At 62.9% G+C, this 115,343-nt stretch carries 75 protein-coding genes and 1 tRNA gene (1 of these 76 running past the window's edge); 32 read left to right on the forward strand and 44 right to left on the reverse strand.

Annotation, left to right across the window (positions count from 1 at the left end):
- Positions 1-602, reverse strand: partial view of a leucine-rich repeat-containing protein kinase family protein gene (locus tag F6X62_RS06190; protein ID WP_153772971.1) — the start only. It extends 691 nt beyond the left edge of the window; 602 of the gene's 1,293 nt are visible here — the first part of the coding sequence; the start codon lies at positions 600-602; its stop codon lies beyond the left edge, outside the window.
- Between the two features lie 160 nt (positions 603-762).
- On the opposite strand from F6X62_RS06190, the gene F6X62_RS06195 reads away from it, so the two are divergent.
- Positions 763-2,652, forward strand: coding sequence for a propionyl-CoA synthetase (locus F6X62_RS06195; protein WP_153772972.1), 1,890 nt, complete (start codon positions 763-765; stop codon positions 2,650-2,652).
- A 30-nt stretch (positions 2,653-2,682) separates the two neighbouring features.
- Here the strand turns inward: F6X62_RS06195 and zapE are convergent, their stop codons facing one another.
- The gene (gene zapE, locus F6X62_RS06200; protein ID WP_153772973.1) at positions 2,683-3,759 is read right to left on the reverse strand and encodes a cell division protein ZapE; all 1,077 of its coding nucleotides are present in this window, start codon (positions 3,757-3,759) and stop codon (positions 2,683-2,685) included.
- A gap of 107 nt (positions 3,760-3,866) precedes the next feature.
- A complete protein-coding gene (locus F6X62_RS06205; protein WP_054894725.1) occupies positions 3,867-4,109 on the reverse strand; it encodes a hypothetical protein in 243 nt (80 codons plus the stop codon).
- 291 nt (positions 4,110-4,400) lie between these two features.
- Here F6X62_RS06205 and F6X62_RS06210 point away from each other — a divergent pair.
- A tRNA-Gln gene (locus tag F6X62_RS06210) sits at positions 4,401-4,475 on the forward strand.
- 99 nt (positions 4,476-4,574) lie between these two features.
- Here F6X62_RS06210 and F6X62_RS06215 read toward each other — a convergent pair.
- From F6X62_RS06215 to F6X62_RS06225, 3 genes are read right to left on the reverse strand one after another with little or no spacing between them, the layout of a single operon-like run.
- Positions 4,575-6,962 (reverse strand): response regulator, encoded by a 2,388-nt coding sequence (locus tag F6X62_RS06215; RefSeq protein ID WP_153772974.1) that lies wholly within the window; start codon positions 6,960-6,962, stop codon positions 4,575-4,577.
- Positions 6,963-6,973: 11 nt separating this feature from the next.
- The gene (locus tag F6X62_RS06220; RefSeq protein WP_153772975.1) at positions 6,974-7,435 is read right to left on the reverse strand and encodes a response regulator; all 462 of its coding nucleotides are present in this window, start codon (positions 7,433-7,435) and stop codon (positions 6,974-6,976) included.
- Between the two features lie 24 nt (positions 7,436-7,459).
- Positions 7,460-9,703 carry an ATP-binding protein gene (locus tag F6X62_RS06225; RefSeq protein ID WP_153772976.1) on the reverse strand — a complete coding sequence of 748 codons (2,244 nt, stop codon included), beginning with the start codon at positions 9,701-9,703 and terminating at the stop codon, positions 7,460-7,462.
- 289 nt (positions 9,704-9,992) lie between these two features.
- Here F6X62_RS06225 and F6X62_RS06230 point away from each other — a divergent pair, with 289 nt between their 5' ends.
- From F6X62_RS06230 to F6X62_RS06260, 7 genes are all read left to right on the forward strand, one after another.
- The gene (locus F6X62_RS06230; RefSeq protein ID WP_054894729.1) at positions 9,993-10,520 is read left to right on the forward strand and encodes a spore coat U domain-containing protein; all 528 of its coding nucleotides are present in this window, start codon (positions 9,993-9,995) and stop codon (positions 10,518-10,520) included.
- A 33-nt stretch (positions 10,521-10,553) separates the two neighbouring features.
- Complete coding sequence (locus F6X62_RS06235) at positions 10,554-11,087, forward strand: spore coat U domain-containing protein (RefSeq protein WP_054894730.1); 534 nt, start codon at positions 10,554-10,556, stop codon at positions 11,085-11,087.
- Between the two features lie 17 nt (positions 11,088-11,104).
- Entirely contained in the window at positions 11,105-11,638 is a 534-nt protein-coding gene (locus F6X62_RS06240) for a spore coat protein U domain-containing protein (protein ID WP_054894731.1), read from the forward strand.
- Between the two features lie 3 nt (positions 11,639-11,641).
- Positions 11,642-12,145, forward strand: coding sequence for a spore coat U domain-containing protein (locus tag F6X62_RS06245; protein WP_153772977.1), 504 nt, complete (start codon positions 11,642-11,644; stop codon positions 12,143-12,145).
- Positions 12,146-12,196: 51 nt separating this feature from the next.
- Positions 12,197-12,976 carry a molecular chaperone gene (locus F6X62_RS06250; protein WP_153772978.1) on the forward strand — a complete coding sequence of 260 codons (780 nt, stop codon included), beginning with the start codon at positions 12,197-12,199 and terminating at the stop codon, positions 12,974-12,976.
- A 107-nt stretch (positions 12,977-13,083) separates the two neighbouring features.
- The gene (locus F6X62_RS06255; protein WP_153773091.1) at positions 13,084-15,381 is read left to right on the forward strand and encodes a fimbria/pilus outer membrane usher protein; all 2,298 of its coding nucleotides are present in this window, start codon (positions 13,084-13,086) and stop codon (positions 15,379-15,381) included.
- Entirely contained in the window at positions 15,378-16,349 is a 972-nt protein-coding gene (locus tag F6X62_RS06260; protein ID WP_153772979.1) for a spore coat U domain-containing protein, read from the forward strand. The genes F6X62_RS06255 and F6X62_RS06260 overlap by 4 nt, the downstream gene beginning before the upstream one ends.
- A 35-nt stretch (positions 16,350-16,384) precedes the next feature.
- On the opposite strand, the gene F6X62_RS06265 is transcribed toward F6X62_RS06260, so the two are convergent.
- The 3 genes from F6X62_RS06265 to F6X62_RS06275 form a co-directional block, all read right to left on the reverse strand.
- Positions 16,385-17,533 carry a M14-type cytosolic carboxypeptidase gene (locus F6X62_RS06265; protein WP_153772980.1) on the reverse strand — a complete coding sequence of 383 codons (1,149 nt, stop codon included), beginning with the start codon at positions 17,531-17,533 and terminating at the stop codon, positions 16,385-16,387.
- Positions 17,534-17,639: 106 nt separating this feature from the next.
- Positions 17,640-18,155 (reverse strand): DUF4880 domain-containing protein, encoded by a 516-nt coding sequence (locus F6X62_RS06270; RefSeq protein WP_153772981.1) that lies wholly within the window; start codon positions 18,153-18,155, stop codon positions 17,640-17,642.
- 439 nt (positions 18,156-18,594) lie between these two features.
- A complete protein-coding gene (locus F6X62_RS06275) occupies positions 18,595-18,903 on the reverse strand; it encodes a DUF6124 family protein (RefSeq protein WP_153772982.1) in 309 nt (102 codons plus the stop codon).
- Positions 18,904-19,033: 130 nt separating this feature from the next.
- Between F6X62_RS06275 and F6X62_RS06280 the strand changes: the two genes are divergently transcribed.
- The gene (locus F6X62_RS06280) at positions 19,034-19,693 is read left to right on the forward strand and encodes a S24 family peptidase (RefSeq protein WP_234465131.1); all 660 of its coding nucleotides are present in this window, start codon (positions 19,034-19,036) and stop codon (positions 19,691-19,693) included.
- Between the two features lie 204 nt (positions 19,694-19,897).
- On the opposite strand, the gene F6X62_RS06285 is transcribed toward F6X62_RS06280, so the two are convergent.
- From F6X62_RS06285 to F6X62_RS06300, 4 genes are read right to left on the reverse strand one after another with little or no spacing between them, the layout of a single operon-like run.
- The gene (locus F6X62_RS06285) at positions 19,898-21,853 is read right to left on the reverse strand and encodes an acetyl/propionyl/methylcrotonyl-CoA carboxylase subunit alpha (RefSeq protein WP_153772983.1); all 1,956 of its coding nucleotides are present in this window, start codon (positions 21,851-21,853) and stop codon (positions 19,898-19,900) included.
- On the reverse strand, positions 21,850-22,662 hold the full coding sequence (locus tag F6X62_RS06290; RefSeq protein WP_054894741.1) for a gamma-carboxygeranoyl-CoA hydratase: 813 nt from the start codon (positions 22,660-22,662) through the stop codon (positions 21,850-21,852). The genes F6X62_RS06285 and F6X62_RS06290 overlap by 4 nt, the downstream gene beginning before the upstream one ends.
- 3 nt (positions 22,663-22,665) lie before the next feature.
- Positions 22,666-24,273 carry a carboxyl transferase domain-containing protein gene (locus F6X62_RS06295; RefSeq protein ID WP_153772984.1) on the reverse strand — a complete coding sequence of 536 codons (1,608 nt, stop codon included), beginning with the start codon at positions 24,271-24,273 and terminating at the stop codon, positions 22,666-22,668.
- Between the two features lie 19 nt (positions 24,274-24,292).
- Positions 24,293-25,456: an isovaleryl-CoA dehydrogenase gene (locus tag F6X62_RS06300; RefSeq protein ID WP_153772985.1), complete on the reverse strand. Its 1,164-nt coding sequence runs from the start codon at positions 25,454-25,456 to the stop codon at positions 24,293-24,295.
- A gap of 279 nt (positions 25,457-25,735) precedes the next feature.
- Here F6X62_RS06300 and F6X62_RS06305 point away from each other — a divergent pair, with 279 nt between their 5' ends.
- Entirely contained in the window at positions 25,736-27,400 is a 1,665-nt protein-coding gene (locus tag F6X62_RS06305) for an AMP-binding protein (protein ID WP_153772986.1), read from the forward strand.
- Positions 27,401-27,440: 40 nt separating this feature from the next.
- Here the strand turns inward: F6X62_RS06305 and F6X62_RS06310 are convergent, their stop codons facing one another.
- From F6X62_RS06310 to F6X62_RS25175, 3 genes are all read right to left on the reverse strand, one after another.
- Positions 27,441-27,650 (reverse strand): hypothetical protein, encoded by a 210-nt coding sequence (locus F6X62_RS06310; protein WP_153772987.1) that lies wholly within the window; start codon positions 27,648-27,650, stop codon positions 27,441-27,443.
- A gap of 138 nt (positions 27,651-27,788) precedes the next feature.
- Positions 27,789-36,395, reverse strand: coding sequence for a neuraminidase-like domain-containing protein (locus F6X62_RS06315; protein WP_178117526.1), 8,607 nt, complete (start codon positions 36,393-36,395; stop codon positions 27,789-27,791).
- A gap of 328 nt (positions 36,396-36,723) precedes the next feature.
- Entirely contained in the window at positions 36,724-36,885 is a 162-nt protein-coding gene (locus F6X62_RS25175; protein WP_172964780.1) for a hypothetical protein, read from the reverse strand.
- Between the two features lie 139 nt (positions 36,886-37,024).
- On the opposite strand from F6X62_RS25175, the gene F6X62_RS06320 reads away from it, so the two are divergent.
- The 3 genes from F6X62_RS06320 to glgB all read left to right on the forward strand — a co-directional run bounded on the left by F6X62_RS06320 (position 37,025) and on the right by glgB (position 44,894).
- On the forward strand, positions 37,025-39,058 hold the full coding sequence (locus F6X62_RS06320; RefSeq protein ID WP_153772989.1) for an alpha-1,4-glucan--maltose-1-phosphate maltosyltransferase: 2,034 nt from the start codon (positions 37,025-37,027) through the stop codon (positions 39,056-39,058).
- Positions 39,059-39,170: 112 nt separating this feature from the next.
- Positions 39,171-42,482, forward strand: a complete 3,312-nt coding sequence (gene treS / locus F6X62_RS06325) for a maltose alpha-D-glucosyltransferase (protein WP_153772990.1) — start codon at positions 39,171-39,173, stop codon at positions 42,480-42,482.
- Between the two features lie 201 nt (positions 42,483-42,683).
- Positions 42,684-44,894: a 1,4-alpha-glucan branching protein GlgB gene (gene glgB, locus F6X62_RS06330; protein WP_153772991.1), complete on the forward strand. Its 2,211-nt coding sequence runs from the start codon at positions 42,684-42,686 to the stop codon at positions 44,892-44,894.
- A gap of 45 nt (positions 44,895-44,939) precedes the next feature.
- Here the strand turns inward: glgB and F6X62_RS06335 are convergent, their stop codons facing one another.
- Positions 44,940-46,016: an autotransporter outer membrane beta-barrel domain-containing protein gene (locus F6X62_RS06335; RefSeq protein ID WP_153772992.1), complete on the reverse strand. Its 1,077-nt coding sequence runs from the start codon at positions 46,014-46,016 to the stop codon at positions 44,940-44,942.
- A 488-nt stretch (positions 46,017-46,504) separates the two neighbouring features.
- Between F6X62_RS06335 and F6X62_RS06340 the strand changes: the two genes are divergently transcribed.
- The 4 genes from F6X62_RS06340 to F6X62_RS06355 all read left to right on the forward strand — a co-directional run bounded on the left by F6X62_RS06340 (position 46,505) and on the right by F6X62_RS06355 (position 64,840).
- Entirely contained in the window at positions 46,505-51,136 is a 4,632-nt protein-coding gene (locus F6X62_RS06340) for an Ig-like domain-containing protein (RefSeq protein WP_153772993.1), read from the forward strand.
- Between the two features lie 42 nt (positions 51,137-51,178).
- Positions 51,179-55,759, forward strand: coding sequence for a neuraminidase-like domain-containing protein (locus F6X62_RS06345; RefSeq protein ID WP_153772994.1), 4,581 nt, complete (start codon positions 51,179-51,181; stop codon positions 55,757-55,759).
- Positions 55,756-59,352 (forward strand): hypothetical protein, encoded by a 3,597-nt coding sequence (locus tag F6X62_RS06350; protein WP_153772995.1) that lies wholly within the window; start codon positions 55,756-55,758, stop codon positions 59,350-59,352. The genes F6X62_RS06345 and F6X62_RS06350 overlap by 4 nt, the downstream gene beginning before the upstream one ends.
- A gap of 337 nt (positions 59,353-59,689) precedes the next feature.
- Positions 59,690-64,840 (forward strand): SpvB/TcaC N-terminal domain-containing protein, encoded by a 5,151-nt coding sequence (locus tag F6X62_RS06355; protein WP_153772996.1) that lies wholly within the window; start codon positions 59,690-59,692, stop codon positions 64,838-64,840.
- 104 nt (positions 64,841-64,944) lie between these two features.
- On the opposite strand, the gene glgX is transcribed toward F6X62_RS06355, so the two are convergent.
- The 8 genes from glgX to F6X62_RS25180 form a co-directional block, all read right to left on the reverse strand.
- Complete coding sequence (glgX, locus tag F6X62_RS06360) at positions 64,945-67,098, reverse strand: glycogen debranching protein GlgX (RefSeq protein ID WP_153772997.1); 2,154 nt, start codon at positions 67,096-67,098, stop codon at positions 64,945-64,947.
- Positions 67,099-67,358: 260 nt separating this feature from the next.
- Positions 67,359-67,622 (reverse strand): DUF2934 domain-containing protein, encoded by a 264-nt coding sequence (locus F6X62_RS06365; RefSeq protein ID WP_151924021.1) that lies wholly within the window; start codon positions 67,620-67,622, stop codon positions 67,359-67,361.
- A 17-nt stretch (positions 67,623-67,639) separates the two neighbouring features.
- Positions 67,640-70,414: a malto-oligosyltrehalose synthase gene (locus F6X62_RS06370; RefSeq protein ID WP_153772998.1), complete on the reverse strand. Its 2,775-nt coding sequence runs from the start codon at positions 70,412-70,414 to the stop codon at positions 67,640-67,642.
- A complete protein-coding gene (gene malQ, locus F6X62_RS06375; protein WP_153772999.1) occupies positions 70,411-72,480 on the reverse strand; it encodes a 4-alpha-glucanotransferase in 2,070 nt (689 codons plus the stop codon). Before malQ ends, F6X62_RS06370 begins: the two co-directional genes overlap by 4 nt.
- On the reverse strand, positions 72,477-74,219 hold the full coding sequence (treZ, locus tag F6X62_RS06380) for a malto-oligosyltrehalose trehalohydrolase (protein WP_153773000.1): 1,743 nt from the start codon (positions 74,217-74,219) through the stop codon (positions 72,477-72,479). Before treZ ends, malQ begins: the two co-directional genes overlap by 4 nt.
- A gap of 15 nt (positions 74,220-74,234) precedes the next feature.
- Positions 74,235-75,794, reverse strand: coding sequence for a glycogen synthase GlgA (glgA, locus tag F6X62_RS06385; RefSeq protein WP_153773001.1), 1,560 nt, complete (start codon positions 75,792-75,794; stop codon positions 74,235-74,237).
- Positions 75,795-76,238: 444 nt separating this feature from the next.
- The gene (locus F6X62_RS06390) at positions 76,239-76,697 is read right to left on the reverse strand and encodes an SgcJ/EcaC family oxidoreductase (protein ID WP_153773002.1); all 459 of its coding nucleotides are present in this window, start codon (positions 76,695-76,697) and stop codon (positions 76,239-76,241) included.
- Positions 76,698-76,873: 176 nt separating this feature from the next.
- Positions 76,874-77,041 (reverse strand): DUF6026 family protein, encoded by a 168-nt coding sequence (locus F6X62_RS25180; protein WP_226938273.1) that lies wholly within the window; start codon positions 77,039-77,041, stop codon positions 76,874-76,876.
- Between the two features lie 160 nt (positions 77,042-77,201).
- On the opposite strand from F6X62_RS25180, the gene gnd reads away from it, so the two are divergent.
- Complete coding sequence (gene gnd, locus F6X62_RS06395; RefSeq protein WP_256673967.1) at positions 77,202-78,230, forward strand: phosphogluconate dehydrogenase (NAD(+)-dependent, decarboxylating); 1,029 nt, start codon at positions 77,202-77,204, stop codon at positions 78,228-78,230.
- A complete protein-coding gene (gene zwf / locus F6X62_RS06400) occupies positions 78,227-79,732 on the forward strand; it encodes a glucose-6-phosphate dehydrogenase (protein WP_153773004.1) in 1,506 nt (501 codons plus the stop codon). Before gnd ends, zwf begins: the two co-directional genes overlap by 4 nt.
- Before the next feature lie 292 nt (positions 79,733-80,024).
- Here the strand turns inward: zwf and F6X62_RS06405 are convergent, their stop codons facing one another.
- Entirely contained in the window at positions 80,025-80,402 is a 378-nt protein-coding gene (locus F6X62_RS06405) for a glycine zipper domain-containing protein (RefSeq protein WP_054892351.1), read from the reverse strand.
- Between the two features lie 75 nt (positions 80,403-80,477).
- On the reverse strand, positions 80,478-80,657 hold the full coding sequence (locus tag F6X62_RS06410) for a hypothetical protein (RefSeq protein ID WP_054892350.1): 180 nt from the start codon (positions 80,655-80,657) through the stop codon (positions 80,478-80,480).
- A 224-nt stretch (positions 80,658-80,881) separates the two neighbouring features.
- Here F6X62_RS06410 and F6X62_RS06415 point away from each other — a divergent pair, with 224 nt between their 5' ends.
- The gene (locus F6X62_RS06415; protein WP_054892349.1) at positions 80,882-82,027 is read left to right on the forward strand and encodes a GGDEF domain-containing protein; all 1,146 of its coding nucleotides are present in this window, start codon (positions 80,882-80,884) and stop codon (positions 82,025-82,027) included.
- Between the two features lie 20 nt (positions 82,028-82,047).
- On the opposite strand, the gene F6X62_RS06420 is transcribed toward F6X62_RS06415, so the two are convergent.
- The 3 genes from F6X62_RS06420 to F6X62_RS06430 all read right to left on the reverse strand — a co-directional run bounded on the left by F6X62_RS06420 (position 82,048) and on the right by F6X62_RS06430 (position 84,879).
- Complete coding sequence (locus F6X62_RS06420; RefSeq protein WP_153773005.1) at positions 82,048-83,001, reverse strand: ABC transporter substrate-binding protein; 954 nt, start codon at positions 82,999-83,001, stop codon at positions 82,048-82,050.
- Between the two features lie 9 nt (positions 83,002-83,010).
- Positions 83,011-84,075 (reverse strand): LLM class flavin-dependent oxidoreductase, encoded by a 1,065-nt coding sequence (locus F6X62_RS06425; protein ID WP_153773092.1) that lies wholly within the window; start codon positions 84,073-84,075, stop codon positions 83,011-83,013.
- A 177-nt stretch (positions 84,076-84,252) separates the two neighbouring features.
- Positions 84,253-84,879, reverse strand: coding sequence for a glutathione S-transferase family protein (locus tag F6X62_RS06430; protein WP_153773093.1), 627 nt, complete (start codon positions 84,877-84,879; stop codon positions 84,253-84,255).
- 266 nt (positions 84,880-85,145) lie between these two features.
- On the opposite strand from F6X62_RS06430, the gene F6X62_RS06435 reads away from it, so the two are divergent.
- Positions 85,146-86,480, forward strand: coding sequence for an OprD family porin (locus tag F6X62_RS06435; RefSeq protein WP_153773006.1), 1,335 nt, complete (start codon positions 85,146-85,148; stop codon positions 86,478-86,480).
- A 105-nt stretch (positions 86,481-86,585) separates the two neighbouring features.
- Here F6X62_RS06435 and glsB read toward each other — a convergent pair whose 3' ends face one another.
- Positions 86,586-87,506, reverse strand: a complete 921-nt coding sequence (gene glsB / locus F6X62_RS06440; RefSeq protein ID WP_153773007.1) for a glutaminase B — start codon at positions 87,504-87,506, stop codon at positions 86,586-86,588.
- 86 nt (positions 87,507-87,592) lie between these two features.
- A complete protein-coding gene (locus F6X62_RS06445) occupies positions 87,593-89,566 on the reverse strand; it encodes a DNA topoisomerase III (RefSeq protein ID WP_153773094.1) in 1,974 nt (657 codons plus the stop codon).
- A gap of 249 nt (positions 89,567-89,815) precedes the next feature.
- Here F6X62_RS06445 and F6X62_RS06450 point away from each other — a divergent pair, with 249 nt between their 5' ends.
- On the forward strand, positions 89,816-91,666 hold the full coding sequence (locus tag F6X62_RS06450; protein ID WP_153773008.1) for a polyurethanase: 1,851 nt from the start codon (positions 89,816-89,818) through the stop codon (positions 91,664-91,666).
- Positions 91,667-91,701: 35 nt separating this feature from the next.
- On the opposite strand, the gene F6X62_RS06455 is transcribed toward F6X62_RS06450, so the two are convergent.
- The 7 genes from F6X62_RS06455 to F6X62_RS06485 all read right to left on the reverse strand — a co-directional run bounded on the left by F6X62_RS06455 (position 91,702) and on the right by F6X62_RS06485 (position 99,509).
- On the reverse strand, positions 91,702-92,136 hold the full coding sequence (locus F6X62_RS06455) for a GNAT family N-acetyltransferase (protein ID WP_054892342.1): 435 nt from the start codon (positions 92,134-92,136) through the stop codon (positions 91,702-91,704).
- Positions 92,129-93,295 (reverse strand): cupin domain-containing protein, encoded by a 1,167-nt coding sequence (locus F6X62_RS06460; RefSeq protein WP_125930289.1) that lies wholly within the window; start codon positions 93,293-93,295, stop codon positions 92,129-92,131. Before F6X62_RS06460 ends, F6X62_RS06455 begins: the two co-directional genes overlap by 8 nt.
- Before the next feature lie 81 nt (positions 93,296-93,376).
- Entirely contained in the window at positions 93,377-94,747 is a 1,371-nt protein-coding gene (purB, locus tag F6X62_RS06465) for an adenylosuccinate lyase (protein ID WP_153773009.1), read from the reverse strand.
- Between the two features lie 186 nt (positions 94,748-94,933).
- Complete coding sequence (gene hflD / locus F6X62_RS06470) at positions 94,934-95,560, reverse strand: high frequency lysogenization protein HflD (protein WP_054892339.1); 627 nt, start codon at positions 95,558-95,560, stop codon at positions 94,934-94,936.
- Positions 95,557-96,681, reverse strand: a complete 1,125-nt coding sequence (gene mnmA / locus F6X62_RS06475; RefSeq protein WP_153773010.1) for a tRNA 2-thiouridine(34) synthase MnmA — start codon at positions 96,679-96,681, stop codon at positions 95,557-95,559. The genes hflD and mnmA overlap by 4 nt, the downstream gene beginning before the upstream one ends.
- Positions 96,682-96,739: 58 nt before the next feature.
- Positions 96,740-97,180, reverse strand: a complete 441-nt coding sequence (locus tag F6X62_RS06480) for an NUDIX hydrolase (RefSeq protein WP_153773011.1) — start codon at positions 97,178-97,180, stop codon at positions 96,740-96,742.
- A 103-nt stretch (positions 97,181-97,283) separates the two neighbouring features.
- Complete coding sequence (locus F6X62_RS06485) at positions 97,284-99,509, reverse strand: NADP-dependent isocitrate dehydrogenase (protein WP_153773012.1); 2,226 nt, start codon at positions 99,507-99,509, stop codon at positions 97,284-97,286.
- Between the two features lie 429 nt (positions 99,510-99,938).
- On the opposite strand from F6X62_RS06485, the gene icd reads away from it, so the two are divergent.
- Entirely contained in the window at positions 99,939-101,195 is a 1,257-nt protein-coding gene (icd, locus tag F6X62_RS06490; protein WP_054892335.1) for an NADP-dependent isocitrate dehydrogenase, read from the forward strand.
- Positions 101,196-101,268: 73 nt separating this feature from the next.
- On the opposite strand, the gene cspD is transcribed toward icd, so the two are convergent.
- Positions 101,269-101,517 carry a cold shock domain-containing protein CspD gene (gene cspD, locus F6X62_RS06495; protein ID WP_065864369.1) on the reverse strand — a complete coding sequence of 83 codons (249 nt, stop codon included), beginning with the start codon at positions 101,515-101,517 and terminating at the stop codon, positions 101,269-101,271.
- A 228-nt stretch (positions 101,518-101,745) separates the two neighbouring features.
- Between cspD and clpS the strand changes: the two genes are divergently transcribed.
- Together clpS and clpA are read left to right on the forward strand one after the other, a co-directional pair.
- On the forward strand, positions 101,746-102,108 hold the full coding sequence (gene clpS / locus F6X62_RS06500; protein WP_054892333.1) for an ATP-dependent Clp protease adapter ClpS: 363 nt from the start codon (positions 101,746-101,748) through the stop codon (positions 102,106-102,108).
- Positions 102,109-102,138: 30 nt separating this feature from the next.
- A complete protein-coding gene (clpA, locus tag F6X62_RS06505; RefSeq protein WP_054892332.1) occupies positions 102,139-104,409 on the forward strand; it encodes an ATP-dependent Clp protease ATP-binding subunit ClpA in 2,271 nt (756 codons plus the stop codon).
- A gap of 121 nt (positions 104,410-104,530) precedes the next feature.
- Here clpA and infA read toward each other — a convergent pair whose 3' ends face one another.
- From infA to aat, 3 genes are all read right to left on the reverse strand, one after another.
- Positions 104,531-104,749, reverse strand: coding sequence for a translation initiation factor IF-1 (gene infA, locus F6X62_RS06510; protein ID WP_002553999.1), 219 nt, complete (start codon positions 104,747-104,749; stop codon positions 104,531-104,533).
- Positions 104,750-104,852: 103 nt separating this feature from the next.
- Positions 104,853-105,560, reverse strand: coding sequence for an arginyltransferase (locus F6X62_RS06515; RefSeq protein WP_054892331.1), 708 nt, complete (start codon positions 105,558-105,560; stop codon positions 104,853-104,855).
- A 55-nt stretch (positions 105,561-105,615) separates the two neighbouring features.
- Complete coding sequence (gene aat, locus F6X62_RS06520) at positions 105,616-106,296, reverse strand: leucyl/phenylalanyl-tRNA--protein transferase (RefSeq protein WP_153773013.1); 681 nt, start codon at positions 106,294-106,296, stop codon at positions 105,616-105,618.
- Between the two features lie 407 nt (positions 106,297-106,703).
- Here aat and ftsK point away from each other — a divergent pair, with 407 nt between their 5' ends.
- From ftsK to cysG, 6 genes are all read left to right on the forward strand, one after another.
- Positions 106,704-109,121, forward strand: coding sequence for a DNA translocase FtsK (ftsK, locus tag F6X62_RS06525; RefSeq protein WP_065864366.1), 2,418 nt, complete (start codon positions 106,704-106,706; stop codon positions 109,119-109,121).
- Positions 109,122-109,183: 62 nt separating this feature from the next.
- Complete coding sequence (lolA, locus tag F6X62_RS06530; protein ID WP_153773014.1) at positions 109,184-109,807, forward strand: outer membrane lipoprotein chaperone LolA; 624 nt, start codon at positions 109,184-109,186, stop codon at positions 109,805-109,807.
- 11 nt (positions 109,808-109,818) lie between these two features.
- Positions 109,819-111,144 carry a replication-associated recombination protein A gene (locus F6X62_RS06535; RefSeq protein ID WP_054892327.1) on the forward strand — a complete coding sequence of 442 codons (1,326 nt, stop codon included), beginning with the start codon at positions 109,819-109,821 and terminating at the stop codon, positions 111,142-111,144.
- Entirely contained in the window at positions 111,141-111,515 is a 375-nt protein-coding gene (gene crcB, locus F6X62_RS06540; protein ID WP_054892326.1) for a fluoride efflux transporter CrcB, read from the forward strand. Before F6X62_RS06535 ends, crcB begins: the two co-directional genes overlap by 4 nt.
- 30 nt (positions 111,516-111,545) lie before the next feature.
- Complete coding sequence (gene serS / locus F6X62_RS06545; RefSeq protein ID WP_153773015.1) at positions 111,546-112,826, forward strand: serine--tRNA ligase; 1,281 nt, start codon at positions 111,546-111,548, stop codon at positions 112,824-112,826.
- Entirely contained in the window at positions 112,827-114,218 is a 1,392-nt protein-coding gene (gene cysG / locus F6X62_RS06550; protein WP_153773016.1) for a siroheme synthase CysG, read from the forward strand.
- 119 nt (positions 114,219-114,337) lie between these two features.
- Here cysG and F6X62_RS06555 read toward each other — a convergent pair whose 3' ends face one another.
- The gene (locus F6X62_RS06555; RefSeq protein ID WP_153773017.1) at positions 114,338-115,297 is read right to left on the reverse strand and encodes a glutathione S-transferase family protein; all 960 of its coding nucleotides are present in this window, start codon (positions 115,295-115,297) and stop codon (positions 114,338-114,340) included.
- Positions 115,298-115,343 lie beyond the last annotated feature (46 nt).

Here is a 115,343-nt window from a genome sequence, read left to right on the forward strand (position 1 = left end):
ATACGCTGGGCGACGGCCTCCGCTGTGGGCGCCCACAGCGCCTGGGGTAGCGGGTTGTCGGCATAGGCCAGCCACGCCAGGCGCGGCATGCGCAGCAGCCAGTCGGGCAGGGCGGTAAGGCGGTTGCTGGCGACGCGCAGCAGTTCCAGGCGTTCGCAACGGGCGAGGCTCTCGGGCAGATCGGTCAGGCGGTTGCCTGCGAGCATCAGCTTCTGTAACTGGGTGCACTTGTCAATCTGTTGCGGCAGGGTTTCGAGCAGGTTGTCGGTCAGTACCAGCGAGCGCAGGCTGGCTGGCAGCGCCTGCGAGTCGACCTGGCTGATGCGGTTGCTCTTGAAGCCCACGGTTTCCAGACGCGCGCAGCGGCCGATGCCATGGGGCAGGTGGGTGAAGCGGTTTTCCGAGCAGAACAGCACTTTCAGCCGGGTCAGTCGGTGCAGGTCGTCGGGCAATGCGCTCAGGGCGTTGCCGGTCAGGTTCAGCACCTCGAGTGTGTCTGCGAGCGTGAAGATCTCTGGCGGGAAGCAGGTCAGGCCTTCGCACAGGTCAAGGCGGGTGATGCCTTGGAGTCGGCCGGCTTTGAGGTCTTCGAGGCTGTGCATGATGCGTGCTTATGGCTTGGAAAGGCCGCCATTCTAGAGCTGCGCCAGGCTATTGCAAATCTGCACAAGGGTTGCGACTTAAGTCCGATGGCAGGGGCGCAATGCCGGTCCATACTCAAGGCTCGCCCTTCAATAACAACAAGTACCGGGTTGCGAACCAATGACCTATCAGCACAGCTACGCGCATTCCATCACCGAACCCGCCAGCTTCTGGCAAGCCCAGGCCGAGCAGCTTGCCTGGCACCGCAAACCCTCGCTCACCCTGCAGGACAACCCGGACGGCACCCATCGCTGGTTCGCTGACGGGCGCCTGAACAGCAGCTACCTGGCCCTGGACCATCAGATCGAGCAAGGCCGCGGCGAGCAGTTGGCGCTGATCTACGACTCGCCTGTGACCGGCACCGCGCAGACCTTCACCTACCTTCAATTGCGCGACGAGGTCGCGCGCCTGGCCGGTCTGCTGCGCGCGCTCGGCGTGGGCAAGGGCGATGGCGTGATCATCTACATGCCCATGGTGCCGCAGGCAGCCATGGCCATGCTGGCCTGCGCGCGGATCGGCGCGGTGCACTCGGTGGTGTTCGGCGGTTTTGCCGCCAACGAATTGGCCCTGCGTATCGACGATGCGCGGCCGGCCCTGCTGCTCACCGCGTCCTGTGGCCTGGAGTTCGACCGGGTGATCGAATACAAGCCGCTGGTCGATCGCGCCCTGCAACTGGCCCGGCACCAGCCTCGGCATGTGCTGGTGCTGCAACGTCCCCAGGCCCGCGCGCAGCTGCAGCCTGGGCGCGACCTGGACTGGCAGGCGGCGGTGGCCGATGCCGAGCCGGTGGCGCCGGTCGAGCTGGACGCAGGCGACCCGCTGTACATCATGTACACCTCCGGCACCACCGGAAAACCCAAGGGCATCGTGCGTGAGAATGGCGGCAATGCGGTCGCGCTGTGCTATGCCATGCGTCACGTCTACGGTATGCAGGCGGGCGATGTGTGGTGGGGGATTTCCGACGTGGGCTGGGTGGTCGGCCATTCGCTGATCGTCTACGGGCCGTTGATGAGCGGCTGCACCACGGTGTTCTACGAAGGCAAGCCGATTCGCACCCCGGATGCCTCGGCGTACTGGCGGGTGGTCGAGCAGTACAAGGTCAATGCACTGTTCTGCGCACCGACCGCCATGCGTGCGATCCGCAAGGAAGATCCGGATGGCGAACTGATCCGCCGTCATGATCTGGGTTCGCTGCGTCAGTTGTTCCTTGCCGGCGAGAAACTCGACTCCAGCACGCACCAGTGGCTGGAGCGGGTCAGTGGCAAACCTGTGCACGATCATTGGTGGCAGACCGAGACCGGCTGGCCGGTCACCGCGCCGTGCGTGGGGCTCGAGGGCAGCGCTGCACGCCCGGGTTCGAGCAATCGTGCAGTGCCGGGCTATCACGTGCAGGTGCTGGACGATGAGGGGCGCCCCTTGGCGCCGAACCAGCAGGGCGCCATCGTGATCGCCTTGCCGTTGCCGCCAGGTTGCAGCCAGACGCTCTGGGGCGACCACCCACGCTACCTGCAAGCCTACCTGCACAGCTATCCGGGCTATTACCACACCGGTGACGGCGGCTACCTGGACGATGACGGCTTCGTCTACATCATGGGGCGCACCGATGATGTGATCAACGTCTCCGGGCATCGGCTGTCTACCGGCGAGATGGAGGACCTGGTGGCGCAGCATCCCGCGGTGGCCGAGTGCGCGGTGATCGGCGTGCACGACGAGATCAAGGGCCAGGTACCGCTGGCGCTGGTGGTGCTCAAGGACGGGCAGGGCATTGCCGAACAGCAGTTGCAGGCCGAACTGGTGGCCAAGGTGCGCGAGCAGATCGGGGCGCTGGCTTGTTTCAATCGAGTGCGTCTGGTCAAGCGCCTGCCCAAGACACGCTCGGGCAAGATCCTGCGTGCGGTGCTGCGCAAGATTGCCGATGGCGTGGACTACGTGGCGCCGTCCACGCTGGATGACCCGGCGGTACTGCCTGAGATAGAGGGTGTGCTGGCGGACCTGCCGCGGGCGGGATAAGGCCGCGGTGTCACCGGCAGGCGCGGCCCGTCAGGCCGCAGGCCCCATCTGCTGAAGTTGCCCCAGCCGGCTGCGGGTGCGCATCAGGTCGTTGATCGCCCCGCCCAGGCTTTGCTCCAGGCTGCGCTTGCCCAGCACCAGCAGCGATTTGTCCTGGTCGTACAACACATCGATCAGGTTGACGAAGCGCTGCTGCGCCGCCAGTGAACAGGCCGACAGATCATCCAGGCCATCGATGATCCAGTGGTCGAAACGTTCGGCCAGGGCCAGGTAGTCGATGACCGCGGTGGGCTGTTCGCACAAGTCGTCGAAGGCGAACATCACCTGTCGTTCATGGCTGTGCAGCGCGCGCAGCGGACGGCGATTCACCTCCAGCGTGAGTGCCTGTGCGGCGGGCACGGCAAGCATCTGGCGCTGCGAGGCATCGGCTGGCCAGACATAGTGGCCCTGGGTGAAACGCTGTTGCTCGCGGTTGGCCGGCAGGCTGCGAAAATCGGTGTCGCCGCCGACCTCCAGCACCTGCATGCGGCTGTTGATCAGGCGTATCACCGGCAGGAAGCGCTCGTGATACAGCGGGTTGGGCAGCAGCCCTTCCGGGGCGTAGTTGGACGTTACCAGCAAGAACACACCCCGCTCGAACAGTGCACCGAACAAGCGGGTGAGCAGCGTTGCATCGCCAATATCGTGGACGTGGAACTCGTCGAAGCACAGCACCTGGCAATCGCCGAGCAACGCATCCAGGGTGGCCCCCAGCGCATCGTCCAGGGCGCGGTGGCGGTGCATGCCTTCGTGCAGGCGGGCGAAGAAATCATGAAAATGCAGGCGGCGTTTCGCTGTGGTCGGCACGGCCTGGAAGAACCCGTCGAGCAGCCAGCTCTTGCCTCGACCGACCGAGCCATGCAGGTACAGGCTGCGCGCCTGGCCCTGTTCGAGGGCGGCCAGTTGCGTGGCCATGGCCTCGATCACCCGGTGTTGGCCTTCGCTCAGGGTATAGCCGCGTTCGCCGGCCTTGCCCTGGAAGTGCGTCAGCAGCGTAGTGTCGATTGGGGGGCAGGTACGCAGGCGCTGGCCGAGGTGGCGCAGGGGGTTTTGAATCCAGGCGGACAAGGCGACGGCTCCGAATGACGAGGGCAGACGCAGCTTGCGCGAGCCTGCGTCGTTTGACCAGTCGAGAATGTGCGCCACAGTGATCGCATGGCGCGATAGGTCGCCGATCAGGCCTTGCGCTCCAGCTGCCGTTCGATCATGAACTTGACGGCCAGGCGCTTTTCCTTGAGGTGGCGCAGGTCTTCGTCCACAAAGTTGCCCGCTGAAATCGACTCGGCAGCCAGCACCTGGTTGTCGAGGTCCATGTAGTCGTCCAGCAGGCGATCCAGTGTCTTGTCCTGCTGACGTCGCTGTTGAACGATTTCGCGTGGGTAGTGCAGGTCCTGATACAGGTCGTGTGAAACTGGCATGGCGCCCTCCTTGTGATGCGCAAGCGGTGGTTACTTGCTTGGAATGGGTAAAGGCGCATGCGTTGAAGCGAGGCGGAAAAAAACCGACAGACGGTTGCCTGTGCCAACCCTTTCAAGGGCGAGTGGCGCCCAAGGCAACGGGTGTGGTTGGATCACCTTCGAGTAGAGGACACTAACTTGCTGTTTTCCGGCAATTTTTTTCAACTCGGGGGTTCCCAGCCGAAAAGAATGTTGGTAAAGTGCGGCCCATTCCAGCACAGCAACACACGTAGCTGTCAGCGAATTCGATACAGGGGCGTCGCCAAGCGGTAAGGCAGCAGGTTTTGATCCTGCCATGCGTTGGTTCGAATCCAGCCGCCCCTGCCATTATTTCCAAGCATTCTCAAGCGTCCAGCCTGCAAGTCAGCCTGGCGATTTTTTTGTGTCTGCTCGTCAGGTGGCGCGCGCATGGCGCGCCATCCTGGCTTACTCCGCTCCCCCCAGCAAATCGTTCAGTGCCCGGGTCAGGTCTTCGGCTTGCACGGGCTTCTGCATGACCAGGCTGCCGGGCAACTCCAGCCCTTCCAGTTCGGCGTAGCCAGTGAGAAACACCACGGGCAGGCGAGGGTAGCGCTCGCGTGCAGCATGGGCCAACTGGGCGCCATTGAACTCGGGCATGGCGAAGTCGGTGAGCAGCAGATCGATGCGTTCGTCGAGCAAGGCCAAGGCCTGCTCGCCACTGTGGGCCTGGCGTACCTGGTAGCCGTGCAGGCGCAGCACGTCACCGATCATGTCGCGGACCAGGTGATCGTCATCCACCAGCAGCACCACTCGGTCGTGACCGTTGAGCGATGCACCTTGCGGCACTGCGAGCGTCTGCGGCTCATCAAGGTCGACTTGCTTGACCGCCGGCAGGTAGACGCTGACCTGGGTACCGAGCCCGGGTGCCGTGTCGATGTGCACGCCGCCGCCTGACTGCTTGGCGAAGCCGAACACCTGAGCCAGGCCCAGGCCCGAGCCCTTGCCGATATCCTTGGTGGTGAAGAACGGTTCGAAGACCCGAGCCACCACTTCTTCACTCATGCCGCACCCGGTGTCGCGGATCGACAGCATCACGTACTCGCCAGGCTCGGGGTCTTCCGGGCGCTGGGCGAGGGCCTCGATGCGTATGTTGCGGGTCGACAGGGTCAACTGGCCGCCGGTTGGCATGGCGTCGCGGGCGTTGATCGCCAGGTTGAGGATGATCATCTCGGTCTGGGTCGGGTCGGTCAGGGCCTGCCACAGGCTGCTGTCCAGATCCAGGCGCACCGAGATATTGCCGCCCAGGGTGCGCCGCAGCAGTTCCTCAAGGCCGGCCAGGGTGTGGTTGAGGTGCAGCGGCACGGGTTCCAGGCGCTGGCGGCGCGAGAAGGCCAGTAACTGCGAGGTAAGCTTGGCCCCGCGCTCGCCGGCTTCGCGCACATGCTTCAGGCGGCTGCGCGCCTTGGCCAGGTCGCCTTTGTCGAGGTCGCGCTCGACGAAGCTGGTGCCGGTGAGGATCACGGTCAACAGGTTATTGAAGTCATGGGCCACCCCCGCAGTGAGTTGGCCCACCGCTTCCAGGCGTTGCATCTGCTGCAGGGCCGCTTCGATGCGTTCGCGCTCGATGATCTGGTCACGCAGTCGGCGGTTGGCCTCGGCCAACCCCAGCGCCGATTCGCGCTCGCTGCTGATGTCACGGGCGACCACGTATAACAGCGTGTCTTCCGGCACCACCACCCAGGACAGCCAGCGCTGCTGCCCGCCGGCATGCTGGATACGGCCGATGAAACGGGCGCTGGTGCGGCCATGGGCGAGGGCGGCCAGCTCTTCGAGAAAGGCCTCCTGCTCGGCTTCGGGCAACAGGTGCAGCAGCGACGTCTGGCTCAGGCGTTCGCGGCTGATGCCCAGTACCCCCTCCCATGCCGGGTTCAGTGCCACTGGCGTCAGGTCCTTGTTCAGCACCGCGAGCAGGTCCTGCGACAGCTCCCAGGCACGGTCGCGCTCGCGGGTGCGGCGCTCGACCCGTTCGCCGAGCATTTCATTGAGCTGCTTGAGCGCCTGGGTGGCCAGGCGTTGCTGGTGGATGTCCTGCAGCACACCAGAAAAACGCACGCAGCGGCCATCGACAAACTGTGCCTGCCCGGTGGACAGCAGCCAATGCGGTTCCAGGTTGCCGGGAGCGGCGATGCGGAATTCGGCGCGGTAGTGGCCGTCGCTGTCTGGCTGCATCGCCAGTTCCACGGCTTGGCTGACATGGGGCCGATCTTCGGGGTGAATGCCGGCGTAGAACACCTCCAGACTCATCTCGGCGTCGGCTGGCAGACCGAACAGGGCCTTGCAACGGTTGTCCCACAGTAGCAGCTCTTCCTGCGGGCGGTAGTCCCAGGTGCCCATGCCGGCGGCGTCGATGGCAATGCGCGCACGTGCCTCGACATCGGCCAGCGCTTCCTCGGCACGGCGCCGCCGCTGGCGCTCCTGCACCTCGGTCAGGGCTCGGCGCACGGCCTTGGGCAGCAGCGGCAGGTTTTTCTTCAGTACATAGTCGGTGGCGCCCAGGCGGATCATCTCCACCGCGTGCTCTTCACCGTAGATGCCGGACAGGAAGATGAAGGGCACGTCCGGTGCCAGGCGCTGGGCGATGGCCAGCACATCGGTGCCGGAGGAGCCGGGCAGGACGCAGTCGCAAAGAATCAGGTCGTAGCTGCCTTCAAGCAGCGCGTGCTCCACCCCGGCATGGTCGAACACCAGGTGCGACTGGACCTGAAAACCACTGCGCTCCAGGCGCAACAGGCTCAGCTCGGCGTCCATCGAACTGTCTTCGACCATCAGCAGTTTCAGCGAAGTGGCTTGCATCGTCGGCGCCTTCAGTTGCTGCCACGCCGGTTCAGGCGCAGCGAGCCGGGCGGTGGTTCGTTGAGCACGGCCCAGAACACCCCGAGCTCGGAAATGGCGGCAACGAACTCCTTGAACTCCACCGGCTTGACCACGTACGCGTTGACTCCCAGCTCATAGGCGCGCAGCAAGTCGGGTTCTTCACGCGAGGAGGTCAGCATGACGGTGGGAATGCTGCGCAGTTCTGGCGTGGCGCGCACCTCCTTGAGCACTTCCAGGCCGTCGACTTTTGGCAATTTGAGGTCGAGCAGCAGCACCGCCGGATTGCCGTCGTCGCGTGCGGCGTAGGCGTTGCGCCGCAGCAGGTAGTCGAGGGCATCGGCGCCATCGCGCAGGACAATGACTTCGTTGGCCAACTGGCTGCGTTCCAGGGCCAGGAGCGTCAGCTCCAGGTCTCGGGGGTTGTCTTCGACCAGCAGGATCGGTTTGAGCATGATGAGTACGGTTACCTCAGGTATTCAACGGATGACAGGCAGGGCGAAATGGAAGGTGGCACCCTTGTCGACCTCCCCCTCGGCCCAGACTTCGCCATCGTGCCGCTCGATGATGCGGCGCACGCTGGCAAGTCCGATGCCGGTGCCTTCGAAGTCTTCCATGCGGTGCAGACGCTGGAAGACGCCGAACAGCTTGCTGGCGTAGGTCATGTCGAAGCCCACGCCGTTGTCGCGCACGAAGATCTCGGTTCGGTCTGCGTGTTCGTGTGCACCGATCTCGATGCGTGCAGGCTCGCGCCCGCGGGTGTATTTGATCGCGTTGGCGATCAGGTTCTGCAGCACCAGATTGATGAAGGCAGGATCGGCGATCACCTTGGGCAGGCGCGCGATCTCCCAGACAATCTCGCGGCCGCTGTAATCCGGGGCGAATTCCAGGCGGATGTTGTCGACCAGCGCATTGAGGTCGACATCCGAAAGACGCAGGGCCGAGCGGCCCATCTGCGAGAAATTGAGCAGGTTGTCCACCAGTGTGCCGGCGAAATGGGCGGCCTCGCCGATGTGCTTGAGGAAACGCTGGCCGCGTTCGGACAGACCTTCGCCCTCGACTTCGCTGAGCAGTTCGGAGTAGCCGGCGATGTGCCGCAGTGGGGCGCGCAGATCGTGGGAGACGCTGTAGGAGAAGGCCTCGAGCTCTTTGTTCGAGCGCTGCAGTTCACCGCTAAGTTGCGCCAGTTCCTCGGCCTTGCGCAGCACGATGCCCAGCACAGCGGTGCGCAGTTCGGCCACGCCATCGATGACCAACGGGTCCCAGGCGGCGCAGAAGCCGCTGACCTCTTCCTGCCAGCTGTCGAAGCTGTGCCGTGGGCTGAGGTTGCCCTGGGCGCTGACCTCCTTGAGCGGTTGGCCGGCCCAGTTGACCGTGCGCACCTGCTCGGGACGGAACCACAGCAAATAGTGCGAATGAATCTGGGAGATGGCCACCGCCAGCACGCCGCCAGCGTGTTCGGCCAGGGCAGGCAGCTCGGGGATGTCGCGGCCCAGGTTGTCGCTGCTGAACACGCCATCGTCACCGCGTCTGGACAGCCATTGCACCAGTTCATTGACCAGCGCTTCGGGCGGCGCGTGGCCGATCAGGTCGCAACGTTCGGCGCTGATGATTGCGGCACCGCTGGCGCCGACGAAATCCAGCAGCACATCGGGCAGGCTGAGCAGCCCGTCGCTGACGCTGTCGTAGTCGGCCATGGCCGAAAGCATGTGGACGATACGTTGGCGCATGTCGAGCAGGGTGCGGGTCGCGCTGTGTGCCTCGTGGGCCTCGATCTGCAGCGACAGTACGCTGCCAAGCAGTTCGCAGGCGGCGCGGGTGCGAAAATCCAGGGCGCGCGGCTGTTGGTGGTGGCAGGACACCAGCCCCCAGAGCTTGCCATCGACCATGATCGACACCGACATCGACGCCAGCGTGCCCATGTTGCGCATGTACTGCAGGTGCACGGGCGAGACGCTGCGCAGGGCCGCGAAGCTCATGTCCAGAGGCTTGCCGGTGCGAGGGTTGTGGCTGGGAATCAAGGGCGAGGCCTGGTAGTTGGCATCCTCGATCAGGCGGATACGGTTGATCTTGTACAGTTCGCGAGCCTGGCGCGGAATGTCCGAGGCCGGGAAGCACAGGCCCAGGTAGCTCGGATAGCCGGGATCGGCCTCTTCGGCCAGCACCTGGCCGTTGCCCTCGGCATCGAAGCGGTAGGCCTTGACCCGACCGAAACCGGTGATGCGCTTGATCTGCAGCACCGACTGCTGGAGCAGTTCCTCGATGCTCGTGGCCTGGTGCAGGCTGCTGACGAAGGCGCGCACCAGCGGATAGTAGTCGTCGTGCTCACCCAGGGCGGCGGCCGGGCGACAGGGCTCGAACTCGGCAATCAGTACCTGGTCGTGGCGGTGGGCCAGCAGGCGCAGATTATCGGTACAGGGCGCACCTTCACGCAGTTTCACGTCGCCGATGTGGAAGGGAAAGATTTCGTCTTCGGGCAGGCGCGCGAACTTGCGACGGGCATCGAAACCGTGGTCCATCAGCTCGGGCAGGGTGCAGCCGATCAGCGCCGGGGTGGGGATGCCAAGCCAGCGCTGGGCGTTCTCGCTGGCCTGCAGGATACGCAGGTCCTGTTCGTCGAGTACCAGCAGAAAGCCGTGGGGCCGGATGCTGCCTGGAATCTGGATAGGCTCCTGGGCGCAGCGTTCCACGGCTTGATCGAAGGCGTTCTGGGCGGTGGTCAAGAAAAGCTCTCCCGTCGTGGCCGCAAGCGGTGGCCATAAGCGTCTGGCACAGGTCGTGCACTGTGCAAGGTATCAGAAAGTCAGCGTTTTCGCCGGGGTTATGGCCATTTGAGGGCTATTGCTCGGGGAGGTTCTACGTGAGATTGAAATTTGTATAAGTTCCCCACCTCAGGCCCTAGGGCGAGGCTTGGCCGAGGGCTGAGGAGTCGAGAAATTTCCCACGCGCTAGCAGGATCCAATCCTACTGCTACGCTCAGAACAGCACAGGGAACACTGGAAGGGATATTCGGTGACGGAGCGCTTGCTGGCCTCGCTGTTGGGCCTGTTGTTGAGTGGTAGTGCCGTAGCGGCGGATTTTCTCGTCGAAGTGCGGGTCCAGGTGCAGCGCGGCTGCATGCTGGTGAACCAACCGCGCGACGCGGGTGCGCAGGCCCTGGGTCGAATCGACCTGGGCAGTGCCGCGCGCCTGGACGGTCCTGATGCGCCACTGAGCGGCGTACTGCTTGCCCAACGCCCGCCACGCCTGGAATGCAATCCCGATACGCCGTATCAGGTCAGGGTCGATGGCGGCCAGCATGGTGGGGTAGGCGAGGTGCGTTATCTGGGCGGCAATGATCGGCAACTGCGCCCAATCCCTTATCGTCTCTATCGCGACGCTGCCTGGCGTGAGCCGCTGGCCGTAGACGTCGCACAATCGGCGCGGGTGCCGGACAGCGGCTCGGTGGAACTCCCGCTGTATGCCCGCATCGACCGTCTGGCCTGGGTACCGAAAGCCGGGCTGTATACCGACCTGCTCAAAGTCACGGTCACCTGGTAGGGAGCGGATCCACATGCACAAGGACGCGCCGACATGAACCGTACCTCATTGCTGCTGCTGACCCTCGGGCCCCTGTTGCTGCCCGGCACCTCGGCGCATGGCAGCACCACCGGGTTCATCCAGGCACGGCTGGTGATCAGCAGCGCCTGCCAGATCAGCAGCGACCAGCAACCGGCCACCCTTGGCAATCCCGGACTGATGGACTTCGGCGCACAGGGGCCGACCTGGGACGGGCCGTTGCGCACCCGTGTCGACGAGGCGGGCGGGCAGGGCAGCCTGCAGATCAGTTGCACGCCTCAGGTGCGTGCGTTCAGCGTGCGCATCGACGAAGGCCTCAATGGCGGTGGCGGCGTACGCCAACTGAGCAATGGCCGTGAGCTGATCCCTTATCAACTGGCCGTCGACCCTGCTGGCAACAGCCGCTACGGCATCGGCCAGGCCCGCACTTTCACCATCCAAGGCACCGAGCAGGTGCCCGTCCCGATCTACGGTGTGGTAGTCGCGCAGCCGCGCGCGCTGCCGGCCGGGCTGTACCGCGACACCCTTCGAGTAACCCTGGACTGGTAACACGCAAGGAGATTCCCATGGCAAGCACATCGATCCGCTGCATCCTCACCGCCCTGGGTCTTGCCCTGGCGGCCCAGGCCCAGGCGGCCACCGTGACCGGGACGATCAACTCGACCCTGACGTTGATCTCGGCCTGCCAGGTCAATGGCAGCGCCGGCACCTCCGGACTCAATTTCGGTAGCCTGAACTTCGGCACCCAGGATGCTCTGTTCACCACTGCCAATGGCCAGGTGCTCGGTGGCGGCGGCGGGGCCATGAGCATTCTCTGCTCGGCTGGCACCGTGCCGGCGATACGTGTGCGGGCCGGTGCCCACGACGGAGCCTCCAGCGGCGGGACGCGCGCGTTGGCCGATGGCGCTGGCAACTTCGTGCCGTACGACTTCTACACCGACACCGGTCGTACGCAACTGCTGGCCATCGACGGCACCATCACCCTGCCGACCAGCACGGGTGTCGCCCAGACCGTCAACCTGTACGGCCAGGCGCGCGGCAAGGCGGGCCTGCCGGCCGGGGTGTACACCGACACGGTCGCGGTCGAGCTGACCTTCTGACCCATGCGCGGTTGGTCCCACGCACTGCTGGCGGGCCTGTGGCTGGTGTGGACGCTGCCCTCGACGGCAGCGACCACCAGTACCTTCCAGGTCAGCGCGCAGATCACCGCAGGCTGCCTGGTGGTCGGCGGCGTGAGCGCCTACGGCGTACTCGATTTCGGCGCCCAGTCGGCGCTGTCCACCGCCACCCTGAGCACCGCGCTGGGCGGCACCACGGTGACCTTTCAATGTACGCCGGGCGTGGCCCTGAGCATGAGCCTCGATGGTGGGCAGAACAGTGCCAGCGGCACGCGCAATCTCAAGCGCAGTGGCGGCACGCAGTTGGTGGCCTACCAGCTGTTTCGCGATGCGGCGTTGAGCCAGGCCCTGACCATCGGTACCAGCGTGCCGGTGAGCTATAGCGATCCGACGGCGATCAAGTTGCCGGTGTATGGCCGCATCCAGTTGCCCGGCAATGTGCCGGCGGGGACCTACACCGATGTAGTGCAAGTGACAGTGACCTGGTGACGGTGATCCGCACGTTCAGGCACGGCTATCGACAAGACAGAGGAGAGCGGCATGGGGGCAGGAGCGAACACGGCGCGGAACATCATCATCGGGGCATTGCTACTGGCCAGCCTGCCGGTGGCAGCAGCGACGTCGGTGCTGATCTGGCCGATCGATCCGGTGCTCGAGGCCGACCAGAAGGCCGGCGCGCTATGGCTGGAGAACCGCGGTAGCGCGCCGGCCAGCCTGCAAGTGCGGGTGCTCGCCTGGCGTCAGGGCGATTATCAGGAGCAGTTCCAGGCGCAGCGCGAGATCATCGGCAGCCCCCCTGTGGCCAATATTCCGCCAGGTCAGAAGCAACTGATCCGGCTGACCCGCACGGGCACCTCGCCGGTGGGCCAGGAGCAAGCCTACCGGATCATCATCGACGAGATCCCCTCGCCAACTCCGCCCGATAGCAATACCGAAGGGCCGAAGGCAGCCATTCGCCTGCAGATGCGCTATTCGGTCCCGCTGTTCGTGTATGGCGAAGGCCTGTGGGGCAAGCCCGACCCCGAGGGCAAGCGTAGCGCCGAAGGTGTCGGCAAGCCTCAATTGAGCTGGCGTGCAGTGACGGTACAGGGCAAGCCGTATGTCGAGCTGCGCAACACCGGGCCGGTGCATGCGCGCCTCACCGATGTGGTGCTGCAGCAAGGAGGCCAGCAGAAACCGCTGGTCGAGGGTTTGCTGGGTTATGTGCTGCCGGGGGCCAGCATGCGCTGGCCGGCATCTGCCGCACTGGGCGCAAGCAGCGTGCTGAAGGGACGGGTCAATGGCCAGGAGGTGGCTCAGGCCATCAGCCAAGGGCAGTGACCTGCAAATGCGGGTAGTGGAGGGGCCAGGGAGGACCCGCCGATGGTTGGAAACCGTGTGTGAGTGGCTGGCGGCGAGCGGCGCGCCGGTGGTGGCTGAGTCTGGCGATGCTCGGGCCGGTGTTTGGCGTGGCCGACGATCTGCCGCCACCTCCGGCAGAGAGCACGGCGATTGCCGATGCCACCCTGTACCTGGATCTGTTGGTGAACCAGGTGCCCAAGGCTGAGCTGGTGCCGGTACAGCAGCGCGCTGGGCGACTGTATGTGGCCAGCGATGCGCTGCGTGCGGCGGGCATCCTGGTGCCGGGCGATCCTCAAGGCGAGGTGGCGCTGGAGGGTATCGCCGGCCTGCATGTGGACTACGACAGCCAAAACCAGCGCCTGCTGCTGCAGGTGCCGCCGGCCTGGCTGCCCGACCAGCAGTTCGGCGGGCGCAACCTGTACCCGGCCAGCGATGCGCGCAGCAGTTTCGGTGCCTTGCTCAACTACGATCTGTACCTGAACGACACCGATGATGCTGGCACCTATCTTGCCGCCTGGAACGAGCTGCGGGTGTTCGACAGTTGGGGCACCTTCTCCACCACCGGGCAGTGGCGTGAATCGTTCAACGGCGCGCCTAACAATCAGAGCCGCGAAGGTTTCCTGCGCTACGACACCACCTGGCGTTTCACCGACGAGCAGCGCCTGTTGACCTACGAGGCAGGCGATCTGGTCACCAGCGCCTTGCCCTGGAGCAGCTCAGTGCGGGTCGGCGGCTTGCAGGTGTCCCGCGACTTCGCCGCCCGCCCGGATCTGGTCACCTATCCGCTGCCGGCCTTTGCGGGTGAGGCGGCGGTACCCACTTCGCTGGACCTGTTCATCAACGGCTACAAGACCAGCACCACCGATCTGCAACCTGGGCCCTACACCCTCACCAACGTGCCGTTCATCAACGGTGCTGGCGAAGCCGTGGTGGTGACCACCGATGCGCTCGGGCGCCAGGTCTCGACGACCTTGCCGTTCTACGTGACCAGCAGCTTGCTGGCCGAGGGGCTGTCGGACTTTTCGGTGGCTGCCGGCAGCCTTCGTCGCGACTATGCCGTGAAGGATTTCGGCTACGGGCCGGCGGTTGCCTCGGCGAGCCTGCGCCATGGTGTGTCCGACTACTTCACCCTCGAGACCCATGCCGAAACGGCCGAGTCGATGATGCTCGGTGGCCTGGGGGGCAACCTGCGCCTGGGAACCTTCGGTGTGCTCAACGCCGCCGTGGCGCAGAGCCGTTTAGAGGGCGACACCGGGCAGCAGGTGGCCTTGGGTTACCAGTACAACAGCCGGCGTATCGGCTTCAACTACCAGCGGATCGAGCGGCATGGCGACTACGCCGACCTGACGTTGGTCGACAACCCCTACACCCGCCTGAGCACGCGTAGCGAGCAGGCGACCGTAAGCCTGAACCTGGATCGCTACGGCAGCGTCGGTGCTGGCTATTTCGACGTACGCGCAGGGGATGGCTCGCGCACGCGGCTGATCAACCTGAGCTGGAGCAAGCCGTTGTGGCGCAACAGCAGCCTGTACCTGTCGGCCAACCGCGATGTCGGTGACAGCCAGTGGGCGGTGCAGGCGCAGCTGGTGGTCCCGTTCGACACCCATGGCACCCTGGCCTTCAGCGCCGAGCGCAGCAAGGACGGCCAGGACCTGCAGCGGGTCAACTACAGCCGCGCAGTGCCGGTGGGTGGCGGTGTGGGGTACAACCTTGGCTATGCCAATGGTGGTGATCGCGGCGCCTATCGGCAGGCCGATGTCACCTGGCGCCTGCAATCCGTGCAGTTGCAGGCGGGGGTCTACGGCAGCAGCGACGAGATGACGCGCTGGGCCGATGCCAGCGGCTCGCTGGTGCTGATGGACTCGGGCATGTTCGCCGCCAACCGTATCGATGATGCTTTCGTGGTCGTCAGCACCAGTGGCTACGCCGATGTGCCGGTGCGCTACGAAAACCAGGTGGTCGGTCGCACCGACCGCAATGGTCGTCTGTTGGTGCCTTACAGCAGCGGCTACTACCGCGGCAAGTACGAGATCGACCCCATGGAGCTGCCCGCCGATGTGCTGGCATCGACGGTCGAGCAACGCGTCGCGGTGCGTCGGGGCAGTGGCTATCTGTTGGAGTTCCAGCTCAAGCGGGTGCTGGCAGCGAGCATCGTGCTGGTCGATGCCAACCAGCAGGAGCTCAAGCTGGGCAGTCGGGTCAGGGATATCCAGAGCGGCAGCGAGGCCGTGGTGGGCTGGGATGGCCTGGTCTACCTGGAGAACCTCTCGGCGCACAATCGCTTGCAGGTGGACGTTGCCGATGGCGGGCAGTGCCAGGTCGAGTTCGACCTGCCTGACGGGGAGGGGCCGATTCCGCTGATCGGCCCACTGGTGTGCCGATGAACGCCCTGGGCAGTGTTTTGCTGGGGGTCGGCCTGTGTGCCGTTTGCGCTCAGGCGTGGTCGGCCTGTTCGTTGGGGGCCACGGTGCCTGCGTCCTTCGGCACGATCAATTCGACGCTGGTGCGCACCACGGTGCAACCGGCTTCGACCACAAATGCCGGGCTGTCGTGCACCGGCTCGCTGTTGTCGCTGTTGACCAGCAGCGACCATTTCTACGCCACCATCACCTCCACCCGCACGGGCATGGTCGGGCCAACTGGCGACGTCATCCCCTATACGATCTACGCCAACAACACCACCAACTTTCCGATCAGCCGCGGCACCCGTTTCGATTTCGCGCCCAACGGCATCATCGACGCCCTGGGGCTGCTCAACGGGACCTCGCCCAAGTCGGTGCCGCTGTACCTGCGCACCGTGGTCGGTGCCAACGTTGCCGCAGGCGTCTACACCGAGACCCTGTCGATCTTCTGGGACTGGAACTATTGCTCAGGCATCGGTCTGGGCAATATCTGCCTGGGGCGGGACATCGGCAGCGGCACGCAGACCCTGACAGTGACACTGACCGTCAGCAACGACTGCCAGATCACCACCCCCAACATCAGTTTCGCCAGTGCGCCGGTGGTGGCCGGGTTCGCGACGGTGAACCAGAGCATCAACATCGCCTGTACCAAAGGCAGCAACTATACGGTCGGTCTGGACGATGGGCAGAATGTGTCGGCCGGGCGTCGGCGGATGAAGTCCACGGCGAACAACTACCTGGCGTACGACATCTTCAAGAGCGCCGGCACCGTGCGCTGGGGTTCGGTGGGCGCGGCCCGGCGCGCGAGCAGCGACGCCAACGTCAACCCTGGCGCCGGCACAGGTACCGGCAGCCAGGTGTTCAACTACAACGCCAAGGTCTATACCGACCAGGCGACGCCGCCTGCGGCGACCTACACAGACAGCGTGATTCTCGATGTGCAGTTCTGAGGTGCCCGGCGGGCGGGCCTGCGCGGTGCAGGTGATCAGCGCAGGTCCTTGACCATGCTTTCCAGCGTTTCCAGCACGGCGCCTGCCAGTGCCTTGGAGCGTGCGCCAGACCAGCCGCAGCGGGCATCGGGGTTGTCGTCGTGGTCCTTGAACGGCATTTCCAAGGTCAGCGACAAGCAGTCGTAAGTCTGCCCGACCGCATTGCAGGCCAGCGTCATGTTCGCTTGGCCAGGCTGGTCGCGGGTGTAGCCATGGACGGTCTGGAAGTCCTTGGTCACGCTGCACAGGGTGCTGCGAAACTGCTCCTCCAGCCTGGCGATGCGCGGTGTGTAGCCCGGGTTGCCTTCGCAGGCCGCGGTGAACACATGGGGGATTTCCTCGTCGCCGTGCACATCGATGAAGGCATCGACGCCCTGCAGTTTCATCTGGCTCTGGGCGAAGAACACTTCCGGGCTCAGCTCGACGCTCGCATCCTGCCAGGCGCGATTGAGGTCCTTGCCCTTGAAGTTGGTGCGCAGGTGGCCGAGAAAGGCGCCATCAGGGTTCATGTTGGGAATCAGGTACAGGTCAGCTTCGGCAAGCAGGCGCTGAAGCGTCGCATCGTTGCCTTCAAGACGGTCGATCACGCCTTCCATGAACCACTCGGCCATGTGCTCGCCGGGGTGCTGCTGGGCGATCAGCCACAGCTTGCGCTTTGCGCCTGCGCCTTTGCTGGCACGCAGCAGAGGAATGTCGCGGCCCTGGACGCTACGTCCACTGGCCAGCAACTCGACGCCGGGAATCTTCTGCGCGCGCTCGATCAACTGGTTGTGGCGTGCGCGCGGATAGGGCTCGAAGTAGGCGAACCAGGCCTCTGGCTGCTCGGCCGTGAAATCGAACGCCAGGGCTTTGCCGTCGAAGCTGCTGGGGACGCGGAACCAGTTCTGCTGGTCGTACGACGCCACGGCATGGTAGCCGTCCCAAGCGTTCTTGTAGGAGGACTCATGGGCGTTGTCGAGGCTGAAGCGGTGGGTCTGCCCCAGCGTCAGGCCGCTCACCTTGAAATGGAACCACTGGAAGTGGCTGCTATTGGTGTCGGGACGGATGGCCAGGCGCACCAGGCGCGGGTCACTGGCATCCAGTACCTGGATATTGCCGGAATCGAAATCGCAGTCGATCTGCAGTGGGGACAGCGTCACGGTCATTGCCAGACTCCTGTGGCTTTGTTGTGACGCTACTGTAGCTCAACGACAGGTGGGGTGTCTGTGCTGGCCCCTCACGCAACAAGCCCTCGCGCGCAGCGCTGGCGTATCAGCCGAGCAGGCCGAAGGCGATCAATGCGGCAACGCCCAGGCCGACGGCGATCGAACACCCACCCATCGAGAGTGCTGCGCGGCCATTGCGATATCCGCCATCCTGGCCCAACTGGCGGGCTGGAGCCAGCAGGCTGCGCCAGCGCAATTCGGTCTGCTCGAAGGCCTGCAGATGCTCTGGTGCGGCGTCCAGCCAGCGACGGAAGTCGATGCGTTCGCAGGTGGTCGCTTCCGGGCTTTGCAGGCGTACGTACCATTGCCCGGCAATGCTGGCCAGCGGTTCGCCACGCGGTAATGCGCTTTGCAGGGCCTGGAAGAGATGGCGCTCGACGGTCAGCAGGGGCAGGTCGAGACGGGCAGCAATGTCAGCGATGCCGAGCTGGTCGAGGCGGCTGAGCAGAAACACCTGCTGAACCCGGCGCGGCAAGCGCTTCAGGCCATGCAGCAGCGCGTCTTCGGTAGGCGTATGGACGACTTGTGGGCCATGCTCGAGGGGCAGCAGCAGACGGGTCATGGACGGCTCCTTGCGCGAGAAGAGGGGAGAGGGGGCATCCTCCCTGATGCGCAGGCAGCTTAATCTTAACGAGATTGATTCTCAAGTGCTGTTTGCGCAAAACGCTGTAACACGCATTCACGAATTGACACACCTTTGCTATCATCGCGGCCATTCAATGCGGTAACCCTTCTTCATTAGCCTGAAGAGCCAAAAAAAATGACCCGGCAAAAAGCCGGGTCAAAAACCGTGATTAGCCTGATGAGGAGATAATCTGAGCGCCCGACCTGAGGGCTCCAGGTTATCCAGCGGGTCTCGCGACCTGCTGAGTGCAATAATAATCGTTATCATTTACAAGTCAAATGATTTTTCTGTCCTCCAGAAAAATAATTTCCTGTGTGCTTCCTCTGTCCGGCAACCGGGCAATGTTCATTACCCGGCCATCACGTACTCCCGTCTCTCATAGCCCCTGTGGCGCTTGCCGTTGCTCCAGCATCGCGCGGGCCATGTTCACCATATGCATCAGTGCGAACAGCACCTCTCGGGTCGTGCCCTGTTGGTGGCTGCCGGTTTGCTGTGCCGTGGCGGCTGCGCAGCGCAACAAGGCCAAAGCGTGCGCGTTGGCCTGCTCGGGGGAGACCTCGTCGCGCAGCCGCCAGGGCACACTGTCGATGTTGGTGTGCGGTGGTGTTGGGTTGAGGTAGTAGTCGAGCGCGCGACGCGCGGCTTCGCCGTCCAAATCCTTTTCTGGATGTGTCATCGGTTTCATCCTGTTACCTGTTGAGCGTGATAGGGAAATCAGTACACTCGAATACTAATACGAAAAGTACTCATGACTATCAGATTAATAATACAATATGTGTATTGAGCGCTGATGGGCAGTCCGTATCGTGCGGGCGATGGAAAAATGGATCGCGCTGGTCAAGCAAAGGATGCGAGAGCTGGGGCTTTCGCAGGAGCAACTCGCCGAACGCGTTGGGGTGACCCAGGGCGGTGTTGGCCATTGGCTGCGCGGCACTCGCCAGCCGAAGGTGGGCATGATGAACCAGGTCTTGCAGGCCCTGGGCATGGCGCACCTGCATGTTTCGCTGCGCATGGTACGCATTGACCAACTGGCCGAACGCAATGGCACCTATGCGGCCGAGGCAGGCGGGGATGACGACGACCTGCAGCAGTACATCATGTGCTTTCGCTACCCCGTGCTGGCCTGGACCGAGCTCGACGGGCCGTGGCCCGAGGGTTGCATCGTCTATGAGCAGACCGACTATGCGGCGCTGGGCAAGGCCTTCTGGTTGCCGGTCGAAGGCGACCTGATGAGCGCAGCGACCGGCCCCAGCGTGCCCGAGCAGATGTTGGTGCTGGTGGATCCGGGCGTGCCGGCGGCGCCAGGCAAGCTGGTGATCGCCAGACAGAAGGGCACCTCGGCGATGTTCCGGCAACTGGTCGAGGATGGCGGGCAGCGGTACCTCAAACCGTTGAACCCGACCTACCCGAAGCTGCTGTGCGGCGAGGATTTCGAAGTGCTGGGCGTGGTGGTGAGGTCGCACGGGCGGCATTGATCCCGCCCGGTGTTCCTGCAGGGGCGGCACACGGCCTACAAGGGTTCAAAATCGGCCAGTCTCCTGTGGGAGCGGGTTTACCCGCGAAAAAGACACCGCGCTGCCTGGCACGGGCTACGCCCGTGTTCGCGGGTAAACCCGCTCCCACAGTGGATTGGGCTGACCTTTGGATTTTGAACAAGACAGTTTGCCCCTGCAGGGCCCTCAGCGCTCCTCCAGTTCCACCAGCACCGTCCCTTCGCTGACCATATCGCCCTCCTGGCAGAACAGCGCCTTCACTGTCCCCGCCTGCGGTGCACGAATACTGTGCTCCATCTTCATCGCCTCCAGCACTACCAGCGCTGTTCCGGCTTCCACCGTCTGGCCCGCTTCGACCAGCACGCGCACGATGCTGCCGTTCATGGGCGCGCCCAGACCGCCCTGATGGCTTTGGCTGGCCTCGGCGGCGGCAATCGGATCGAACGCCATGACCGCGTGCAGTTCGCCCGCCCATTGCAGGTACAGCACCCCTTCGCGACGAATGGCCAGGTAGCGCCGACGCAGGCCATCCTGATCCTGCACCAAGTGCTCGCCGAGCAGTTGGAATGCCGAGGGCGCGCTGTTCTGCAGCGCCACGGCCTGGTCCTGACCGTCGCATGAAAGATGCAGGCTGCTGCGAGCCGGCAGGCCCAGGCGCAAGCCATTGTTGTGGGCCCAGGGCGAGTCACCGTCGTCTGCGCGCCGCCGTGGTGAGCCGCTCTGCAGCCAGGCTTCGGCAGCGGCTTGCCAGAACATCGCCGGGCGCTCGCCCGTGGCGGGCAGCAGCACCTCGTGATGACGACCAATGAAGCCGGTGTCCAGTTCGGCGGCGGCGAAGGCCGGATGGGCGAGGATGCGCCGCAGGAAGGCAATATTGGTTTTCAAGCCGCCGATGGCGAACTCGTCGAGCATGGCCAGCAGGCGCAAACGCGCCTGTTCGCGATCCTGCCCCCAGGCGATCAGCTTGCCCAGCATCGGGTCGTAGAACGGCGAGATCACATCGCCCTCGCTGACCCCGCTGTCGACCCGACGCCCTTCGCCTGGCGCCGATTCGCGGTACAGCGTCAGGGTGCCGGTGGCCGGCAGGAAGTCATTGGCCGGATCTTCCGCATACAGCCGCACCTCGATGGCATGGCCGACCAGCGGCACCTGCTCCTGGGTGATCGGCAATGCCTCGCCGCAAGCCACACGGATCTGCCAGGCCACCAGGTCCAGCCCGGTGATCGCCTCGGTGACCGGGTGTTCGACCTGCAGGCGGGTGTTCATTTCCATGAAGAAGAACTCGCCGCGGGCATCGAGCAGGAACTCCACCGTGCCCGCACCGACATAACCGATGGCCTGGGCTGCGCGCACCGCAGCCTCGCCCATGGCTTGGCGCAGTTGCGCCGACAAGCCTGGAGCCGGAGCCTCTTCGACAACCTTCTGGTGGCGACGCTGGATCGAGCAGTCACGCTCGTTGAGATACAGGCAGTGGCCGTGTTGGTCGGCGAACACCTGGATTTCCACGTGCCGAGGCTTGAGCACGTACTTTTCCACCAACATCCGTGCATCGCCGAACGACGACTGCGCCTCGCGTTGTGCCGAGGCCAGAGCGTCGGCCAGGTCGCTCTCTTGCTCGACCACCTTCATGCCCTTGCCACCCCCGCCGGCACTGGCCTTGAGCAGCACCGGATAACCAATGCGCTCGGCAGCGGCACGGAAAGTCTCCAGGTCCTGGGCGTCACCGTGGTAGCCGGGCACCAGCGGCACCCCGGCAGCTTCCATCAGGGCCTTGGCCGCCGACTTGCTGCCCATGGCATCGATGGCGCTGGCCGGTGGGCCGAGGAAGATCAGCCCGGCCTGCTCGATGGCGCGGGCAAAGCCTGCGTTCTCGGAAAGAAAACCGTAGCCGGGATGAATCGCCTGTGCGCCGCTGGCCTTGGCTGCAGCGATCAGCTTGTCGATCACCAGGTAGCTGTCGGCGGCCTTGGTGCCGCCCAGGTCGACGCGGATATCGGCCTCGCGGCTGTGCCGGGCGTCACGGTCGGTGGCGCTGTGCACCGCGACGGTGGTCAGGCCCATGGCCTTGGCGGTGCGCATCACCCGGCAGGCGATCTCGCCGCGGTTGGCGACCAGCAGGGTGGTCAGCGTGGGGTGGCTCATGGGCGAGGTTCCTTGTCGACGGGCTGCCAGGCGGGGCGGCGTTTTTCCAGGAAGGCGCTCAGGCCCTCCTGGCCTTCGGGGCTGACGCGAATGCGGGCGATGGCGTTCTCGGTGTAACGACGCAGGGCAGGGCTCAGCTCGCCGTCGTCCACCTCGCGCAGCAGGTCCTTGGTGGCACGCAGGGCCTGCGGGCTGTTGAGCAGAAGGTTGTCGATCCAAGCCTGGACCTGGCTGTCCAGTTCGCTGGCGGGGTACACCTCGGCCAGCAGGCCCAGTTCGCGGGCGCGCGCACCGCTGAAGCGCTCGGCGGTCAAGGCATAGCGGCGTGCGGCGCGTTCACCGATGGCCTTGACCACGAACGGACTGATCACCGCCGGTGCCAGGCCGATGCGTACCTCCGAAAGACACAGCTGTGCATCCTCGGTGCCGATGGCCATGTCGCAGCAACTGATCAGGCCCAGCGCACCGCCGAATGCGGCGCCCTGGACCACTGCCAGGGTCGGCGTCTTCAGGCGATGCAACGCATACATCAACTCGCCCAGTTCATGGGCGTCGTCCAGGTTGGTATTGAAATCCAGCTGCGCCGACTGCTGCATCCAGGCCAGGTCAGCTCCGGCGCTGAAGTGCCGACCACGGCCACGCAGCAGCACGAAGCGCAGGCTGGCGTCTTCGCCCAGTTGGTCGATGGCAACGATCAGCTCGCGAATCATCTGGGCGTTGAAAGCGTTGTTCTTGTCTTCCCGGCTCAGCCACAGGGTGGCGAAGCCGCGAGGGTCCTTTATCACTTCAAGGGTGGCAAAATCGCTCATGGGTCACATCCGGAAAATGCCGAAGCGGCTCTGTTCGATCGGGGCGTTCAGCGCGGCGGACAAGGCAAGGCCCAGCACTTCACGGGTTTGCGCCGGGTCGATGACGCCGTCATCCCACAGCCGGGCGCTGGAGTAGTAGGGGTGGCCCTGGCGCTCGTACTGGTCGAGGATCGGCTGCTTGAGCTGCTTCTCGTCATCGGCGCTGAACACTTCGCCACTGCGTTCACTCTGCTCACGCTTGACCTGGGCCAGCACGCCGGCGGCTTGTTCGGCGCCCATCACGCCGATCCGCGCATTGGGCCACATCCACAAGAAGCGCGGATCGTAGGCGCGCCCGCACATGCCGTAGTTGCCAGCACCGAAGCTGCCGCCGATGATCACCGTGAACTTCGGCACCTGGGCGCAGGCCACCGCGGTCACCAGCTTGGCGCCGTGCTTGGCGATGCCGCCTTCCTCGTATTTCTTGCCGACCATGAACCCTGTGATGTTCTGCAGGAACAACAGCGGGATGCCGCGCTGGCAGGCCAGTTCGATGAAGTGCGCGCCTTTTTGCGCGGCTTCGGCGAAGAGGATGCCGTTGTTGGCCAGGATCGCCACCGGATAGCCGTGCAGGTGAGCGAAACCGCACACCAGGGTGGTGCCGAACAGGGCCTTGAATTCATCGAACACCGAACCGTCGACCAGCCGCGCGATCACCTCGCGCACGTCGAACGGTTGCTTGGCGTCAGCCGGGACCACGCCATACAGCTCTTCTGCGCCATACAACGGAGCAACCGGCGCCTGGCATTGCAGCTTGCCCAGCTTGTGCCAGTTGAGGTTGGCGACGCTGCGCCGGGCGATGGCCAGGGCGTGTTCATCGTTATCGGCATAGTGGTCGGCCACACCGCTGGTGCGGCAATGCACGTCGGCGCCGCCCAGCTCTTCGGCGCTCACCACCTCGCCGGTGGCGGCCTTCACCAGCGGCGGGCCGGCGAGGAAGATGGTCGCCTGCTGGCGCACCATGATCGCTTCGTCGGCCATAGCCGGCACATAGGCGCCACCTGCGGTGCACGAGCCCATCACCACGGCGATCTGCGGGATCCCCAGGGCGCTCATGTTGGCCTGGTTGAAGAAGATCCGCCCGAAGTGCTCGCGGTCGGGGAACACCTCGTCCTGGCGCGGCAGGTTGGCGCCGCCGGAGTCGACCAGGTAGATGCACGGCAGGCGGTTCTGCAGGGCGATGGTCTGCGCGCGCAGGTGTTTCTTCACGGTCAGCGGGTAGTAGGAGCCGCCTTTGACCGTGGCGTCGTTGGCCACGATCATGCACTCGACCCCTTCGACGCGGCCGATGCCGGCGATCACGCCTGCTGCCGGTACGTCTTCGCCATACACCTCATGAGCGGCGAGCTGGCCGATCTCGAGAAACGCCGAGCCCGGGTCGAGCAGGCGGTCGATGCGCTCGCGCGGCAGCAGCTTGCCACGCGAAGTGTGGCGCTGCTGGGCCTTGGGCCCGCCGCCCTGGCTGACCTGGGCCAGCAGGGTGCGCAGGGCATCGACCTGTTCGAGCATGGCCGCGCTGTTGCTGGCGAACTCCGCCGAGCGCGGGTTGATCTGGGTGTGCAAGGTAGCCATGGACGCCAGTTCCTTGTGCTCAGCGGGTTTCGTTGAACAATTCGCGGCCGATCAGCATCCGGCGGATTTCGCTGGTGCCGGCACCGATCTCGTAGAGCTTGGCGTCGCGCAGCAGGCGCCCGGCCGGGAACTCGTTGATGTAGCCGTTGCCGCCGAGGATCTGGATCGCTTCCAGGGCCATCTGCGTGGCGCGCTCGGCGGTGTAGAGGATCACCCCGGCGGCGTCCTTGCGCGTGGTCTCGCCACGGTCGCAGGCCTGGGCTACGGCATAGAGGTAGGCGCGGCTGGCGTTGAGCTGGGTGTACATGTCGGCGATCTTGCCCTGGATCAGCTGGAACTCGCCGATGCTCTGGCCGAACTGCTTGCGATCGTGGATGTAAGGCACCACGAGGTCCATGCAGCTCTGCATGATGCCGGTCGGTCCGCCCGAGAGCACCACGCGCTCGTAGTCCAGGCCGCTCATCAGTACGCGCACACCGCCGTTGAGCTGGCCGAGGATGTTTTCTTCCGGCACTTCGACGCCATCGAAAAACAGCTCGCAGGTGTTGGAGCCACGCATGCCCAGCTTGTCGAACTTGTTGCTGCGCGAGAAGCCCTTCCAGTCACGTTCGACGATGAATGCGGTGATGCCGTGCGGGCCCTTGTCCAGGTCGGTCTTGGCGTAGATCACGTAGGTGTTGGCGTCGGGGCCGTTGGTGATCCAGGTCTTGCTGCCGTTGAGTACATAGTGGTCGCCGCGTTTCTCGGCACGCAGTTTCATCGACACCACGTCGGAGCCGGCATTGGGCTCGCTCATGGCCAGGGCGCCGATGTGCTCGCCGCTGATCAGCTTGGGCAGGTACTTGAGCTTCTGCTCATGAGTGCCGTTGCGGTTGATCTGATTGACGCAGAGGTTGGAATGGGCGCCGTAGGACAGTGCCACCGAGGCCGAGGCACGGCTGATCTCTTCCATCGACACCACATGGGCCAGGTAGCCCAGGCCCGCGCCGCCGTACTCCTCGGAAACAGTGATACCCAGCAGGCCCATGTCGCCGAACTTGCGCCACATGTCGGCGGGGAACAGGTTGTCGTGGTCGATCTGCGCCGCGCGCGGGGCGAGTTCGGCGGCAGCGAAGGTGCGCACCTGGTCGCGAAGCATGTCGATGGTCTCGCCCAGGGCGAAGTTCAGGCTGGGGTAATGCATGGGGGCACCTTGTTGTTCTTGAAATTCGAGGTACTGCAACGACCCTGTGGGAGCGGGCTTGCCCGCGATGCCCGTCAGAACGGCCAGCGATGTTGTCTGGTCCGGCCTCATCGCGGGCAAGCCCGCTCCCACAGGGTCGGTGCTCGTGGTTGACGTTAACGTAAACCTGCCTTTTCGGGCTGTCAATTGGATCATCACCTTTACGTAAACGTAAATGTGCGCCACAGTACCCTTCGCTTGCTTCAGTCATGCCCAGAACAACCACAAGAAGGGACACTCATGAGTCAACCAAGCTACACCCGCGGCCCCCAGGACCGGCCCCTGCTGACCCAGACCATCGGCCAGGCGTTCGACGCCACCGTCACCCGCTGGCCCGAGCGCGAGGCCCTGGTGGTGCGGCACCAAGGCCTGCGCTACAGCTGGCGGGCGCTGGCCGAGCAGGTCGAGGTGCACGCCCGGGCGCTGATTGCCCTGGGCGTGGCCAGTGGCGATCGAGTCGGTATCTGGGCGCCGAACTGCGCCCAATGGTGCATCCTGCAGATCGCCACGGCGAAGGTGGGCGCGATCCTGGTCAACATCAACCCGGCGTACCGGGTGGGTGAGCTGGAGTACGTGCTGCGCCAGTCCGGCTGCAGCTGGCTGGTGTGCGCCGATGCTTTCAAGTCGTCCGACTATCACGCGATGGTCCAGGAACTGGTGCCCGAGCTGGGTGCGCAACCGCTGGCGAGTGAACGCCTGCCGGAGCTGCGTGGCGTCATCAGCCTGTCGTCCACCCCGCCCAGCGGTTTCCTGCCCTGGGATGCGCTGGCCGAACGGGCAGGGCAGGTCGATCCCCAGACGCTGCAGGTGAGGCAACAGGGCTTGCAGTTCGACCAGGCGGTGAACATCCAGTACACCTCCGGCACCACTGGCGCGCCGAAAGGCGCCACGCTCAGCCACTACAACATCCTCAACAACGGCTTCATGGTCGGCGAAAGCCTGGGCCTGAGCGAACGGGACCGCATGGTAATCCCGGTGCCGCTGTACCACTGCTTTGGCATGGTCATGGCCAACCTGGGCTGCATCACCCACGGCAGCACCATGATCTACCCCAACGATGCGTTCGACCCCGAGTTGACGCTCCAGGCTGTGGCCGAAGAGCGTGCCAGCATCCTCTATGGCGTGCCGACCATGTTCATCGCCATGCTCGACCACCCGTCGTGCACCACCCTGGACCTCTCGACCCTGCGCAGCGGCATCATGGCCGGCGCTACCTGCCCGATCGAGGTGATGCGCCGGGTGATCGAGCAGATGCACATGGGTGAGGTGCAGATCGCCTACGGCATGACCGAGACCAGCCCGGTGTCGCTGCAGACCGGCCCTGGCGACGAGCTGGAGCTGCGCGTGACGACGGTTGGACGCACCCAACCGCAGTTGGAGACCAAGCTGGTGGATGCGCAGGGCGTGATCGTCCCGCGTGGCGAGATCGGCGAATTGTGCACCCGCGGCTACAGCGTGATGCTTGGCTACTGGAATAACCCTGAAGCCACTCATCAGGCGATCGATCCGGCGCGCTGGATGCGCACGGGCGACTTGGCGGTGATGGACGAGCAGGGCTATGTGCGTATTGTCGGGCGCAACAAGGACATGATCATCCGCGGGGGCGAAAACATCTATCCGCGCGAGCTCGAGGAGTTCTTCTATACCCACCCGGCGGTAGCCGATGCCCAGGTGATCGGGATTCCGTGCAGCCGCTATGGCGAGGAAATCGTTGCCTGGATCAAGCTGCATCCCGGGCACAGCGCCACGGTCGAGGACTTGCAGGCCTGGTGCAAGGCGCGCATTGCGCACTTCAAGGTGCCGCGGCATTTCCGCTTCGTCGACGAGTTTCCGATGACGGTGACCGGCAAGGTGCAGAAATTCCGGATGCGCGAGATCAGCATCGCGGAACTTGCGCCGCACTGAAGCGCCGCCTGGCCTGAGAAGGCCAGGCGGATAGGACATGTCACTTAACAGCCTTGAACAAATCGTCGAAGGTTTCGGCGTCTTGGATATCGCTTTCTGCCAGGTCGGTTCCTAAATCGTCATTAAGGTATCGAACCAGTTTTGAGGTACTGCTGACGATGTCGGAAACTTTTGTTGCGCCGTTGATATCGGCCTCTTTCTTGCCGAATTTTTCGGCAAGCAGTTTTTTCAGTTCCTGTTCGGTAGCCATGTTCATTTATCCTTGGGTTGAGTCGCATCAGTGTGTATTGAGGTTCAGGGTTTCATCGGTCGGGCATGGGCATACTCCTGCGTGATGTAGCCATAACGGTCTCGAAGCTGAACGTCTTGGTACAGCCTCACACAGACCTCAATTGGCTTTCAGCCAGGCCAATTTAGAGAAGTCCATCCTTGATGCACCCCATACTTTTCCTTCGAGTATCACGTGATCTTCCGCCCAGGACACCACTTTCATGGTGTATTGCTCTCCCGATTTGTAGGCGTATCTGGCGTACTTGCCCACGAGGCTTTTGGCCGCAGCTTGCAGTTCGGCGAGGGTTTGGAAGGTGTCGGTCTTCTTGCGTATGGCGGCAATGGTTTTGGCATGGGAGTCTGCGCGTTTTGCAGCCTCCTGAGCTGAACGGGCTTTGGCTTGTGCGGTTGCAAGCTCGCCTTCGCTGGCCGCTGCCTCGGCGTCCTGATACGCCTTTTTTGCCTCGTCCACGGCTGTTTGCAGTTTGCCCATTGCACCCGTCGCCTCTTTTTTTTCTGCGCTTGCCTCGGGGATGTTCATGGACGTGGCTTGATAGTCGGCTTGCGCCGACTTCTGTGAGGCCTCGGCGGCCTCGGCTGCGGCCTTGGCAGAGGCAACCGCTGTGGCGATCTCAGCCTTGAGCTTGTCGGCAGCTTCTTGAGCAGCCTTTTCAGCAGCTTCTTGAGCAGCCTTTTCAGCAGCTTCACGCGCAGCCGCCTCGCGAGCCTTGGCCGCGTCCTGTGCATCCTTACAGGCATTCTGAGCCGACTCGGCGGCCTCCCGGGCCGACTTGGCGTTTTTCTGCGCCTCATCTGCGCTGGTTTGCGCGCTGTCCACCTGGCCTTTCTTTGCAGCGGCTTCGGTGTTCTTACGGGCGGTGCTGGCCGCTTCGGCCGCTTTCTCGGCTTTGGCGATCGCTTCAGTCACTTGCTTGAGCTGCTTGGCCGCCTCGGGCGCCTTGAGCGCCGGATTGTCAGCCTGCGCCTGGGCGGTTGCCAGTGCCGCATTGGCGGCCTGTTCCGCTTCTCGTGCAGTGACGATGGCATTGTCAGCGTTACCTGAACTTGCTGGCTGACTGCTGCCGTTGCCGCTTGGTGATTCGCCTGCTGCGCTGTTGCCCCCATCAGCAGAGCCGGTTGTACTTTCGGCCTGCAGCAGCTGCCTGACTTCGTCGCGAAACGCCGTGGGACCATCAACCGCGCTGTAGCTGACGGTGATGGTGATGTCTTTGAGCCTGCACTCATTGTCCTTGTAAAACACAGGGTTGTTCCTGGCGCCGCCTGGGAACGCGAGCCGCCAGCTCGAGATCAGCCCGGTGCCTTCGAAGGGTTGATAGCGGGCCTTGTCGGGTACCGACGGCTGCAGATCGAAGTTACGCGACACTTCCTTGACCGACCACAGGGCAATGCTCTGGTTCGGCCGGAGGTCGCGAAGCACATGCTTGGGGCTGCCTTGGCTGGCCGAATACAGGTGGCGGGCGCCTTCGATGTCCGCTTCCAGAAGCACCTTGTTCGAGGTCTGGTAGAGCATGGCCGAGATCGGTTTCGAAGAACCTGACCCTGGGATTTCGAAGGCCAGCGTGATGCGTTCCAGGCGGCGCAGGTAATGACCTGGGAAATCGATGTCGAACACTCGTGCCGGCAGCTCGAACAGGATTTCATCGTTGTCCAGTTGCTCGTGCAATTGGGTGGCGGTCCAGCCGGTGAGTTCCAGCAGGGAGAAATCCTTGCGGATATCCAGCGGCCTGTGGTTGTCGCGGATCGCGGCCACATCCATTTGCATCAGGTCGCGCTCAAGCGCTTCGCCCGCAAGCATCCCACGCCAGTTGTCGAGCCAGCCGTCCGTCCTGATCCAGCGACTGGTGAAATCGCCGAGTTCGTACCGCAGGCAGTTTTCGGCCATCAGGCACAGGGAAGTGGTTGCGTCGTACGCGGTGCTGTAGATCTCCGACAGCCGACCGATCAACCACAGATAAGTGGTGTGGCTGGCGAATACCGACTGCATGACCTCGTATTCGGCCTGGTGCGACTGGCGGGTTGCACGGGCCTCGTGTACGGCGATGCCGGCCGCCTTGATCTGTACGTCCCGCTCGCGCAGTTGAGCATCGATGATGTCGAGCTCATGCCCGGCCTGGTCGGCTTCATGTTGCCATTGCTGGCGGCGCAGGAGGAACTCTGCCCGTTTGTCGATCGTATTGCTCATGGTCTCGAGCGTCTCGGCCAACGCCTCCCAGGCATTGGCTCCTGACTCGAACGCTTCCTGAGGGTTGAACCCGCCCACCGCCATACCGAAAATGGTCGGTGCCATGGCGGCGCCCGCTGCCATGGCGTAGCTAGGGACCGATGGCAGGCGGGTGGCGACAGAAGACGCTGCCAACGCCAGCACGGCCGTTTCCAGCTCGATGACCCCTTCGTCCACCAGGTGCTGGTAGTAGTCCTGACGTTGCTGAACCATCGCTCTGGAGCGCACCGCGGTTTCACGCTCGCGCTTGGCCAGCTCCAGCGCTTGCTCCTGCAATTGGCAGGGGTAGTCCAGCAGCCTGATCAGGTTGCGTTTGCCGAGCAGTTCCAGTTGCTGGGCGGCTTCGGTGTTGTAGAAGCCCAGCAAGGTTTGCCCCAGGGCGATCAGTTGCTGCACAGCTTCTCCAGCACATTTGCGCGCCTCTTCGTAACGGCAGGGAGGCACGATGGGCGCAACCGGGGTGGCCTCGCCTCGGTCCTGGGCGGCAACGCTGTTGCCCAGTGCGATCTGGTCGAGCGTGTCAGGGTCGAGCATGATCGCAGCGGGCTTGCCATCGAGGGTCAGACCGTGGCGCAGGTTGAACAGGCGGTTACGCAGCAGGTTGCGCAGCGTGACGAGCTTGTTGTTCAGCGGCGGGGTAAAGGCCGTGGAACTGGCTTGGCCCAGCGTCAGTGCCTGCGCCGGTGCGCTGGACAGGTCTTCGGGGAGCACGCCGATCAGGCGCAGTGCCTTGTCATAGCACAACGCGGCCTCGACCAGCGAATCCAGCGTCAGCATGCGGTATTGGTCATCACCCTGGCGTTGCCAGGTTTCCACCACGAACAGGTGCAGCGCCTTGCGGTAGCGCTCGGGTTCGGCGTAGGCCAGCAGGTCCGGGTCGTTGGTCTGGGCGCTGGCGGTGAAGGCTGCACGGGCCAGTAGAGGTCTTGCCAGCCAGAACAGCGGCGGGTGGTTCCCCTCGGGCACCCAGGTGCGGTAGGGGTCGAACAGGAACCGTGTGCACCAGCGCCAGGCTTGGCTGTATTCGCGGTTCTGGCGTTGCAGCCAGGTGACCAGGAACGGCACGTGGAAGAACAGCTCCCAGAAGTACAAGCCGTTGGCGCTGCGCAGGTCGACGATGGTGCCTGAACTTGCAGGTTCCAGGGGCGGCTCTGGCAAGTGTTGGGCTTTCCATGACAGCGACTGTTCGACCGATTGAGTCGCCAGTGCCACCAGTTGCTTGCCAAACAGGGTGTTCAGCCGCAGGGTACGGAAAGGGGGGGCATGGGTCTGGTCTTCGGCTTTGTCATTGACCTCCTTGAAGTCCAGGTACAGAGCCTGTGTTTCATTGCGGCAGATCTGCACACTGGGGATCGCGTCGTCGTCTTTCTCTTCCAGGGTATAGGCGCAGGTCGCCGTTGCGATGGGGTCGGTTGTACTGAGTTGTTCGTCATAGAAGTCTAGCGAGACAGTGTAGCCACGAATGTCCTTGTTGATGGGGAGGGTGAAATTGACAGCACCTTTGCCGTTGGCGATCAACGTGTCCTCGAACGCCATTTCGTGCGCGGGATCAAGGTAAAAAAGGATTCTGCGGCAGGTCGCCGGGTGCAAGTACCGAAGGCGTAATATCGCCTGCAGCGATTCATCAGGCAGGTCGGACGTGATGTTTTTTAATGCATTGAGCTCTTGGGCGATGAGCGTGTTGATCGCGTCTGCCTTGTCCAGCGCTTTGGCGTTGTCAATGGCGGTATGCAGTGCGATGGGCTGGCGCGGTTGCTCGATATTCGTGACGCCCATCAGTTCGGAATACTGATCTGCGGGAAGGTAGCGTACCTTGAGCAGGAAATTCTTGATGTTGCTGAATGCGTCAGCGTTGTTGGTGGGTAAAGTTTTGAGTGCCTGCAGGTCTTGTTCCTCAAGGCGGGCCTGTTCAAGTGCTGATAATGTCCAACTTGGGTTTGAGTTTTCTTTAGGTTTGCAGATGAGTTTTATAATGAACTCGGAAAAGTCAAGTTTTGGGATGGGTCTTATTTCAGGTGCTGAAAAATCAATTAAATATTGTTCGAAGAGCCCTTCTGTGTCGTTGCTATAAATTTTTATGTTCGCCATATTGGACAAACTTGAGAGGGACCAAGTTTTGGGCAGGAAAATATGTTTGTCGTTGGAGAGCATTTTTGTGGGAATTTGTACCCTGTCTTCGGTTTCGAAAAATGCTATAGTTTCAACTATTATTTCAAATCCTGAGCCAATTGTTATCCCCCTATTTTTTAATTTGCTTGTAAATATTATGGCGTTAAAGTTTTCATCAAGATATTGCTTTCTGTTGTGTTCCAGGTTGTTTTTTTTATTTTCTAGTTCTGTTACTTCTTTGTCATGACGTTGGGTTGTTTGTGTTTTCTTTTTATGGATTTCTTCTGTTAAGTTCTCGATTTCATGATTTAGTCTGACGATTGTTTGTATGGGTTCTTTTTTTTGTATTTTTTCTAGTTCCGGTGTTTCCAAAATTAATGTGTGCTCTAGGCTTGTGAAGTCGGCGTACTTTAGAATTTGTTCTTTGTAGTGAGATGCGAAAGGTAGTGATTTTATGTCTATTGACAATTGCCCTTTGGATGATGTGAAGGTTTCAGAGATGATGCTTAGGTTTTCTTTTTTTAACCTCCACGCACTATCCAGGGTGACATCGACTGAAATGCAATCCGAAGCGTCAGATAATGATGCTTCAATCGAGGCCTGCCCGAGCGTAGTGATTTCGTAGCGATCTTTTACTTCATCTTTAGAAGCCAGGTCGCTCCAGCTGAACGCTTTGGAATCTTCCTCGACCGTCTTCAGCTGGGTAACCGCCCCCACATAGGGATGTTGTACGGTCCGCGGGTCTCGGAAGAAGCTCAACCACCGTTTCACCATGTTTGTCTCGATGGGGCGGTCCGTCACGTTACCGAGATCGAGCGCTTTGTCCTCGAGCAACAGCAGGTCCTTGGTGCTGATGAAATAATCAACGTTGCGTTTCGGCTGTTTTCCTTCCTTTGCTGGCAGTGAGCTATCGAACACCACGGTGGTCAACCAGGGGTCATGCAACCGATCCCCATGGATGTTGACCATGACCATCAACCCCGGCATGAACATCCTGGTCTTCAAATACGGGTTGGTGTTCGCAGCGGTCCCGGCTGAGTTCGTCGTCAGTACTTCATTACTCTTGAACTCACCCTTCTCGTCATGCCCGTCCAGCGTCATGAACTCATTGGGCGAGCTCCAGTTGCCATCGGTCTGCTGGAAGGCGAATAACACCCGCAGGGCAAAGTACTCGCTGGGCTTGCTGTCCGGCCCCATGGGAATCCCGGTGGTATCACGCTCGACCCACACCACATAACGACGACCGGCAACGATCACCGGGCGGATCAGCTCGATATGGGTACGGTTGTCGTCCGCCTTTGGCGGCAGCGCCGTCTGCGCGATCGTTGCACTGACCGCCAGGCTGATCTTCTCCCACTCACCCCACGCCAACATGCTCGGCATGCCCTCTTGATCACGCTGCGACATGTCCAGGGTGCGCCAGTAGAATTCGGTTGGCTCGACGTTGGTCTTGCCGATGAAATGGTAGGTATCGGTCAGTGGCGAGGTGCCGTCGGCATACACGGAGATCGGCTGGATATTGCTCAGGGTTTCGAAGGTACTCAGATAGCCAAGCATGGCCACGTGGATGTCTTCGGGCTGGCATTTGCCCTGCGCCAGCTGGGTCTCCAGGTCCTTGAAGGCGCTGGTCTTGCGCTGGCGGCGGGTGGGGTCAATGAAGTTCTGGGGCTCGTTGTGCGCATCCTGGCGCAGCCTCCAGCGCTCGTAGCTGCTGCTGAAGTTTTCCCACTCATCGCGCTCGGCGTCGCTGATCGCGGTGCTGCGGTAGCCGTTTTCCAGGCGTGAGTGGATCTGGTGCAGGTAGCGTTGCAGGCTGGCGGTGGCCGAAAGCGTGCGTGTGGTCAGGGGCTCGTGGGACACTTGCAGGTCGATCAGCAGGTAGTCGGCCAACTGCTGCGTACTGGTGATCCAACTGTGTGCATCGTCGGTCGGCGCCCAGTTGGCGATCATCCACTGCATCAGGGCATCACGCCAGGCAACGCTTTGATGGCCATCGGCCACCTGGCGCTGCTGGTTGCTGCAGCCTTTGCGCAGGGCCACGGCCGCCTGCTGGAAGGGCGCGTAGCTTTCGGCCTTGGGCAGTTTGCCCAGTTGCAGCAAGGTGTCCACCGCCAGACCGTGCTTGTCTGCCAGCTCCTGTGTGCGAAGCAGGCGATCGATACCCGCCAAAGTCTCGGGTGGCTCAATATCGGCTAAAGCACATAGAGAGCCGCTGGTGTGCCCCAGCAACTGTTCCAGTGCGGCCCAATGTTCTTTTGGTTCCTTTGCCTTGCTGTTTGCAGAGGACTCATCTTTGTCGGTCTCGAACCTGGCCAGATAATCCAGCAGGTTCTGTTCGCCCATGCCCAAGGCCAGCCTGGCCAGCACTGCCTTGTAACGGCCAAGTTGATAGACGGTGCTGAGGTCCAGGGGGCGGCACTTGTCCGATTGCTGGTCCTGGAGGTTGAACCTCTCTGGGGTACGCGTCAGCTGATCCAGCAGGTGTGCGCTGAGTTTGAACAGTTTTGCCACATCGGCGTGGCGTTGCAGGGTCGACCACTGTGTGAGGTCACTTTCGGTAAAGCACGCTTCTGGCGTTGTTGACTGTTCAGTACACTGCTGAGCGATGGCCGCTATGCGGACGCTCAACAGGTCGGCGTCGACCCCGGCCCAGCGCAGCAGGGGTGCAACAAGGTTTGGTGATTCGAGCTCCAGTGCCGTTTTCAGTGCCAGGTGAAGCGCATCGGCGTTTCGGCTGGCTTGAAGGTTGAACGCATTTTTCCACGTCGTGTTGAAGCTAGGCGTGCGGGGATTGAGCAGGTAGGCCAGTTGCAAGGCGTCCATGCCCTGTTGCTGCAGCCACTCCACAGCCTGCAGCACGCCGGCGATCACATCGACGATGTCGGCTTTGCCGGTCTCGCCCGCAAGGCTTGGCTGGCCGACCAATTGTTGGCGGTAAGCGGGGTCCTGATTCATCAGTACGCCGAGCAGGGCCAGGCCTTTCGGGGTCGAAGTGCCGAACACCCGAGCCAGGGCAACGATCCGGTAGCAGGCCGAGACCACGGCCAGCGAGCGTGTCGGTTTTTGCAGGTTCTGTGCTTCGACCACCCAACCCAGAATGCCCCGCAGCAAGGTGTCATCCACCTTCAGGCCAAGGGCCAGCTGCTTGACTGTCAGGCCGTCGGCGCCTGTGGTGGAGGCGGGATCGAACGCCTTGTCGTCCAGTTTCAGGGAGGGTTGTGCAGGTTGGCCGTCTTCATCATGCCCGGCGGCGAACAGCTGGTCGTAGAACGATGCCTGCCGCCCGGTGGCATAGGGTGAGAGTGTGTCGATCAACGCAGCATACTGCTCGGCACTGACGTTGTATTTTTGCTGCAGATGACGGAACAGTCCGAGCGCGCGCAGGGTCTTGTCCGTCAATCGGTAGTTGCCGGTCTGGCCTTCGGCACGCAGCGCAGCCATGACCAGCGTGTCAGTCTGGGCTGCGCTCAGGCCCAGGGCCCGCTGCAGGCGCAGTATGCGTTGGAGGCGGTCCAGGTGGGCATCGGTGAGGCCTTCGATCCGCACGATTTTTTTTGTCGCAGGCTGCGCGGGCGCCGATTCGAGCAGATACAACGGCGTTGCACCGTTATTGATGAACACGGCGCCATATACCTGGCTGGATGGCTTGGAGGCTGTGGGCACGTGGGGGCTGCGGGTCACTGCCGTACCGCCTTTGCCGACAGCCTCTACAGCCAGCAACTGGCGCAGTTCACGACGGCTCAATGCCAGCGCCTTGGCCAGCTTTTGCGTCGTATCGTACGAAGCGGCACTCAGCTTCAGCTCGCTGGTCGCAGAGCCGAGCAGCAGGGTCCGCAGTTGCGGCGAGAAACCGCTGGCCAGTGTGGTGGCAGTCCGCTGGGCGGCCGAGGGCAGATGGGCGAATGTGAACAGTGGATAACAGAGGCTGGTTGCACTCAGCAGGTCCCACAGCTGTACCTGTTTGGCCGCCAGCGCCGCTTTGACCGACTCCCAGGCACGATGGAAGGGCACACTGGCTTGGCCGGAGCCTTCCGCGACCGCTGCTTGTAGCGTCTGATTCTTTGTCAGGGCTTGCTGAGCACGGTTTTCCAGCAGTTCAAGCGTAATCCTGATCTTGGGCAGGGTACGCCGGGCATTTCTGTCGTCGAGCTTCAACGTCAGCAGGTCAGGGCGCCGTGTCAGCAGGGTGATCGGTGCGTTGACATCCGCGCGTACTTCGAACGCTTGAATCAGTTCCTTGAGGTGCACCAGGTAGGCCAGCCTGCTGTCGTTGCTCATCAACGCCCCAGGTGCGCAGCGTGTGCGGTCGTCAGGGAACAGCTTCATGTAGTTGGCGGCGTCTGGGCGGTTGGCAGGGTTGGTGGCGTCATTCATCGCGGACAGTCCTCGGCAGATGCTGTTGCGCTGACCCGGCTGTAAACCTGCGCCAGGCCCACAGCGGCAAACTACACGCGCACGCCGCAGGGCACACCTGACAGAAATACCAGGTAGGTTGATTTTTCGCAGGCTCATGCAGGGCCAGGCATGCGCTCAAAGTGGCGACGCCGTGGTTTGCCTGAACTGTGTTGTGACAGCGGCTTGCGCCGCCAAGGGGCACTGAACGGCCCCGGCTGTTGGTCGAATACAGCAGTGCCCGCCTGCCGGGCAGGCCTGCGATGTGGCGGGATCATCGTGCATCTGTGTGACCTGGCCTGGTCTATGCTCAGGCCTTCACCGGCGGCTCCTGGCTCGGCGGATCACCCACCGTCGGCGGCACGGTCGGCTTGATCGGCAGTTCGTCCGGATCCTCCTCGGGCACCGGCGGCGGCAGCGCCGGGTCGTCGATGTTCGGATCGGGCGTCTCCGGTGGAATGGGAATGTTCATGGCCTGACCTCGCGCGGTGGATGAAGAGGTTCTGCAGGCTTCGACCTGCCGTGCCAGCCATTCGCTCAATTTTTTTGAACCCACCGCGCACCCACGGCTCTGAACCCTTACCGCCACCAGCTTAGGGGAGCAAGGTTCGATGTCCGGTAATGAGCCCGTCGCAAAAGCGCCTTTCGAGCAAGTGCCCAAGGCCAACGATCATCCCGACCAGGCCATCAGCCTGTCCCAGGCCTTGCTGGCGCCACGCATCGTGATCGAGGACACCACGCCCGTGCTCGACGGCGGCACCTTCGCGGTCAAGGCGGTAAGCGGGCAGGCGGTGCAGGTCACCAGCAAGGTCTACAGCGACGGCCATGACCGCCTGGCGGTGGTCTTGCACTGGCGCCAGGCCCACAGCCGGCACTGGCATGGCGTGCCGATGACTTCGGCAGGCAACGACCTGTGGGTTGCCGAGTTCACCCCAGTGGAGCTGGGCTTGCACCTGTTCGGCATCGAAGCCTGGATCGATCCCTACGCCACGTACTGTCACGACCTCGAGAAGAAGTATCACGCCGGTGTCGAGGTCAAGCTGGAGCTGGAGGAGGGCAGGCTGCTGCTGGGTAAGGGCATCGAGCGCAGCGAAGGGCCGTTGCGCGAGCAGCTCGAGCAGTTGCAACAGCGCTTGCCGACGCTGGCACCGGACGATCAGGTTGCGTTGCTGCTGAGCCCCGAAAGCGCCAGCCTGATGAGCCAGGCCGAACACCGCAGTTACCTGACCCGCAGTCCCGAGCTGCCGCTGGACGTGGACCGCGAGCGCGCCCTGTTCGCCAGCTGGTACGAACTGTTCCCACGCTCTGTCACCGACGATCCGGCGCGCCACGGCACGTTCGACGATGTGCACCAGCGCCTGCCGATGATCCGCGACATGGGCTTCGACGTGTTGTACTTCCCGCCCATCCATCCCATCGGCAAGCAGCACCGCAAGGGGCGCAACAATGCCTTGCAGGCGGGCCCCGACGATCCGGGCAGCCCCTACGCCATCGGCAGCCCAGACGGCGGCCACGACGCCATCCACCCGCAACTGGGCACCCGCGAAGACTTCCGTCGGCTGGTCGCCGCTGCCGCCGAGCACGGCCTGGAAATTGCCCTCGACTTCGCCATCCAGTGTTCCCAGGACCATCCCTGGCTTACCGAACACCCGGGCTGGTTCAGCTGGCGCCCGGACGGCACCATTCGCTACGCCGAGAACCCGCCGAAAAAATACCAGGACATCGTCAACGTCGATTTCTATGCGCCCGAGGCAGTGCCCTCGTTGTGGTTGGCACTGCGCGATGTGGTGGTCGGCTGGGTCGAGGAGGGCGTGCGCACCTTCCGTGTCGACAACCCGCACACCAAGCCGCTGCCGTTCTGGCAATGGCTGATCGCCAATGTGCGCAGCCAGTACCCTGATGTGATCTTCCTGGCCGAGGCCTTTACCCGGCCGGCGATGATGGCGCGCCTGGGCAAGGTCGGGTACGCGCAGAGCTACACCTATTTCACCTGGCGCAATACCAAGCAGGAGTTGCGCGAGTACTTCGAGCAGCTCAACCAGCCGCCGTGGAGCTTGTGCTACCGGCCGAACTTTTTCGTCAATACCCCCGACATCAACCCCTTTTTCCTGCAGACCAGCGGCCGCGCCGGTTTTCTCATTCGCGCGGCGCTGGCGACCATGGGCTCGGGGCTGTGGGGCATGTACTCGGGGTTCGAGCTGTGCGAGGGCACGCCCTTGCCGGGCAAGGAGGAGTACCTGGATTCGGAGAAGTACGAGATCCGCCCGCGCGACTTCACCGCGCCTGGCAATATCGTCGCCGAGATCGCCCAGCTCAACCGCATCCGCCGACAGAACCGCGCCTTGCAGACACACCTGGGCGTGGCCTTCTTCAATTGCTGGAACGACCAGATCCTGTACTTCGCCAAGCGCACGCCCGAGCGTGACAACTTCATCCTGATCGCCATCAGCCTCGACCCGTACAACGCCCAGGAAGCGCATTTCGAACTGCCGCTGTGGGAGCTGGGGCTCGATGACGGCGCCGATACGCAGGGTGAGGACCTGATGACCGGGCACCGCTGGACCTGGCATGGCAAGACCCAGTGGATGCGCATCGAGCCTTGGCACCAGCCGTTCGGCATCTGGCGGATCAGCAAGTCCGGCTGATCCCTGTGCCGGAGCGGGCGTGTGTCGGAGCGCTCCGACACACGCCCGCCGCCACTCACAAGGCCGCTCCTGCACAGGGGCGTGCCGAACCCAGAATTGAAAGGAGTCGCACATGGCCAAGCGTTCCCGCCCGGCAGCCTTCATCGACGACCCGCTGTGGTACAAGGATGCGGTGATCTACCAGTTGCACATCAAGTCGTTCTTCGATTCCAACAACGACGGTATCGGGGATTTCGCCGGCCTGATCAGCAAGCTCGACTATATCGCCGAGCTGGGTGTCAACACGCTCTGGCTGCTGCCGTTCTACCCCTCGCCGCGCCGTGACGACGGCTATGACATCGGCGAATACAAGGCTGTGCACCCTGACTATGGCAGCATGGCCGACGCCCGGCGCTTTATCGCCGAGGCGCACAAGCGCGGGCTGCGGGTGATCACCGAGCTGGTCATCAACCACACCTCCGACCAGCACCCCTGGTTCCAGCGTGCCCGCCACGCCAAGCGCGGCAGCAAGGCCCGGGACTTCTACGTGTGGTCGGACGACGACCAGAAGTACGACGGCACGCGGATCATCTTCCTCGACACCGAGAAGTCCAACTGGACCTGGGACCCGGTCGCCGGCCAGTACTTCTGGCATCGCTTCTACTCGCACCAGCCGGACTTGAACTTCGACAACCCGCAGGTGATGAAGGCGGTGATCGGGGTCATGCGCTTCTGGCTCGACATGGGTGTCGACGGTCTGCGTCTGGACGCGATTCCGTACCTGATCGAACGCGACGGCACCAATAACGAGAACCTGCCCGAGACCCATGACGTGCTCAAGGCGATCCGCGCGGAGATCGACGCCAACTACCCTGATCGCATGCTCCTGGCCGAGGCCAATCAGTGGCCGGAAGACACCCGCCCGTACTTCGGCGAAGGCGATGGCGACGAATGCCACATGGCCTTCCATTTCCCGTTGATGCCGCGCATGTACATGGCCCTGGCCATGGAGGACCGCTTTCCGATCACCGACATCCTGCGCCAGACCCCGGAGATTCCCGCCAACTGCCAGTGGGCGATCTTCCTGCGCAACCACGATGAGCTCACCCTGGAGATGGTCACCGACCGCGAGCGCGACTATCTGTGGAACTACTACGCCGAGGACCGCCGCGCGCGCATCAACCTCGGTATCCGCCGGCGCCTGGCGCCACTGTTGCAACGCGACCGCAGGCGCATCGAGCTGCTGACCAGCCTCCTGCTGTCGATGCCTGGCACCCCGACGCTGTACTACGGCGACGAGCTGGGCATGGGCGACAACATCTATCTCGGTGACCGTGATGGGGTGCGCACACCCATGCAATGGTCGCCAGACCGCAACGGTGGCTTCTCCAAGGCCGACCCGCAACGCCTGGTGCTGCCGCCGATCATGGACCCGTTGTATGGCTACCAGACCGTCAACGTCGAAGCCCAGAGCCACGACCCGCATTCGCTACTCAACTGGAACCGGCGCCTGCTCGCGGTGCGCAAGCAGCAGAAGGCCTTCGGTCGCGGCACCTTGAAGATGCTGACCCCGAGCAACCGGCGCATCCTCGCCTACGTGCGCGAGTACACCGATGCCGACGGCAACAGCGAGACCATCCTGTGCGTGGCCAATGTCTCGCGCGCGGCGCAGGCCGCCGAACTGGACCTCTCGCAATATGCCGAGCGGGTGCCGGTGGAAATGCTCGGTGGCAGCGCATTCCCGCCCATCGGCCAGTTGCCGTTCCTGCTGACCCTGCCACCGTATGCCTTCTACTGGTTCCTGCTGGCCTCCCACGACCGCATGCCCAGCTGGCACATCCAGCCTGCCGAAGGCTTGCCGGAGCTGACCACGTTGGTGCTGCGCAAGCGTCTGGAGGAGTTGCTCGAAGCGCCGTCGGCAGACACCTTGCAGGCGTCGATCCTGCCGCAGTACCTGCCCAAGCGCCGCTGGTTCGCCGGCAAGGAAGGGCCGATCGACGCGGTGCGCATCCGCTATGGCGTGCGTTTCGGCACGCCGGCCACCCCGGTGTTGCTCAGCGAGTTGGAGGTGCTCAGTGACGGTGTGACCAGCCATTACCAACTGCCGTTCGGGCTGCTGCCTGAAGAGCAGATCCACAGCGCCTTGCCCCAGCAGCTGGCGTTGTCGCGGGTGCGCCGAGGTCGACAGGTCGGGCTGATCACCGATGCCTTCGTGCAGGAGTCGTTCGTGCGGGCCGTGTTACGCGCCTGCCAGGATGACACCCGCCTGCCCTCGAGTGCCGGCGAGCTGCGCTTCGAGTGTACCGAGCAGCTTGCTGGCCTGGCGCTGGGTGAGGACAGTGAGGTGCGCTACCTCAGTGCCGAGCAGTCCAACAGTTCGGTGGTGATCGGTGAGCGCGTGGTGCTCAAACTGATCCGACGGGTCAATCCCGGCATTCACCCGGAACTGGAAATGAGCGCTTACCTCACCGCGGCCGGCTTTGCCAATATCTCGCCGCTGCTGGCCTGGGTCAGTCGGGTGGATGAGCAGGCGCAATCCCACCTGCTGATGATTGCCCAGGGTTACTTGAGTAACCAGGGCGATGCCTGGTCATGGACCCAGAACACCCTGGAGCGAGCGATCCGCGACGAGATGGAGCCCGCGCAGGGCAGTGCCGAGGCGCACACCGATGCCTTGTCGGAGCTTTCGGGTTTCGCCACCTTGTTGGGGCAGCGACTGGGTGAGATGCACCTTTTGCTGGCCGCGCCCACCGCCGACCAAGCCTTTGCACCGCGCCCCAGCGACACCCAGGACAGTGAGCGCTGGGGCCGGCAGATCAATGCCGAGCTCAGCCGCGCCCTCGAGCTGCTGGCCCAGCATCGTGAGCAACTGGACAGCGAAAGCCAGGCGTTGGTCGATGACCTGCAACAGCAACGCGAAGGCCTTGCCCAGCACATCGAGATGCTCGCACGCCAGGCCCAGGGCGGCCTGCTGATGCGCGTGCATGGCGACCTGCATCTGGGTCAGGTACTGGTGGTGCAAGGCGATGCCTACCTGATCGATTTCGAAGGCGAGCCAGCACGGCCGTTGGACGAGCGCCGGGCCAAGCACAGCCCGTACAAGGATGTCAGCGGCGTGCTGCGCTCGTTCGACTATGCTGCAGCGATGATCTTGCGCAGCGCCTCGGCGGTAGACCTCTCCGATGCTGCGCGCCAGGCTCGTCAACGGGTTGCCCGGCAGTACCTGCATCAGTCGCGTCATGCCTTCGTCGAAGCCTACGGCCTGGCCACCGCCGCCATTGCCCATGCCTGGCAGCACGCCGAGGGCGAGCGCGCGGCGCTGGAGCTGTTCTGCCTGGAGAAGGCGGCCTACGAAATCACTTATGAAGCCGACAACCGACCCAGCTGGCTGGCCGTGCCTTTGCATGGTCTGCATGGGTTGATCAGTACTTGGGGCGAAGCATGAACCCTGTAGGGAAGGCAGTGTTGCCTGGCACCGGCTGCGCCGGTGATCGCGGGACGAGCCCGCTCCCACAGGTACTGTGGTGCAGTTGGGGGGGCGCTGACAATCCTGTGGGAGCGGGCTCGTCCCGCGATCATGGGCGCAGCCCGTGCCAGGCACTGCGTTACTTTGAAAAATATATGGAATATGGAAAGGGGCAGTGAGATGAATGCATCAACGCGTAGCAACGGCGGCCTTCGCCAACGCGATCTCGACGCCCTGGCGAGCGCCGCGCACGCAGATCCGTTCGCGGTGCTCGGCCCGCACGTCGACGAGGCGGGCGACGAAGTCATCCGCGCCTTCCTGCCAGGCGCCTTGAACGCCCGGGTGTTGGCGCGTCACGACGGGCGCATCCTCGCCGAGATGGAGCAGGGCAGCCTGCCGGGCCTGTTCAGCGCGTACCTGGACGAGCGCCAGCCCTACCTGCTGCAGATCGGCTGGGCCGGAGGCGAGCAGATCACCGAGGATCCGTACAGCTTCGGCCCGCAGCTTGGCGACATGGACCTGTACCTGTTCGCCGAGGGCAATCATCGTGACCTGTCCGGGCGCTTCGGTGCCCAGCCGATCCAGGTCGACGGCATCGATGGCGTGTGCTTCTCGGTTTGGGCGCCCAACGCCCGGCGCGTCTCGGTAGTGGGAGACTTCAACAACTGGGACGGCCGTCGCCATCCCATGCGCCTGCGCCACGATGCCGGGGTGTGGGAGCTGTTCATCCCGCGCCTGGCCGTGGGCGAAACCTACAAGTTCGAAGTGCTGGCGGCGCACGGCGTACTGCCGCTGAAGGCCGACCCGCTGGCACGCGCCACCGAACTGCCGCCCAGCACGGCCTCGAAGGTCGCAGGTGCGCTCAGCCACGACTGGCGCGACCAGCAGTGGATGGAGCAACGTGCCCAACGCCATGCCTATAGCGCACCGTTGTCCATCTACGAACTGCACGCCGGCTCCTGGCGCTGCGAGCTGGACGAAGCCGGTGAGGTTGCGCGTTTCTACAACTGGCGCGAGCTGGCCGAGCGTCTGGTGCCCTATGTGCAGGAGTTGGGTTTCACCCATATCGAGCTGCTGCCGATCATGGAGCATCCCTTCGGCGGCTCCTGGGGCTACCAGCCGCTGTCGCTGTTCGCGCCAACCTCCCGCTACGGCAGTGCGGAGGATTTCGCCGCCTTCATAGATGCCTGCCACCAGGGCGGCATCGGCGTGATCCTCGACTGGGTGCCGGCGCATTTTCCCACCGACGAACACGGCCTGGCGCGCTTCGACGGCACCGCACTGTACGAGTACGACAACCCGCTCGAAGGTTTTCACCAGGACTGGAACACGCTGATCTACAACCTTGGCCGCAATGAAGTGCGAGGCTTCATGCTCGCCTCGGCGTTGCACTGGCTCAAGCACTTCCACATCGACGGCCTGCGCGTCGATGCCGTGGCCTCGATGCTGTACCGCGACTATTCGCGCAAGGCTGGCGAGTGGGTGCCCAATCGCCATGGCGGCCGTGAGAACCTCGAGGCGATCGACTTCATTCGTCAGCTCAACGACATCGCGCTGCACGAGGCGCCCGGTGCGCTGATCATCGCCGAAGAGTCCACTGCCTGGCCGGGTGTCAGCCAACCCACGCAGCAGGGCGGCCTGGGCTTCGCCTACAAGTGGAACATGGGCTGGATGCACGACACCTTGCACTACATCCAGAACGATCCCGTGCACCGCGCCCATCACCACAACGAGATGAGCTTCGGCCTGATCTACGCCTACTCCGAGCATTTCATCCTGCCCATCTCCCACGATGAAGTGGTGCACGGCAAGCACTCGCTGATCGACAAGATGCCCGGCGATCGCTGGCAGAAATTCGCCAACCTGCGCGCCTACCTGACGTTCATGTGGATGCACCCGGGCAAGAAGCTGCTGTTCATGGGCTGCGAGTTCGGCCAGTGGCGCGAGTGGAACCACGACCAGCAACTGGATTGGTACCTGTTGCAGTATTCCGAGCACCAGGGCGTGCAGAAGCTGGTGGGCGATCTGAACCGGCTCTACCGCGAGCTGCCGGCCCTGCACGAGCAGGATTGCCAGCCCCAGGGCTTCCAGTGGCTGATCGGCGACGACGCTGCCAACAGCGTATATGCCTGGCTGCGCTGGAGCAGTGCCGGCGAGCCGCTGCTGGTGGTGGCCAACTTCACCCCGGTGCCGCGTGAGGGCTATCGCATCGGTGTGCCGTTCGGCGAGCGCTGGGTCGAGTTGCTCAACAGCGACGCAGAGCTGTATGCCGGGAGCAATGTCGGCAATCTTGGGGCGGTGGCCGGCGAGGCGGTGGCAAGCCATGGGCAGCCGCTGTCGCTGGCTTTGAATCTGCCGCCTTTAGGGGTTCTGGTCATGAAGCCCGCCTGATGTCGCGGCGCATCCTCCTGGAGGAGGATGCGCCGTACTCGTTGATCACCAGCGCATCCGCACCCCCAGACTGCCAATCAATCCGTTCAGGTCATTGTCATCCACATCACTGCTGTAGTCGGCACTGACGAACAGCGCCACCGTCGGCGTGACCCGCGCCACCAAACCCAGGCCCAGTTCCACGGTCGCTGCACTGCGCGAGCTGGAGATCTTGTCGACCTGATCCAGTTTCACCGCATCGCTGTCGTTGAAGTCGTACCAGACGTTGGTCCGCACGTAGGGTTCGATCGGCATGCCGCGCACTTCGTAGCGCCCCGACAGTTTCGCGCCCACCCGGCCACTCCAGCTCGGCTGGCTGTCGAATGCCTGCAGGGTTTCGGCCTGTGCCTGGTTACCGGGGAAGAACTGCTGGTTGATCAACTGCGCCTGCGGCTCGATCACCCAGTGGTTGCCCAGGCCGATGGGGAAACCACCCTCGACCGAGAAGGTCATCGCATGGCCGCTGTCGTCCAGGCGCTGGCCGCTCTGGCTGCGGCCGTTGACGTCGATGCGCGTGCCCATGGCCACCGCATCCACATGCCAGCCCTGGTCGTGGGTCATGCTCCAGTAAACGCCCAGGCTCTCGCCGCTGAGGTTGACCGCGTTGCGCTGCTTGTCACCGAGCAGCGGACGCATGCCGTTGAAGCTGCTCTGCAGAGTGTTGTGGCCGACGAACACCCCGGCGCGGTGCACGTTGCCGCTGGCGGTCTCGCGTACGAACAGGTCCGGGCCGATCATCAATTGCTGGCTGGGCGCCTCCAGTCGGGCCGGTGGCGCGGAGGCCGGTTGCGCAGCGCCGGGGAAGAATTGCGCCCATTGGCTGGCGACCAGGTCCATCGGCACGTCCCCGTGGAGCGCGCTCATGCGCTCGGAGAACGCCTGCAGGGTGCCCATCCCCAGACCACTGGCGCTCATCGGATTGAGCGACAGCAGCGGTACCGCCGGTGGCTGCATCAGGTTGGCAAAAGGGGTGTCTTCGTCAAGACCAAGCGCAAAGGTTTCCACCGGGGTTGCCAGAAGCAGCGACGTGGAAACCGCGCAGAACAGCCGGTCGAAGCGCAAAGGGTTCGATGCTCGTTTCATGGCGGATCTCCTGTTTCTTGTGGGTAACAGCCAAGGCCTGGCCTGTTGTCACGAGCTGTACGACACGAAACAGGGGGCGACACAAACCAGCACGCGGAAGTCTGCTGGCGCGCGTAAAGACGCGGGCCAGAGAGCTCGGCGCGAAGTTTTCGCAGTGGACGTTATGTTCAGCTAAGGAGAGCGGAGGCATTGCGTCAAGAAAATGTTGGCGGGATAAGAAAATTGTGTTGTGACAGGTAACTCGCTGAATGAAAACGTGATTATTGTTCGTTTAGCAATGGGGGTTCTTTGCCTGGGTTTGGTTATGCCGAAACATTGCTAGCCGAGGTTTTGCTGTATCGGCAGTCCTTTCCCGGCTGGCTACCTGTTATTTCTGTCAGTTTCGTGCGGGCGTATTTGTATCTAGCATCCAGTGACATCCACGAAAGGGCCACCGTATATACAGGCCTGCTTCGTTCGCTCACGCTAAGCACCGCCCGGGGGACGCCATGGCTAAACGCCAGAGCCGCAAACAAGTTGGTCTGCTTGAGAGACTGCTGGACACCGAGCCGGGAATCAAAGTCAAAATCGCCCCAGCGACCCTGGAACAAGACTCGATCATCGACCTGCAGTGCAAGACGACCGATGCGCTGATGGCGCATTATCCGGGCTTGCACAGCGACGAAGCCCGGCGACTCAAGGGGCGTCTGAATGTTGCAGCAGCGGCGGTGATGCGTGCTTTCCGGGAAAAGCGCCTGAGTGCCTCGGCGCGCCGCCCCTCCGATGAGCTGAGGGGCCCTCTGGACTTGTCCAGAGGCCCCACCTTCGAAAATCAGTTCTTGCCCAGTTGGGGCAATAACGCACATCCGCAAGCCGTGGATGCCACCACCTCGCCAGTGGCCTACCTCATCGATCTACTGACGTTCATTCAGGAGCACGTCGAGGCCCAGGGCGATGCCGATATGATCCTGACGCTGAAAACTCGGCGCCCTGATCTGTTCGAGCGCCTGATCGATGAGGCGTTCATGAACCGTGAACTGCCGCAGGTCGAGGTGATCATCCATGTCCTGGAACAGCTGATCGAAGAGCATCGCCAGCAAGCGGACAGTGACCGCACAGCGACTGAAGACAAGCTGCTCAAGGTTCGCTATCCCATCAAACAGTTCCCCTATGAAGCGTATTGGGAGCAGATCCACACGGTGCTGTCGCATAACTCGCTGCTGATGGGCGATGTGGCACGCCTGTCGGATATCGACAGTCCTTACTTCATCCAGGCCGGCGCGCATTCACCCTGGTCCGATGCCGCGCTGCAGCAGGAAGCTACGCTTGGCCCGGTGCTGCGTGCCCTACTGATCGAGGTTCCCTACTTCGGCACCGCGGCGTCGCAGGGCGGCAATGCGCAGAGTCCTGGGCCAAAGACACAGGCCGATGAGTCCGGGGAGCGGTACAAGGCGTTCTACGAGGACAATTTCGGAGTACCGAATGCCATGCACCTGCATAAGGTGGTGAGCTTCTGTCAGGTGCTGCAGATCAGTCAGGACGAGATGGAGTCGTTGTTCGGCCTGGCGGCCTATGCGCCCACGCGTTCCGACAACGTGACCCGCAATGTGCTGGCCGAGGAGGTATCGCCGGCCCTGTTCGTCGCGCGCTTTATCAACAGCGGCGGGGCCGCGCCGGTTGGGGTTGTCAGCGATGCGCAGGACCCACAGCGGCACACCTTCGAAAACCTGTCCGACATGCGTTTTGACCGCATCCAACGCCTGGTGCGCGTGGCCACCGCGTTGAAGCTGACCTATGCCCAGGCCGACCAGGTGGTGTGTGCGGCAATCGATGCGGAAAAGCGCGCGGTCGCCGAAGTCAGGCGCATCAAGTCCGATGACTCGCCGCTATGGATGACGGTCAATACCCATCGGGCCTTGGGTGTGTTCCAGTTCTTGCGAGAGCGCTTTGCCTGCAGCGCTGAAGACTTTTCCGTTCTGCTCTCGGATATGGCCGTTCACGGCATCGGCGCGACTGCGAGCCATTTCGACCGGGTATTCAACAGCGACCCTACTTCGCGTCTGGTGCTCGACGGCAGCGACTTCAGCCTCTCGGGAGACGATGTCGCGAGCAAACGTACCGTCGACCAGTTATGCCGCGGGCTGGGCATCAACGTGCAGACGTTCCGTTACCTGTCGCGTCTGGTGATGCAGGGGCAAGGGGGCGACAAATTGCAGCGCTCTGTGCGCGTGGTCAGTGCCTTCTACCGCGTGACGATGCTGGCCCGTCTGCTTTCGATCACCACCATCGAGCTGCTGGCACTGTTGGAAACCCTGAGCCCCGAGGGGCTTTATGCCTTGCAGCTGGGGGGAGCACCGCAGAATGCCATGTACCGCAGTTTTGCCCAGACCGACACCCTTAGCGTCATCCATGCCATCAGCCACTGCGTGCTCTGGTGTCAGGAGCAGGACCTGCCGATCAGCTGGCTCGTGCAGCAGTTGCTGCCGGTCGAGACGCCCGATGTGGTGCCCCAGGAAATCTCTGCACTGTTCGGCGAACTCAAGACTCAGTTGCTACCTTTCCAGGCCTTCGAGCAGGCCTTGCTGGATGCCGGTGTTGTGGCCCTGCCCGCGGGTGAGTGGTTGAAAGCCTTGGAGCAGGTCGTCGATGAGAACGGCCTGCTGGCGGACACTGGCGACCCTGAACAGGACTTCGACCCTGAGCAGTACGAGCAATTTGCCGAGCGGGAAGTCAAGACCGCGGTCGATCAGTTGGCCGGCGCCGACCATGGCCAGTTGGCGGATATGGATAGCGCTGAAAAGGAGCGCCTGACCGGCATTATTCTCGGCGTGGTCCTGCGCATTCGTTCGCAGCAATGGGGCGTCGTTCAGCAGAGTCTTTCACAGCTTCTGAGGGTCAATGCCGACATGGCGATCCCGATGGTCTACTGGGCCGAGGGCACAGTGCACCAACTGCTGGAGAGCGCGGTGGCCTTCGACCCGCAGCAATCCCAGTCCGATACCATGAAGGCCATGCTGGGGCTGGTGCAGCGGATGCAGCGCTGCGCACAAATCGCGACACGTTTCGAGTTGACGCCCACCTTGTTCTCCAGCCTGCTGATACGCGCGCATCGCGCCCGGTTCGGCATCGACGCCTTCGAATTATCCTTGCACACGCTCTACCATCTGGAACGCTACGCCCGTGGCCTGCGCCTGGCCAAGCAATCGGAAGCACAGCTGCTGGGCTATTTCTCGGCAATCGAGGAATTGAAGGATCTGAGCGCAAATGAACAGCGCCTGCTCAGGGACGCGGCGGCCCAGCGTATTGCGGCCTGGTTGGGCTGGGGGATCCGTGAGGTGCTGGACGTGGCTGCCCGGGTCTCGCCGGATGGCATCATTCGCGATCTGACTCAGTTGCGCATCGTGGTCGACACCAAGCTGCTGAGCGACACCACGGGGCTGAGTGCTGAATCACTGATGAAACTCAGCAGGCTGACCGCCTATTCGGGCACGCAGGACTATCGCGATGCCGCACAAGAGATGCTCAGCAGCCTTGAGAGCGACAGCGCGGAGCGCGGCAACGAGGCAGAGCTGCGTCAGAGCCTGGCCTCGCGCTGCACCGTGAGTGAAACACGCCTGATCGCACGCGCGCCTGATCAGGAAACCACGGTGGCCTTGAAACTGCTCGATATGAACAACGAGCCTGTTTCAGATATTCGCATCACCTGGTCCACCGATCTCGGGATTTTGCAGTCCCATTCCAGCTACACCGACGAGGAGGGGGTGGCCACGGTGCGACTGCAGGCAGGTATGAAGATGGGCAGCGCCCATGTGCAGGCCAGCTACCTGCTCGATGGCAAGGCGTTCGCGCCGCCGGTGGTGATCGACTGTGACGAAGAGACGGTGCGCGTGCGCAGTATCGAAGGGCGACCGGGTAACACGACGCCCCTGGAGCTCGCAGGCGGACAAGGCATTTATCGCCTGGCCGCCTTGCTTGTAGACCGTTATGACAATAATGGGGTGGATCGTCTGGTCAATTGGTCTACCACCATCGGCTACTTTGTGGACAACACCGGTGAAACCCTGACGGATCACACCGGCTACAGCCGGATTGCGCTAAGAAGCCGGGAGCCAGGCTCGGGCGTGATCCGTGCGTGGTACGCAGGCAAGCCCGATGACGTCACAGTGGTGCAGGTTGGCTTCGCCGACAGGCCCTACGTCAATTCGCTCGTACTGCAATCTGCATTGGTCGTGGACGAGCCGATCACGGTTCAGGCCAAAGTCCTGGGGCTCGATGGTGAGCCGGTCGTTGGTCAGGCGATGTCCTGGTCGTGTGAAGGGGGCGAACTGGTCAGTGCCGACCAAACCTCTGATGCAGCCGGGCTGGGTAGAGCCGTACTGCAGGTCGGTACGGCTCGTCGGGTGAAGGTGACCGTGACCCTCAGTACTGCCGACGAAACCGCAGAGGCCTATCACAGCAAGGATCTCGAGTTCGACGTGCTTGCCGATGCGACGTTACGGCAGCACAGGAAGATCGGGAGCTGGCCGTTGGCCGATGGCATCAGCACGGTGGAGTACGAAATCCATATCGCCACGACCGAAGGGATCCCCGTGGCGCGTTACCCCATCACCTGGAGCGTCAGTGAAGGTGGCACTCGTGCGGCCGAGCCCGCTGTCAGCTTGACAGGCAGCGATGGTATTGCCCGCTTCGATCTCAAAAGCACCACGACTGGCCAGCGCAGGGTAACCGCGAGCTGGGGCAAGGAGCAGTCCCATTCCTTCGAACAGGTGACTTTCATCGAGCCTCTCGGGTTGATGATCGAATTCGACGGCAAACCTTTGGAGGGGGAGATCGTCTTTACGCCGCCTTCCGAAGGGGAAACGACGCACACCTTGACCTATCGCCTAGCTGCCGGCCATTCGCTGATCGGCCAGCAGATGTCTCTTCACGTCAGTGGTCGCAACTCGGCAGCTTCGTTGGGCTTGGTGATCTCGCCTGCGCCGGGTGCCGACAACGAACTGGGCAACGACGGCGTGACCTGGACCATCACCAGTCGCCCCGTGGCCCTGAAGACGGATGTAGAGCTGAAGTTCGGATTCTCCTATGACGCCGCTTATCCGTCGAACCTGACCGATGTCGTCATCAAGGGAGTACGGAAATGACTGCCGCGCCTTCGACTTTCGAGCTTTTGCAGCGAGGCCCACATGAAGACTGAATTGAGCCACCGACTCGCGGAACAATGGCGCGACGCACTGAGTGCGTATGCCATTCACCACGTACTGCCGGACAAGCTGCAAGCCGGTAGCCTGGGCATGATGACGGCCGATCACCTGGACCGTTACCTGATGACCGACACCCAGGTCAGCGCCGAGGTCACCACGTCTGCGTTGGCCGAGGCAATCGCGTGCGTCCAGACCTACGTCAATGCGATCCTCAACAATATCGAACAGGGCTACGGCAAGGATTTCGCTCCCGGGTTGACCCTTTTCTGGCAGCAGGCCATGTCGACCTACTCGTTATGGGCGGCCTACCAGATGATGGAAGACTACCCGGAAAACTATATCCGGGCCGACTTGCGCCTGGACAAGACGGAGCTGTTCAAAACCCTGGAGAACGACCTGGCGCAGGGCCGGATCGATGATGCGGGTGTTCAGAAGGCGCTGCTGAACTATCTGAAACGTTATGAGTTCCTGAACAACATCCGAGTCCAGGCCGGTTACATCGACTATCGCGAAGGACACCGCGATGAGGGTCGGTTCCCGGGGTATGGCTACGCCAACGCGGATTACTACTTGCTGGGCAAGGACAATGCGACGCCTTGCGCCTATTACTGGCGCAAGGTCCAGGTCCGTCTGGACGAGGCCTCCACGTATATCCAGCCCGATGCGTGGACGGAATGGAAACCGGTGAGCATTCCGCCGGGCACGACAGTGTTGCAGATGTGTCCGGTGTTGTTCGGTGGTCGGTTGCATGTGATCTGGTGGTACTTCACCGCACCGACAAAGGTCCTCGGTGAGAACGGTGAAACAACCGACAAGCGTTCGTATGCACTGACCCTGGATATCATTCATCTTGGACTCGATAACCAGTGGACTACCCCGGAGCCACTGTGGAAGTACGACGTCGAAGTTACCGGCCCTGACACCCCGTCGCAGATACCGCCTGAGGTGGAGAGGTTCAGAGTGATGGCGGTTGCGGCGGGGCGCGTGAACGGCGATGACGATCAACTGTTCGTTTCTGTTCACCAGACCTCGAACGATGAAGCCTGGGCGGAGAAGTTCGTCCTTCAACGGGATGTCTTGAAACGTGGTACTGAGCGGGCTATCGACTCTGCTGCCAGCGAAGCCCTTTCTCGGCGATTCACCGGGAGTGCGGGCCGCTTGCCCTTTTCGCAGCGTATTGCAGCGGTTGATGCCGAGGTGAAAAGCATCAAGGGAAGTGGCAATCCTTACATTGCACTCGATGCTGAGTTCGAGCAGGGCTTGTCGGGGCGTTCACTACGAGTACGTGCGCGCTCCAGCGAGTTGCGCACGGTTGCTAAGGTTGTGGTCTTGTCGATTGACCGAATGATTCTTTATTACAACGGCATTCTCTTTGATTTCCAACTTCAAGCCTTTGAATCACAAGGTGTAACTTATCTTGCTTTTACTGCCGTTACGTTTGGGGCTCCGAACTTTGAGTCCGTCACACTCCAGCATGATCGAAAAGACGTGGCTGTATTGAAACGGTCCGACTTTTCTAGCCATTCTTTCGCCAGCCTTTTTAAGGCTGAGGCAAAGATCGATGTGCCGGAGTTTTCGCGTCCATTTACCAAGGAGTACATCCGTGAAGGCATGGGTTTCACGGTCATTGTCGACGAAACGGCGGGCGTGGCGCTGGTGGGGGCGGGAAACCGAAGCGTTCTTCTTAACGAGAATGTCTGTTTGCCGGAAGTGAAACTCGTACATAAGCAAGGCGAGAAATCGACAACCTGTTGGTCGGGGCTCTGGGTTCTCAATAGGCATGCCGTCAGCACCTGGAGCCGTCTGGAGAACGTTGCTGCGACTGGCTCGGCAACCTTCGAAGTTACCGCCGCTGGTGAAGCAACCGCCACCTTCACGGTTAACTGGGGCGCCATCTCGAGTCTGGCCGATACAACGATTCCGTATATTCACCAACAGTCCGACGGTAGCGACTTCCTCGTCTTCGATGCCATTGGTGGCAAGAACGCCCCCTTGGCCGTGCGGCTGAACTCCCAGCATGTTACCGATCTGATCAATCGCGCCGAAGCCTCGCCCGAGGCTGTGTTCGCCTGGGATGCGCAGCACCGGCAGGAGCCGGCATACCGCAAGGAGCTGGCCGGCACGGTGTATCAGGGTTGGCATCCCAGTGCGGCGGACCCGTTGCTGCACATGTTCGATGCCTATGGCAGCTACTTGCGTGAGCTGTTCTTCCATGTCCCTCACCTGATCGCATCACGTCTGCAGGAGGAGGAGCGCTTCGCTGATGCCCGGCGCTGGCTGGGGCTGATCTTCAACCCGTACCAGAAGCAGCCGCCCAGGGCGACCCCGGGCCCTGACTACTGGAACTGCGCCTGGTTGCTTCAGGACGACACCGAGGCGGCAGGTCTCGACCACGAATTGATCGAGCCCCATGTCATCGCGCTGCGCGCGCCGTCCCATTATCGCAAGGCAGTGTTCGTGCAGTATGTGAACATGCTGATCGGCGAAGCCGACCAGCACTATCGCTACCAGACCCGTGACGGCCTGGCCCACGCCTGGCTGTTGTACCGCATGGCCGCGGACCTCATGGGAGAGGTGCCGGATGCGCGGGCGATCAATACCTGGCAACCCAAAACGGTCCGCGACGTGCTCGCTGTCGGGCCGGCCGACATGCCGTTGGCCGCTAGTGGCCAGGACATCGTCCCGGCCAACCTGCCCAAGCAGCTGTCCACCTTCTTCTGGGCTGGGGTGGCGGCACATCCGGCTTTCCGCTTGCCGGTCAATCAGCAGTTGCTGGACATCTGGCAATTGCTGGCGGAGCGCTTCTACAACCTGCGGCACTTCCTGACCCTCGATGGACGCCCCATGGTGCTGCCACTGTATGCACCACCTGCGAACCCCTTCGATTTGCTGATGGCACGCATGGGGGGCGGTACCAACCTGTCGCATCTGATGGGCCAGCGCACGGTGGTGCCGCCGTATCGTTTCCGTACTCTGATCGCCAAGGCTCATGAGGTGGTGGCGACCCTGACCCAGTTCTCCGAGCAATTGCGTGTCCTCATGGAGCAGGAGGAGCGCACCGGGCTTGAAGCGTTGCAATACCAACATGCCGCCGAGATCGCCGGATACACCATTGCCATCCAGGAACAGTTGCTCGAGCAGCAGCAACAGCAGGAAGGGGTATTGCTCAAGCAGGCGCTCTGTGCCGAGGCTCGGCAAGCCCACTACACCAAGCTGGTCGAAGAGGACATCTCTGCTCTGGAAATCGAGACGATGGTTGTCCATAACTCAGGTGGGTTAATTAATTCCTTCGGTACCAGCGCGATGAGCGCCTACTACGCGACACAGATGGTGCCCAGAATCTTTGGAATGGCGCAGGACACAGGGGATAAGACCTCCCCGATGATGAGTGTTGCTCAGCTTTCGTTCTTGGCAGGGAGTGCGTTGCAGATCTCCGGTGACATCATGCGCGAGACGTCAGTCTACAAGCGTCGCCGACAGGATTGGGAACTGCAGGCAACCTTGGCCCGCAAGGACATCGATGTGATCGCCGAGCAGAGCAAGGTACAAGCCTGCGCAACCCAGGCCGCGAGGAACTCGCTCGATCACAGCCGCAAGGTGTTGGACCAGGCCCAGCAGATGTACGCCTTCTACCAGAGCAAATCGACCAACGTATCGCTCTATCGCTGGCTGCGTTCGCAGGTGACCGCCTGGCATGCAACGTTGTTCGATGTCGCGGTGGGCTTGTGCAACAGTGCCGAAGCCTGCTGGCAGTACGAGACGGGCAACTATGACAAACGCATCGTACGTACCTCGGTCTGGCAGGCCGATCGGCATGGCCTCAATGCTGCAGGTGAACTGCGGCTGGACCTGCATCGCCTGGAGGCCGAAGCGTTGTTGCGCAATGAGCGTCATCTGGAACTGCGCAAGACCGTGTCGCTGCGTGCACTGATCGAAGAGGGCCTGGTCTTCGACAAGAATGGGGCTGCGCTTGGTGACTGGCCGGCGCTGCTCGAGGCGCTGGCCGAGAACGGCGAACTGGATTTCAGCCTTAGCGAAACGCTGTTCAACCAGGATTACCCCGGGCATTACCTGCGGCGCCTGCACAGCGTGGCGCTGTCGCTGCCTGCTTTGCTGGGGCCTTACCAGAACATCCGCGCCACATTGACCCAGACGCAGAGCCGGTTGTTGACCAAGGCCGATATCGAAGGGGTGAAGTACCTGTCGCCGCAGCTGGACCAGGGTGAAGGGGATGGGCGCTACGTCATGCGAAGTTTGCGACCCAGCCAACAGGTCTGCCTGTCGTCGGCCACGCAGGACATCGGGTTGGTCACGGCCCCCGAGAGCGATGACCGTTACTTGCCGTTCGAAGGCACTGGCGCCGTCTCCGACTGGAACCTGAAGTTCCCGCGAGTTGCCCGGCAAACCGAACTGCTCCAGGGGCTGAGCGATATCGTCATGGAGGTGCGCTACCTCGCACGGTATGGCGGTGCACTGTTCGAGCAACAAGTCGAGGCGTTGTTGTCGGAAGACGCGGCCGGGAGTTTTGCACGTGCCGTCCAATGGGGGGGAGAAGGATCATGAGCAATAGTGATGAGGTGCAGGGTATCCGGTCGATTTCGACGCGTGCGCAAAGCCTTACCAAAGGGCATGACTTTCTTAAGGATCCCTTCATTCAGAAGCCAATGGAAAGCGCTGGCCTCGAAGGTGTGTGGTTCTCCGAAGAGAAAGACAGCTATGAGCTTCGTGAAAACGATGCCAGGGACGGCACGTACCTTTCACTTTTCCAGGAGGGTCGGCTCTACCAGGACTTCAGTTTGCCCGAGTGGGTTGCACAGGGATATGCCTTGGGCTGCCAGTACAACGTCTTGTACTTCACCGACAGTTGCTGGCTCAGGGTCTACGCACTCTCGGGCGGTTCGCAAGGCCAGATTATTCATGAGCAAGCGCTCAAGAACCCGGAGACCGCCGAGCAGGCTGACGAACAAGATCCCAGACCCGAAGCCGAACCTACCTGGCATACGTTGACGCCCAAGATCATCGATATACCCCCGGGCGTATCGACAATACGTGTGGCGTTCGAAACCCCCGTTGGCACGAGGGCGACGGAACTCAGCCTGCGCAACATCATTTCCGAAGTGCACCTGGCACCCTTCGAAGGGAGCGTGTTGCTGTCGCCGGGACCTGATCAGCCATCGCTTGCTCCGCAAGCCCAGCCACCGTTCAAACTGTGCCATGGCGCCACGTACAGCCTGCACGTCAGCGATGCCTGGCAGGGGCAGAAGCTGAGCGTGCTGTGGCCAGGGAATCCCGATACGTCACCCACGACATACGGGCTGACTACGAATCCGTCGCTGAATATCGACGACAGCGACGAGGAAAGCCGCTATCCGCAACCGGAGGCCGGGACCAGTACCTGGAGCTTGAGTGCGAGTGCGGCAAAGGAGGTGATGTCCGGCGCGCTACCGCTGGGCCTGGGTAGCTACTGGCGGGCCGAAAAGCATGAGCTCCAGGCGCAGTTGGGGGATTTTCGCTATGAAGTGAGTGAGGTGGCCTGGGATGGCGTGGTGCCGGTGCTGGAGTGGGGTATCAGTACCCGGTTGACCGCAACGCTGGGCAACCTTGTCGCATCAGCGCGAACGATCGTTGGTCACAATGTGGATTGGTACCTCGACGATGTGCTCTACAAGACTGTCCCAACGGATGAGCAGGGCAAGTCGACACTTGAATTCATCCCTGAGCAAAAGGAGGGTGTCGACTTCTACACCGCCGAGCTCAGCGCCCGATGCACTGATGGCCTTGGCGCAGAAAGCGACAAACTACAAGCTATCCCTGTGTACTCCCGCTCACCGTGGTCGGCCCAGTTCGACGTGTTGTTCGACGACAGGCCAATCACTGATTTCGATGAGGTCAACCTGGTGCTGGACAGTGTCGGCGAGCATACGTTGACCTTGAAGCCCAAGTCTGCGGACAACTTTTTCATAGGCGAACAGGTGGCCTTGGGTTGGCCAGGAGGCACACCACAGCTGGACATTACCTTCAGCCCGAGCGAACCGCAGGAAATGACTGCTGCTGGTGTCAGTTGGACCATCATGCCTGGTGTAGAGCGGGATCATTTCACGCTCGAAGTCATCACGCCGACGCTGAGTTTGCCCCTGTCACTCAAAGGCTTGCGCCTATCGCCCAACCTCGAGGACGAGATCGAGCTGACGCTTGCAGACGCTGTGCCGGCAAACCCCGCGCTGTTCTGGCGCGAGGAGACGCAGACGCTGAAGGTCACCCTGAAACCCGGCAGCCCGCTGGCGAAGATGAAAACAGAAGCTTGGCTGACCTTCACCGACGGCAGCCTGAAACCGACCAGTGTCGTTGCCGCGCCCAGTTACGGTGAGCGGCGGGCGATGTTGGAGGATGGGTTGAGCTGGACTCTGACCAGTGCGCAGGTGAGTGGCACCTTTGGGGTGCAGGTTCACATGCAGGGCTTTGACAAACCGATGGTCGTCGACACTTGCGTGCTGATGTCCCGGGCTTTGGCGGACGAAGCCGAGCTGATCTATGACGATGAGCGTGGCACTGACGAATCGACCTGGATATTCCGGCGCATGGTGCCGTCCTACGTCGGGGTCAAGCCAAAAAACGGGAGCCCGTTGGCTGAAAGTGGTTTGAAGGTCAAGTTGACGTTTGTGGAAGATGACCTGGCGCCGGAGCAGATGGAGGCCTATCCGGACTACGAGGCTGAGCAGGGGTTCACGGAGGGTGAGCCGCAATGGGAGATGCTGGGCAAACAGGCAAGCGGTGTGTTCGGGTTGGCCATTCATGTGGCGGGTTTCTCGAAGCCCCTGGTGACGGGCAGTTGCTTGCTGCTGTCGCTGCGCATGGAGGATGAGTTCGACGTGTTGATAGATGCGGTGCCTCTGGTCGAGCCGCTGGTTATTCAATCTAAAGCAGAGCACACGTTGAGTATCGTGCCGAAAATGGGCAGTCCGCTAGAGCGAGAATTCCTGAGCGAAGCATGGATCGAGTACGTCGACGGAAGTTTGCCCCAGGCGCAGCTGATTACGCTTCCGACTTACAACGACAGACGACCGATATCCACTGCAGGCCTGAGCTGGAAGTTGACCGCCGAAGCTCCGGGCACATTCGGGTTGAGCATTCAGACAGGTGCGTTTCCAGCACCACTGACGTTGACCTCGGGCGGTGCTTTGTCGCAAGACCTGACAGATGAAGTGGATGTGAAGGTAGAGGGGCGCGTTGTCGACGATCTGTTGGTGTTTCGGCGTTCGGTGGGTCAGACCGTTGTGCTCGTGCCGAAGCCTGGTAGCACCCTGGCAAACCTTGAGCAAGAGGCATGGATGACACTCTCCGCAGGCAGTGTGAAGGAAGGGGATGTATCGGCCTCTCCCGATTTTGGTGCGCCAAGAGTGATGTCTTCCGAGGGGCTGGAGTGGGAGGTGACGGGGGGCGACCTCAGTGGACAATTCTCCTTGGTTTTTCATGTCGCGGGTTTTTCGACCGTTCGGACACTGCCGACATGTGTACTGTTATCCAGCAAATTGGCAGATGAAGCAGCGGTGATCTATACACCCCATTTTCCGTCTGATCCGCAGGTATTCTATCGCGAGGAGTATCTGGCATTGACATTGGTGGCCAAGTCGGGAAGCCCGTTACTTGCTACCCGCCCCTCGGCCTGGATGGAATTTAAGTCGCCGACGCTGAAAGAGGACGACATGTGGTCATTACCCGCGTTCGGCTCAAAAGTAATACTTTCACAGGCGGGGGTGTGTTGGAATACGCGAGGTCGCGAGGCCAGTGGTCATTTCAACTTGACAGTTCATGTCGACGGCTTCGATAAGTCGATAACGGTCGTGCCGAATGTGATGCTGTCCCGCAGCGGTGCTAACGAATTACTTCTTAGGTTGACGAGCACCGGCCCGGATATACAACTTGTCGCGGTCCCCGTTGAGGGTAGTCCACTTGCCAATCACGCTTATTTAGTATCCTTGTCGAGCAGTCCAGATCCAGGGTTCGTGCCAACTCCACCATTCAATGTAACTAGGGTGTTGAGAAGCTCAGGTCTGTCGTGGAACCTGGGCCCTCCTCCTGGTACGGTCCCGATACTGACCATTGGAGGCCCCGACTTTCCGTGCCCGCTTTCCTTTCCATATATCCGGCCGCGTTAACGGTGCGATTAAAGAGGGATTTGCAAAAGCCGCTCTTGGCCTTTTGACAAATGACGAGCGTTCGGAGCCGTACGTTTGCCCTAGGCTCTGTATGAAAAGTCTTGAGACGAAGGTCAGGCAAGGCGAAAACAGCCGAGGAACGGTCAGAGTCGCGCTCGGCTTTACGGGTTGTAAATGAGCATTGCGACCGGGCTGGCGCACCAGGCTGTGTTCAACGCAGCATCACCGAGTATCAAGGCTTTTCGTACAGAGCCTAGGGGCTGTCTGAAATGTGCCTGCGTGGATCAATGCTGCGCGTCATGCATAGGTAGGTTGGAACGGGTCACAGGAGGGGTTCATGCCCGACTCATTGGATGGGTATTCACACGAAAAGCAGACTGCTGCTTCGGATCAGGCCCCCGCTCCCGCGACGGGAGAGGGAGACGCCTCCTTCTACACCCCCCCAGCCCTCCCCAAGGGCGGCGGCACGGTCTCGGTCGGTGGCGGCATGCTTTCGGCGGGTGGCCCGGATGGTTCGGCTGGTTGGCAAATGCCCCTGCCATCGCCGGCTGGTCGTGCGCTGTCGGCGGAACTGGCATTGCACTATTCCTCCGGCGGCGGCAACAGCGCCTTTGGCGCCGGCTGGGATTGCGATTTGCCGGCGATCTTCTGCATGACCCGCTTCGGTTTCCCTAAATACGACGGCAACGACCGAATGGTCGGTCCGTCCGGGGAGGAAGTCCTCAAGGCGGGTGCACCCCATGACCGCACAGGCTTGCCGTTCGCCGAGACCTCTGACGGTGAGCGCTACAGCGTTACCCCTTGGTGCCTGCGCAGCGGTGCGCCCTCGCAGCGTCTGGAGCACTGGGTGGTCAAAGGCGCCGTGGCTGACCCTGGTTTCTGGCTGCACTGGCAGCCCGATGGCAGTCTTTCGTTGTTTGGCTGGTCGGCCTCTGCACGTCTGCACGATCCGGCAGCCCCTGAACGCGTGGCGGGCTGGTATCTGGAAGAGCGGGTTTCGGCTCGTGGCGAGCATCTGGTGTACCGTTATCGCGCCGAAGACGAAAAGGGCTGCAGCGACCAGGAGCTCAAGGCCCACCCGCACGTCGTCAACCTCTATGCCGATGCTGTCTACGCCATGAACGCCACGCCTTCGCAGGCGCTGCTGATTCCACAAGACGGCTTCGACGAGACGGACTTTCTCACCTTCACCCAATTCGACTATGGCGAGCGCGGCGCCGATCCCGAGCGCGTGCCTGGGCTTGCGCCGGAGCAGGACTGGCCGGTGCGCGACGACTGCCATTCGTTCTGGCGCTATGGGTTCAACGTGCGCATACGCCGGCTGTGCCGCGATGTGCTGCTCTGGCACCGCACCGCACGCATGAACGGCGAGGCCGACGACACGCCAGAGCTGGTGGCGCGACTACACCTGCAGTACGACAGTAGCCCGGTCAGCAGCATTCTGGTGTCGGCGCAACAACTGTCGAGCGTATCCGACTGTCGCTTGCCGCCGATGGAGTTCGAGCTGACCCGACCGGGCAGGGCTACGCCCGGTTGGGAAGCGCTGCCAGCGCTCGACGGATTCTGGGCCCCTGCATGGCAGATGGCCGACTTGCTGGGCGAAGGCGTGCCAGGCCTGTTGTACCGAGATCAGGACGCCTGGCATTACCGGCCGCCGATGCGGGCGGGCAAGACCCGAGGCGCGGAGCAGGATGCGATCACCTGGGGAGCGCCGTGGCCCTTGCCCAAGCGTCCGGCCGATAGCACTGGCAGCCTGACCGACCTGGATGGCGATGGTCGCCCCGAGTGGTTGATCACCGAGGAGGGAATGCGTGGCAGTTTCACGCTGGCGCCCGACGGTATCTGGGGGGCGTGGAAACCCCTGTTGAGCTTGCCCAGCGAGTATGGTCATCCGGCTGCGCAGATGACTGATCTCACCGGCGACGGCCGCTCCGATGTGGTCATGCTGCACGCCCTCGGTCCACGGAGCGTGCGACTATACCCCAGCGCAGGCGCCGACGGCTGGCTGGCTGCGGTTACTGCACAATACGCAGGGCGCGAAGCGCTACCCTTACTGGATAAGGCCGACCGTCAACTGGTCGCCTTCGCCGATCCTGCCGGCAGTGGCCAGTCGCACCTGCTGCGCATCACTGGCGACGGCGTGACGCTCTGGCCGTCCCTGGGCTATGGCCGGTTCGACGAGGCCATCAGTATCCCTGGTTTCAAGGTGGACAATTTCAACGCCTCGCGGGTGTACCTCGCCGACACCGACGGTACAGGCACCACCGATATCCTTTACCTGGAACCCGCCCGTATCCGTGTGTTCATCAGCCAGTGCGGCAACCGTTTCGTCGAGGGGCCTGCGATCGAGATGCCGCCGGGGGTGACGCTGGACAGTGAAACCCAGCTGCAGGTGGCCGACATCCGTGGTCAAGGTACTGCCGACTTGCTGGTGACGGCGCCGGATCATGGCCCTGAAAAAAAACGCCGCAGTTGGCTGTACCGCTTCAACGACCACCGGCCGTGGTTGCTGTCGACCATCGTCGACAACATCGGCAACCGCACCGAGTTGCAGTACCGCAGCTCGGCCCAGGCCTGGCTCGATGAAAAGGCCGAACAGCTGGCCCGCGGCCAGACCCCGGTCAGCTACTTGCCGTTCCCGGTCCATACCGTGAGCCGGGTCACGACGTTCAATGAAATCACCGGCGTGTGCATGGGCCGCGAGACCACCTATCTCGGCGGCGTGTGGGATGGCCGCGAGCGTGAATTTGCCGGGTTCAGGCGCCTGATCCAGACCGACACCCATGAAGTGGCCCGGTCGATGGCGGCACATCTGTCGCCGCCCTCGCGTACCTGCACCTGGTTCTACACCGGGGTGGAGGCGCTCGATGCGGCGGCTGACGGTGCTTTTGTCGACATGGATGCCCGATTCCCTCAGGCTCCACCACGTTTCACCCAGTGGCGCGACGACGCAGAGGAGGCGCTCGAGGTGACGGGGGCGCTGCGCGCCTGGCTGTACCGCGCGGCCCGTGGCCAGGTCATGCGCATCGAGGTGTATGGAGAAGATGGCCATCCGCGTGCAGGAAACCCCTACAGGCTCGAGCGCTCGCGCCTGCAGATCCGGGCCATGGCCAGTGCCGATCCACAACGACCGAGTGCGCTGGTGACGCCGATCCAGCATCTGGCATTCAGTTGCGAGCGGGTACCGGAGGACCCGGTGGTCGCCCAGACGCTTGTTCTCGCGCAGGACCTGTATGGCAACGTGCTGCAAAGTGCAGCTGTCAACTATCCGCGTCAGTTGAGCGAGGCGGACCTGGTCAAGGAGGAGGGGGAACGGCAGATCTATCCCGACAGCTTGCCGGCGGGCTTGATCGAGGCAAGTTGCGATGAGCAGCAGTACGACTGTTGGATCAACCTGACCCGCGCTCGCGTGCACAACCTGGCCCGTGGCGATGACTTTGTCATCGGTCTGGCCGATGGCACGCGTCGGGATGTGATCAAGTTGACGGCCAGCGACGTGCCCAAAGACGGTTTCAGCGTGGAGAACCTGGCAGTGGAGGAGCTGCTGGTGGCCGATCCGCAGAGGACGACGCTGGTCGGCTACGAGAAGGCGGTCTGGCGACAAGCCGATGGTACAGGCGCCGCGAAGGTCCCTTCGCGTCAGGCACTGCTGGCCTATACCCGCACGGCGATGCTCGACAAGGCTTCACTGGACGTCCTGCGTCCGACCTTCGAGCAGACCTTGGGCAATCTGGTGGAGCAGGCGCTGGCCAACCCGAATGCCGACCCGGCAGTGTTGCGTCGGGTGCGCGAGCGCTTGCCGGAAGCGACGGCGGTTGCGACCTCGTACCCGCTGCTGATGGCTTATCTGCAGTGCTCGCCCCACGACGCGCAGGCGCTCGGGCTTCTGCGCGCGGCGCTCAAGACAGTGATTTCGGTGGACGCCTTGCGCGAGCGGCTGTACCAGGCCGACGCTGCGGCGTTGCCGGAGGGCTTGCAGGCGGCGTTGCGCAAGCAGAGCCGTGTGGCCGATGCGGCTCTGCCAGCGGTGGTGGCATGGTTCGCCGGCCAGGCGCAAGGCAGCGCGGATCTGCAGCAGCTGCATGCCGCAGTGGCGGACGGACTGGCCGTGACTGGTGCTGACAGCGTGTTCTGGCGAGTCGTGCTGGCCAACCTTGCCACGCGCGGCGCTGATTCATCCCGGCCTGTCCAGCTGCAGGCATGGTTGGAAGACGTCCAGCACTTGCTGGACACCCGGGTGCAGGCCGAATCCCTGCCCGAGCTGCTCAAGCGTGGCGGCTATGTCGCCATGAGCCGAGCGGAGGACGCCGAAGAGCTGGCCGAGCCGCACGATCCCTCCGGCGCAGGCGCGCCATCGATCCCGTGGGCGCCGCCAGTCGAAGAGGCGTACTGCGGCCATCACGGCATTTCAGGGTATCGCGGCGCCGAGCATTTCTGGACGCCCGACACCGTCCAGGAAAGTACGGTGATTGGGCCCCGTCAACTGCAGTACACCGCCCATGACATTGCCGTGTGCCGGGTGACCGATGCTGCCGGTCTGACCTCCACTGTCGAGGTATATGACTGGCGCTTCATGCAGCCGGCGCAGATCAAGGACGCCAATGACAACACCCACACCAGCAGCCTCGATGCATTGGGACGGGTGATGCATACGCGCTTCTATGGCACCGAAACCCCGGCGGGCAGCGATGAAGCCGTGATGAGCGGCTTCTCCCCCGATGCTGCCTTCACGCCCCCTCGCACGGTCGAGCAAGCCGTGGCCCTCAACGAGAGCAAGGGAGTGCCGGTGGCCATGGCATTCACCAACGTGGTCGACAGCTGGATGCCATTGGCGCTGCAGGCCGATGGTCGTATCGCGGGCGCCCGCCGTTGCGGTGCATTGGCCTGGCAGCGGGATGTGCAGCGTTTGCGTCGGGATGGCATCGAGGTGTCTGGCGACCTGTTCATGGCCGGACGTACGCCACCCCATGTAATCCAGATCCAGCCCGACCGTTATGACAACGACCCCGAGCAACAGGTGCGCGTGCAGGTGTCGCTGACAGGCGGCTCGCAGTTGTTGCAGGCCGCCATCCTCAATCCGGGCGGCGAGGCGTTCGTGCGCACTGAGCAGGGAGGGCTTGCCCAGGATCAGGACGGGCACGCCGTGTTGGCCCACGCCGAGGTGCGCTGGGCGGTCACCGGCAAGACCGAGTTCGATAACAAGGGGCAGGCGGTTCGAAAGTGGTTGCCGTTCTACCTCGACGACTGGCGCTGGGTTAGCGACGACAGTGCGCGTGAAGGGATCTATGCCGACACGCATTTCTACGATGCGTTGGGCCGCGAATGCAGGATCGTGCGCGCCAATGGCGAGGATGTCGAAGGCGAGTGGGCGAACTACGAGCAGCGCGTGCAGGTATATCCCTGGTTCACGGTATCGGAGGACGAAAACGATACCTGGCAGGAGGTCATCGAGCGGGCGCGGCTCAAGGCGCGCAGTACCTTGCATTGAGGCGCTGGCCTCGGGCCTTCGATGTGACTCGAGAACGTGCCGATGGGCTGCCGGGCAGTCCATCGGCAATTGCCACGCGGGCGAGGGCGGGTGTCGCCGGCTGATCATTCCTCGTCGCGTTGCAGCACCATCAAAAGCATCGAGCGGCCCTGCACCTCGAACAGGCTGTCGAACGCCAGGTGCTGCGCCTTGCGCAACTGCGGCCGATCGGTATCGATCAGGCAACTCCAATGCTCGCCCTCCGGTACGCTCGGCAGCTTGAACGGCACCACGTCGTGATGCGCATTGACGATCAGCAACACTGTTGCTTCCGCTCCTGGCCGGGCGATGCCGCTGACCTGCGCACGGCCGTCGATGAGCATGCCCAGGCAACGGCCGTGGGGGTCTTCCCACTGCTCGACGCTCATTTCGTTGCCGTCAGGGGCGAGCCAGGTGACGTCCTTGACCCCGATCGCCTCGTTGTAGTCGCCGACCAGGAAGCTCGAGCGGCGCAGCACCGGGTATTGCAACCTGAGCTGGGTAAGGCGTTTGACGAACTTCAGCAGCGCCTGGCCTTCGTCGTCCAGGTCCCAGTTGACCCAGCCGATCTCGCTGTCCTGGCAGTAGGCGTTGTTGTTGCCATGCTGGGTGCGGCTGAACTCGTCACCGGCGACGATCATCGGCGTACCCTGCGACAGCAGCAGGGTGGCGAAGAAATTGCGCATCTGGCGCAGGCGCAGGGCCTTGATCTCGGGGTCGTCGGTCGGGCCTTCGACGCCGCAGTTCCAGGATAGGTTGTTGCTGGTACCGTCCTGGTTGTTCTCGTCGTTGTCCTCGTTGTGCTTCTCGTTGTACGAGACCAGGTCGCGCAGGGTGAAGCCGTCATGGGCGGTGATGAAGTTGACCGAGGCGTAGGGGCGTCGGCCGCGATTGTTGAACATGTCGCCTGAGCCTGTCAGGCGGGCAGCGAAATCGGCGAGTTGGCCTTCGTCACCTTTCCAGAATGCCCGTGCCGTATCGCGGAACCGGTCGTTCCATTCCGCCCAGCCGGGGGCGAAGTTGCCCACCTGGTAGCCGCCGGGGCCGCAGTCCCAGGGCTCGGCGATCAGCTTGACGCTGCGCAGCAGCGGGTCCTGGCGGCAGGCGACGAGAAAGCTGTGACGCTCGCTGTAACCGTCGTGGTAGCGGCCCAGGATGGTCGCCAGGTCGAAGCGGAAGCCGTCCACATGCATCTCGCCCGCCCAATAGCGCAGTGAGTCGGTGACCAGTTGCAGCACACACGGGTGGCTCAGGTCGAGGGTGTTGCCGGTGCCCGAATCGTTGATGTAGAAGCGCTTGTCGTCGGGCATCAGGCGGTAGTAAGAGGCGTTGTCGATGCCGCGCATCGACAGGGTCGGGCCACGCTCGTTGCCCTCGGCGGTGTGGTTGTAGACCACATCGAGGATCACTTCCAGACCCTTCTCGTGGACGTGCGCGACCATCTCCTTGAACTCGGCGATCTTGCCACTGGCCAGGTATTTGGGATGGGGGGCGAAGAAGGCCAGGGTGTTGTAGCCCCAATAGTTGTTCAGGCCCTTGTCCAGCAGGTGCTGATCGTTGACGAAAGCGTGGATGGGCAGCAGCTCGATGCTGGAAACGCCCAGATCCTTGATGTGCCCCAGCAGCTCGTCGTTGGCAAGCCCAGCGAAGGTGCCGCGCAGATGCTCGGGGACAGCCGGGTGGCGCATGCTGATGCCACGGGCGTGGGCTTCGTAGATGACGGTCTGCTCCCAGGGAATCTGCACCCGCTGGTCGCGACCCCAGGTAAAGGCCGGGTCGACCACCTTGCACTTGGGCACGAAGGGGGCGCTGTCGCGTTCATCGAACGACAGGTCGTCATCGGGGTGGCCCAGGGTGTAGCCGAACAGCGCCTCGGACCATTTCAGCTCGCCCACCAGTTGCTTGGCGTAGGGGTCGATCAGCAGCTTGTTGGCATTGAAACGGTGACCGTTCTGCGGCTCGTAGGGGCCGTGCACGCGATAGCCATAGACCAGCCCCGGATGCGCATCGGGCAGGTAACCGTGATAGATCTCGTCGGTGTATTCGGGCAGCTCGATGCGCTCGAGCTCGTTTTCGCCGGTCGCGTCGAAGATGCACAGTTCGACCTTGGTAGCGTTGGCGGAGAACAGCGCGAAATTCACGCCCAGCCCGTCCCAGGTTGCACCGAGCGGGAAGGGCAGGCCCTCGCGAATCCGGGTTGGCGCGACGGAACGGGTTTTCTTCGGGGTGCGTGGGGTCATGACAGTCCTCGTCTGGCCAGGTGAATTGAATTGAATTCGGCTGTGGGAGCGGCGGTTCGCCGCTGCGACTTGCCCGCGAAAAAAGACACCGCGCTGCCTGGCACGGGCTACGCCCGTGTTCGCGGGCAAGCCCGCTCCCACAGGGACAGGCTTGCCTTTGGATTTTTTACAGGACAGCTGTTCTCAAAGGGAGGGGCTGGCCTTTGGCTTTTGAACAAGGCAGCTGCTCCACAGGTCTTGGGTTGAACCGCAGGCGGGTATCAGCCGGCGGCGGGCTTGCGCGGCGCCCGTGGTTTCTTCTCGGTCACAGGCTTGCCCGCCGGCAGCGCGGCAGCCTTGGGTTCGGCAGGTGCCTTGGGCTTGGCTGCGGCCTTCTTGCGTGGTGCAGCCTTGGGCGCCAGGGCTTCGGCTTCGGCCAGCTTGCGAGCCATCTCCCAGTGGCGCTCTTCCTCGCCTACCGGTTTACCCTCCGACTCCCAGATCTGGTAGGCGAATTCGCGGATACGTTTTTCATCGACACTCATTTCGACGCTCCTGAAGTTCATGCATGTTCAATCAACAGGTTGAGCGGAAAATCCGACAGCACATCGCTCAGCATCAGCTCCCTAGAAGGGCTGACAGCGGTGTGTGCGAAAAGTCCCTTGCAAGTGGCAGGCGACAAGGCAAACGGCAAAACAAGCCGGGTATCGTCCCAGTTCTGTGCCGGGATAAGGGGTATCGGGGCTGCGCCCAGCAAGGTGCTGGCCAGCCGTGGCGCGATGACGATGGCACGCTCGCCCTCACCGAGGCGGGCAAAGGCCAGCACCTTGTCAGCGTGTCGACCCTGGGCGTTGAGCGGCAGGTAGGCACCGCGCAGGAACAGCTCGGGATGCGCTCGGCGCAGGTCCAGCACGCGGGCGATCAAGGCCTGCTTGATGCGCCCGTCGCGCCAGTGTTCGAGCAGTTCGGCCTCGGGCAGGCTGTTGTCCAGGCTGGCACGTCTTGCCGGGTAGTCCACTGGGCGGCGGTTGTCCGGGTCGACCAGGCTCAAGTCCCAGTATTCGTTGCCCTGGTACAGGTCGGGCACACCGGGTGTGGTCATGCGCAGCAGGCACTGGACCAGGCCGTTGAGGGCGCCCGGGCAGGCAATGCGGGCCACGGCGTCGGCGAGCGAGTGACGCAGTTGCTGGTTTTCGCTGTCGAGCAGGAGGCCATCGAGGTAGCGGGCGCAGGCCTGTTCGTAGCGCTCGTTGGGGGCGGCCCAGCTGCTGCGCAGCTTGGCTTCGCGCAGGGCTTTCTGCTGCCACTGGCGCACACGTTCGGCAAAGTGCTCCAGGCCCTGCGGGTCATCACGGCCTAGCGCCAGGGGCCAACTGGCGAGCAGGGTCTGGAACAGCAGCAACTCGTCGCCGGGGCTCGGTGCCAGGCCGTCTTCGAGGGTTTCACGCAGCGGCTCGGCCAGTTCGCGCCAGTGCTCGACGCGGCTGGCGAGCCACTGGCTGTGTTCACTGAGCACCGCCAGGCGCGCGCGACAGTCTTCGCCGCGCTTGTGGTCGTGGGTGGCAGTGGCCAGCAGGTTATCCGGGAAGTCGCGCAGGCGGCGCTGCGCTTCGTTGTGGAACTGCGCAGGTGTGGCGCTGAAACGCTCGGCCTCGAAGCCCACGTCGTTGCGCGAGAGCAGGCGTGCGCTGCGGTAGAACGCCGTGTCCTCGACCGCCTTGGCGGCGCTGGGTGCGGTCAGTTGCTGGAAGCGTACGCACGCGTGGCGCAGGTGCTTGCGCGCGCGCCCGACAGGCAACTGGCGCCAGGGCTGTCCGCCGAGCCAGCGCTCGAGGTGGTCGAGCAACGGCCAGTCGGCTTCGCTGAGCGACTGCCGGGCGCCTTCCAGGGCGCGCTGGAAGAACGCCTCATCCTGCTCAGGGCGGCCACAGGCATTGATGTAGGTGCGGTACACCGAATAGTGCTCGACCAGCGCCTGCAGGGCACGGCGGATTGCGCCGAGGGTGAGGTCGCGGGTCATCAGGTCGTCGCGGGCCACCTGCAACAGCGCCTGGGCCACCGACTCGCAGTCACCGGCCAAGCTGGCATTGAGCACCAGGCGTCTTGCGACGCGCACTTCCTCGTCGAACGCGGGGCGCTCGCTGACGTTGTGCCAGAGCTCGGTCAACGGCGCTTCGCCGGCCGGATCGTGTTGCAGCAGCGAGACCTGGTTCATGAACTCGTAGCCGGTGGTGCCGTCGGTGAGCCAATCCTGGTGCAGGTGCTCGTCGGTACCGAGGATCTTTTCCACGTAGATCGGGAAATGTTCGAGTGCCGCTTCTGGCGGACGCAGGGCCAGCAAGTGATCGACACGGCGGCGCAGGTTGCGGCAGTAGCGCCGAGGGTCGGCCAGGCCGTCGATATGGTCGATGCGCAGGCCATCGACCAGGCCGCGAGCGATCAGCTCGAACAGCTTGGCGTGGGTCGCTTCGAACACCGTGGCCCGTTCCACGCGCAGGCCGCCCAGCTCGTTGATATCGAAAAAGCGCCGCCAGTTGATGTCGTCGGCGGCGGTGCGCCAACTGGCCAGGCGGTAGGTCTGGCGTTCGAGCAGCAGATGCAGGCGCTTGAAACCAGGCTCGCTGCGGCTGTCGAAGGCGGCCAGGGCCTGCTCCAGGTGGGCGCCGGTGCGTACCAGGCGGGCCAGTTCCGCCTGTAATGGCAGGGCCTCGGAAAGTGGGTCGGTGCAGTCGCTCAGGGCGCTGAAACGTGTGGCCAGCGCCTGCAACGAAGGATCATCGCTGTAGTTGAGAATCCGTCCGTAATCCAGCGGACAGATCGGGAAACGGTGCTCGTAGTGCTCGATCTGCAGCAACCCGTGCTCAGCGTCGAAGGTCAGCGGAATCTCGCCATTCTGCAGGGCAATACCATAGTCATTGCCCAGGAACGGCAGCAGCAACTGACCGGCCAGCAGCGGGTCGCTGGAGTGCCACTGGATATCGAAGAATTCGGCGTAGGGGCTGCGCCGTCCCCAGGCCAGCAGGCTCTGCCACCAGGGGTTGTCGGCACCGCCCACGGCCATGTGGTTGGACACGGTGTCGAGGATCAGCCCCATGCCGTGCTGGCGCAGCGCGGCCACCAGCCGCTGCAGCGCCGCTTCGCCGCCCAGCTCGGGATTGACCTGAGTCGGATCGACCACGTCGTAGCCGTGCCGAGAGCCGGCGCGGGCCTTGAGTATGGGCGACGCGTACAGGTGGCTGATGCCCAATTGGGCGAAGTAGGGCACTAGTGGCACGGCATCGTCGAGGGTGAAGTCGCTGTGAAATTGCAGGCGCTGGGTGGCGGTCAAGGGTTTCATCGGTCGCGCTCCCAGGCTTGTTCGCGCGCCTGCGCCAGCAGTTCCAGGCGGCGTGCGGCATCTTCGTCGTCGAGCAGTTCGGCAACCGGCAGGGCGAAGCGTCGGCGCCAGTTGGGGTGGCCGTCGGTGGTGCCGGGCAGGTTGGGTTGTTCGTCGCTGCCGAGCAGGTCTTCGAGCGGGACCAGCACGAGCGGTGCGCGGGTGTGGCCGACATAACGGATGGCGGTGTCGATCAAGGCGTCGTTATCCTTCAAAGGGCCATAGTTCGCTTCCAGGCTGCGGCGCAGGCCGTGAATCTCCTGCTCGCGCTCATGCCGCCAATGCAGTTCGGTGGCGGCGTCGATCAGTTGCAGGCGGTGGTTCCAGTCGATGTCCCGTGCTCGCAGCCACCCGGCCAGCGGGGCGAGGTCGTGGGTGCCGGTGGTGGCCAGGGCGGTATCGGGCCAGTCGAGGATCGGCTTGAAGTGGCCGGGCGAGGTCTGCTCGAACGGCAGCACGCGCATGCCCAGCACGCCCTTGTCCGCCAGTTGCTCACGCAGCCCGGACGGTACGGTGCCGAGGTCTTCGCCGAGGATCACGGCCTGATGGCGTGCCGACTCGAGTGCCAGCAGGCGCAGCAGGTCTTCGACGGGGTAGTTCAGGTACGCACCTTCGCTCGGCTTGGCACCGCGCGGGATCAGCCACAGGCGTCGCAGCCCCATAACATGATCGATGCGCAGGCCGCCGGCGTGGGCGAGGTTGGCCCGCAACATTTCGATGAAGGCTCGGTAGCCGTTGCGCTTGAGGCCCTCGGGCGAGAAGGCGCAGATGCCCCAGTCCTGGCCGGAGCGGTTGAGGATGTCGGGCGGCGCGCCGACCTTGAGTTCGGCCAGCAGTTCGTCCTGGCGGCTCCAGGCCTGGCTGCCGGCACCGTCGGCACCCACCGCCAGGTCAGCGATCAAGCCGATGCCCATGCCGTTGCTGCGCGCGGCATCCTGGGCGCGTTGCAGGCTGCGCTCGGTGAGCCATTGGCAGAAGGCATGAAACTCCACACGCGCCGGATAGGCCGCCGCCATGGCCTGCACTTCCGGCTCTTCGGGGCTGCGCCAGGCGTCTGGCCAGGCGCGCCAGTCGGCCCCCAGGCCTTGCTCCACGGCTTCGGCCTGCAGCACTTCGAAATGGCAATGGTGCTCCAGTGCTTGGCCAGCGGACTGGCGAAAACTGTCGAAGTCCGGGCGCAGGGGATGTTCGCGCTGGCTGAAATCTGCATATAGCGCCTTGAGCAGCTTGTGCCGCACATCGGCCGCGCGTGGCCAGTCGACCAGCGACGTCTGCTCCAGGTCTTCGAGGCTCTGAGTCAGGCCCGCAGCCTCGGCCGCCATGCGCACCTCGCGCTCGCCGAGCAGTACCGAGGGGCTGGCGTAGAGCGTGTTGAGCAACAGGCGGCTGGACGGTGAGTAGGGGCTGAAGTGCTGTTGGTCGTACATCGACAACGCATGGATCGGGCTGATCGCCAGCGCATCGGCGCCTCGCTCTGCCGCACTGCGCGCCAGTTGCTCCAGGGCCAGGCAGTCGCCATAGCCACCGTCGCCGGGGCGGCGCAGGCTGTAGAGTTGCACGGCCAGGCCCCAGCGACGTGGCGGGGATTGCTCGCTTATGTCCTGCAGGCTGTGGCAACGCGGCGGCGCGACAGCGATGGTGAGCTTTCGGTCATCGATTTCCAGGCGGTGGTAGCCGGTAGGCAGTTCGCCGGGCAGTTGTGCCAGTGGGTCGAGGGTCAGCGCGTGCACGCTGCCGTCTTCCCGGGTGCAACGTACCTGGCTGTTCGGGCTGAACCAGCGTGCCAGGGCCAGCGGCTGGCCGAGGTCGGCAGTGAGCAGTGGCGGCAGGTGCTCGCTGTCGTCGAGCTGCTCCAGGGCGGCCAGGCTGCGCGCGATGGCAGCGTCATCCTCGGCCGGATGGCCAAGCTCTTGCAGGACCCGGCGCAGAGCCTCGTCAGATACCTGCTGGGGACGATCGTTGGCGTCTATCCAGTCGCGGGCAAGGCCCGCGCGGGCGGCGAGACGGTGCAGGGGCATTTCGCTCATGGCGTCTCCAGGCGAGAGGGAAGCAGGCTGACCACGCAGCTGTACGCGGCCAGGGTGGAGTCCGTATGGGCGTTGTCACTGCTGTCGAACAGGCGTGTATCCATGCCTGGCAAAGTAATGGGCTGCGCAGATGCGCCAAGGTTCAAATCGATGCGCAACTCGCAGCCGTCGCCCAGTCGCCAGCGGGCGCTGAGGGCTTTGTCGCCGAGCACTTCGACGCCCAGTGCGCGGCTGCCCACCAGGCGCGGGACGATCTCGCGATGGCGGATGTGCAGCAGTTGGTGATAGAGGCCGTGCCAGCCAGCGAGGACTTGTGTGTTGATCGGGCGTGAGGCTTCGAAGGTTTGCAGGGCGTTGGGGTCAGGTATGTGCGCGCGCTTCTCGGGGTCGGCGAAGGCTGCAAAGTGAGCGAACTCGCCGCGCCGACCTTCGCGCACGGCATCGGCCAGCTCATCGTGGAAATCGGTGAAGAACAGGAACGGCTGGCAACTGCCTTCTTCGTCCCCCATGAACAGTAGCGGGATCATTGGCGCCAACAGCAGCAGGCCGGTGGCGGCCCGCAGCGCCGTGGGAGGGCACAGGCGACTGAGGCGCTCGCCCAAGGCGCGGTTGCCGATCTGGTCGTGGTTCTGCAAGAACAGTACGAAGGCACTCGGTGGCAAGTGAGCGCTGGGCTCGCCACGGGGTGTGCCATGGCGGTTGGGCTCGCCCTGAAACACGAAGCCTTCGCTCAGGCACCGGGCCAGTTGCTCGATCGGGCGGTCCTTGTAGTCGGCGTAGTAGCCTTCGGTCTCGCCCGTCAGCAGCACGTGCAGGGCGTTGTGGCCGTCATCGTTCCACTGCGCGTCGAAGCCTTGCTCGAGCAGCGCCGCTTGGTTGTGTTCGTTCTCCAGCACCAGCCACACTTCGCGGCCCGGCTCGACAGCGGCGCGTACGCGGCGGGCCAGTTCGATGAGGAAGTCCGGTTGGTCGATGGCGTGCACGGCATCCAGGCGCAGCCCATCGAAGCGGTAGTCGCACAGCCACATCAGGGCGTTCTGGATGAAGAACTCGCGCACTTCTGCGCGGCGAAAGTCGATGGCGGCGCCCCAAGGCGTCTGGCGGTCTTCGCGGAAGAACCCGCTGGCGTACTTCGGCAAGTAATTGCCGTCAGGGCCAAAGTGGTTGTAGACCACATCAAGCATCACCATCAGCCCATGGCCATGGGCCTGATCGATGAGTGCGCACAATTGCTCCGGGCTGCCGTAAGCATTATGTGGGGCGAAGGGCTGGGCGCCGTCGTAGCCCCAGTTACGCTCGCCGGGGAACTGGTTGATCGGCATCAGCTCGATGGCGGTGATGCCCAGTTCTGCCAGGCGTGGCAGGTGCTGGGAAACGCCTGCATAGCCGCCGAGCAGGCCCACGTGCAGTTCCTGGATCACCGCCTCGTGCCATGGGCGGCCTCGCCAGAGGTGCTTCCAGCCGTAACGCTGGGGATCGACGACTTCACTGGGGCCGTGCACGCCGTCAGGCTGGTAGCGCGACGCCGGGTCGGCCACCTGCAGGTGGCCGTCGATCCTGAAATGGTAGCGATCACCCGCCTGGCAGGGGGCGATGCCGATAAACCAGCCATCCTCCTCGGGCAGCAGCTCGACAGACGGCTGCCGCTCGATTTCCACGCTCACGTTGCGCGCATCCGGCGCCCAGAGGGCGAAGCGCGTCGACGTGGCGTCCAGTTGCTGTGCGCCATGCCTGTGCATCTTCGTAGCCCTCGTTCAGTAGTGGCGGCTATGTGCCTGGCAGACCAGTTCCTCATAAAGGCGAGCGTAGGGTTCCACCGCCTGGCACCAGTTGAACGGTTGAGTCATCGACAGGCACCGCATCGCGTTGAGCAGATCTTTCTTGCCGTGTACGTAGAAGGCGCGGTTCAGGGCTTCGCGGTAGCTCTCGGGGCTCGATTCGTTGAACAGGAAACCCGTGACGCCATCTTCGATGGTGTCGGCCAGACCGCCGGTGTTGCGCGCCACCGGCAGTGAGCCGAAACGCTGTGCGTACATCTGGCTCAAGCCGCACGGCTCGTAGCGCGAGGGCATCAGCAGAAAATCGCTGCCGGCGAACATGCGCCGCGCATCGGTTTCATTGAAGCCGATGCGCACGCCGATGCGGCCCGGATGGCGCAGGGCCAGATCGCGCATGGCCTGTTCTTCCTCCGGCTCGCCACGGCCGATGATCGCGATTTGCCCGCCCTGGCGGACGATATCGTCGGCCACGCTCAGCGTCAGGTCCAGGCCTTTCTGATAGACCAGGCGCGAAACCACGGCGAACAGGGGCCCTTCGGACGGCTCCAGGCCGAACAGCTCGCGGACCTGCTCGGCATTGCGTGCCTTGCCTTCCCAGTCGTTGATGCTGAAGTTGTGCACCAGGTGCGAGTCGGTGGCCGAATCCCAGCTCTCGTCGATGCCATTGGGGATGCCGCCCAGCAGGCCTTGCTGGGCCTTGCTTGCAAGAAAACCGTCGAGGCCGCAGCCGAACTCGGGCGTGGTGATCTCCCGGGCGTAGGTGGCACTGACCGTGGTGATGTGGCTCGAGTAGGCAAGCCCGGCCTTGAGGAATGACAGCTTGCCGTAGAATTCCATGCCTTCCTGCTGCATGGCATGGTCGGGAATGGCCAGCTCCGGGCTGCAGCCTCGGCTGTAGACACCCTGGTACGCGAGGTTGTGGATGGTGAACAAGGTCGGTGTGTTCAGGCCGCGCCAGTGCATGTAGGCAGGTGCCAGACCGGCTGGCCAGTCATGGGCGTGCACCAGATCGGGGCGCCAGTGCGCCATTGCGTCGCCTGCGGCGATCTCTGCGGCGGCCAGGCCCAGGCGGGCGAAACGGATATGGTTGTCGGGCCAGTCACGGCCATTGTTGGCACCGTATGGGGTGCCTTCGCGCTCGTACAACTCGGGGCAGATCAGCACGTAGATGACCAGGCCATCCGGCAGGTCCATGCGCCCGATCTTGCATGGCGGAAGCGCAGCATGGCCCCCGAGTTCGCCGACGATGTGAATGGGGTTGTCGCTGTCGACCACCTGCGGATAACCCGGAATCAAGACCCGCACATCGTGCAGGTGTGACAGCGCCCTGGGCAGGGCTGCGGAGACATCGCCCAGGCCGCCTGTCTTGACCAGGTCGGCGATTTCGGAGGTGACGAACAGCACCTTGCGCTTGTGCGGATTGTTGCGGCGCGTGGTAGCGGGTGCCTTGCCTGTCGTGGCGAAGCCAGGTGCAACAGGCTCGCGATTTTCCAGGTTGAATGATTCTGCGTGAGGCTCGACAGCGGCACTGATCATACTTCTCTCCGTCCCTTGTTCATGCGGGTGCTGGCACCCGTTGCGTTTATCTCGTGTCTGTTCTCGCTTTGACTTTCAGCATCTTCGTAGTGCATTCCTTGCCCCATGGTCGTGCGCGCAGGCACAGCGCGAGCGGCATTCCGGCCGAACAGGCGCCTGGACAGTGTGGGGTGGGCGGGCTGACGCGTGAGGAAGTCCCTTTGCGCGGCCTACTTACTTCCTGACCTACCCGTGTTTTGGAAAGTTCGACTTGATTGCGTCACTGGTTTCGGAGCAAAACACGGGCCGAATCCTCAGTGTAGGGGACGAAAGGTAGGTGGGGTGACCCATTGGTCACTATTTGCGCGACCGTTGATCTGCGCAAACGTTGGCGCGCTGGAGCCGCGGCAACGCAGTGTTGCTGCGGCGGATCAGGCACCCGCTGAACGAGGAGGGCGGGCCGTATCAGGTGGTTGGCAGCAGCGAAGAATGATGGTGGTTGATCAGCCACTGCTGGCCGTCCCAGCGGTAGGTAAAGGTGTAGCGCGCAGCGACCTGTTGCCCGGTCTTGGCGAAGTTGAAGGTATATAACCCGGTCAGTGTGGCTTTGTTGCAGGTCTGGCTCAGGTGATGGGTATCGAGCTTGCCGGAGGGCTGGTCGGCGAGGAAATGCTTGAAGTAGTCGAGGCGCTCGGCGGTAGTCAGGCGTGGGATTTTCGATACGGTCGGCAGCAGGACTGCATCGTTTTCGTACAAGTTGGCCACCTGCTCTGGATCGCCGCTGCGCAGGCTGTCGTTCCAGCGCTCGAATAGCGCCACGGCTTGTTTCTCGTCGAGTGGTTGGCACGGCTGGGGCGCAGCGTGGGCGTGCAGGCTGAGGCTCCCCAGCAACGCGAGCGGGAGCCAGTGGATCATTTTATTCATGGGCGTCTTCTACGCGGAGCAGGCACCGGAATGGGCCTGCGGCGTCGCTCAATCTAGGTAGTCTTGGATCGAGCCCATATAGGCACACGCGTCTACCTTTGAAGGTGTTTTCGCTATGCAGCAGACGGGTACGTCAGGGCGCCGCGCACGCAGGGGCTGCGCGGCGCGGCGAAAGGTCAGAGGCCGGCAGCCTTGCTGCCCAGGCGCGCCTGTTCGAGCAACAGGTTCAGCTCTGCCACCTGCTGGCGCAGTTGATCGCGCTCGTCCTTCAATTGGCGCAATTCGTCGCGGCGCACAGTGACATAGAGGGTCTGGGGGGGAGTGGCAGGCATGTAGGTACCCAAGAGAACACCTCGCAGTTTGGCTGGTGACAGTAACAAGCGTAGACGCTTCGTGCGGCGCGCATTCTGAATTCTTTCCCTGTCCTTGGGAACTTTTTTGTTTATGGTGGTCACGCCGTTCGTCGGTGAACCCTCGTGCGGTACGCTGGACTAACCTGAACACCTGAATCGCGTTCGTCATCCATTTTCGCAAGGGGAGCATCGGCACATGCAACTGGGAATCGTCGGGCTGGGCCGCATGGGCGGCAATATCGCAAGACGGCTGATGCGCGCAGGCCACCAGACCGTGGTACACGATCGCAACCGTGATGCCGTCAGCGCTCTGAGCAGCGAGGGCGCCCTGGGCGCCCATGACCTCGGCGCGCTGGTACAGAAACTCAAGGCGCCACGGGCGGTGTGGGTCATGCTGCCGGCGGGCGAGCCTACCGAGCAGACCATCACCCAGCTCGCCGAGCTGCTCGAGCCAGGCGATGCGATCATCGATGGCGGCAACACCTTCTACAAGGATGACATGCGCCGCGCCGCCCATCTGTCAACGCGTGGCCTGCATTATCTGGACGTAGGCACATCCGGTGGTGTCTGGGGCCTGGAGCGGGGCTATTGCATGATGATCGGCGGCGAAAAGGACGTGTTCGAACGGCTGGAGCCGCTGTTCAAGGCGCTGGCGCCGGGCGTGGGTGACATTGCGCGCACCCAGGGCCGCACGGGTGAGCATGGGCGTGCCGAGCATGGCTACATTCACGCCGGCCCGCCCGGTGCCGGGCACTATGTGAAGATGGTGCACAACGGTATCGAGTACGGCTTGATGCAGGCTTATGCCGAAGGTTTCGACCTGCTGCGCAGCAAGGGCGGCACCGAGTTGCCCGAGGACCAGCGTTTCGATCTGAACGTGGCGGAGATCGCCGAAGTCTGGCGGCGCGGCAGTGTGGTCACTTCGTGGCTGCTCGACCTCACCGCCGATGCGCTGGTCGCCGATCCGCAGCTGGCCCAGTTCAGCGGTTCGGTGTCCGACAGCGGTGAAGGGCGCTGGACCATCGATGCGGCAGTCGAGCAGGCGGTACCGGTGCCGGTGTTGTCCAGCGCGTTGTTTGCCCGTTTCCGTTCACGCCAGCAGCAAGGCACCTTCGGCGACAAGGTGCTGTCTGCCATGCGCCTGGGCTTCGGTGGCCATGTCGAGAAGAAGGGTTCATGAGCAAACAGACGATTCCTGCTGCGCCGCCTTGCACGTTGTTACTGTTCGGCGCCAATGGCGACCTGGTCAAGCGTCTGCTGATGCCGGCGCTGTACAACCTCAGCCGTGACGGTTTGCTGGACCGCAACCTGCGGATTGTCGGGGTCGATCATAACCAGGCCAGCGCCGAGCAGTTCGCCGAGCGCCTGCACGACTTCATGATCGAGCGCGACAAGGGCGGCGAGGGCGCAGGCAAGTGTCTGGACGAAGGGCTGTGGTCGCGCCTGGCCAAGCGCCTGGACTACCAGACCGGCGACTTCCTGGACCCTGCGACCTATGCCGAGATCGGCAAGCGCATCGCCAAGACCCGTCACGGCAATGCCATCTTCTACCTGGCCACTTCGCCGCGTTTCTTTCCTGAGGTGGCCCAGCGCCTGGGCGAGGCCGGCCTGCTCGACGAGTCTGCGGGCGGCTTTCGCCGGGTGGTGGTGGAAAAGCCATTCGGTACCGATCTTGCCAGCGCCGAGGCGCTCAACGCTTGCCTGCTCAAGGTGATGAGCGAGCGGCAGATCTATCGCATCGACCATTACCTGGGCAAGGAAACGGTGCAGAACATTCTGGTCAGCCGCTTCTCCAATGGCCTGTTCGAATCGTTCTGGAACAACCACTACATCGATCACGTGCAGATCACCGCCGCCGAGACCGTCGGGGTCGAGACGCGTGGCGCGTTCTACGACAATACCGGTGCCTTGCGTGACATGGTGCCCAACCACCTGTTCCAATTGCTGGCGATGGTCGCCATGGAGCCACCGGCGGCCTTCGGCGCTGACGCTGTGAGGGGCGAGAAAGCCAAGGTGATCGGTGCCATCCGCCCATGGTCGCAGAAAATGGCGCTGAAGAACTCGGTGCGGGGGCAGTACGTGGCGGGCAAGCAGGGCCGCAAGCGGCTGGCCGGTTATCGCCAGGAGCAAAATGTCGACACGCACAGCAGCACCGAAACCTACGTCGCGCTGAAGGTAATGATCGACAACTGGCGCTGGGCGGGCGTGCCGTTCTATCTGCGCACCGGCAAGCGCATGAGCGTGCGCGACACCGAAATCGCCATCTGCTTCAAGCCTGCACCTTACGCGCAGTTTCGCGAGTCGGAGCTGGAGCGGCCCAAGCCCAACTACCTGAAGATTCAGATTCAGCCCAATGAAGGCATGTGGTTCGATCTACAGGCCAAACGCCCCGGGCCTGAACTGGTGATGGAGAACGTCGAGCTGGGTTTTGCCTACAAGGACTTCTTCAAGATGACCCCGGCGACCGGTTACGAAACCTTGATCTACGACTGCCTGACCGGAGACCAGACGTTGTTCCAGCGGGCCGACAATATCGAGAATGGTTGGCGTGCGGTACAGCCTTTCCTCGACGCCTGGGCCAGTGGTGGCGAAGTGCACGAGTACGAGGCGGGGGAGGATGGGCCCGAGGCCGGCAATGAATTGCTGAGCCGGGACAAGCGCGAGTGGCACCGCCTGGGCTGAAAGACGGCTGAGTAGAGGCCAGCCCAATCCCTGTGGGAGCGGGCTGGCCTTTAGATTTTGAGCAAGACAGTTGCTCCTAAAAAAGCAGCGCGGGTCCCTGTGGGAGCGGGTTTACCCGCGAAAAAGACACCGCGCTGCCTGGCACGGGCTATGCCCGTGTTCGCGGGACAAGTCGGGGCGCCGAACCGCCGCTCCCACAGGATACTTTGCAGCCAGTAGATAGGGCTGGCCTTTAGATTTTGAACAAGACAGTTGCTCCTGCAGGGCAGTTGCTCCTGCAGGAGTGCGTCAATCAGTGGCGACGGTGCTTCTTGTTCTTGTCGCCCAGGTGGTTGCCGATCGCACCACCGGCCGCGCCGCCAAGGCCTGCGCCGATGGTCGAGCCATTGCTGCCGCCAAGTTTGGCACCCACCAGCGAGCCGCCGGCTGAACCCAGGCCACCGCCGATGGCCGCTTCGGTGCGGTTGCCCTTGCGTGCGCCAACGGCGCTGCCGGCTGCGCCACCCAGGCCTGCGCCGATGGCGGCGCCCGTGCTGCCGCCGATCTGCTTGCCGACGACGTTGCCCAAGGCGCCACCCAGGCCGCCACCAATGGCTGCGGTGCCGTCACCGGCGAACGCTCCCTGGCACAGCAGCAGGCCCAGGGCGAGGGAAGGCAGAGTCAGACGCATGATTTCATGAACCTCGAAGGAATCATCAGGATTGGATGCCGCAGGCGTGCGGCGGACAGGGATTGGAGAGACGCTTCAGCGGTAATAACGGTCACGGTAGCGGCGATCGTCGTCATCGCGATCATCGCGGTGATGATGACGGTGACGATCGCGGTCGCCGTCACGCCAGCCATCGTCATCATGGTGACGATGGCTGTGGCAACCGGCGAGCAGCACGACAGCGGCGATCAGCGAAAAACTGGCAAGGCGTGGCATGGCGATGGAAATCCTTGATCCGCAACGGTTTACGGGACAACTGCTGAGACCGGTGAGGATTCATTTGGTTTCAAAGTGGCACAAAATATTACCGCGCCAGGGATAGGCGGCGTGTCTGCGGGCTGCTGTTCTGTCCCGTTGGGTCATGGTCGCGGGCCTGCACGGCTCCTAGACTGTCAGGCAGGCCGCGATCAAGACGGCCATCTGCCACACGGTGAATCATGATGATCGCCCATACTCCTACGCTGTTCGCTGCGGTCGCGCTGGTGGCGACGATCCTGGCTTTCTGTCTGTTGCTGGTCGGGCAGTTCAATCGAGGCGACAACCTGCTGCTGACCGGCTGTGGACTGTTGGCCCATGCCTTGGCCTATGTCTGTTACACGTTGTTCGGCCATGCGCCTCTGTGGGTGAGCTATGTCTTGGCCAACAGCCTGCTGTCATTGGCGTTGGCGTTCTATTCGGCGAGCCTGTTCCGGGTGCGCGAGCGCCCCGTGCCGTGGCGGCCGATCTTCGCCATTCCGCTGTTGATGCTGCTGGGCTTGATCTCGCTGCTCGAGACGGTGGAGCCGCGCATGCTGCTGGCGGCCCTGGTGCTGATGTTGCAATGCGTGTTGATTCTCTACTGGGCCCGTCAACGGGCCCTGCACAAGGGCAGGGCACACCTGCTGCTGGTGATCGGTGCCGGCATCAGCCTGGTGGGGCTGGGCATGCGGGTGGTTGCCGTGCTGGCGGGCACGGCGCAGGAGATGCGCTACGACACCAGCAACCTCAAGCAGACGGTGTCCGTGGCGATCGGCACGGCCACGGTGATGATGTATTCCATTGGCCTGGTGTTGATGGCCAAGGAGCGCAGCGAATCGCGCTTGCAGCACCTGGCCGGACACGATGTGCTGACCGGCACGGGCAATCGGCGCGCCATCCTCGAACGCTTCGAGTTCGAGCTGCAGCAGGCGCGCGCGGCGCAGTACAGCTTGGCTGTGGCGATGATCGATATTGACCATTTCAAGCGTATCAACGATGTGCACGGCCATCTGGCGGGGGACGAGGTTCTTTGCCACTGCGTGCGCCAGTTGCAGCAGCGGCTGCGCGAAGGCGACAGCCTGGGGCGCTACGGCGGCGAGGAATTCCTGCTGTTGTTGCCGCGAACTGAGGGCGAAGGCGCCCTGGCGGCGTTGAACGGTCTGCGCGAAGCCATGGCGAGGAACCCGGCGCGCTTCGCCGGGCTGGAGATCGAGCTGTGCTTCAGCGTCGGGCTCTGGTGCGGTGTGCCGGGGGAGGATGACACCCCGGCACGGCTGATCGCCAAGGCCGACGCCGCCTTGTACCTGGCCAAGGCTGGCGGGCGCAATGCGGTGCGGCTGGCGGCTTGATCCTTCGTGCGCCCGGCAGCTTACTGGCTGAACGCGCCGTCGAACGACGTGTCGATGATCGCGCGGGTGTCCAGGGGCTTGGGCAGCGTGCCGGTCTGCACAAGGAAGTCGGCAGTATCCTGGTAGTCCTTCGCCGCCTGCGCATCGACCGGGCCCACGCTCATGTCGGCCTGACCAATCCAGTGACGCGAGACACTTTGGTCGAGGTTGGCTTTCTTGGCCCAGAGGTCGGCATAAGCTTCCTTGTGCTCACCGACCCAGGCCCGGGCTTTTTGCAGGCGGCCCAGGAAGTCTTCGATGGCGGCGTGCTTGCTATCGATCGAATCGTTGCGCGCAGCGATGCTGCTCAAGCCAGGCATCAGGCCCTGGGCGGTGACCAGCTTGCGCGCGCCGGAGAACACGATCTGTTGCGAGATGTAGGGTTCCCATACCGGGAAGGCATCGATGCTGCCCTGCGGCAGCGCGGCGGCGGCATCGATAGGCATCAGTTTGACGAACTCGACGTAGTCATGCGGCAGGCCGGCCTTGTCCAGTGCGCGCAAGGTCAACTGCTGGCTCCAGGCGCCGGGCCAGTAGGCGACCTTCTTGCCCTTGAGGTCGGCAATGGTCTTGGCGGGGGAGTCCTTGGGCACCAGCAGGGCGATGGTGTCGAGGTTCTGCCGTGAGACGCCGATCAGCTTGACGGGCGCCCCTTTGGCAGCCAGGAACAGAAAGCCCGAGTCGCCGAGAAAGCCGATGTCCAGGCCACCGGCCTCCAGCCCTTCGGCCACCGGTGCGGCCGACTGGAAGTGCTTGAACTCGACCTTGTAGGGTGCATCCTTGAGTGCCCCGGAGGCTTCCAGCGATGCGCGCACGTTGTAGTAGTTCTGGTCGCCGATGCGCAGGGTGACCTGCTCGGCGGCGATGGCCTGCGGCAGCGGGGTACCAAGGAACAGGCCGGCGAGGGTGACTCGGATCAGGTGTGACAGTTTCATGGGGTTTCCTCAGCTGGCCTGGCGTGTATCCAGGCGTTCGATCTGGTGATGGATGGCGGGGATCAGGGTCTTGCCGTATTCGATGGTGTCGTTCAATGGGTCGAAGCCGCGGATCAGGAAAGTCGACACGCCGAGCTTGTAGTACTCGCCCAACGCCTGGGCGACCTGCTCGGGGGTGCCGACCAGCGCGGTGGAGTTCCAGCGCGCCCCAGTCAGACGGGCAACGCCCATCCACAGGCGTTGATCCAGCACTTCGCCCTGTTGCGCGGCGGCCAGCAGACGCTGCGACCCGACGTTCTCGGGCTGGTGGTCGTGCAGCGGCAAACCGAGTTTCTGGCGTGCATCGCGGACCTGCTCGAGGATCTCGGCGGCGCGCTGCCAGGCGGCCTCCTCGGTATCGGCGACGATGGGGCGGAACGACACCGAGAAGCGCGGGGCGCGCTGTTGCACAGCGGCGGCCTGGCGGACCTTGGCGATATGCTCGGCGACGGCGGCCAGGGGTTCGCCCCAGAGCATGTAGGTGTCGGCATGTTGCGCTGCGACCCGCACCGCGGCATCCGATGAACCACTGAAGTAGATCGGGATATGCGGACGCTGCACGGTTCGTACGGCGGGCGAGGCAGCGTTGAAACGATAGAAGTCGCCGGAGAAGTCCACCGGTTGTTCGGCGGTCCAGATTGCCTTCAGGGCATCGAGGTATTCGCCGGTGCGCGCATAGCGGTGATCGTGGTCGAGAAAATCGCCATCGCGTTGCAGGTCCTGGTCATTGCCACCGCTGACCACGTTCAGCGCCAGGCGGCCCTTGCTGAATTGATCGAGGGTCGCCAGTTGCCGCGCTGCCAGGGGCGGGCTGATCACCCCTGGGCGGTAGGCCAGCAGGATGCCCAGGCGTTCGGTGGCAGCGACGGCGAACGAACTGACCACTGCGCCTTCCGGCCCGTTGGAGAAATAGCCGACCAGGATGCGGTCGAAACCGGCCGCTTCATGGGCTTGGGCGAAGCGACGCACGTAGTCCGGATCGACCGCATCTCCCGTGGGCTGGTCGACCTCCGAGCCGGGCGAGGCGGTGATCATGCCGAGGATTTCGACGCTCATTGCTGGGTTCCTTTGCTGGGACAAGGTTGCCTGGCGTTGAGCGGTTTAGAAGAAAACGAGCTGGCCGGGCTTCTTCTTAGAATCTAACGGCCAGCTGTAAATGATGGAAATTCATTTTTTGCATATTCTAATATGCAAAATAATTTTATTGCTCGCTCAGGGCGTTCCGTTTCTGCCGTGCAGTCGATAGCCTTCCCGCTCGCTCAGGCGCGCGTAGTAGTCAGCCACTGCAGGCAGGTGCGGGTGCTCGAACGGTGTCTCGAACCAGCGGTTTACCGACAACCCGATCGGAATGTCTGCCAGGGAGAACGCCTTGCCGGCAACATAGGCGCCAGTCTTTGCCAACTGTTCGTCGAGGATCTGCATATGTCGCGACCATTCGCTGATGCTGGCATTGAGCGCCTGTTCATCCCGATGCGCAGCTGACTGCCTGACCAGCGCCATGAAGGCGTAGCTCCAGGAGCGATTGAGATCGCTGGCCTGCCAGTCGATCCATTGATCGACACGCGCCCTGGCCACGGCGTCGGCCGGGTAAATCCCTGCCGCTTGCCCATAGCGGTTGGCGAGATAGCGAATGATGGTATTGGACTCCCACAGCGTAAGGTCGCCGTCCTGGATTACCGGGACCATGGCATTGGGGTTCAGGGCCAGGAATTCAGCGGTTTGGGTGGGCTGGAAACCTGAACCCCAGTCTTCGCGGTGGAATGGAAGGTCGATTTCGGCGCAGGTCCACAGCACCTTGCGCACGTTGATGGAACTCGCCTTACCCAATATTCGCAGCATGTCATCATCCTTTTTGCTGAGCAGCCGAAACAGCGGTGTGCTGTAGCGTCCAAGCGTATCTGTAAAAGCCCTGCCTGAGGTCATGGAACTGAAACCTTTCTCCCTGCCGATAGTGGTTTTTTGCTAGCATTCGGTCCCTATAGCACAATCGAATAAAAATCTTTTCCGATTGTTGTTAAAGTAATAACGCGTGACGTTCAAACGTATCGAAACTCGGCCCTCGCGTTCAGCGAGAGGCCTATAAGAAAAGCTAGAAAGGAGCACACATGTACAAATGCACACTGCCAGTGGCCGTTGCACTGGCCAGCCTGTCGCTGGGGGCGCAGGCGGCAGGTTTCGTGGAAGACAGCAAGGCTTCGGTCACTGCGCGCAACTTCTACATCAATTCCGACAACCGCAATGGCACTGCCAACCCGTCGAAGCAGGAAGAGTGGGGCCAAGGCTTCATCTTCAACTTCACATCCGGCTACACCCAGGGCACCGTTGGCTTTGGTGTAGACGCCATCGGCCTGACCGGTTTCCGTCTGGATTCGGGCAAGGGTACCCACTACAACCCGACCAGCACCGCCAAGGGCGGTACTGTGTTCCCGACCGATTCCGATGGCCGCGCCGTTGACGACTTCAGCAGCCTGGGCGTAACCGGCAAGGTCAAGATCTCCAAGACCGAAGCCAAGCTCGGTGTACTGCAGCCCAAGCTGCCAGTAGTCACCTACAACGACGGTCGTCTGTTGCCGCAAACGTTTGAAGGTGGCCAGATCACCTCCAACGAGATCGACAACCTGACCCTGATCGGCGGCAAGCTCGAGCATGCCAAGGGCCGTAACAGCACCAACATGGAATCGCTGACCATTGCCGGCTCCAACGGCAACCCGGCCACCGCCACCTCCAACCGTCGCAGCAACGCCTTCTACTACGCCGGTGCCGACTACAAGCTGAGCAAGGACCTGCTGCTGCAGTACTACTACGGCAACCTGGACGACTTCTACAAACAGCACTTCCTGGGTCTGACCCACAACCTGGCGCTGCCGGTTGGTGCACTGAAGTCCGACCTGCGTTACTTCTACAGCGATTCCGATGGCAAGAACGCCAGCACCGAAGGCCGCCTGGCTGGCTATCGCGCATCGGGCTATCAGAACAACGGTGAAGTGGACAACCGCACCTGGAGCGCCAAGTTCACCTACTCGCTGGGCAGCCACGCGCTGAGCGCCGGTTACCAGCGTGTCAACGGCACCAGCGACTTCCCATTCCTGAACCAGGGCGACGGTGCAAGTGCCTACCTGATCACCGACGTGCAGATCGGCAAGTTCCTGCGTGCCGGCGAGCGCACCTGGCTGGCGCAGTACGCCTACGACTTCGCCGCTCTCGGCGTACCCGGCCTGACCGCCAACGCCATCTACCTGAAGGGCACCAACGTCAACTCGGCGGGCTCGGACCGTTCGGAGTGGGAGCGTGACTTCAGCCTGGCCTACGTCGTTCAGGAAGGTACCTTCAAGGGCCTGGGCCTGCAGTGGCGTAACGCTGCGCTGCGCACCGACGTATCGGGCCAGCGTGACCAGGACGAAAACCGCCTGATCGTGAGCTACACCTACAACTTCTTCTGACATCGGGTCAGCCCGGCTACGGGTAGTTGTAGTAAAACAAACCCCACCAGGGACCGCCCTGGTGGGGTTTGTTTTTCAAGGTGCGCTGCGATTGAAGCGTCAGGCCTACAGCACCGCGGAAAACACCGAGCCGGTGATCCGCTCGCTGAGCAGCTCCAGTGCCCGCAGCCCCGCCAGTGAGTTACCCGAGGCGTTCAGTGCAGGCGACCACACGCAGATGCTGTAGCGCCCCGGCACTACCGCGACAATGCCGCCGCCCACTCCGCTTTTGCCCGGCAGGCCCACGCGATAGGCGAAGTTACCCGCCTCGTCGTACAGCCCGCTGGTGGCCATGATCGCATTCACCTGTTGCGCCTGGCGCGGGCTGAGCACGTGCTCGCCGCTGTGCGGGCAGTAGCCGCTGTTGGCCAGGAAGGCAAAGCCACGGGCGACATCGACGCAATTCATCGATAGCGCACAATGATGGAAGTAGCTGCGCAGCACGGCGTCGACATCGTTGTGGAAGTTGCCGAACGCTTGCATCAGGTAGGCCATGGCGGCGTTGCGGGCGCGATGCTGGTATTCGGAGTCGGCCACGACCGGGTCGCTGACGATGCGTGGGTTGGCTGCCAGGCGGCGGACGAAGTCGCGCATCGACAAGGGCGGGGTGGCATAGCGCGACTGGTTGATGTCGCAGATCACCAGCGCGCCGGCATTGATGAAAGGATTGCGTGGGCGACCTTTCTCCACTTCCAGCTGTACCAGCGAGTTGAACGCCTGCCCGGAGGGCTCGTAGCCCAGGCGCGACCAGATATCCTCGCCACTGTGGTTGATCGCCTGGACCAGGCTGAAGACCTTGGAGATGCTCTGGATCGAGAAGGGCGTATAGGCATCCCCGGCGCAATGCAGCTGGCCGTCCAGGCTCTGTACGGCGATGCCGAGTTGTTGCGGGTCGACCTGGGCGAGGGCGGGGATGTACTGGGCGACCTGGCCCTGGCTGAGCAGCGGGCGGACCTGATCGAGGATTTCTTGCAGTAATGCTTGCATGGGGGCCTGCGCGGAGCGGGTTCAGGGTTTGTATGCTGTACAAGACGAGCGTTGGCGAGGCGGCGACACACCCCAGGATGTGATCGTCAGCTGGACTTCCCCGCAGGCCGTCTTGGAGATTTGCTTGCACGAGGTGCGGCTTTGCTGCCGGCGGTTTTGCCCTTGCCGCTGCTGCGGCGTTTTTTCTTCCAGGGTGCACCTTTGCCACCGGCAGCGAGGGGCGGGCCGCTGATGGTCAGGCGCATTCCCGCGCAGCGTTGCACCAGCTTGCCCATCCAGGCCGACTGCCGGGTGACGAACTCTTCCAGGCTCATTTCGCCACTTTGAACCATGTCCAGTGCCTGTTCCCAGATCGCAGTGGTGCCGGGGTCGGCGATGGCCCGTGGCACGGCGTCGATCAGGCTGAAGGCCGCGGGGGTGGCGGACAGTGCCTTGCCGTGCTTGACCAGGTAGCCGCGGTCGAGCAGGCCCTGGATGATGCTGGCCCGGGTCGCTTCGGTACCGATGCCGGTGGTTTCCTTGAGCTTCTGCTTGAGCTGCGGGTCGTCGACCAGTTTGGCGACGTTCTTCATCGCCTTGATCAGGTCGCCCTCGGTGAAAGGCTTCGGTGGCTGGGTCCACAGGTCTTTCAATTGCAGGTCCTGGACCCTGCAGTCGTCGCCTTCGCGCAGTTGCGGCAGGACTTGCGCGGGTGGCGCTTCGCGTCCCTTGGTTGGGGTCAGTGCCTCGGGCAGGGCGCGGCGCCAGCCGGGTTCGACGATCTGCTTGCCCACTGCACGCAGGGCGTGCCCGGCACAGTCCAGTTCGGCCTGGGTGCGGTCGTACTCGTGATTGGGCAGGAACTGCGCCAGGTATCGCGCCCGGATCAGGGTATAGACCGCTTTGTACTTGGGTGGCAGGCGCGCAGGATCGCTGGCGGCGGCGGTGGGGATGATGCCGTGGTGGGCGCTGACCTTGGCGTCGTTCCAGGCACGGGAGCGGCGGTGTGGCTCCAGATGCGCCTGCAAGGGGGCGAGGCTCGTGTCGGCGCGTTGCAGGGCGGCGAGAACGGCGGGCGCCTCGGCGTGCTGGCTGAGCGGCAGGTAACCACAGTCGCTGCGCGGGTAGGTGATCAGCTTGTGGGTTTCGTAGAGCGCCTGGGCGATGTCGAGGGTTTCCTGGGCGCCGAGGCCGAACTTCTTCGAGCACAGTTCCTGCAAGGTGCCGAGGTCAAAAGGCAAGGGTGCGGCCTCGCGCACACGCTCGGTCTGTACCTTGAGCACTTGTGCGCTACCTGCGCCCTGCATCTGGGTGGCGGCCTGCTGGGCGATTGCCTGGTTCAGGCAACGGCCCTGATCGTCGCAGGTGTCTTGTGGTGCACGCCATTGGGCGTTGAAGACCTGGTCCGAATGCGCTAGCTGCACCTCGATCGCCCAGTAGGGAACTGGTACGAAGTCGGCGATGCTGCGGTCGCGGTCGACCACCAGGCGCAGTGTCGGTGTCTGTACCCTTCCTACCGGCAGCACGCCTTGATAACCGGACTGGCGACCAAGCAGGGTGAACAGGCGGCTCATGTTCATGCCGATCAACCAGTCGGCCCGCGAGCGACCAAGGGCCGAGTGATAGAGGCTGAAGGTTTCGCTACCGGGGAGCAGGCGGGCCAGCGCCTTGCGGATCGAGGCGTCATCGAGCGCGGAGAGCCACAGCCGCTGGATCGGCCCGCGGTAGCGGCAATGCTCGACCAGTTCGCGGGCGATCATCTCGCCTTCACGGTCGGCATCGGTGGCGATCACCAGCTCCCGGGCTTCGCTGAGCAGACGCTTGACCGCCTTGAACTGGCTGGCGGTCTTGGGTTTGACCAGCATTTTCCATTTTTCCGGAATGATCGGCAGATCATCGAGCGACCAGCGTTTGTAGCGTGCGTCATAACTGTCGGGCGGTGCGGTTTCGAGCAGGTGGCCGATGCACCAGGTGACGCAGACATCGGTGCCTTGCCAGCAGCCGTCGGCCTTGCGGTTGGCACCCAGTACCTTGGCGATGTCTTTTGCCTGAGAGGGCTTTTCACAGAGAAAAAGGCGCATGGCCGTGAACGCTTCATCGAGGTTGATGGCGACTAGGATGCGCAAGACAGCGCGTGCAGGCAAGATTTATCTGTATGCATGTACAGGTTGTTGCCAGGAAATATGTCCGCAGGTTTGGCATGAATGCCCCGACATCGGGCTTGGATGACCGGCCGGTACCGTGCCAGCGTTGTCGTTCGCCTGCCAGATGTGTCAATGGACGATGTCGCTTGTGGGCCTTCACTCCAATCACAACAAGGAAGTCGGATCATGCCTTTGTTCGATTACCGTCAGCTCGACGGTGCTGCCTCCTACGCGCTCTACAAGGATGCCATGGCCCTGGCGGTCTATGCCTATCATGGTATCGACGACGGTTTCTCTGCTGGCTACCAGAAGCACGGCTTCGGCCTCGGGTTGCCGGCAACCTTGGTCAAGGCTCTGATCGGCGGCACCGACAGCCAGGGCGTGATTCCCGGCATCCCCTGGAATCCCGACTCCGAGGCCAAGGCCCTGGCGCAGGTCAAGGCGGCTGGGTGGACGCCAATCAGTGCCGCACAGTTGGGTTACCAGGGCAAGACCGATGCGCGTGGCACCTTCCATGGCGAGGCACCGGGCTACACCTCGGCGCAGGTCGAGGTGCTCGGCCGTTATGCCGGCGATGGCCAGCTTATTGGCCTCGGTATCGCCTTTCGTGGCACCAGCGGCCCGCGGGAGAATCTGATTGGCGACACCCTCGGCGATGCCATCAACGACCTGCTGGCAGCGCTGGGGCCAGCCGACTACTCACGCAACTACGCCGGCAATGCTTTCGACCGCCTGCTGGGCGATGTCGCGACGTTCGCCAGGGCCCACGGCTTGTCAGGTGCCGATATCACCGTCAGCGGCCACAGCCTTGGCGGGCTGGCGGTCAACAGCCTGGCCGACCTCAGTGCTTCGCGATGGGGCGGCTTCTACCAGGATGCCCGCTATGTTGCCTTCGCCTCGCCCACGCAGGCTGCCGACCCCGACAAGGTGCTCAATATCGGTTACGAGAACGATCCTGTGTTCCGTGTGCTCGACGGCACGGCGCTGACCTGGGCGACCCTGGGCGTGCACGATGCCGCCAAGCCCTCGACCACTGACAACATCGTCAATTTCAATGACCACTACGCCTCCGACGCGTGGAACCTGCTGCCGTTTTCCATCGGCAATATCGCCACCTGGCTCTCGCACCTGCCGGCAGCCTACGCCGATGGCCTGGGTCGGGTAGTGGATTCGCCGTTCTACCCCTGGACCAGCCGGGACTCGACCGTGGTGGTCAGCAACCTGTCCGACGCCACCCGTGGCTCGACCTGGGTACAGGACCTCAATCGCAACGCCGAGCCGCACTCTGGCAGTACCTTCATTGTCGGTTCGGCCCAGGACGACCTGATCCGGGGCGGGCGCGGCAACGACTACCTGTATGGCGGCGCAGGCAATGACACCTTCCGCGACGACGGCGGTTTCAACCTGATAGACGGCGGCGCCGGGCATGACACCCTGCATCTGGGGGATGCGCTGGCGCGCTTCTCGATAGCCCGGGATGGCGAGGGCACGCTGTATGTGCGTGATGCCGAGGGTGGGATCAGCCAGGTGCGCAATGTCGAGGCGCTGGTGAGCAAGGAAAGCAGCCTGGTGTTCTTCAGCAAGGACGTCAGTCACGCAGTGACCGCCAATGGGCTGCTCAGCAGCGGCAAGCTGGATCCCTACGCGCTGTCGGTCGGCGGCGGACAAGGCAATGATCAGTTGGTGGCCGGCAACCAGGGCCAGTGGCTGTTCGGCCTGGGCGGCGATGATCGTCTGGTGGGTGGGGCAGGCGACGATGTGCTGGTGGGTGGCACTGGGAATGATGTGCTCAGTGGCGGCGGTGGACGAGACACCTTTCTGTTCAGCGGGCACTTCGGGCAGGACCGGGTGCTGGACTTCACCGGGCAGGACCGGTTGGTGTTCATGGGCGTCGAGGGCGGGACGGCAACGCCGGATTGGCGTGACCACCTGAGTCGGGCGGGGGATGACCTGGTGCTGACGTTCGGGCGCGATAGCGTGACGTTGGTGGGGATTGCGGGGCAGGGGCTTGGGGATGGGCAGATCGTGATTGCCTGAGCAACGGAGGGGCCGGCAGTGCCGGCCCCGTCCGATCAGGCGATCTCGCGCGAATCGCGGACCATGTCCACGTGCGGGATGCCGGCCTCGAGGAACTCTTCGCTGACCACCTTGAAACCCAGGCGCTCATAGAAGGGTGTGGCATGTACCTGGGCGCTGAGCATCTGCTGCTTGAGGTCACGGTTCTGCGCTTCGATGATGACCGCATTCATCAACGCGTCACCGACTTTCAGACCTCGCCAGTCCTTGAGCACCGATACTCGACCGATGGTGCCGTCTGGCAACAGGCGCGCGGTGCCGATCGGGTAGTCACCTTCCATGGCCAGGAAATGGACCGCGGTCGGATCTTCGGCATCGAACTCCAGCTCTGGCGGCACGTGCTGCTCGGCGACGAATACCGCACTGCGGATACGATGGATATCGGCGTTGTCTTTATGCCAGTCGGCGAGGCGAACGCGGATCTTATTCATTGGCAAATCCCAGGCTTCCTTGTTGAACCAACTGGCAGACAAGCGTGAGGCCTTCTTCGTCTTCCAGCCACTCTACAAGGTTTTCGCTGTGCAGGGCGTCGGCTGAACAAATCAGTTGCAAAAGAGCACGCAGATGACCGGACAGCAGGCGGCTCTGGCCGCTGGCGAACAGCAGCAGGTTGTCGTCGACTTCCGACCAGGCCAGGCGTGCGCTCGGGTTGCGCACCAGGATCGCGCCCTGTTCGAGATAATTGATCAGCTCTTCTTCGCTCAGCGCCTCGCCTGCCACCTGCTCGGGGTAGCGCGGCTCGGTCATGAACTGGCCGAACCAGGTCAGCAGCAGGCGCTCGTCACCCATGTGCTCGGCCAACAGGGCCTTGAGGCGGTCGAGGGCGTCGTGCTGGATCTGGTGTGGGTCGCTGACAGGTTGGGCGTCGGCGTCGCTGTAGCGCTCTTCGTCAGGCAGGAACTGGCTGAGGAAGTCGGTGAAGTGGGTCAGCACTTCGGCAGCGCTTGGGGCGCGGAAGCCGACCGAGTAGGTCAGGCAGTCGTCCACGGCCACACCGTAGTGGGCCAGGCGCGGCGGCAGGTAGAGCATGTCGCCCGGCTCAAGGGTCCATTCGTCGCTCTGCTCGAAATCGGCGAGGATGCGCAGGTCGGCGTGTTCGATCAGCGGGCTGTCGCTGTTGCACATCTGGCCGACTTTCCAGTTGCGCTTGCCATGGCCCTGCAGCAGGAATACGTCGTAGTTGTCGAAGTGCGGACCGACGCTGCCACCGGGGGCGGCAAAGCTGATCATCACATCGTCGATACGCCAGCTGGGCAGGAAGCGGAAGTTCTCCAGCAGCTCGGCCACCTCCGGAACGAACTGGTCCACGGCTTGGACCAGCAGGGTCCAGTCACGCTCGGGCAGGGTGGCGAAGGTGTCTTCCTCGAACGGGCCGCGGCGCAGCTCCCATGGGCGTTCGCCGTGCTCCAGCACCAGGCGCGATTCGACCTCTTCCTCAAGGGCCAGCCCGGCCAGCTCGTCCGGATCGATCGGGCTTTCGAAGTCGGTGAAGGCCTGGCGCACCAGCAGGGGCTTCTTCTGCCAGTAGTCGCGCAGGAATTCACGAGCGGTGAGGCCGCCAAGCAGCTGCAGTGGAGTATCAGGATTCATGTTCAACCTATTGAAAAAACGTAATTTTCGTCCGGGAATAAAAACGCCCGGCTGAGCCGGGCGTTGTATGCAGGGCGCAGGTCAGATGCGTTTGGCCTGGGCGGCTGCGTTGCCGATGTAGGTGGCCGGGGTGAGCAGCTTGAGCTCGGCCTTGGCGTCGGCCGGCATGTCCAGGCCGTCGATGAAGGTCAGCAGCGCTTCAGGGGTGATGCCCTTGCCACGGGTCAGCTCCTTGAGCTTCTCGTAGGGGTTCTCGATGTTGAAGCGGCGCATGACGGTCTGGATCGGCTCGGCCAGTCCTTCCCAGCAAGCGTCGAGGTCGGCGGCGATGCGCGCTTCGTTGACCTCCAGCTTGCCGATGCCCTTCAGGCTGGCTTCATAGGCGATGACGCTATGGGCAAAGCCCACGCCCAGGTTGCGCAGCACGGTGGAGTCGGTCAGGTCGCGCTGCCAGCGCGAGATCGGCAGCTTGCTGGCCAGGTGCTGGAACAGCGCGTTGGCGATACCGAGGTTGCCTTCGGAGTTTTCGAAGTCGATCGGGTTGACCTTGTGCGGCATGGTCGAGGAGCCGATTTCGCCGGCGACGGTCTTCTGCTTGAAGTAGCCCAGCGAGATGTAGCCCCAGACGTCGCGGTCGAAGTCGATGAGGATGGTGTTGAAGCGAGCGATGGCATCGAACAGCTCGGCGATGTAGTCGTGCGGCTCGATCTGGGTGGTGTACGGGTTGAACTGCAGACCCAGTTCGTCTTCGATGAAGGCGCGGGCGTTCTGCTCCCAGTCGATCTGCGAGTAGGCCGACAGGTGGGCGTTGTAGTTGCCCACGGCGCCGTTGATCTTGCCCAGCAGCGGCACGGCGGCGACCTGGGCGATCTGACGCTCCAGGCGGTAGACGACGTTGGCCAGCTCTTTGCCCAGGGTGGTCGGCGAGGCCGGCTGGCCGTGGGTGCGCGACAGCATCGGCACGTCGGCGTGCTGGTGGGCCAGGGCGCGGATGGCCTCGGCGATCTGGCGCATCAGTGGCAGCAGCACCTCGTCACGACCGGCGCGCAGCATCAGGGCGTGGGACAGGTTGTTGATGTCTTCGCTGGTGCAGGCGAAGTGGATGAACTCGCTGACCTTGGCCAGCTCAGGCAGCTTGGCGGCCTGCTCCTTGAGGAGGTATTCGATCGCCTTGACGTCGTGGTTGGTGGTGCGCTCGATTTCTTTCACACGCTCGGCGTGCTCGAGCTTGAAGTCGGTCGCCAGGCTGTCCAGCAGAGCGTTGGCTTCGGCGGAGAACGCCGGCACTTCGCCGATCTGCGGGTGGGCGGCCAGACGCTGCAGCCAGCGTACTTCGACCAGGGCGCGGAAACGGATCAGGCCGAATTCGCTGAAGATGGGGCGCAAGGCCTGGGTTTTGCCGGCGTAACGGCCGTCTACAGGGGAAACCGCAGTGAGCGAAGAGAGCTGCATGGGGTGTTCTCGGACAGTCAGGCTTTTGGAAGGGCGCATATCATACATGAAAATTGCGCCTGGGTCGGGTGGCTGACCAAAGGTCGGCCGTCGAAACGCGTGTCGCGGTTCCTGTAGGAGCGGGCTTGCCCGCGAATGCGGCGGTGAGTCCGGCATCGCATTCGCGCGCAAGCCCGCTCCTACAGGTCAGGAAGGCGCGCGCATCATGTCGTACAGCTCATTGAGCAACTTGCGTCGGCTGAACACCAACTGCCAGCGATGCCCGCCCAGCTGGCGCCACAGGCGTGCGGCGCGGATGCCCGCCAGCAGCAGGGCGCGGATCTTCGAGGCGTTGCTGGCCTGCTGCAGGAAGCGCATGTCGCCGTGCACCTGGATGCGCTGACGCAGGGTGCTCAGGGTGTCCTGGTACAAGGCTCCGCTGGAAGCGATGACGTTTTCGTGAACCAGGCCGAAATGATCGGCTTGCGACTGGATCTGCGGCAGACGGTTGCCGATGGTGTCGAGCAGGTCGCCACGCTTGGCCAGTTGACGCTCAAGGCCCAGCATCGAAAGGGCGTAGCGCAGCGGCTCGCGTTGCAAGCTGCTGGGGTCGCGCTCCAGGGCGCCGACCAGTGCGCGGTAGCCGTCACGCAGGTTCAGGTCGTCGCCGCCGAACACTTCCAGGGTGCTGTTCGGGTCGCGTACCAGCAGGCTGCCGAGCATGCAGCCGATATTGGCTTCGCTGGCCTGCCCGGTGCGGGCGATGCGATCGACCAGCACAGCAGCCTGGAACACGCCGCCAAGGGCGATCAGTTGCTCCTGCAGATTGCTCATGCGCGTGGGCTCCAAGGCTCGGCGCTCTCGATCACGCCGCCGCCCAGGCATACCTCGCCGTCATAGAACACCACCGATTGACCCGGCGTCACGGCGCGTTGCGGTTCGTCGAACACCGCGCGGTAGCCGTTCGCGGTGCGTTCCAGGGTGCAGTGCTGGTCGCTCTGGCGGTAGCGCACCTTGGCAGTGAGTCGACGTGGGCTGCTCAGGTCGAACGGGTTGACCCAGAAGATGTCCGAGGCGAGCAGGGCGCGGGAGAACAGCCATGGGTGTTCGTTGCCCTGGCCCACCACCAGCACATTGCGCGCCAGGTCTTTTTCCAGCACGTACCAGGGCTCGTCGCCGGCGTCTTTCAGGCCGCCAATGCCCAGGCCCTGGCGCTGGCCGATGGTGTGGTACATCAGGCCGTGGTGCTGGCCGATCACTTCGCCGTCGGTGGTCTGGATCTCGCCAGGCTGGGCGGGCAGGTACTGCTTGAGGAAGTCGCTGAAGCGACGCTCGCCGATGAAGCAGATGCCGGTGGAGTCTTTTTTCTTCGCCGTGGCCAGGCCGTGTTTTTCGGCGATGGCACGTACTTCGGGCTTTTCCAGCTCGCCAACGGGGAACAGGGTGCGGGCGATTTCCGCGCCGCCCACGGCATGCAGGAAGTAGCTCTGGTCCTTGTTCGGGTCCAGGCCCTTGAGCAGTTCTGTCAGCTCGCCGGTATCGCGGCGGCGCACGTAGTGACCGGTGGCAATCAGGTCGGCACCCAGCGACAGGGCGTAGTCAAGGAAGGCCTTGAACTTGATTTCGCGGTTGCAGAGGATGTCCGGGTTGGGTGTACGGCCGGCCTTGTACTCTTCGAGAAAGTGCTCGAACACGTTGTCCCAGTATTCGGCGGCGAAGTTGGCGGTGTGCAGCTTGATGCCGATGCGATCGCACACGGCCTGGGCGTCGGCGAGGTCTTCGCGGGCGGTGCAGTACTCGGTGCCGTCATCCTCCTCCCAGTTTTTCATGAACAGACCTTCCACCTGGTAGCCCTGCTCCATGAGCAGAAGGGCGGAGACGGAAGAGTCCACGCCGCCGGACATGCCGACGATGACGCGGGTCCTGGAAGGGTCTTTGGGTGTTGGGCTGGTCATGGCTACCGATGTGTATCTGGGGGAAAAATTCCGATTCTATCAGGACGGCGCATCCGCGTCAGTCGCGCAGCAGCGAGAGGCTGTGCAGCGGGCCTGCGAGATAGTCGTCGAGGCAGCGTGGCACCAACTCGCTGCGCCAGCGCGTGGGGTCGGCCAGCAGTTCGTCGCGGGTCAGCCACAGGGCGCGGGTGATGTCGCTGTCCAGGACTCGCTCGGGGTGGTGGCGCAGGGGGCGGGCGGCGAAGCAGATACGCTGGTATGTCACGCCGTTGCTCGGCGCGGTGTAGAGGTAGATACCGACTACGCCGGTCAATTCGACCTCCCAGGCGGTTTCCTCGAGGGTTTCGCGCAGGGCGGCCTGGGGCAGGGTTTCGTTGGCTTCGAGGTGGCCGGCGGGTTGGTTGAAGACGTGCTTGCCAGCCTTGAACTCCTCGACGAAGAGGAATTTGCCCTCGTGTTCGACGATGGTGGCGACGGTGATGTGGGGTTGCCAGGTCATGAACAGCTCCCTAAGGGTTCGCATTGGCCGCTAGATATCATTTATCCAGAAAGCACAAACCCCGGTGCGTGGCCGGGGTTTGTGCTGTTACTTCAAGCGAACCTTACAGCGCGGCGATGGCGCTGTTCAGGGTCTGGCTTGGACGCATCACCTTGGCGGTCAGCTCGGCATCAGGCGCGTAGTAGCCACCGATGTCGGCCGGCTTGCCCTGGACGGCGTTGAGCTCGGCGACGATGGTCGCTTCGTTCTCGGTCAGGGTCTTGGCCAGTGGGGCGAAGCGTGCCTGCAGGGCAGCGTCGTCGCTCTGGGCAGCCAGGGCCTGGGCCCAGTACAGGGTCAGGTAGAAGTGGCTACCGCGGTTGTCGATACCGCCGACCTTGCGCGAAGGCGACTTGTTGGTGTCGAGGAACTTGCCAGTGGCCTGGTCCAGGGTGTTGGCCAGTACTTTGGCACGTGGGTTGTCGTAGGTGTTGCCCAGGTGCTCGAGGGAGGCAGCCAGGGCCAGGAATTCACCCAGCGAATCCCAACGCAGGAAGTTCTCTTCGACCAGCTGCTGCACGTGCTTGGGTGCCGAACCGCCGGCGCCGGTCTCGAACAGGCCGCCACCGTTCATCAGTGGCACGATCGACAGCATTTTGGCGCTGGTGCCCAGTTCCATGATCGGGAACAGGTCGGTCAGGTAGTCGCGCAGCACGTTGCCGGTCACCGAGATGGTGTCCTTGCCTTCGCGGATGCGAGCCAGGGAGAACTTGATGGCGTCGACCGGTGCCAGGACGCGGATGTCCAGGCCAGTGGTGTCGTGATCCTTCAGGTACTTCTGTACCTTCTCGATCATCACGCCGTCATGGGCGCGAGCCGGGTCCAGCCAGAACACCGCAGGGGTGTTGCTCAGGCGGGCGCGGTTGACAGCCAGTTTCACCCAATCCTGGATCGGTGCGTCCTTGGTCTGGCACATGCGGAAGATGTCACCGGCTTCGACGTTCTGCTCCAGAACGACGTTGCCCTTGCCATCGACCACGCGTACGACGCCGTCGGTCTTGATCTGGAAGGTCTTGTCGTGGGAACCGTACTCTTCGGCTTTCTGCGCCATCAGGCCAACGTTCGGTACGCTGCCCATGGTGGTCGGATCGAAGGCGCCGTTTTTCTTGCAGTCTTCGATGGTGGCCTGGTAGATGCCGGCGTAGCAGCGGTCCGGAATGATCGCCTTGGCGTCTTGCAGCTCGCCTGCGGCGTTCCACATCTTGCCCGAGTCGCGGATCATCGCTGGCATCGAAGCGTCGACGATGACGTCGCTCGGTACGTGCAGGTTGGTGATGCCCTTGTCGGAGTTGACCATGGCCAGGGCCGGGCGAACGGCGTACAGGGCCTGGATGTCGGCTTCGATCTCGGCCTGCTTGTCGGCTGGCAGGTCCTTGATGCGGGCGTACAGGTCGCCGATGCCGTTGTTGGCGTTGAAGCCCACTTCGGCCAGCGCAGCCGCGTGCTTGGTCAGCACGTCGTTGTAGAACTCTTCGACGATGACGCCGAACATGATCGGGTCGGAAACCTTCATCATGGTGGCTTTCAGGTGCACCGACAGCAGTACGCCAGAAGCCTTGGCATCGGCGATCTGCTCGGCGATGAAGGCTTTCAGGGCCTTGCGGCTCAGGGTGGCGCAGTCGATGACTTCGGCGGCCTTGACGGCGGTTTTCTCTTTCAGGACGCTGGTGGAACCGTCCTTGCCGACCAGTTCGATGCGCAGGCTGTCGTCAGCCTCGATCAGCGCGGCTTTCTCGCTGCCGTAGAAGTCGCCTTGGGTCATGTGGGCAACGTGCGACTTGGAGTCGGCGGCCCAGGCACCCATCTTGTGCGGGTGCTTGCGAGCGTAGTTCTTGACCGACAGCGGTGCACGACGGTCGGAGTTGCCTTCGCGCAGTACCGGGTTCACGGCGCTGCCCTTGATGCGGTCGTAGCGCGCGCGGGACTCTTTCTCTTCGGCGCTGGCCGGCTCGTCGGCGTAGTCGGGGATGTTGAAGCCCTTGGCCTGAAGTTCCTTGATCGCCGCCTTCAGCTGTGGAACCGAAGCGGAGATGTTCGGCAGCTTGATGATGTTGGCTTCAGGGGTGGTGGCCAGCTGACCCAGTTCCGCCAGGTGATCGCCTACCTGCTTCTCTGCGCCCAGTTGTTCCGGGAACGCCGCGAGGATACGGCCAGCCAGGGAAATGTCGCGGGTTTCGACGGCGATGTCAGCCGAAGCGGTGAAGGCTTCGATGATCGGCAGCAGCGAGTAGGTGGCGAGGGCGGGGGCTTCGTCGGTGAAGGTGTAGATGATCTTGGAACGGGTGGGCATGCGGGTTAACTCTCTATGTGCTGAGCGTACTCGAGTCTCGAGGTGCGCAGGGTAGGCGCTTCGCCCTGGCGACGCCATGAGCGGATGGTCGAGAGGCTGCGAGCGGTGATGGTGGATGCATCAGTCGAGCGTCAAATGCTGGGATGCGGTAACAGCCCAGGCTTTCTGGCCTTTCCTGGCCGAGGGCGAGCCGCATTTTCCAAGGGTTCGCCCCGATGACCCTGCGGTCAGGGCCGGAGTATATCAAACCCTTTGGGCTAATCAGCAAGGCGAAGTGATATCGACGCCTTTATAAGACCAAAGATGTACGGGCAATGTGGCGTGATGCCGCAGGTGCCGGGGCTGTCCGGCTTGCAGGTCGGCGGATGTGGTTTAGGCTCATTGGATCGCATGATGTCCAACCACACCCGACAGCGGAGTAGTGCAAGCATGGGATACCAGAAAATCAAGGTTCCGACGGATGGCGCCAAGATCACCGTCAATGCAGACCATTCGCTCAACGTTCCCGACAACCCGATCATCCCCTACATCGAGGGCGATGGCATTGGTGTCGATGTCTCTCCGGTCATGATCAAGGTGGTGGATGCCGCCGTGCAGAAGGCCTATGGCGGCAAGCGCAAGATTGCCTGGATGGAGGTGTACGCCGGCGAGAAGGCCACGCAGGTCTATGACCAGGATACCTGGCTGCCCCAGGAGACCCTCGATGCGGTGCGCGACTACGTGGTGTCGATCAAGGGCCCGCTCACCACGCCGGTGGGTGGCGGTATCCGCTCGCTGAACGTCGCCCTGCGCCAGCAGCTCGACCTGTACGTCTGCCTGCGCCCGGTATTGTGGTTCCAGGGCGTGCCCAGCCCGGTGAAGAAGCCTGGCGATGTCGACATGGTGATCTTCCGCGAGAACTCCGAGGATATCTACGCCGGTATCGAGTGGAAGGCTGGCTCGCCCGAGGCGAACAAGGTGATCAAGTTCCTGAAGGAGGAAATGGGCGTCACCAAGATCCGGTTCGACCAGGACTGCGGCATCGGGGTCAAGCCGGTCTCGCGCGAGGGCACCAAGCGCCTGGTGCGCAAGGCCCTGCAGTACGTGGTAGACAACGATCGCGAGTCGCTGACCCTGGTGCACAAGGGCAACATCATGAAATTCACCGAGGGTGCTTTCAAGGATTGGGGTTACGAAGTGGCGAAAGACGAATTCGGCGCCGAGCTGCTCGATGGCGGCCCGTGGATGAAGTTCCGCAATCCGAAATCGGGCCGCGAAGTCATCGTCAAGGACGCCATTGCCGACGCCATGCTCCAGCAGATCCTGCTGCGTCCGGCCGAGTATGACGTGATTGCCACGCTCAACCTCAATGGCGACTACCTGTCCGACGCGCTGGCGGCGGAGGTGGGCGGTATCGGTATTGCGCCGGGCGCCAACCTTTCCGATACCGTGGCCATGTTCGAGGCGACCCATGGCACTGCGCCCAAGTATGCCGGGCAGGACAAGGTCAATCCGGGGTCGGTGATCCTGTCTGCCGAAATGATGTTGCGGCACATGGGCTGGACCGAAGCGGCCGACCTGATCATCAAGGGTACCAACGGCGCGATCGCCGCCAAGACCGTGACCTACGACTTCGAGCGCCTGATGGACGGCGCCAGGCTGGTGAGCAGCTCGGGCTTCGGCGATGAGATGATCAAGCACATGTGAGGTAACAAAAAACCGGCCGTCTCTTCATATTAAAGAGGCGGCCAGTTTTTTCGTATAGGACAGGAGTCGGGGGTCAGGCTTCGGCAGCCGTGTTCGCCTGCGAGGTGCCTACCGTGGTGTTGGGGCTGGAGATATTGACCGCGTGCAGTCCCTTGGGGCCTTGGACGATGTCGAAGGAGACGGTCTGGCCGGCCTTCAATGTCTTGTAGCCGTCCATCTGGATCGCCGAATAGTGGGCGAACAGGTCGTCTGTCTTGCCCTCTTCGTTGATGAACCCATAGCCCTTGGCATTGTTGAACCACTTGACTTTACCGCTTGCCATCCCTATGTCCCTCTGCAAAGGACTCCATCACTGGAGTATCATCCACTTCATCCGCATACGAACCGTGCGAAAAATCTGGTTGACTGCGCGGATCTTTATAGACCACGGTGGGTTCTTATTGGTTGTAACACCGTTTTGCCGATAGTCAAGGTCATGCGGCGGCCGCTCCTGCGGTGACTGCGCGGTCAATCCATTACCCTAACCTGTCGATATGATGAAATTCTTTCCATGCATGCACTCAGGCAGATTCGACTAACATTCAATCAGGATCATCCGAAGTCCGATGAGGACGACGGTGCAGGTCTGGCAGTGCAGGAAGCCAAGCCGATCCTGCAGGCGCCACCGATGTACAAGGTGGTTTTGTTCAATGATGACTACACGCCGATGGATTTCGTCGTCGAAGTGCTCGAGACGTTCTTCAGTCTGAACCGCGAGCTGGCGACCAAGATCATGCTGACCGTCCATACCGAGGGCCGGGCAGTGTGCGGATTGTTTACCCGCGACATCGCCGAGACCAAGGCCATGCAGGTCAATCAATACGCAAGAGAAAGCCAGCATCCGCTACTCTGTGAAATCGAGAAGGACGGTTAATCGCCGACCACTTGGGTATGAGGTGAAGCTATGTTAAACCGCGAGCTCGAAGTCACCCTCAATCTGGCCTTCAAGGAGGCCCGTTCGAAGCGTCATGAATTCATGACCGTCGAACACCTGTTGCTGGCACTCCTTGACAATGAGGCCGCCGCGACCGTTCTGCGCGCCTGTGGCGCCAATCTCGACAAGCTCAAGCATGACCTGCAGGAGTTCATCGATTCGACCACGCCACTGATTCCCGTCCACGACGAGGACCGCGAAACCCAGCCCACGCTCGGTTTCCAGCGTGTGCTGCAGCGCGCCGTTTTCCACGTGCAAAGCTCCGGCAAGCGTGAAGTGACCGGTGCCAACGTGCTGGTAGCGATCTTCAGCGAACAGGAAAGCCAGGCCGTGTTCCTGCTCAAGCAGCAGAGCGTGGCGCGCATCGATGTGGTCAACTACATCGCCCATGGCATCTCCAAGGTGCCGGGGCACGGTCCGCATGCCGACAGCGACCAGGAAATGCAGGATGAGGAGGGGGGCGAGGCGTCCTCGTCAAGCAACCCGCTGGACGCCTATGCCAGCAACCTCAACGAGCTGGCCCGTGCCGGTCGTATCGATCCGCTGGTGGGGCGTGAGCAGGAGGTCGAGCGCGTCGCGCAGATCCTGGCCCGTCGCCGCAAGAACAACCCGCTGCTGGTCGGGGAGGCGGGCGTCGGCAAGACTGCCATCGCCGAAGGCCTGGCCAAGCGTATCGTCGATGGCCAGGTGCCGGACCTGTTGGCGCAGAGCGTGGTCTACTCGCTCGACCTGGGGGCGCTACTGGCCGGCACCAAATACCGCGGCGATTTCGAGAAGCGCTTCAAGGCGCTGCTCGGCGAGCTGCGCAAGCGTCCGCAGGCAATCCTGTTCATCGACGAGATTCACACCATCATTGGTGCCGGTGCGGCATCCGGTGGGGTGATGGATGCCTCCAACCTGCTCAAGCCGTTGCTGTCCTCCGGGGATATCCGCTGCATCGGCTCGACCACCTTCCAGGAATTCCGTGGCATCTTCGAGAAGGACCGTGCCCTGGCGCGGCGTTTCCAGAAGGTCGATGTCAGCGAGCCGTCGGTGGAAGATACCGTCGGTATCCTGCGTGGCCTGAAGGGGCGTTTCGAAAGCCACCACAACATCGAGTACAGCGATGAGGCGCTGCGCGCGGCTGCAGAACTGGCTGCTCGCTACATCAATGACCGCCACATGCCGGACAAGGCCATCGACGTGATCGATGAAGCGGGTGCATACCAGCGCCTGCAGCCTGAAGCCAGCCGGGTCAAGCGCATCGAGGTGCCGCAGGTCGAGGACATCGTCGCCAAGATCGCGCGGATTCCGCCGAAGCACGTCACCAGTTCCGACAAGGAGCTGCTGCGTAACCTGGAGCGTGATCTCAAGCTGACCGTGTTCGGTCAGGATGCGGCGATCGACTCGCTGTCCACCGCCATCAAGCTGTCGCGTGCAGGCCTGAAGGCGCCGGACAAGCCGGTCGGTTCGTTCCTGTTCGCAGGGCCTACCGGTGTCGGCAAGACCGAGGCTGCACGTCAGTTGGCCAAGGCGCTTGGGGTGGAGCTTGTGCGCTTCGACATGTCCGAGTACATGGAGCGGCATACCGTGTCGCGCCTGATCGGTGCGCCGCCCGGCTATGTCGGTTTCGACCAGGGCGGTCTGCTGACCGAGGCGATCACCAAGCAACCGCACTGTGTACTGCTGCTCGATGAGATCGAGAAGGCCCATCCTGAAGTCTTCAACCTGTTGCTGCAGGTGATGGACCACGGGACGCTGACCGATAACAACGGGCGCAAGGCTGACTTCCGCAACGTGATCCTGATCATGACCACCAACGCGGGTGCCGAGACCGCGGCGCGTGCCTCGATCGGCTTCACCCAGCAGGATCACACGTCCGATGCCATGGAAGTCATCCGCAAGAGCTTCACGCCGGAGTTCCGCAACCGCCTGGACACCATCATCCAGTTTGGCCGCCTGAGTCACGAGACGATCAAGAGTATCGTCGACAAGTTCCTCATCGAGCTGCAGGCCCAGCTGGAAGACAAGCGCGTGTTGCTGGAGGTCAGCGACGAGGCGCGCGGCTGGCTGGCAGTCAAGGGCTACGACGTGCAGATGGGCGCACGGCCGATGGCACGGCTCATCCAGGACAAGATCAAGCGGCCGCTGGCCGAGGAGATCCTGTTCGGTGAGCTGTCCGAGCACGGTGGCGTGGTGCATGTCGAGTTGCGTGACGGTGAGCTGGTCTTCGATTTCGAGACCACGGCCGAGGTTGCGTAACAGCGGTGTCGCGCTGTGCCTGTGGGAGCGGCTTTGGTCGCGATCACAGGCACAGCCGGTCTACATTCAAGCAGCTACAAAAAAGCCCGGCACATAGGCCGGGCTTTTTCATGGCTGGAGCTTAGCGGGCGCGGTAGGTGATGCGGCCCTTGCTCAGGTCGTATGGTGTCAGTTCGACGCGGACCTTGTCGCCAGTGAGAATACGGATGTAGTTCTTGCGCATCTTGCCGGAGATGTGCGCGGTAACGACGTGCCCGTTTTCCAACTCCACGCGGAACATGGTGTTGGGCAGGGTGTCGACGACAGTGCCTTCCATTTCGAAGCTGTCTTCTTTCGACATGCAGTAAAGCCCTCGGTATCCAGTGATGGCCCGACGCACGACTGCACCGGGCAAAAAAAGTGGCGTGGATTATGCCCGAAAACTGTGTTTCAAGCCAATGCTTTCAGTTGAGGCTGACCCAGCGCTGGTTGATCAGCAATTCGATGGGGCGATACTGGGTCTTGTAGTTCATCTTCTTGCAGTTCTTGATCCAGTAACCCAGGTAGACAGCCTCGAGATTCTGCCGCAGCGCTTCGGTGATCTGCCAGAGAATGGCAAAGCGCCCCAGGCTGCGACGTTCTTCATCGGGCTCGTAGAAGGTGTAGACCGCCGAAAGACCGTTGGGCAGCAGGTCGCACACGGCGATCGCCAGCAGGCGGCCTTCGAGGCGGAACTCGTAGAACCAGCAGAATGGCAGGTCGCGTACCAGGAAGGTGGAGAACTGGTCGCGGCTGGGCGGGTACATGTCGCCGTCCGAATGGCGCTGTTCGATGTAGCGTCGATACAGGTCGAAGTACTCTTCCTTGAACGCTGGGCGCGCAGCGGTGACGGTGACGTCGGCGTTGCGTTTGAGGATGCGCCGCTGCTGGCGGTTGGGGATGAAGCGTGCCGCGGGGATGCGCGCCGGCACGCAGGCATTGCAATTCTGGCAGTGCGGGCGATAGAGATGATCGCCGCTGCGACGAAAACCCATTTCAGAAAGGTCGGCGTACACATGGACGTCCATCGGCTGGCTGGGGTCCAGGAACAGCGTGGTCGCCTGCTCCTCCGGCAGATAGCTGCAGGAGTGAGGTTGAGTGGCATAGAACTTCAACCGCGCCAACTCTGTCATGATCGACCCCTCGGCAAGACGTTGTCTTAAGTGTATGCCAGCAATGGGAACTCGCCTAGCGAACCCAGGTTGCCTTGCTGGGCTGGTCGAGGTGGCGCGCGAGATAACGGGCGAACTCGGCGCGGCTGATGGCGCGAGCACCGAGGCTGTGCAAATGATTGGTCGGCATCTGGCAGTCGATCAGGGCAAAGCCGGCCTGGCGCAGGTGCTCGACCAGGGTCGCGAAGCCGACCTTCGAAGCGTTGTCGGCACGGCTGAACATGGACTCTCCGAAGAACAGCTGGCCCATGGCCAAGCCATACAGGCCACCGACCAGCTCGCCATCCTGGCGCACCTCCACCGAATGGGCGATGCCGCGTCGATGCAGTTCACAGTACGCGGCCTGCATGCTGTCGGTGATCCAGGTGCCGTCGGCGTAGTCGCGCGGAGCGGCGCAAGCGGCGATGACCCGTTCGAAGTCGCTGTCGAAGCTGACCTGATAGCGACCCTGGCGCAGGAGCTTGGCCAGTGAGCGCGAAACGTGCAACTCGTCCGGGAAGAGTACGGTGCGCGGGTCCGGTGACCACCAGAGGATGGGTTGGCCGTCCTGGTACCAGGGAAAGCAGCCATGACGATAGGCCTGGATCAGGCGCTCTGGCGTCAGGTCGCCACCGGCGGCGAGCAGGCCGTTGGGCTCGTTCAGGGCTTTTTCCAGGGGCGGGAAGGTCAGCGAGTCGCGGGTCAGCCAGGTGAGCATGGTCTTTCGGCGGTAGGGGAGGGGAGAGGGCAGCATGGCGGCTGAAAGAAACGTGGTCAACGTCTGGCCTTGTGCTGCCTGAGGGGCTGCCAGCGAATGGGATTGGTTCCTGCCCGCCATGGGTGGTTTTGGCACAGCGTATACGGCGGTTTCCTACGCATTAATGAGCCATCCGGCACCAACCCGGACATTTGCTGTCATACCTGTGCAAAAATACAGCATAAGCCTTTGTCACAGAACAAAATGCATGCTCAAATTGCACCCATGGAAATCGGCCCTCCGTTCATGCGCCATGCGGCGTGCCGCCATGGCGGCAGGCGGGCAGTAATGATAAAAGTAGTGGTTCGTCGGCCAGTCATCGGCTCGATCACTATTTAACGCGCAGCGAGCGCAGGAATAGACGCGTTTTGAAGAAATCCACCGCAACCCCGACCCCTTTGCCCGTGCCATTGTGGCGCCAGCAGTTGCATTATCGCCTCAAGGAAGGCGCGCTGATCGCCGTCGGTGCCCTGTGCCTGTACCTGTGGATGGCGCTGCTGACCTACGACACGTCCGATCCGAGCTTCAGCCACACCAGCAACGTCGACCAGGTGCAGAATGCTGCCGGGCGCGCCGGAGCCTTCTTCGCCGACATCCTGTTCATGGTGCTCGGCTACTTCGCCTACATTTTCCCGTTGCTGCTGGCAATCAAGACCTGGCAGATCTTCCGCGAGCGCCATCAGCCCTGGCAATGGAGCGGCTGGCTGTTCTCCTGGCGCTTGATCGGCCTGGTGTTCCTGGTGCTGTCGGGCGCGGCGCTGGCGCATATCCATTTCCACCCTACTGCGAGCATGCCGTTCTCCGCAGGCGGTGCCCTGGGTGAAAGCCTGGGTGACCTGGCGCGCAACCTGCTGAATGTGCAGGGCAGCACGCTGATGTTCATCGCCCTGTTCCTGTTCGGCCTGACCGTGTTCACCGATCTGTCCTGGTTCAAGGTGATGGATGTCACCGGCAAGATCACCCTCGATCTGTTCGAACTGGTGCAGGGCGCAGCCACTCGCTGGTGGGAGGCGCGCAACGAGCGCAAGCGCCTGGTGGCGCAACTGCGCGAGGTAGATGACCAGGTCGATGAGGTGGTTGCTCCTGTGGTCGCGGACAAACGCGAGCAGATCAAGGCCCGCGAGCGCATCATCGAGCGCGACGAGGCACTCACCAAGCACGTGGCCCAGCGCGAGCAACAGCCGGCCCCGGTGATCAACATACCCACGCCGCCGCCCAAGGCCCCCGAACCGAGCAAGCGGGTGATGAAGGAAAAGCAGGCGCCGCTGTTCGTCGACAGCGCCGTCGAAGGCACGCTGCCGTCGATCTCCATTCTCGACCCAGCCGAGCAGAAGAAGATCGAGTATTCGCCCGAGTCGCTGGCTGGCGTCGGTCACCTGCTGGAAATCAAGCTGAAGGAGTTCGGTGTCGAGGTGTCGGTGGACTCCATCCATCCGGGCCCGGTGATTACCCGTTACGAAATCCAGCCGGCTGCAGGTGTCAAGGTCAGCCGCATCGCCAACCTGGCGAAGGACCTGGCGCGTTCGCTGGCAGTGACCAGCGTGCGGGTGGTCGAGGTGATCCCCGGCAAGACAACCGTGGGTATCGAAATCCCCAACGAGAACCGCCAGATGGTGCGCTTCTCCGAAGTGCTGTCGACCCCGCAGTACGACGAGCAGAAGTCGCCGGTCACCCTCGCGCTGGGTCATGACATCGGCGGCAAGCCAGTGATCACCGACCTTGCCAAGATGCCGCACTTGCTGGTGGCCGGTACCACTGGTTCCGGTAAATCGGTGGGTGTGAACGCGATGATCCTTTCGATCCTGTTCAAGTCCGGCCCTGAAGATGCGCGGCTGATCATGATCGACCCGAAGATGCTCGAACTGTCGATCTACGAAGGCATTCCGCACCTGCTGTGCCCGGTGGTCACCGACATGAAGGACGCCGCCAACGCCCTGCGCTGGAGCGTCGCCGAGATGGAGCGCCGCTACAAGCTGATGGCTGCCATGGGCGTGCGTAACCTGGCGGGCTTCAACCGCAAGATCAAGGACGCCCAGGAAGCGGGTGAGGTCATCCACGATCCGCTGTACCGTCGCGAGAGCATGGAAGACGAGCCGCCGACGCTCAAGACCCTGCCGACCATCGTGGTGGTTGTCGATGAATTCGCCGACATGATGATGATCGTCGGCAAGAAGGTCGAAGAGCTGATCGCGCGTATCGCCCAGAAGGCGCGGGCGGCCGGTATCCACCTGATCCTCGCCACCCAGCGTCCGTCGGTCGATGTGATCACCGGCCTGATCAAGGCCAACATCCCGACCCGCATGGCGTTCCAGGTGTCGAGCAAGATCGACTCGCGGACCATCATCGACCAGGGCGGTGCCGAGCAGCTGCTCGGTCATGGTGACATGCTCTACATGCCGCCGGGTACCAGCCTACCGATCCGTGTTCATGGTGCCTTCGTGTCCGACGATGAAGTGCATCGCGTGGTCGAGGCGTGGAAGCTGCGTGGCGCACCGGACTACAACGACGACATCCTCAACGGTGTCGAAGAGGCCGGCAGCGGCTTCGAAGGTGGCGGCGGTGGTGGCGATGGTGACGATGCGGAAACCGACGCCCTGTACGACGAAGCGGTGCAGTTCGTGCTCGAGAGCCGCCGGGCGTCGATCTCCGCGGTACAGCGCAAGCTCAAGATCGGCTACAACCGTGCCGCGCGGATGATCGAGGCGATGGAGATGGCCGGCGTAGTCACCCCGATGAACAGCAACGGCTCGCGGGAAGTGATTGCCCCGGGTGGCCCGCGCGATTGATGATCACTTTGCCGGGCGCCAACGACGGCGTTCGGCCTATTCACTGCTCAATGAGGATTCCCATGCGCGCGATTCGCATGCTGTTGGTTTCTGCCCTGACCCTGGGCTCGGTTACGGCTCATGCCGGTGAGCAAGACGTACAGCGCCTGACCCAATTGCTGGAAAAGTCCCAGACCATCGAGGCCAACTTCTCCCAGCTGACCCTGGATGCCAGCGGCACCAGCTTGCAGGAAACGACCGGCAAGATGACGGTCAAGCGTCCGGGGCTGTTCTACTGGCACACCGATGCTCCGCAGGAGCAGGTGGTGGTGTCCGATGGGCAAAAAGTCACCCTGTGGGACCCGGACCTGGAACAGGCCACGGTCAAGAAGCTTGATGTGCGTTTGAGCCAGACCCCGGCGCTGCTGCTGTCCGGCGATGTCTCCAAGATCAGCCAGAGCTTCGACATCGCGTCGAAGGAGCAGGGCGAGGTCATGGACTTCACCCTCAAGCCCAAGACCAGGGACACGCTGTTCGACTCCCTGCGCATCTCGTTCCGCAAAGGGCTGATCAATGACATGCAACTGATCGACAGCGTCGGTCAGCGCACCAACATCCTGTTCAACGGGGTCAAGGCCAACCAGGCTGTCCCGGCGAGCACGTTCCAGTTCAAGATCCCGGAAGGCGCCGACGTCATCCAGGAGTAACGCGAGGCATCATGGACCTGTTTCGAAGCGAACCCGTTGCCCAGCCTCTGGCTGCTCGCCTGCGTCCGTCCAACCTGGACGAGTACGTGGGCCAGGAGCACCTGCTGGCGCGCGGCAAGCCGCTGCGTGAAGCGTTGGAGCAGGGTGCGCTGCACTCGATGATCTTCTGGGGGCCGCCGGGGGTTGGCAAAACGACGCTGGCCCGGCTGCTTGCGCAGTTTTGCGATGCACATTTCGAGACGGTCTCGGCGGTGCTGGCGGGGGTCAAGGAAATCCGCCAGGCCGTCGAGGTGGCCAAGCAGCAGGCCGGCCAGTATGGTCGGCGTACCATCCTGTTCGTAGATGAAGTGCACCGCTTCAACAAGTCCCAGCAGGATGCCTTCCTACCCTACGTCGAAGACGGCACCTTGCTGTTCATCGGCGCCACCACCGAAAACCCTTCGTTCGAACTGAACAACGCCTTGCTGTCGCGGGCTCGGGTCTATGTGCTCAAGAGCCTGGACGAAGCGGCCCTGCGCAAGTTGGTCAACCGTGCGCTGACCGAAGAACGTGGGCTGGGCAAGCGCAACCTGCGGGTCGGCGATGAGGCGTTCAAAATGCTCATGGCTGCCGCCGATGGTGATGGTCGACGCATGCTCAACTTCCTCGAGAACGCTTCCGACCTTGCCGAGGATGGCAGCGAAATCGACGTGCAGATGCTGCAAAGCCTGCTTGGCGACAGCCGCCGCCGCTTCGACAAGGGTGGCGAGGCGTTCTATGACCAGATATCAGCGCTGCACAAGTCGGTGCGCGGCTCCAATCCTGACGGTGCGCTGTACTGGTTCGCGCGCATGCTCGATGGCGGTTGCGATCCCTTGTACATCGCCCGTCGCGTGGTGCGCATGGCCAGCGAGGACATCGGTAACGCCGACCCCCGCGCACTGAGCCTGTGTCTGGCAGCCTGGGATGTCCAGGAACGCCTGGGCAGCCCCGAGGGCGAGCTGGCGGTGGCTCAGGCCATCACTTACCTTGCCTGCGCACCCAAGAGCAACGCCGTCTACATGGGCTTCAAGACCGCCTTGCGCGAGGCCGCCGAGCATGGCTCGCTCGAAGTGCCACTGCACCTGCGCAACGCACCGACCAAGCTGATGAAGCAACTGGGCTATGGCGATGAGTACCGCTACGCCCACGACGAGCCGGATGCCTACGCAGCAGGCGAAGATTACTTCCCCGACGAGCTCGAGCCACGCCCCTATTACCAGCCAGTGCCACGTGGCCTGGAATTGAAGATTGGCGAGAAACTGCGCCACCTTGCCGAACTGGACCGCAACAGCCCCCGTCAACGGAGAAAAACGTGATTGCCCTGATCGCTTCGGTGAGCGCCGCAGGTATTGCTGGCACCTTGCTTCGCTTTGCGGCGGGCAACTGGGTCAATGCCCACTGGCCACGGCACTTCTATCTCGCTACGCTTGCGGTCAATCTGGTGGGCTGCCTGATCATTGGTGTGCTGTACGGCCTGTTTCTCAACAAGCCCGGCGTGCCGATCGAGGTACGTGCGGGGCTGATTGTCGGCTTCGTCGGCGGGTTGACCACCTTTTCATCCTTTTCACTGGATACCGTGCGCCTGCTCGAAAGCGGACAGGCGCCCCTGGCCTTCGGCTATGCCGCCGCCAGCGTGCTGGGCGGGCTGCTCGCCACCTGGGCTGGCCTTGCCCTGACCCGAATCTGAACCAACACCTAAACACAACGAGAGAACGATATGCTCGATTCCAAACTGTTACGCGGCCAACTTCAGGAAGTGGCGGAACGCCTGGCCTCCCGTGGCTTCAGCCTGGATGTCGCGCGCATCGAATCACTGGAAGAGCGCCGCAAGTCGGTGCAGACCCGCACCGAGCAGCTGCAGGCCGAGCGTAATGCCCGTTCCAAATCCATCGGCCAGGCCAAGGCCAAGGGCGAAGACATCGCCCCGCTGATGGCGGACGTCGAGCGCATGGCCAACGAGCTGGCGGCCGGCAAGACAGAGCTGGACGAGATCCAGGTCGAGCTCGACGGCATCCTGCTGACCATCCCCAACCTGCCGGACGCCAGCGTGCCGGTCGGCGCCAGCGAAGAAGACAATGTCGAAGTGCGCCGCTGGGGCACGCCGCAGGCCTTCGACTTCGAGATCAAGGACCACGTTGCCCTGGGTGAGGTCAGCGGTGGCTTGGACTTCGAGGCCGCGGCCAAGCTGTCCGGCGCGCGCTTTGCCGTGCTGCGTGGGCCGATCGCCCGTCTGCACCGCGCCCTGGCGCAGTTCATGATCAACCTGCACACCGGCGAGCACGGCTACGAGGAGCACTATACCCCGTACCTGGTACAGGCCCCGGCCCTGCAGGGCACCGGTCAGTTGCCGAAGTTCGAGGAAGACCTGTTCAAGATCACCCGCGAAGGCGAGGCCGACTTCTACCTGATCCCGACCGCCGAAGTGTCGCTGACCAACCTGGTGGCGGGCGAGATCCTCGACGCCAAGCAGTTGCCGCTGAAACTGGTCGCCCACACCCCGTGCTTCCGCAGCGAAGCCGGCGCATCGGGCCGTGACACTCGCGGCATGATCCGCCAGCACCAGTTCGACAAGGTCGAGATGGTCCAGGTGGTGGAGCCGTCCAAGTCGATGGAAGCCCTGGAAGGCCTGACCGCCAACGCCGAGCGCGTGCTGCAGTTGCTGGAGCTGCCATACCGCGTGCTGGCCCTGTGCACCGGCGACATGGGCTTCGGCGCGGTGAAGACCTACGACCTGGAAGTGTGGGTGCCGAGCCAGGGCAAGTTCCGCGAAATCAGCTCCTGCTCCAACTGCGGCGACTTCCAGGCCCGCCGCATGCAGGCCCGCTGGCGCAATCCGGAAACCGGCAAGCCGGAGCTGGTGCACACGCTCAACGGTTCGGGCCTGGCCGTGGGCCGTACGCTGGTTGCGGTGCTGGAGAACTACCAGCAGGCCGATGGTTCGATTCGCGTCCCTGAGGTGCTCAAGCCCTACATGGGCGGCGTCGAGGTTATCCGCTAAATGAAGTACCTGCCGCTGTTCCATAAGCTGCAGGGCGGCCGGGTTCTGGTCGTCGGCGGCGGTGAGATCGCCCTGCGCAAGGCTCGCCTGCTGGCGGATGCCGGCGGTGTGCTGCGGGTGGTCGCGCCGGAAGTCGACGGCCAGTTGGCCGCACTGGCCAGGGAAGGCAGCGGAGAGGTGCTGGTGCGTGGCTATCAGGTCGCTGACCTGGAGGGGTGCCGTCTGGTGATCGCTGCCACCGATGACCCGGCGCTCAACGCGCAGGTGTCGGCAGACGCACAAGCGCGCAGCCTGCCGGTCAACGTGGTGGATGCACCGGCCCTGTGCACAGTGATCTTCCCTGCCATCGTCGATCGCTCGCCGTTGGTTGTGGCGGTGTCCAGTGGCGGCGATGCGCCGGTGCTGGCACGCTTGATCCGGGCCAAGCTCGAGGCCTGGATTCCGTCCACCTATGGCGAGCTGGCAGGCCTGGCCGCGCGTTTTCGGGACAAGGTCAAGTCGCTGTACCCGGACGTCAACCAGCGGCGCGGCTTCTGGGAGACAGTGTTCCAGGGGCCGATCGCCGAGCGCCAGTTGGCCGGGCAGGGCGCCGAAGCCGAGCGCCTGTTGCAGGCCATGGTCGATGGCGCCCCTGTGCAACAGGGCGGTGAGGTCTATCTGGTCGGTGCCGGTCCTGGTGATCCCGACTTGTTGACCTTCCGTGCCTTGCGCCTGATGCAGCAGGCTGACGTGGTGCTTTACGACCGTCTGGTGGCTCCGGCCATCATCGAGATGTGCCGGCGTGATGCCGAGCGCATCTATGTCGGCAAGCGTCGCGCTGACCATGCCGTGCCCCAGGACCAGATCAACCGCCTGTTGGTCGATCTGGCCCGCCAAGGGAAGCGTGTGTTGCGCCTGAAGGGCGGCGATCCGTTCATCTTCGGCCGTGGCGGCGAGGAAATCGAGGAACTGGCCGACGAGGGCATCCCCTTCCAGGTGGTGCCGGGTATCACGGCGGCCAGCGGTTGTTCGGCCTACGGCGGTATTCCGCTGACTCACCGCGACTATGCCCAGTCGGTGCGCTTCGTCACGGGCCACCTCAAGGACGGCACCAGTAACCTGCCCTGGAATGACCTGGTGGCGCCAGCCCAGACCCTGGTGTTCTACATGGGCCTGGTTGGCTTGCCGACCATCTGCGCCGAGTTGATCCGTCATGGTCGTGCGGCAAGTACGCCGGCAGCACTGGTGCAGCAGGGCACTACCCGCAATCAGCGCGTGTTCACCGGGACCCTGGCAGACCTGCCGGACCTGGTCGCCCGGCATGAGGTGCATGCGCCGACCCTGGTGATCGTTGGGGAAGTGGTGCAGTTGCGTGACAAGCTGGCCTGGTTCGAAGGGGCGCAGAACAGCTGATCACTGGCACCACTTTGTGATCCATTTGCGGGCAAGCCCGCTCCCACAGGTAAGGCGCCGCTTTAAACCTGTGGGAGCGGGCTTGCCCGCGAATGGGCTGCGAAGCAGCCCCAGCGATTTCAACCCTGCCATATTCCCTTGCCCGCCAACCGCTCACGGTCATGGGGCAGCGTGAAGTCCTGCAACGGCCCCTTGGGCACGATGCCGTTCGGGTTGATGGTCTTGTGGCTCATGTAGTAGTGCTTCTGGATATGCTCCATATTCACCGTCTGCGCCACCCCCGGCCACTGATAAAGCTCGCGTAGCCAGTTGGAGAGGTTCGGGTAGTCCGCCAGTCGTCGCAGGTTGCACTTGAAATGCCCGTGATACACCGCATCGAAGCGCACCAGCGTGGTGAACAGCCTTACATCCGCCTCGGTCAGGTATTCGCCGGCCAGGTAGCGCTGGGTGTCGAGCAGCGCCTCCAGGTGATCCAGCTCATTGAACACCTCATCGAACGCTGCCTCGTACGCCTCCTGGGTGGTGGCGAAGCCTGCGCGATAAACGCCGTTGTTCACCGCCGGGTAAATGCGTTCGTTGAGCGCATCGATGGCGGCGCGCAGTGGTTCGGGGTAGAGGTCCAGACGGTTGCCGGTCAACTCGTCGAACGCGCTGTTGAAGATGCGGATGATTTCCGCTGATTCGTTGTTGACGATGCGCTTCTCTTGCTTGTCCCACAGCACGGGTACCGTCACCCGTCCGGTGTAGTGCGGATCATCCAAGGTATAGCGTTGATGCAGGTACCGGAGAGCGTCGAGATGATCGCCGGTCGAGCCTTGTGCGGTGTCGAAGGTCCAACCATGCTCGCCCATCAGCCAGCTCACTACAGAGACGTCGATCAGTGGCTCCAGGCCCTTGAGTGCGCGGAGGATCAGGGTGCGGTGCGCCCATGGGCATGCCAGCGAAACATACAGGTGGTAACGGCCTGCTTCGGCCGCAGGTAGCGCATTTCGGCGCTGGGCGTTTTCGCGGCGGAAGGCGCCATCCTTGCTGTTCTGGTACCACTGGTCATGCCAGCGGCCGTCGATCAAAAGGCCCATGTGGAGCTCCAATTACAAGTCGTTTGTCGTTGGAGCTCAGTCTAGG

The sequence above is a fragment of the Pseudomonas sp. MNR3A genome (genome assembly GCF_009650575.1).
Classification (GTDB): domain Bacteria; phylum Pseudomonadota; class Gammaproteobacteria; order Pseudomonadales; family Pseudomonadaceae; genus Aquipseudomonas; species Aquipseudomonas machongensis.

Bases quoted from the DNA above. Each gene is read 5' to 3' on its own strand.
- icd (WP_054892335.1), top strand. From the start codon at position 99,939: ATGGGATACCAGAAAATCAAGGTTCCGACGGATGGCGCCAAGATCACC.
- F6X62_RS06265 (WP_153772980.1), bottom strand. From the start codon at position 17,533: ATGACCGTGACGCTGTCCCCACTGCAGATCGACTGCGATTTCGATTCC.
- F6X62_RS06450 (WP_153773008.1), top strand. From the start codon at position 89,816: ATGCCTTTGTTCGATTACCGTCAGCTCGACGGTGCTGCCTCCTACGCG.
- F6X62_RS06215 (WP_153772974.1), bottom strand. From the start codon at position 6,962: ATGCAAGCCACTTCGCTGAAACTGCTGATGGTCGAAGACAGTTCGATG.
- F6X62_RS06455 (WP_054892342.1), bottom strand. From the start codon at position 92,136: ATGAATAAGATCCGCGTTCGCCTCGCCGACTGGCATAAAGACAACGCC.
- cysG (WP_153773016.1), top strand. From the start codon at position 112,827: ATGAAGTACCTGCCGCTGTTCCATAAGCTGCAGGGCGGCCGGGTTCTG.
- F6X62_RS06460 (WP_125930289.1), bottom strand. From the start codon at position 93,295: ATGAATCCTGATACTCCACTGCAGCTGCTTGGCGGCCTCACCGCTCGT.
- F6X62_RS06420 (WP_153773005.1), bottom strand. From the start codon at position 83,001: ATGAAACTGTCACACCTGATCCGAGTCACCCTCGCCGGCCTGTTCCTT.
- cspD (WP_065864369.1), bottom strand. From the start codon at position 101,517: ATGGCAAGCGGTAAAGTCAAGTGGTTCAACAATGCCAAGGGCTATGGG.
- F6X62_RS06335 (WP_153772992.1), bottom strand. From the start codon at position 46,016: ATGAAACGAGCATCGAACCCTTTGCGCTTCGACCGGCTGTTCTGCGCG.
- F6X62_RS06300 (WP_153772985.1), bottom strand. From the start codon at position 25,456: ATGCATTACCCCAGCCTGAACTTCGCCCTGGGCGAGACCATCGACATG.
- F6X62_RS06290 (WP_054894741.1), bottom strand. From the start codon at position 22,662: ATGAGCGATTTTGCCACCCTTGAAGTGATAAAGGACCCTCGCGGCTTC.
- zwf (WP_153773004.1), top strand. From the start codon at position 78,227: ATGAGCAAACAGACGATTCCTGCTGCGCCGCCTTGCACGTTGTTACTG.
- F6X62_RS06205 (WP_054894725.1), bottom strand. From the start codon at position 4,109: ATGCCAGTTTCACACGACCTGTATCAGGACCTGCACTACCCACGCGAA.
- F6X62_RS06370 (WP_153772998.1), bottom strand. From the start codon at position 70,414: ATGAAACCCTTGACCGCCACCCAGCGCCTGCAATTTCACAGCGACTTC.
- clpS (WP_054892333.1), top strand. From the start codon at position 101,746: ATGCATGCACTCAGGCAGATTCGACTAACATTCAATCAGGATCATCCG.
- F6X62_RS06405 (WP_054892351.1), bottom strand. From the start codon at position 80,402: ATGCGTCTGACTCTGCCTTCCCTCGCCCTGGGCCTGCTGCTGTGCCAG.
- hflD (WP_054892339.1), bottom strand. From the start codon at position 95,560: ATGAGCAATCTGCAGGAGCAACTGATCGCCCTTGGCGGCGTGTTCCAG.
- mnmA (WP_153773010.1), bottom strand. From the start codon at position 96,681: ATGACCAGCCCAACACCCAAAGACCCTTCCAGGACCCGCGTCATCGTC.
- F6X62_RS06390 (WP_153773002.1), bottom strand. From the start codon at position 76,697: ATGAATAAAATGATCCACTGGCTCCCGCTCGCGTTGCTGGGGAGCCTC.
- F6X62_RS06220 (WP_153772975.1), bottom strand. From the start codon at position 7,435: ATGCTCAAACCGATCCTGCTGGTCGAAGACAACCCCCGAGACCTGGAG.
- lolA (WP_153773014.1), top strand. From the start codon at position 109,184: ATGCGCGCGATTCGCATGCTGTTGGTTTCTGCCCTGACCCTGGGCTCG.
- F6X62_RS06245 (WP_153772977.1), top strand. From the start codon at position 11,642: ATGCGCGGTTGGTCCCACGCACTGCTGGCGGGCCTGTGGCTGGTGTGG.
- treS (WP_153772990.1), top strand. From the start codon at position 39,171: ATGGCCAAGCGTTCCCGCCCGGCAGCCTTCATCGACGACCCGCTGTGG.
- F6X62_RS06485 (WP_153773012.1), bottom strand. From the start codon at position 99,509: ATGCCCACCCGTTCCAAGATCATCTACACCTTCACCGACGAAGCCCCC.
- F6X62_RS06365 (WP_151924021.1), bottom strand. From the start codon at position 67,622: ATGAGTGTCGATGAAAAACGTATCCGCGAATTCGCCTACCAGATCTGG.
- F6X62_RS06320 (WP_153772989.1), top strand. From the start codon at position 37,025: ATGTCCGGTAATGAGCCCGTCGCAAAAGCGCCTTTCGAGCAAGTGCCC.
- F6X62_RS06270 (WP_153772981.1), bottom strand. From the start codon at position 18,155: ATGACCCGTCTGCTGCTGCCCCTCGAGCATGGCCCACAAGTCGTCCAT.
- F6X62_RS06280 (WP_234465131.1), top strand. From the start codon at position 19,034: ATGGAAAAATGGATCGCGCTGGTCAAGCAAAGGATGCGAGAGCTGGGG.
- F6X62_RS06315 (WP_178117526.1), bottom strand. From the start codon at position 36,395: ATGAATGACGCCACCAACCCTGCCAACCGCCCAGACGCCGCCAACTAC.
- F6X62_RS06305 (WP_153772986.1), top strand. From the start codon at position 25,736: ATGAGTCAACCAAGCTACACCCGCGGCCCCCAGGACCGGCCCCTGCTG.
- F6X62_RS06295 (WP_153772984.1), bottom strand. From the start codon at position 24,273: ATGGCTACCTTGCACACCCAGATCAACCCGCGCTCGGCGGAGTTCGCC.
- F6X62_RS06250 (WP_153772978.1), top strand. From the start codon at position 12,197: ATGGGGGCAGGAGCGAACACGGCGCGGAACATCATCATCGGGGCATTG.
- glgA (WP_153773001.1), bottom strand. From the start codon at position 75,794: ATGATCAGTGCCGCTGTCGAGCCTCACGCAGAATCATTCAACCTGGAA.
- F6X62_RS06275 (WP_153772982.1), bottom strand. From the start codon at position 18,903: ATGAAACCGATGACACATCCAGAAAAGGATTTGGACGGCGAAGCCGCG.
- F6X62_RS06355 (WP_153772996.1), top strand. From the start codon at position 59,690: ATGCCCGACTCATTGGATGGGTATTCACACGAAAAGCAGACTGCTGCT.
- clpA (WP_054892332.1), top strand. From the start codon at position 102,139: ATGTTAAACCGCGAGCTCGAAGTCACCCTCAATCTGGCCTTCAAGGAG.
- F6X62_RS06445 (WP_153773094.1), bottom strand. From the start codon at position 89,566: ATGCGCCTTTTTCTCTGTGAAAAGCCCTCTCAGGCAAAAGACATCGCC.
- F6X62_RS06285 (WP_153772983.1), bottom strand. From the start codon at position 21,853: ATGAGCCACCCCACGCTGACCACCCTGCTGGTCGCCAACCGCGGCGAG.
- malQ (WP_153772999.1), bottom strand. From the start codon at position 72,480: ATGAGCGAAATGCCCCTGCACCGTCTCGCCGCCCGCGCGGGCCTTGCC.
- F6X62_RS06340 (WP_153772993.1), top strand. From the start codon at position 46,505: ATGGCTAAACGCCAGAGCCGCAAACAAGTTGGTCTGCTTGAGAGACTG.
- F6X62_RS25175 (WP_172964780.1), bottom strand. From the start codon at position 36,885: ATGAACATTCCCATTCCACCGGAGACGCCCGATCCGAACATCGACGAC.
- F6X62_RS06430 (WP_153773093.1), bottom strand. From the start codon at position 84,879: ATGCTGCGAATATTGGGTAAGGCGAGTTCCATCAACGTGCGCAAGGTG.
- treZ (WP_153773000.1), bottom strand. From the start codon at position 74,219: ATGCACAGGCATGGCGCACAGCAACTGGACGCCACGTCGACGCGCTTC.
- F6X62_RS06195 (WP_153772972.1), top strand. From the start codon at position 763: ATGACCTATCAGCACAGCTACGCGCATTCCATCACCGAACCCGCCAGC.
- infA (WP_002553999.1), bottom strand. From the start codon at position 104,749: ATGTCGAAAGAAGACAGCTTCGAAATGGAAGGCACTGTCGTCGACACC.
- glsB (WP_153773007.1), bottom strand. From the start codon at position 87,506: ATGCAAGCATTACTGCAAGAAATCCTCGATCAGGTCCGCCCGCTGCTC.
- F6X62_RS06410 (WP_054892350.1), bottom strand. From the start codon at position 80,657: ATGCCACGCCTTGCCAGTTTTTCGCTGATCGCCGCTGTCGTGCTGCTC.
- aat (WP_153773013.1), bottom strand. From the start codon at position 106,296: ATGCTCACCTGGCTGACCCGCGACTCGCTGACCTTCCCGCCCCTGGAA.
- glgX (WP_153772997.1), bottom strand. From the start codon at position 67,098: ATGACCCCACGCACCCCGAAGAAAACCCGTTCCGTCGCGCCAACCCGG.
- F6X62_RS06555 (WP_153773017.1), bottom strand. From the start codon at position 115,297: ATGGGCCTTTTGATCGACGGCCGCTGGCATGACCAGTGGTACCAGAAC.
- serS (WP_153773015.1), top strand. From the start codon at position 111,546: ATGCTCGATTCCAAACTGTTACGCGGCCAACTTCAGGAAGTGGCGGAA.
- F6X62_RS06255 (WP_153773091.1), top strand. From the start codon at position 13,084: ATGCTCGGGCCGGTGTTTGGCGTGGCCGACGATCTGCCGCCACCTCCG.
- F6X62_RS06235 (WP_054894730.1), top strand. From the start codon at position 10,554: ATGAACCGTACCTCATTGCTGCTGCTGACCCTCGGGCCCCTGTTGCTG.
- F6X62_RS06415 (WP_054892349.1), top strand. From the start codon at position 80,882: ATGATCGCCCATACTCCTACGCTGTTCGCTGCGGTCGCGCTGGTGGCG.
- F6X62_RS06350 (WP_153772995.1), top strand. From the start codon at position 55,756: ATGAGCAATAGTGATGAGGTGCAGGGTATCCGGTCGATTTCGACGCGT.
- F6X62_RS06435 (WP_153773006.1), top strand. From the start codon at position 85,146: ATGTACAAATGCACACTGCCAGTGGCCGTTGCACTGGCCAGCCTGTCG.
- F6X62_RS06480 (WP_153773011.1), bottom strand. From the start codon at position 97,180: ATGACCTGGCAACCCCACATCACCGTCGCCACCATCGTCGAACACGAG.
- F6X62_RS06240 (WP_054894731.1), top strand. From the start codon at position 11,105: ATGGCAAGCACATCGATCCGCTGCATCCTCACCGCCCTGGGTCTTGCC.
- F6X62_RS06310 (WP_153772987.1), bottom strand. From the start codon at position 27,650: ATGGCTACCGAACAGGAACTGAAAAAACTGCTTGCCGAAAAATTCGGC.
- F6X62_RS06425 (WP_153773092.1), bottom strand. From the start codon at position 84,075: ATGATCACCGCCTCGCCCGGCTCGGAGGTCGACCAGCCCACGGGAGAT.
- F6X62_RS06260 (WP_153772979.1), top strand. From the start codon at position 15,378: ATGAACGCCCTGGGCAGTGTTTTGCTGGGGGTCGGCCTGTGTGCCGTT.
- F6X62_RS06515 (WP_054892331.1), bottom strand. From the start codon at position 105,560: ATGACAGAGTTGGCGCGGTTGAAGTTCTATGCCACTCAACCTCACTCC.
- F6X62_RS06535 (WP_054892327.1), top strand. From the start codon at position 109,819: ATGGACCTGTTTCGAAGCGAACCCGTTGCCCAGCCTCTGGCTGCTCGC.
- F6X62_RS06345 (WP_153772994.1), top strand. From the start codon at position 51,179: ATGAAGACTGAATTGAGCCACCGACTCGCGGAACAATGGCGCGACGCA.
- purB (WP_153773009.1), bottom strand. From the start codon at position 94,747: ATGCAGCTCTCTTCGCTCACTGCGGTTTCCCCTGTAGACGGCCGTTAC.
- glgB (WP_153772991.1), top strand. From the start codon at position 42,684: ATGAATGCATCAACGCGTAGCAACGGCGGCCTTCGCCAACGCGATCTC.